The following is a 113288-nucleotide window of genomic DNA, read 5'->3' as shown; positions in this document are numbered from 1 at the left end:
TTCGTAGGCTTGCGTGGCCACGTGCAATCCATCGCTCAGCAGTTCCTCGGGCGACGGGGCGCGTTCGCCATGCACGAAGTTCGCGCCCACGCTGAAGCCCTTTCCGGACCGCCAGCTGGCACCTGCCGCGGCGGAAGCCAGATCGTAGGACCGGGAAAAGTCGCCACTGCGGGAGGTCGCCCGGGAACTGTCGTATCGACCGGAAGCATCCACCGTGAATCCTGCGCCCAGGTCCAGAGACTGGAGGGTGAACACGCCGATACGGTCGATGCGGTAATCCGGAACCACAGCCTCAGGCCCAGTCGTAACCAGGCTGCGCGAGAGATACTGGACGCCGCTTCGGCCACGCCAGCCGTTCCTGGTGGCCTGAATCAGGTCAAGACGGGTCTCGACGCCTTCGCCCTCAAAAACCGTACCGACTTCGGACCCTTCGAACTCGGTATGCCGATAGTCGGCATAGGCGCCGCGAACCTGCAGGCTTTCAAGGAAGCCGGACAGCCGAACCTCTCCACGAAGATCGAAGCGATCCTGCTTCAGACCGATGGAGACCGGTCCTTCCCCGTGGTCGTGTCCTTCCTCATGATCCTCCTCATGACCATGGCCGGTTTCGGGACGGGAGGGGACACCGTAGCGCGTGTCGTAGTGTTGGTACGAGATGCCCAGGTTGCCACCAGCGTCGATGAACGCGAGACCGGCTCCGAGCGTCAGCGTGCGCGCCGCCGAATCCGCCAGGCGGCCAGAACGAACGGTCTGCGCCACCAATGCGGTGGCTTCGCCCTCTTCACCCTCCTCCCGAAGATGCTCGGCCGCATGACGCATGTCCTCGCGCAGGGCGGGCGAATAGATCTTGCCGCCGACACGCAGGTCATCAGCCTTGCGCCAGGACGCATCGGCATGCGCGACAAACCTGTCGCCGAGCGGAGCCTCTATGGCGCCGCTGAGCGAGCGTTCGTCAGCCGCCGTGCCATATCCGCCGATGCCGGTAGCCGTTATCCGGTCCGGAACCTGCCGTGGGATGCGCTTGTCAATGGCGTTGACGGCACCCCCGATGGCATTGCCGCCGTAAAGCAGAACCGATGGGCCGTGGAACACGTCGACATGGTCGATCGTCAGCGGGTCGAAGACAACCGCATGGTCGACGGATATATTCGATGCGTCCAGCGAGCCGATGCCATCGATCATGACGCTCACGCGGTCGCCACTGAAGCCACGGAGCACGGGCCGCGAGGCGCCGGGAGCGAAAGCGGTGGACGACACGCCCGGAAGCGACGCGAGCGTTTCGCCGATCTGCCCACGGATGCGGGTCAGTAGCGCGTCTCCTGCGAGACTCGCTGTGGCAGAGAGCAGCCCGAAATCCGTCGGTGGGTGGCCCACCACGACGATGTCCCTGCCGGGTGCGGAGTCTTGAACGGGGGGTTCGCGGTCGGGATGAGGGACTTCGTGAACGTCTGGAGGAGGCGGTGCCTTTCGCGGTTCCACTTCCTGCGCGCTGGCCTGGCTGGGCAGCACGGAGGTGACAGAACCCAGGCTGGCGCATGCGAGCAGGGCGGCTTTGAACAGACGGTAACGCATGCGGCCTTTTTATATGTTATGATATAATATCAAGAGGAGAATGCGTGATCGTGGCGAAACGAGCGGCACCTACGATCAACCGCCCCGCAGATCAGCGCTTCGGGCGAAGACGCGGGTTCGGTTGGAGGGTCTCGACGAGCTTCAGGAAATCGGTCGTGCGTATGATACGCTCGAACTGGAAGCCCGCTCGCCCCTCGTGCGTCCAGATCAGGTGTGCCTCGATGCGCCCAACCACGGGAAGGCGGATCACCAGGCGCTCTCCGCGCTCGATCGCAGGCTCGCCCTGGATCATGAAGCCCTGGCCGGAAATGTTGACGATGTGCAGTTCCAGCTCGCCGAGTTGGCGATGCTCAGCCAACACTGTGTAATCGACCGTGTGGCGCGTCGCCCGCCGCTTGTCGGTTACAGAGAGCTGCGCTCCTGCACTCATCGTTCCCATGCCTCTGCTCGTGATCCGGAACGGAACCTTAGCCTCTTAATGGCAAACAACCGGTTAATTTTGAACCAGCCCCACGCTGTGGGGAACCGGTGTTGACCGATCAGATGCCCTTGAGCACGCCATGCTTCTTCTTGCCGACACTGAGCTTTCGGCTTTCGCCGGATGCGACCGTAACGAGCAGAGCCGGGTCGTCCATGGGCGTGTCGTCCAGCCGCACCGCACCTTCAGCGATCTTGCGCTTCGCTTCGCCGTTGGAGCCGACGAAACCCAGCGCAGTGCAAGCCGCTCCGAGCCGAATGCCTTCTGCCCCGACTTCGAGTACAGGCAGGTCGTCACCAAGACCGCCTGCAGCGAAGGTCGCCTGCGCCGTGGCCTCGGCCGCCTTCGAGGCGTCGTCGCCCCGGCACAGCCGCGTGGCTTCATTGGCCAGGACGATCTTCGCGGCGTTGATCTCGCTTCCTTGCAGTGCTTCGAGTTTCTCGATCTCTTCGAGGGGAAGATCGGTGAACAGGCGCAGTCGCTTGCCGACGTCGCGATCGTCGGTGTTGCGCCAGAACTGCCAGTAGTCGAAGTGCGGCAGTTGATCCTCGTTCAACCAGACGGCGCCGCCCACGGTCTTGCCCATCTTGGTGCCGTCCGCATTGGTGAGGAGGGGAGTCGTCAGTCCGAACACCTGCGTGCCATCGACGCGGCGTGACAGTTCGACGCCGTTAACGATGTTGCCCCACTGGTCCGATCCACCCATCTGCAGGCGGCAACCGGCCCGGCGCGAGAGTTCCAGGAAGTCGTAAGCCTGCAGGATCATGTAGTTGAATTCGAGGAAGCTCAGCGATTGCTCGCGGTCCAGGCGCAGCTTCACGGAATCGAAGCTGAGCATGCGGTTGATGGAGAAATGCTGCCCGATGTCCCGCAGGAACGGGATGTACTCGAGCGTGTCGAGCCACTCCGCGTTATCGACCATGATGGCGTCGCTGGGGCCGTCTCCGAAGGTCAGGAAGCGCTCGAAGACGCGGCGGATCGAGGCCACGTTTTCGGCGATGGTGTCCTCCGTCAGCAGCTTGCGTGCTTCGTCCTTGAAGCTCGGATCGCCGATCTTGCCGGTCCCGCCTCCCATAACGACGATAGGCTTGTGACCGGCCCGCTGCAGTTGCCGCAGCATCATGATGGAGACGAGATGCCCGACGTGCAGCGAAGGAGCCGTCGGATCGAAGCCGATATACCCCGGCACCACCTGCTTCGCGGCAAGGGCGTCGAGGCCCTCGGCGTCGGTAAGCTGGTGAATGTAGCCGCGCTCATCGAGCAGGCGGAGCAGGGAGGAGGTGTAGGTCATCGCTTCCGTTTCGTGTGATAAGGAAGCGGCGCGCGTAGCACGGCGCCTTCGTGAAACAAAGTCGTCGGCGCGCAGCGAATTCGCGTTTGCCCTATAACGGCAAGGAAGCGTACGGCGTCGGGCATCATGCAGCTTGTATTCCATCCCGCCCATCCACCGCTGGCGGTACGTAGCCTCGAAGCGCGCATCATCGGGTTCGATGCCGACTGGCTGCGGGCCCGCTGGAAGATCATGGGCGCTGGCAGTCTCGTCGTCCCGCCGTTCGCCGGCAAGGGCCGAGCGGACGGTCTGTGGCAGACCACGTGCTTCGAACTCTTCCTGCAATCCGGGGGAGGGCCGCAGTACACCGAGATCAACCTGTCCCCGTCGGAACGCTGGAACGTCTACGACTTCGAGAGCCGAAGGAAGGGCGTGACGGAGCGACCGATGCCGCGCGAACCGCGATGCGCCCTGCGGCTGGGCACGGACATGGCGATCTTCGATGCTGCCATACCGACTGCCGGTCTGCCCGCCGCGCCTTGGCGTTGCGGCTTTACCGCCGTCATCGAGGAGAGCGGGGGGCACAAAAGCTACTGGTCGCTTGTTCACGGTTCGGATGCACCCGATTTCCACGATCCGGCTTGCTTCATCGCCGACGTTGCTGCACCCAGCGGCGCATGAAGTTCGGTATCGATCGCCTGCTGGCGGACCCCGCCCTGCGTGCCTCTCTCGAAGGCCGCCGTGTTGCTCTTGTCGCGCACCCGGCGTCCGTCACGGAAGATCTTGTCCATTCGCTCGACGCTCTGATCGCGGCGGGCGTGAACGTCACCAGCGCGTTCGGCCCCCAGCACGGCCTGAAAGGCGACAAGCAGGACAACATGGTGGAGACGGCGGACGAAGTGGATCCGCTCTACGGAATCCCGGTCTACAGTCTCTACGGCGAGGTACGCCGCCCGACGCCGGCGATGATGGACAGCGCCGACGTGTTCCTGTTCGACCTGCAGGATCTGGGCTGCCGTATCTACACATTCGTGACGACGCTGCTTTACCTGCTTCAGGAAGCGGCGGAGCAGGGCAAGAGCGTCTGGGTGCTCGATCGGCCGAACCCGGCGGGCCGTCCGGTTGAGGGAACGACTTTGGTGCCCGGACACGAGAGCTTCGTCGGCGCCGGGCCGATGCCGATGCGGCATGGCCTGACGCTTGGGGAGATGGGCCACTGGTTCATTCGCCACTTCGGTCTGGATGTCGATTACCGCGTCGTCGCCATGGACGGCTGGCGTCCGCACGAGGGGTCGGGCTTTGGTTGGCCGGAGAGCCGGATCTGGATCAACCCCAGCCCGAACGCCGCCAATCTCAACATGGCGCGTGCCTACGCAGGTACGGTGATGATCGAAGGGGCGACCCTGTCCGAGGGCCGGGGGACGACGCGCCCGCTGGAGGTTCTCTTCGGTGCGCCGGATCTCGATGCCAGGGCGGTGCTTGCTGAAATGCACGGCTACGCGCCGGAGTGGATGGCGGGCTGCGCCCTTCGTGAATGCTGGTTCGAACCGACCTTCCACAAGCACGCCAGAACCTTGTGTAACGGATTGATGATTCACGCAGAAGGCCGGTTCTACGATCACAACATCTTTCGCCCGTGGCGGCTTCAGGCCCTGGCATTCAAGGCGATCCGGCGGCTCTATCCGGACTACCCGATCTGGCGTGATTTCCCCTACGAGTACGAATTCGACCGTCTTGCCATCGACGTTATCAACGGTGGCCCGACGCTGCGCGAATGGGTCGATGATCCGTCTGCGGCGGCGGCGGATCTTGAGAGCTTCGCCAGCCGGGACGAACAGGCCTGGACCACGGAGGTCCGCGACTTGCTCCTTTACCCCTAGCCCTTCTTGCGGGTCAGTTCCCGCATCGCTGCGTCAAGCCCCTCCAGCGTGAGCGCGTACATCGCCCCGCCCATGATCTCGCGGATCATGCGGGTGGAACTGGAGTAGTTCCATTGCCGTTCCGGCGTCGGATTGAGCCACACGGTGGCCGGATAGGTCTGAACCACGCGGTTCAACCAGATGGCTCCGGCTTCCTCGTTCATGTGTTCGACCGAACCGCCGGGATGGCTGATTTCGTAGGGGCTCATCGCTGCGTCGCCCACGAAGATGACCTTGTAGTCATGCCCGTACTTGTGGAGAATATCGCAGGTCGGCGTGCGCTGCGACCAGCGCCGCTTGTTGTCTTTCCATACGCCTTCGTAGAGGCAGTTGTGGAAGTAGAAGAACTCCATGTTCTTGAACTCGGCGGTCGCGGCGCTGAACAGTTCCTCCACCAGCCGAATGAACGGGTCCATGGAGCCGCCCACGTCGAGGAAAAGCAGAACCTTCACCGCGTTATGCCGTTCGGGCCGCATCACGACATCGAGCCAGCCCTGCTTGGCGGTGCCGGCAATCGTGGCATCAAGATCCAGTTCCTCTGCCGCGCCTTCACGGGCGAAGCGGCGCAGGCGGCGTAGCGCCACCTTGATGTTGCGCGTGCCCAGTTCGCGCGTGTTGTCGAGGTTGGCGAATTCGCGCTTTTCCCAGACCTTGATTGCGCGGCCCTGTTTGCCTTCGCCGCCGATGCGCACGCCTTCCGGGTTGTAGCCGGAATGCCCGAAGGGTGACGTGCCGTTCGTACCGATCCACTTGTTGCCGCCCTGATGGCGTTTCTGCTGCTCCTCCAACCGCTCCTTGAGCGTATTCATGATCTCGTCCCAGGAGCCGAGAGACTTTACCGCCTCCATCTCTTCCGGCGAGAAGTAGCGCTCTGCCAGCTTCTTCAGCCAGTCTTCCGGAATGTCCACCGGCTGCTGCCCGAAGTCGCTCATCACCCCGGCGAAAACCTTCTGGAAAACCTGGTCGAACCGGTCAAGCAAACCCTCGTCCTTCACGAAGGTGGCGCGACTGAGGTAATAGAATGCCTCTGGCGTTTGCTCGATCACGTCCTTGTCGAGCGCTTCGAGCAGCACGAGGTGCTCCTTGAGCGATGCCGGGATTCCGGCGGCCCGCAGTTCGTCGATAAAGTTCAGGAACATGATGGATTGTCCCATGCGCCGTTCTTCCAAGCGGAACAGCAATGAAGTATATCTCGCAAGATGCTGCCTTTTATAGGCTTCTATGCGCTTTTCGATCTGTCAGGCCGTGGACGCTGGCGGCGGGGGCTGCTGTGGCCACCGTTCCATCTGTGGATCAATCGTCGCCCACTCGGGCGCCTCTTCGGTCCAGATCGCCATGCCGGGACGCAGCCCGTGGGCTTCGTCGAGGAGGCCCAGACGGATTGTACGGAACTGCGGCCGCGCACTCGAGCGGCCCAGGACGCCGCTTCCGCAGACGGTGCAGAACTCCTGCGTGAGCGTGTTGCCGCTGCTCGCGACATAAGCGTATTCGCCGCGCTCGCCGGTCACCGTCACCGCGTCAGTGGGAAACATGGCATTGTTGGTTGGACCGCCCGCTGCGATTTTCTGGCACTGGCGACACCAGCACTGTCGCGTTGCCGCTGGTTCAGCGGTGATCGTGACGGTCACCGCACCACAGTTGCACCGTCCTTGATAGGGCGCGCTCATCAGCGACCTCCGCGCGCCATGAACGCGAGACGTTCAAACATCATCACGTCCGCCTCGTTCTTGAGCAGCGCGCCATGGAGCGGGGGAATGGCCTTGCCCGGATCCTTGTTCTGCAGGACTTCGAGCGGCATGTCCTCGTTCATCAGGAGCTTGAGCCAGTCCAGCAGTTCACTCGTCGAAGGCTTCTTCTTCAGTCCGGGCACTTCGCGCAGTTCGTAGAAGATTTCCATGGCCTTGCGGACGAGAGTCTTCTGGATGCCGGGAAAGTGCACATCGACGATGGCTTCCATCGTCTCCCGATCCGGGAATTTGATGTAATGGAAGAAGCAGCGGCGCAGGAATGCATCCGGCAGGTCCTTCTCATTGTTCGAGGTGATGACGACGATCGGCCGCTCGACGGCGGCGACATGCTCGCCGGTTTCGTAGACGTCGAAGGCCATCCGATCGAGCTCGGCGAGAAGGTCGTTCGGGAACTCAATGTCCGCCTTGTCGATCTCGTCGATAAGGAGGACGGGCAACTGTGGTGAGGTGAAGGCCTCCCAAAGCTTGCCCTTCCGAATGTAGTTTGAAATGTCATGAACGCGCTCGTCGCCAAGCTGGCCGTCGCGAAGGCGGGCCACGGCATCATACTCGTAGAGACCTTGATGCGCCTTCGTGGTGGACTTCACGTTCCAAGTAATGAGCGGTGCGTCGAGAGCTTCGGCGATCTGCTCGGCCAGGACCGTCTTGCCGGTTCCGGGCTCGCCTTTGACGAGGAGCGGGCGCCGGAGCAGGACCGCTGCGTTCACTGCCACCTTCAGGTCATCGGTGGCAACGTAGTTGCTGGTGCCTTCGAAACGCTGCATCGGGTCATCCTGCTCTTAACTGTTCGGTTAAATCCTATGTTGTGCGCCGCAGCAAGGCAACAGGGACCATCGACCGGCGTACAACCGCGCCGTGGCGTTGCGATGGGTGATCCGAACCTTCCACGGCGGGAAGGAACGCGACCGGTCAGGCGTCGATCAGTTCGCGGTCCACTTCGCCCGCGCGGTTCTGGATGAACTGGAAGCGATGTTCGGGGTTACGGCCCATCAGGCGGTCAACCAGATCCTTCACTGCGAAACGGCCTTCGCTTTCCTGCGGTAGAGTGATGCGGATCAGCGAACGCGTTTCCGGGCTCATCGTCGTTTCGCGCAGCTGCTGCGGGTTCATCTCGCCCAGGCCCTTGAAGCGGCCCACTTCTACCTTCTTGCCCTTGAACTTGGTGGCTTCCAGTTCGGCCTTGTGCGCGTCGTCGCGTGCATAGGCGGACACTGCGCCCGAGGTTAGGCGGTAAAGCGGTGGCTGGGCAAGGTAGAGGTGCCCGCGCTTCACGATTTCCGGCATCTCCTGGAAGAAGAACGTCATTAGCAGCGTGGCGATGTGCGCGCCGTCGACATCAGCGTCCGTCATGATGACGATGCGGTCGTAACGCAGGTTGTCGGGATTGCAGTCCTTGCGGGTCCCGCAGCCGAGCGCCAGGCCGAGGTCGGCGATTTCCTGGTTGGCGCGGATCTTGTCCGCCGTCGCACTGGCGACGTTGAGAATCTTGCCGCGGATGGGCAGGATGGCTTGCGTCTTACGGTCCCGCGCCTGCTTGGCGGAGCCGCCCGCAGAATCGCCTTCGACGATGAACAGTTCGGTCTCGCCCGATCCTTCGCCCGAGCAATCCGTGAGCTTGCCGGGCAGGCGCAGCTTGCGGGCGTTCGTGGCCGTCTTGCGCTTTACCTCACGCTCCGCCTTGCGACGCAGGCGCTCGTCCATGCGCTCCATGATGGAGGCGAGCAGGGCCTTGCCGCGATCGAGGTTGTCCGTAAGGAAGTGGTCGAAGTGGTCGCGCACGGCAGCCTCGACCATGCGGGCGGCTTCCGGGCTGGTGAGGCGGTCCTTCGTCTGGCTCTGAAACTGGGGGTCGCGGATGAACACCGAAAGCATGATTTCGCTGCCGGTGACAACGTCATCCGGAGTGATGTCCTTCGCCTTCTTCGCCTGACCGACAAGATCGGCAAAGGCGCGGATGCCCTTGGTGAGAGCAGCGCGCAGGCCCTGCTCGTGAGTACCGCCGTCAGGCGTCGGGATGGTGTTGCAATACCAGGAGTAGCTGCCGTCCGAGTAGAGCGGCCAGGCTATCGCCCATTCCACCCGTCCCTGCTCGGATCCATCCTCGCCGTGCGGGAAGTCCTGCCGCCCGGCGAAGGGTTGGGTGGTCACGCACTCGCGTTTGCCGATCTGTTCTGCGAGGTGATCGGCCAAGCCGCCGGGGAACTGAAACGTCGCTTCGGCCGGCACGCCGTCGGCGAGGAGCGAAGGCGCGCATTTCCAGCGGATCTCAACGCCTGCGAAAAGGTAGGCCTTGGAACGGACCAGCTTGAAGAGCCGCGACGGCTTGAACGTCTGGTCCCCGAAAATCTCCGTGTCGGGCGTGAAGGTGACGGAGGTGCCGCGCCGATTGGGCGCCGCGCCGACGCGCTGGATGGGGCCGAGCGTCACGCCGCGCGAAAACTCCTGCGCGAAGAGCTCCTTGTTGCGCGCAACCTCCACGCGGGTGCGGATTGAGAGCGCGTTGACGACCGAGATGCCGACGCCGTGCAGACCGCCCGAGGTCGCATAGGCCTTGCCTGAAAACTTGCCGCCCGAGTGCAGGGTGGAGAGGATGACCTCAAGCGCGGACTTGCCGGGATACTTGGGGTGTTCATCCACCGGGATGCCGCGGCCGTTGTCAGTGATCGTGATGCGGCCCGCGGTTCCGGGTTCATCCTCCAGCACGACCTCGATCCGGTTGGCGTGGCCGGCGACAGCTTCGTCCATTGCATTGTCGAGCACTTCGGCGACAAGGTGATGGAGGGCTCGCTCGTCCGTCCCGCCGATGTACATGCCCGGACGGCGACGGACAGGCTCCAGCCCTTCCAGCACTTCGATCGCGGAACCATCGTAGGACTCACCGGCAGCGGTGGGGAGCTTGTCGAAGAGATCGTCGGACATGGATGATCTATAGGGCTCGCGGAATCATCGGGGCAAGGACGTGTTCGTTCTTTTCCGCAAATGGAGGAGGATGCCGTCCCGGCCGGGGCGCGGGACGGCATACGGTCATTCGCCGAACTTAGCCGGTGCCGGGCTGATCACCTTCACCGTCCCGGGGGCCACTTCGCGAACCTCAAGGGCCCGTTCGACCAACCCGTTGCGGGTAAACCGGAAGGCCCCGTCGACGCCGAGGAAGCCGCCGGGGAAGGCCTTGGTGTCGCGCAGAGTATCCACAGGGAAGCGCGTGCCCGGCTTCCAGTCGCGCGCGACGCGCAGGGTGAGGAGGACCGCGTCGTAGCCGAGCGTCGCGATGCGGAACGGCTGGCCGCCAAAGCGTGCACGGTAGCTGCTGGAGAACTGGGCAAAGCGCTTATCTGAAACGGTCGAGTACCAGGCACCGGCAAGAGCGGGAGAGGAGGTCACCTCGCGCTCACCGCTCCAGAGTTCCGTGCCGAGCAGTCTGGTGCCCGCGGACTTCGAATTGCCCTTGAACGCGTTCGCCGCGCGCGCAGAGAGCGAGCCACTGTCCGCGATCAGCAACGCCTCGAAACCGCCCTTTGCCTTCACCCGCTGCGCCGCCGCACTGATCGAGGAGGCGCTACGATCATAAGGCTCCAGCGCCACGACCGAGCCTCCGCCGGCGCGCACCGCCGAAAGGAGCGCGCCGCTGGTCCGGTCGCCATAGTCCCCGCGTGGAACGAGCGCCGCGAAGGTGGAGATGCCCTGCGCCCTCGCGTACTCTACGGTTCGCGTGACGGACTGTCCCGGAAGGTTGCCCATAATGAATACGTCGCGGCTTGCCGCCTTCTCGTCGTTGGAGAACGAGATGACCGGGATGCGGGCGCTCTTGGCGATTGCCGAGACAGCCGGAATGTCGTCGGAAAGCAGCGGCCCGAGGATCAGCTGGTTGCCCTCGGCGACAGCGCGGCGCGCGGCTTCGGCCGGGTTGCCGCTGGTGTCGTAGGTCGTCACGCGCAGGTTCTTGGCCGAGGTATCGAGAAGCGCCATGTTGGCGGCATTGGCGATGGCCTGACCGACACCGGCATTCTGCCCGGTCACCGGAACGAGCAGCGCCACGCGGTGCCGCTCGGTGTCGACGGGAATGTTCCCCGGTGAGGGTTCGGGAGTGGGTGCGGGAGGCGGAGCCGGCTGAGGTGCTTTTGGCACTACCGCACAGCCGGCAACGAGCGCCATGGCCGCCGCGGCGAGAAGATTGCGCCGGTTCAGGGCCCTGATCCCCCATTTGTCGAACATTGCTTGCCGCTCCCTTGGTCTATGGGCCATGAGTCAGGCCATATGGAACACACTCTTTCACCGGGCCTGTACATAGTCGCAACCCCCATTGGCAACCTGGGCGATATAACGCTGCGAGCCGTGGACACCCTGCGCGGAGTCTCCGCCGTGGCCTGCGAGGACACACGCGTGACCGGCAAGCTGCTGCATCACCTGGGGCTGAAGAAGCGGCTGATCCGCTACGACGATCATGCCGGAGAGGGGGATCGCGAACGGCTCCTGACGCTTATGCAAGCCGAGCCCGTGGCGCTTGTCAGCGATGCCGGCACGCCGCTGATCTCAGACCCGGGATACAGGCTGGTGCGCACGGCGCGAGAGCGCGGCATCGTCGTGACCAGCCTGCCAGGGCCGAACGCGGCGGTGGTGGCGATGACGCTTTCCGGCCTTCCTAACGACCGCTTCCTTTTCGCAGGCTTTCTGCCCAACAAGGCGAAGGCCCGCGAGGATGTACTGGGCGAACTCGGAAACATCCCGGCAACGTTGATCTTCTACGAGACGGCGCCGCGCCTCGATGCCGCGCTTGCGGCGATCGACAAGGTGCTGCCCGGCCGCGAAGTGGCGGTAGCACGCGAACTGACGAAGAAGTTCGAGGAATGCCGCAGCGGTTCTCCACAGGAACTGGCGCAGCACTATGCAGCGCACCCCCCGAAGGGCGAGATCGTTCTTGTGATCGCACCGCCGGGCAGCGCGAGCGTCGAAGACCTCGACGTGGACGCACTGCTGCGCGAAGCGCTCTCCGAAGCGAAGGCGTCGCAGGCTGCCGCTGCCGTTGCAAGAGCGACGGGGCTGGACCGCAAGACCCTTTACGCCAGAGCGCTCGAACTGAAGTGAGCGAGCGGCGGCAGAAGGCCGAACAGGACGGGCGTCGCGGCGAGAGGCTGGCGGCGCTTTACCTTGCGCTGACCGGCTGGCGCGTGGTGGGGCGACGGGTGAAGACGCGCATGGGCGAGGTCGACCTGGTTGCGCGAAGGGGCCGCACCGTCTGTTTCGTGGAGGTGAAATGGCGGGCGAGGAGGGAAGACCTGGCCACCGCCATAGACGCTCGCCGGTTGCAGCGGGTGGCCGACGCCGCACGGTTGCTGGCATCGCGCTACGCACGCGTCGGAGAGGATCAGCGGATCGATGTCATCCTGCTCGCACCCCGTACATGGCCGCGTCGGATCGTCAACGCCTGGCAACCCCATGGCTGAGAGGGGATTGTAATCCGCAATAAAGGTCGCACCTTCGCCGGAACGCGGCTAGACCGCCACTCCTGATTTCACCTTAGAGGGCTTCTTCCCGCCATGACCCTGCGCGTCGCCGTCCAGATGGATCCGCTTGAAACGATCAAGATCGGGGGCGATTCCAGCTTCGCCCTGATGCTGGCCGCGCAGGCAAGGGGGCATGTCCTGTACCACTACGACGTCAAGACCCTGGCTTACGACACCGCCCATGGTGCGGGCGGTCGGCTGACCTGCTGGGCGGCGCCGGTTACGGTGCAGCGCGTGGAGGGCAATCACTTTACGCGCGGCGAGTACCGGTTGCTCGATCTCGTCGAGGATGTCGACGTGGTGCTGATGCGGCAGGATCCGCCGTTCGACCTGGGCTACATCACTGCCACGCACCTGCTCGAGCGGCTCGCCGGGCAGACGCTGGTTGTCAACGACCCCGCCTCGGTGCGCAATGCGCCGGAGAAGGTCTTTGTGCTCGATTTCGCGCGCTTCATGCCGCCGACCTTCATCGCGCGCCGTATCGAGGATGTGCGCGCCTTCAACCAGCGTCATCCGGGTGACCTCGTGATCAAGCCGCTCCATGGCAACGGCGGCAAGGCCGTGTTCCGCGTACCCGCAGATGGCTCGAACCTAGGCGCTCTCATCGAGATGTTCGAGAACGCGTGGGTCGAACCCTTCATGGTCCAGCCCTTTCTCCCCGATGTGGCGGAAGGCGACAAGCGCATCGTGCTGGTCGACGGCGAGTTTGCCGGGGCCATCAACCGGAAGCCGGGCGAGGGCGAGTTCCGTTCCAACCTTGCAGTGGGTGGATCGGCAGAGGCGTGCGGGCTCACTTCGGCGGAGGAGGAAATCTGCGCGGCGCTTGGCCCGGAACTGAAGGCGCGGGGGCTGGTTTTCGTCGGCATAGACGTGATCGGCGGAAAATGGCTGACAGAAATCAATGTGACATCGCCCACCGGCATCGTGGCGATCGACCGGTTCAACGGCACGGATACCGGTGCCCGCATTTGGGACGCCATCGAAAGACGCCACGCAGCCATGTAAGGGCGGTGGCTGTGATCGAGGCGAGGCTGTTCCATGGCTGAGTGGGTCTACGAAATCGTCCGGCAGGGCGGCTATCTCGGCATCATGTTCCTGATGGCGCTGGAGAACATCATCCCTCCAGTGCCGTCAGAGCTCATCATGGGCCTTGGCGGCATTGCCGTGGCTCGTGGCCATATGCAGTTCTGGCCGCTGCTGGGCTGGGGTACTCTTGGCGCCGTTATGGGCAATTACGTCCTGTTCCTCGTCGCGGACCGCCTGGGTTATGAGCGGCTCAGGCCCTTCATCGATCGGTGGGGGCGCTGGCTCACGCTGGAATGGCACGATATCGAAGTTGCCGGCCGGTTCCTGCGCAAGCATGGGCATTGGGTGGTCTTCTTCTTCCGTTTCATGCCGATGTTCCGCACCGTCATCTCGATTCCGGCAGGGCTGGCACACATGAACCATGCCAAGTTCCTGAGCTTCACCTTCGTGGGCGCCGCAATCTGGAACGCGGGGCTGATCCTGGGCGGCAAATGGCTCGGCAGGCGGCTGGCCGAAGCGGAGCAATGGCTGGGCTATGCCACGCTTGCGGTCGCGGTCATCACCATCGTGTTCTACCTCTGGCGCGTGCTGCACTGGAAGCCGCGGGAGGACCGGGCCTAGCCTTGCTCCCGCGGGTGCGCGCTCCGGTAGACGTCGAGCAGCGTCGCCGCGTCGACTTTCGTGTAGATTTGCGTCGAACTGAGCGAGGCGTGCCCCAGCAGCTCCTGAAGCGAGCGCAGATCGGCCCCTGCACCGAGCAGGTGTGTGGCGAAACTGTGGCGCAGCGCGTGCGGCGTCGCGCTTGAGGGCAGCCCAAGAACCGTTCGTGCGCGCGCAACCGCCTTCTGCACCATCCCCTGGGACAGCGGGCCTCCCTTCGCCCCACGGAACAGCGCGTGATCCGCTTCGAGGGGCCAGGGCGACTTGGCGAGGTAATCGGAAACGGCATCCCGCACGATCGGCAGGAGCGGGACGACGCGCTGCTTGCTTCCCTTTCCGGTGACGATCAGTGTCTCGCCAAGCGGGACGGCCGATCCCTTGATCGACAGCGCCTCGGCAATGCGCAGACCCGCACCGTAGAGTAGAAGCAGGACGGCACGATCGCGCGCTCCGATCCAGGGCTGGTTCGCGTCTTCCTCAACGCCTGCCGCCAGGTTGACGGCTTCGTCCGGCGTGATCGGCCGCGGCAGGCCCTTCTTGATGCGGGGTCCCTTGATTCGGGGCGGAGTGGCCTGTTGGTCACCGGCCCTGGTCCGCGCGAAAGTAAGGAAGGCTTTCAGAGCCGAAAGCTCTCGCGCTGCGGAAACGTTGCCGATGCCATCCTGCCGGCGCGCGGCGAGGTGTGTCCGCAGGGTGGCTCCGTCGACGCGGGCCAGTGTATTCCAGTCCGCCGCTTCCACATGGTCCAGAAGCCGCGCGGCGGTGGCGATGTAGGCGCGAACGGTGTGAGGGCTTCGGCGGCGACCTTGTGCCAGATGCGTGCCCCACGCTTCCAGTACCTCCCCCTTATCCTGCATCAGCCTTCGACCAGTTGCTCGGGAACGAGTTCCCCCAGCAGGGCGTCGAGGAGGACCATGCCCTGCTCGGTAACGCCGAGGCGCGAGCCTTGGCGCCAGACAAAGCCCTGTTGTTCGTAGAAGCGGGCCTTGGCCGCGTTGCAGAGCTGCGCCTCGGCCATCCCGAACCGGGATGCCATCTCGCCGAGGTCCACGCCTTCGCGCAGGCGCAGGCCCATCAACATCGCTTCGCTGGCCTGCTCCGCCGCGCCAAGAACGCGCTCTTCCGCGATGCCGTGCCTCGCACGCTCAAGGCCGCCGAGCCAATTCTCGGGCTTGCGATGGCGAACCGTGGCCACGCCCGAACGCCGTCCATGCGCGCCCGGGCCAATGCCGCAATAGTCCTGGTAGCGCCAATAGGTCAGGTTATGTCGGCTTTCCTCGCCAACTCGGGCGTGATTGCTGATCTCGTAGGCAGGGAGGCCGGCCGCGCTGGTCGTCGCACGGGTGAGGGCGAACATGTCAGCGCAGGCGTCCTCATCGAGCGGCGTGAAGTCACCCTTGCGGACCATCGTCTCGAACCGGGTGCCGGGCTCGATCGTAAGCTGGTACAGCGACAGGTGGCCGGTGCCGAAGGAAAGCGCGCGCTCGAGTTCGCGTCTCCAGCTTGCCAGCGCCTGGCCGGGGCGCGCGTAGATCAGATCGAAGCTGACGCGCTGGAAATGCTGCTGCGCCACCTCAAGCGCCTTGAGGCCTTCCTTCGCATCGTGCAGCCGGCCCAGGAAGCGCAAGGTATCATCGTCCAGCGCCTGCAGGCCGAGCGAGACCCGGTTCACGCCCGCCGCCGCGAGGGCGGCATAATTGGCGGCTTCGACGGACGAGGGGTTCCCCTCAAGCGTGATCTCGATACCCGGCGCAAAGCCCCAGAGCGCAGCCGCCTCCTGCAGCAGCCGCTCAACGAGGGCAGGCGGCATGAGCGAAGGCGTGCCGCCGCCGAAGAAGATGGAATCCAGCGGTTCTCCACCGGCTACGGCGTGCTCATGCCGCATGTCGGCAAGAAGGCCCTCTTGCCAGAGAGCGTGGTCGACCTGGTCCCGAACGTGGCTGTTGAAGTCGCAGTAGGGACACTTCGCCAGGCAAAACGGCCAATGGATGTAAAGAGCGCGGGCCATGGGCCTCTTGTATCAGTCGCTGAACTGCTCGGCGACAAGCTTTCTGAAGGCATCGGCGCGGTGGCTGATGGCGTGCTTTTCTTCCGGCGCGATCTGAGCGAAGGTTTCGCTGCGGCCATTCGGCACGAAGACCGGATCGTAGCCGAAGCCCATGGTACCGCGAGGCGGCCACGAGAACGTGCCGTCGACGCGCCCTTCGTAGACGGCTTCGTCGCCCTCCGGCCAGGCGATCGCAAGGGTGCAGGAAAACCAGCACGAGCGGTCGACCTCCGGTCCCTGCTGGCAGAGCAGGCCTTCGACCTTGCCCATGGCCATGTACCAGTCGCGGCCGGGTTCGCCTTCGAACCACTGCCGCTCCGCCCAGTCCGCGGTGTAGACGCCGGGCCTTCCGCCCAGCGCCGTCACGGAAAGGCCGCTGTCATCGGCAAGGGCCGGCAGCCCGGCCGCCTGCGCGGCGGCGCGGGCTTTGAGCAGCGCGTTCTCGACGAAGGTCGTCCCGGTTTCTTCCGGCTCGGGAAGGCCGAGTTCCCCGGCGGAGACGCAATCCACGCCGTAGGGCGCCAGCAGCGCCGAAATCTCGCGCAGCTTGCCAGCATTGTGCGTGGCGATGACCAGACGGCCTCGGTCGAGCTTGCGGGTCATCAGCGACCCACGGCCTTTGCCTGTGCGGCGAAGATGCGGTCGCAGCCTATGCGGGCAAGGCGCAGCAGGCGCAGCAGGCCTTCCTCGTCGTACGTGGCCCCCTCGGCGGTAGCCTGCGCTTCGGCGATCAGGCCGCCTTCGATCAGGACGAAGTTGGCGTCGGCATCGGCCGCGCTGTCCTCGATGTAGTCGAGGTCGAGAACCGGCGTGCCCTGGTGGATGCCGCAGGAGACGGCGGCGACGCGGGCGGTGATCGGGTCTTCCTTGATCTTGCCCTCCGCCATCAGCTTGTCGACCGCGAGGCGAAGCGCCACCCAGGCACCGGAGATCGATGCCGTGCGGGTGCCGCCATCGGCCTGGAGCACGTCGCAGTCGAGCACGATCTGCCGTTCGCCCAGCTTCTTCATGTCGACGACAGCACGCAGGCTGCGACCGATGAGGCGCTGTATCTCCTGGGTACGACCGGACTGCTTGCCCTTCGCCGCTTCACGGCTGCCGCGGGTGTGAGTGGCACGGGGGAGCATCGAATACTCTGCTGTGACCCAGCCTTCGCCCTTTCCGCGCAGGAAGGGGGGAACCTTCTCCTCGACCGAGGCGGTCACGAGTACGCGGGTGTCTCCGAAGGATACGAGAACTGAACCCTCCGCATGCTTGGTGAAGCCGGTCTGGATGTCGATGGCACGCATTTCGTCGGGCGCACGGCCGGAAGGTCGCATTCGGGAATCCTTGTCTTTGGCGTGTGGGCCGTGGAATACCGTTTCGCCCTTGGCGCAATGGGGTTTACGGTTCAAGGGCATTGCCTAAATTGGACGTTGAGATGCCGACGCCGCCGATCACCGAACTGACGACCCGCGCCCGCGAAATCTTCCGCCTCGTTGTGGAGGGGTATCTTGAGACTGGAACGCCGGTGGGATCCAAGGCGCTGGCGGGCTCTGGAGGGATGAACCTTTCGTCTGCGTCGATCCGCTCGGTGCTTGCCGATCTTGAGAATCAGGGGCTGCTCGCCGCGCCGCATACCAGCGCCGGTCGCCTGCCGACCGAGGCAGGCCTTCGCCTCTTCGTCGACGGCATCATGCAGGTTGCGGAGCCCACGGTCGAGGAGCGCCAGGCCATCGAGCGTCGGATTTCGGCTCCCGGTCCCATAGAGGCCGCGCTGGAAGCGACGAGCGCGTTGTTGTCCAGACTGTCCTCCGGCGCCGGGGTGGTCATGGTTCCTCATCGCGAACCCCGGCTGATGCATCTGCAACTGGTTCCCCTTTCCCCGGGGCGCGCTCTCGCAGTGCTTGTGGGAGAGGATGGCGCGGTCGAGAACCGCGTGCTGAAGCTGCCCATGAGCCTGCCGCCCGGCGCGTTGGAAGAGGCGTCGAACTACATCTCCGCGCATCTGGGAGGGCGGACCCTTGCGGAGGCGGCGCGGGCCATGCGCGGTGAGATCGCATCGGGCAAATCGGCGCTGGATGCGGCGAGTCGTGAGCTTGTGGAGCGCGGGCTGGCGGTCTGGAGCGAGGACGCGATGGCACGGCCGGTGCTTATCGTACGCGGGCAGGCGAACCTGCTGGACGAAGCCGCGCTGATGGATCTGGAACGTGTTCGTTCGCTGCTCGACGACCTGGAAAACAAGCAATCCGTCGCCGACCTCCTGGAAACTGCGCGCGAGGCCGAGGCGACGCGCATCTTCATCGGATCGGAAAATCGCCTTTTCGCGCTTTCGGGTTCGGCAGTGATCGCCTCTCCCTACCGCGACCGCGATGGAAAGGTGGTGGGCGTGGTGGGGGTTATCGGGCCGACCCGGTTGAATTATGCGCGCGTCGTCCCCATGGTGGACTTCACCGCCCAGAGCCTGGGCAAGCTCATCGGATAGCTGGAACAGATACTGAAATGACCGACGACAAGACGCAGTCGCCCGCCATCGATCCTGCCGGGGCCGAAGAACTTCAAGGGGTGCCGGAGGACTTCGTGGACACGACCGGAAAGAACGAGGAAGTCACCTCCCTGCGCGAGAAGCTGGCAACGGCTGAGCAGGACGTGCTGTACGCCCGCGCGGAAACGCAGAACGTGCGCCGCCGGCTGGAGAAGGACATCGCGGACACGCGCGCCTACGCCGCCACCGGCTTTGCCCGGGACATCCTCTCGGTGTCGGACAACCTGTCGCGCGCGCTTTCCGCCATTCCGGCCGACCTGCGCGAGGACGAGAAGCTCAAGAGCCTCGTTACCGGCATTGAAGCGACGGCCCGCGAAATCGACAAGGTCTTTGCCAGCCACGGCATCAGCCGCATTGCCGCCATGGGGCTGCCGCTCGATCCCAACCAGCACCAGGCAATGATCGAAGTGCCGTCGGACGATGCGGAGCCGGGCACCGTGGTTCAGGAACTTCAGGCGGGCTACATGATCAAGGACCGCCTGCTGCGCCCGGCGATGGTGGCGGTGGCCAAGAAGCCGGACTGATACGACTTTTCGCAACTGCTTCAGTTCTTACGTGGCGGCCTGCCCCGGGATAACCGGGCGCAGGCCGTCGCTGCGTTGAGACTCTGCGCGGAACCACTTGCGTTCACTACCGTTCACTTCAGTAGAGCTGACAAGCTGGTCCAAGACTTTCGGAGATCATCGATGCGCAAATTCATCCTCCCCATTTTAGCTGCCGGTGCGTTCACCATGGCAGGCTGTGCAAGCAATTACGGCGGTGAAGGCGCGCTCGCAGGTGGCGCGCTGGGCGCTGGCGTCGGAGCGATTGCCGGCGACGTCGGCACGGGCGCGGCTGTCGGCGCGGCTGCAGGCGCCATTGTCGGCTCTCAGAAAGAAAAGAACAACGAACGCGGCTGCTACCGTTATGACCGCAATGGTGATCGCTACTGGGATCGCGACTGCTGATCAAACGGCTGATTGGCTTGCAACGCGTAAGCCGAACAGGGAAGGGCGCGGGCGCGATGGCGTTCTGCGCCCTTTGTGTTCAGGCAGGGTCACGCCACCGCAGCGGCGCTTGACGTTCCAGGGGCGAAGGGCAGAATGCCCCGATACTGCTCCAGATCAGGCGCTCCCGCGAAGTGCAGGCCCTTGCGCAGCAGAAAGACGTGCCGCACGATTTCGGCCTGTTGCTCGATACCGTAGCGGTCGAGAGTCCACCCGGGTCTTAGCGCATAGTCATACCGGCAAAAGGGATGCCGCATGAAAGGAAGGTAGAAGCGTCCCTTGCGCTGGCTTTGCCAGACATGCGTTGTATAGCCTAAAGTAGCGCACACACCCGGAAACCGCAGATTTATGCGGGTTTAAAGGGTAAAATGCTTTCGAGGGTCGCGAGCGGCGGAGCGCCGGGGACGACGACACCTCGCCGCAATAGGAAAGTGTGCCGGACGATTTCCGCCTGCTGCTCAATGCCGTAGCGATCGAGTGTCCAGCCGGGTTTGATGGCGTAGCTATACCGGCAGAACGGATGCCGGCGCAGAACGAGGTTCACGCCCCGCTGATGTTGCCAGACGTGGACCAGTTCGTGGATCAGGTGTCCCTGCCACCCGATCGTATTGCTGGCGAAGCATTCGCAATAGGCGTCGCCCTTCGGATGAAAATGGATTGCCCCGCGTGGAGCCATTGTTACCTTGCGTGGCTGGAACGGGAACCACTTCCGTCGGTGGAGACGTACAGCATCTAGCTCGATTGCATCTCCGAACATGCCGCGCGCCAACGCGCGTTCGGGTCCGGTAAGCAAACGGCTCTCAGCAGATTGTTTCGTCTCGGCAGATATGGTCTGAGCTCCCTTCACGCACGCGGATGATCACGGCCACGGGCGATGCCGTCCCGACGTTAAAACAGCTTTTATCATTGTTCTCCAGAGCGACCTCAGGGCAGCCGTGGAGCACACATGGAATTCCGGATCGAGCAGGACGCCAGTAATCCCCAGACATTTTATGCCACCTCAGTCTATGATGCGGCCGAGGCTGCCGGCTTCGTCAGGAGCTTTTACGCAGAATTGAAAGCTGGCAACGACCCTTCGGAAGTGGGGGCGGCGTTTAGGCGCGCAATGGCCGAGAATGCCGCGAACGCTTTCGAGCAAATGCAGGTTCACACCTGGTTGGAAAATTGCCCGAAGCATACGGTAAAATGCCAAATGCGTGTCAAACACGAAGAGGGTAGCCTGCCGCAACCTCAGATATCTATAGCATTTTCCGACCGAAAACGGGCAGCGGCATTCGCGATCCGTTTTACCTAACATTTCGAGCGCATACAATTTCCTCTTGTCTTAGCGAAAATGCGCGGATAAGAGAGCGGCCGCCCAACGAGCCGAAGCGATTCCGGTCGCACTACCTTGCTCGTCGGCAGATCGACCCTGCGGTTACGCACACGGAAGCACGGCATAGCTGTGTTCAAAGCGTATCCCGCATTTCCTGGTTTGGGTCGGCCTGACGACGAACGAGGTCGATATGTTGGTAAAATCTGAAAATGTGAACTCCTCCGCCGCGACAGACGGGCGTGCCCTTGTGGCGCGTGATCCCGTTGGCCCGGAAGTGCCTCGCGCATTCACCCCGTCCGACGAAGCGGAACTCCGCCGCCTTCAGGACCGTCACGGTATCGCGACGCGGTTGGAGGGCAACGCGGTTCGCCGCCGCGCGCTTCTGCTGCGCGACCAGCACCGCTTCTTGAAGAAATATGGGGTCGCGTCGATAAATGCCTACGCCGAGAGCTTGGGCTTCAAGCATCTGGCGGCGACCCTCGTCCTTCATCTTGCGGCTCAGTTGTTCCTGAACATCAACATGCAGGAGTCGGCCGAAAACGAGCGGGACGCGCTCCAGCATGAAGTGTCTCAACTCGCCCGCGCGCTGGCGACCCTCGCCGCACGGAGGGGCGAGCACGATCACCTGAACGAAGATGCTTTCGTGGACTGGTATAAGGTGCAGGGCCGTATCTCCGGCCTCGCCAAGGAATACCGCGAGGCCAATCGCGCGGTGAAGGCGGACGGGAGGAAGGCTGATAGCGCCCCGGCCAAGACGCCCGACGAGCAGGTTGCCGAGATGTTCGACAACCCCGCCGCACTCGAAATCGACGCGGTGGCGGGAATCGCCTCGGGGCAAGAAGGCGTGCTGATTTTCCGGCACGAGGGCGCTAAGCTGCGGTTGATCCCGCTGACGGCAAACAAGGCAACCATCATCGGCTTGGCCGGCTATGCGCCATGCCCGCTCACGGCGGCGCCCGCCGATCTTCGCTTTTATCGCGCGATGCTGCTGGCGGGTGCCGCGTTCGTGCCGGACGAGATGAGCGACATCCCCATCGAGGATGTGCCTGAGGGTGACGTGGCGAACGACAGCTACGACATGCTGCCGGCCTATGGCATGTATCTGGTCGAGCGTGACCGCTTCAGCATCGCCCACGCCCGCCGCGATGATGGCCTGATCCTTGAGATCATACCGTCTGTAGACCTCGGCTATACGATGAGGGGCGAATGCTTCATCGACAATTTCACCCGTCGCCGGCTCAGTGAGCGTCTGGTAGGTGAGGCAGATGCCGCGCAGTTCGGCCTGAACCCGGTAGAAGGCGTCGCAGCGCCGGTGACGATTGCGGGGCAGACCAAGACCGTGACCTTCACGAGCAAGGCCGACGGCAAGCCAGTCAACCTCATTATCAAGCCGCGTCAAATGGGCACGGTCTGGACATACCGGGCCAGCTCGGCATTCGCGCCCATAGCATCGGCAATCATGTCGCCCGAAGCGGTGACCGCGTTCGACGGCAGTTTCATGAAGGTTCTGCTCAGGCAGCAGAAGGACCGCGCCGTCACGATCACGGTTGGGAGCAAGGGCATCAGCCTCGCCAACGGCAAGGCTGCTGCTGCACCGTTCGAGGCCAAGACGCAGGGAGCGGCCAAGGTTCAGGTCATGCTCGATGACCTGCGCCGAGCGATGGTCGGGCTGCTGGCCTTGCCGATGACGGCGGGACTGACATGGCGGCTCGATCCCAACGGTCTCTTGCTCATTGAGGCGGCGACGGAGGTGGCCGCCTACCGGGTCTTCGTCCAGACGCTCGAACCGAGCCGCGAGCAGCCAACCCGATCGCGCGCGCTACGCGAGCGGGTCCAGAGCCTGCCCAAGAGCGACGCGCCGGCCGCGGCTGCCGTCTGATGTAATTTCCCGCCCATGTGATTTTTCAGATGGGCGGGATTCTCACACGAGGATCCCCCGTATGACACGCGACTATGCTTCGCGCGGAAAAGACCGCGCGCGCTATCTCTTTGCCGGTCAGGCATCGAGCCACATGACACCTTATCGGAACACGAGCCAGCTTCGCCCTGACGGAATGCCGAACGGAATAGCTTCGCCTTCCGATCTTGATTTCATGAACCGCAGCAATCCGTTCTTCTTCACCGACAGGGTGCTCCACTCAGCAGGGCAGTATATCGGGCGGACTATGCCACTGCCGGTCGGCACCTTCTCAAAGCGTCCCGGCAACACCATCCTGTTCGACAGCGGCGGGCTTCAGTTCGGGCGCGACCCCAGACAATGGCAGGGCGACGCGTCGCGCGCATGGGCGTTGCGCTTCCTCGAAGCCAATGCCGACGAGGCGATCACGCTCGACGTGCCCACCCGCGTCATCACGCCGGGAACGCCCCCCTTTGACACCTTCGCGGCGGCCTTGGCGACCACGGCGGAGAACAACCGCTATTTCGCGCGCCATCGCTCGTCAGACGTGAAGTTCCTGTCCGTCCTTCAGGGCGAGACGAGCGCCGATGCCGTTGCGTGGTATGACGCTGTGAAGGTCCAGCCGTTCGAGGGCTGGGCGTTCGGTGGCTCCATGCGAACCGACTATGTTCACATCACGGGCATGATGCTGCGGCTGATGGCGGACGGATTGTTGACGCCCGAGCGCAACCGCTTCCACTTTCTCGGCGTCGGCACGCTGACCCATGCAGTCATGCTGAGTGCGCTTCAGAAGGCCTTGCGCGAGCATCTGGGCGACGATGATTTGCTCGTTACCTTCGACACCAGTTCGCCGTCGCATCTGGCGACGAACGGCAAGATTTATGGCTATCCGAACATCTCACCCACCTCGTTCGTCATGTCGATTTTGAGGCCCCCGGCCGATCCAGTTCATCAGGAATGGCGCACGCCTTTCCCAGTTACGAGCAGCCGGATCGCCGAGCGGTTGCTGGTCAGCGATTTGTGCGTGCCCGCGATCACCCGGCAAGCGGGCTGGGACGCGCTGGGGCACGAAATTGTGGTCAACCACAACCACGAAAGCCTGCTGCGCGGCATCGACGACGCCAACGCGACCATGGAGATGCCGAGTGCGTGGTCGAGCGAGCGTGCGCCCGATCACATCATCAGGGCCTATCGAGCGTTGCGGACCATGTTCCGCTATCCCGACCCGCTCACGCATGTTCGCCGCCAGAGCGCCGCTTTCGCCAAAATCCGAGGCGGGAAGGCCATAGAGGGAGACGACGAATAGTCGAAGGCCGATGCGGCGGTGAACTATGTTGCGTCGACCTTGCTCATGTGGCGATAGACACTGGCGCGACCGACGCCCATCTCGCGGGCAATGGCGGCGGGGGCCATCCCTGCCGCCATCAGCGTTTCGATTCGGGCGGTGTCGATGCTGGGCTTGCGACCGCGATACACCCCCCTAGCTTTGGCGCGCTCAATCCCGTCGCGCTGGCGGTCGCGGCGAATGTCGGCTTCGAACTCGGCCACCGCGCCGAGGATCGACAGCGTGAGCTTACCGGTGCTCGTCGTGGTGTCGATGCCGGATTGCTGAAGGACGCGGAAACCACAGCCTTTGGCGGTCAGCCGCTCGATCAGCCGGTGAAGGTCCACCACTGATCGAGCAAGACGATCCAGCCGCGTCACGGCCAGCACATCGCCCTCGCGCACGAAGTCGAGAGCATCGGCCAGCGCATCGCGTCCCTCGACGGTTCGACCGCTGCGCTTCTCCGCGAAGATTTTCTCGCAGCCGGCCGCCTCAAGCTGCTCGTGCTGGACTTCAAGGCTCTGGCTGCTGGAACTGACGCGCGCGTAACCGACGATCATGGCACCTCCTGTCTCGGATGGGTTCAGACCCTCACTGCCAAGTGTCTCGGAAGCCCTGCGTCAACCGAAACAAGACGCGGCCGACTGTCTCGACGCAGCGTCTCGGGCGGGTAAACCCAAAGCTACAGGAAGCTCACACCTCGACCCCGTTTTCCTTGAAGAACCTCAGCAGCCCGTAGATCCGCTCCATATACGTGATGAATTGTCCCATGTTAGCGAGAACCACCCCTTGATCCAAATCAGGGATAATTTGTGGATGACCGACTGCGTTTCTGGTGTGCCTATAAAAATTGAACGCGCCATCAAGAAGCTGATCTAAGTCTTGCGCCAATCCATCTGCCGGCTTTGTCTTTGCACTCCTATAGGACGCCTTGAACTCATCGTATTTCTTAGAGATCATGCGCTGATTTGCTCTTGTCTGAAACGAAGCCTTCTTAGCATCATCTTTGATGCTCTCCGAGTATCCGTCGATCAGAAGGAGTATCGCCTTTTCGCTGGCGGCACCCAGCATAAAGGCTGCGGCAGCCGTGCTTCCGGCCTTATAGCAACGAAGTGACTCCTGAAAGAACCACAATACCACGTCGTCGCACTCGGGTATTCTCTCCCGGAGGGTCTGTGGAAACTTCTCGATCTCCGCCGGAAGCAGTATTCCGGGAGCCGCAGCGCCTGCTTGGATGCTATCTTTCACCTCAGAGAGCCACGTCTTTAACGGGCTTTCTGCACCTTCTACATGCATTTTTCCGCTGTTGAAGACGATAATGGCTGCTCGGCTCGCCCCGGACTTAGCCGAGAACTTTGTCGCGTGTTGAATATCGGCTTCGGCCTCCAGCACAGTGTTCGTTGTCAGAGCACTTCTGACCGCATCGCAAATCGTTGCGTCTCCGTTCGCCACTTCCCACCCCCAAGCTCCTGTGCGGACCGGATTGGCGGAAGTGCGAGCCATAGGCAAGCAGATCCGATACTTCGCTGGCATCGGACTTGGCGGGCTCAGCGGCACTGGGTGAGCGCACGCGTCATCACTCGCTGCGCGAGCAATTCGGCGGTATCCCGCTCCTCCAAACAGAGGGCAGACTTTGCCAAACTGTGGAGGCTCATCGCAAGCTTAAGCAGCGCCCGCAAGCTGGGCTTTGCGCGAGAGCAGCGAAGGTAATCGTAGTAGCGAGGCGAGTGGCCGAGATATTCGGTCGAGAAGACCGCATGTGTCGGCGTCAGCCCGGCCGATTTCAGAAACTGGAATACGTCGTCGAGGATCATGTCGTGCGCCTCCGTTTACGGGAACGCTCGTATTTATCGGCGGACGGGATCGGTCAGCGTGCGTGATAAATAGAAAATACGAGCCGGCTAACATCCCCGGCCACAAGGAGAACAGATGGCGCAAGCCACGCAACAGCCCCCAACGAGGGGCGAAATATACCGAACGGCATGTATCCGCTGGATGACCGATTTCGATCCCGACCTGTTCGTCACCTTCGTCTTCAACCGTAGCATCAGCATGGACGAAGCGCAGGCAATATTCGAGAAGTTCCACGGGCATTTGGACCGTAAGCTGATCGGCCGCGCCTTTCTGCGCCGACCCAACGACCGAACCGATTATATCGCGACCGTCGAAAAGCCTGACGCCAACATCCACATCCACGCACTATTCAAGATGACGGCAATCCAGAAGGTACGCTTTTGCCTGATCGCCAACGGCATATGGGAAGGTCTGGTGAAGGGCGGCAACCTCGATATTCAAACCGTTTACGGCGCCGAGGGCGTTGCCGACTATATCACGAAGGAACTCAGGCCGGAGACGAGCGACCGCCTTCTCCTGCCCCGCCATAAGGAAGTCTCGCCCTCTCGATAATGTCGGGGGCTGCCGCTACGCGAGGCTCTACGGTTCATCGATACATCACGCAACGCGGACCGATCATGGGCCGCAGTGATGAGTATCACCAGATGATATAGATCAGAGGCGATAAAGGCAGAACGATACGACGAAGAGACAGACGATACGAACAGCGACACGAAGAAACCAGCGATAGACAGAAACAGCGATATTCCGTCACCAACCCCAACGGCACCAAAAACCGTGGTCATGGTGGCGGAATTATTTTTGGCTGAATTTCTGGGTTTTATCGCCAATCTTCGGTCGCTCTCACGAACGACGACACTACGGCTCGCATTCGTCCGAAACCAAAAGGAGATGCGAATGTCGATCCTCAAGTCCCTCAAGCTTGCTGCTGCTGCCCCGGCGAATCTCGCCACCTCCGAGCACGGCTTCCGCACGAAGCTGCTGCGCTACCTCGCCGAGCAGAAGGCGCTCGCGGAGGCGGAAATCGCCGGCACGTCGTTCAACGCGACCCGGCGCGTGACGCGCACCAACGATGCTGGCGAAAAGGTCCGCGTGGACGCGCCGCGCGCTGTGCGGAAAGGCTGGTTCACCGATGCGAGCGGAAAGATGTTTTTCCAGCTCCGCTACGGCAGCAAGCCGCTGGATTTTGCCAAGGGCATGAACGCGGTCGAGGTCCAGAACCTCAGCGAAGTGCCCGAAATCATCAACTCGATTGTCGAGGCGATCAACGCTGGCGAGCTGGACCCGCAGCTCACGGCAGCCATCGCGGAGCGCAAGGCGAACTTCAAGCCGAAGGCGAAGAAGGCGGCGGCGTGATGCTGGAGACAGTGAGGCGGGCGACCATCGCCCGCCTCAACGACCATTTCCGCGCCACGGGCGAAGACGGGTGGATTTTCCTGTCCCGTGGGGTCGCCGTCCTGCCGATCGCGACGAAGGACGAGGTGATCCATGCCGTCCGTCTGTTCGGCGATTTCACCTCCGATAACGATCCGCACGGAGAACACGACTGCGCGCTGCTAATGGTCAGGGGCCACCACATTATGTGGAAGATCGATTATTACCCGCGCGACCGCAATCGGCCAGATGATCCCGATCCAGCCAATCCGGCTACGACCAGGCGCGTGATGACGATCATGTTGGCGGAGGAATATTGATGCGCCGCTACGACGCCCGCGACATAACGGAACACCATTATCGGGCGCTTCGCCTGCTGCTAACGCTCAATGTGGCGGAGGCGCATATCGTCGTCCGCAGCAAGCGCGCTTGGCCGCCGCCAATTTCCTTCTCACCTCGTCAGCCAGAAACGCACATTCCCGGCGACGCCATCAACTGACCCGCCTATTCGTTGGCGTGAGCCAACAGGCCGGCCAACGTCAGGCTTTCCGTCACCTGCGTGTCGGCGAGCAGAATGTAGCGCCAAGGCTTGCCGTCGCCCTCAGCGGCAAACTCATTCGCGTTCGCGACCCACGCACGCGCAGCTCGGGCCTTTTCCTCCACCACGGGATCGTCAAGCTCGCGCTCGGCCTTCACCTCGACGATCAGCTTGCAGTCGTCACATTCGACGACGAAATCCGGTTCGTAGCGGCGGCCCCGGTCATATTCGATATCGAACTGGCCGGTCGCAGGGCGAAGCCATTTCAGAACGCGCGGCATCCGGTCGCTGTCAATGATCGCGGCGAAGCGGCGCTCTGGGTCGCTATCGAACTTCTGGAATTGATATGGGCACTTCTTCGACCCGTAGAACAGGTAGCTCGGCGTCGATGATAGCGGATTGGCCGCATCGGTAAGCGGAAGCCGCTTGGTCAGGCTCACGCCAAGCTGCTGAGGCTTCAGCGCCTTGAACGAGCGCACGCGCCGCGCCCGATATTCCACGGGTGTTTCCCGGTAATGATCGCGCATCTGATCGAAGATGAAGCGGGCCAGCGCCTTGCCCTGTTCGAGCGCGACGGCTTCCACCTCTTCCTCGGTCGGCAGATAGGCGCGCAGCCGCTCCACCATCTGCCCGGCAAGCTTGTAGAGGAGGTCGGCCTGACTGTCGTAATCCACTTCGGGGAAGTCGATCAGGTGGCGGATGACATAGTTCTCCACGTGCTTCTCGCGCGGGCCGTCCTGCGAGCGGGCAAGCTCGCGCTGCACGTCCGTCCGCAGATTGCGGATCAGGATCGTGTCGGAACTGGCGCGGAAGCGGATGGTGTCGAGATTGCCGAGATCGAAGTCGTCAAACCAGAAGTTCACCTCCCGGCTCGGCAACACAACAATCTCAGGGATTTCGATGCTGTTGTCGGCAATGGACGCCGCGATCTGCGCGACCAGTTGCTCGACGTCCGCCTGCGGCAGAACGGTGTCGAAGCTTCCCTGCGCCGCTTGCGTCGCCTGCCGAACGTCACGCGCGATCTGCGCCTGAACCTCAGGATTGCGAAGATCGGCAAGGCCGCCGGTTAGCGTCCGCTCATATTTGTCGCGGATGAACTCCATCGTCGTGTTCGCATAGGCGACCTGTTCCGGCGTCGGCGGCACATAGGCCGTGCGCTCATCGTTCACGCGTGCCGGAGTGGCACCCGGTAGATCAAGTTGCCAGCCTGTGAAGATCGCCTCAGCGGCGGTCGGCACGGAAATGACCTCGCGATGCTCGGTCGTGATGTCGCCGCCTTCGCCGATGGTCAGCGATTTCATCGCTATGACGGAATTGGGCTTGCGCGCCTCTTGGATCACCTCGTCAAAGCGATCGTGCGCGATGACGGTCAGGGTATCGACCATCTCGTTGCCTGTCCGCGCGCCATAGGGCAGGCGAAGACCTCGCCCAAGGGTCTGCTCAGTCAGAATTTCCGATGCCGACGCGCGTAGCGGGACGATGGTGTAGAGGTTGGTGACGTCCCAGCCTTCCTTCAGCTTGTTCACATGGATCACGATATCGGTCTGGGCGTCGTGCTCCAGACTGACGAGCCGGGCCATCGCCTCGTTGCTTTCCTCGCCGGTCTGGTTCGAGTGAACCTCGATCACGCGGCCGCGATAGCTGCCCTGAAAGAAGTCGTCGCTTTCGAGAAAAGCGTGGAGGTCTTTGGCATGGTTGGTGTCGCGCGCGACGACCAGCATGAACGGATGAACCGAAGGGCGCCCCGATTGCCGCGCATATAGCTCCAGCTCCACCTTCACCTGCTCGTGATAGGTGATGCCGTCCTCCAGCATGATCCGCTCAAGCTGTGCTTCGTCGTAGTCGGCACGCCGGAAGTTCTCGCGCGTGGCCACCGCCGGCTCCTTCACATAGCCGTCCGCCATCGCCTGCCCGAGGCCATAGTGATAGATGACGTTGCGGAAATCCTTGGGGCTTGCTCCCACGGTCTTCGGCGTCGCGGTCAGCTCAAGGCCGAGCTTCGGTCTGAGGTCATAAACGGCATTCGCAGCGGCCTTGGCGCGATAGCGATGCGCCTCGTCCATCAGCATCACGAGGTCGTCCAGGCCAGCGAGATAGTCGAAATAGCTCTCGCCCAGCGTCTCGCGGAAGCTGCGGATGCGGCCCTTTTCCTTGTTGATCTTATCGACATTGAAAATGTTGATGATCGCGTCGCCGATAAGCTGAGTGCCGCGAATGCCGCGACCCTCATCCCAGGTATCGCCGGTGACGATAATCGGTGGCGTCTGCGCGAATTCCGCGATACCCCGGAAGACGTATTTCGGCGAGGACTGGCGGGAGAAATCCTCGACCAGCTTGTCGTAGATCGTCGTGTTGGGGGCGAGCAGGAAAAAATTCTTCGAGCGGCCCGTGAGATAGAGATAGGCGATGAACGCGCCCATAAGCCGAGTCTTCCCGACGCCCGTTGCCAGCGAGAAGCACAGCGACGGGAAGGCTCGCTCAAAACTTTCGACGGAGGGATAGGTGACCGCGACTTGCGCGAGCAACGCCTGCGTGTCCACTTCGCCCTGCCAGTCGATCCGATCAGCAATGTCCGCGAGGATGGTCAGCGCCTCCTCCTGCGGCTTCCGCAAGGACAGGCGCTGCGCGACCTGACGGCGAATGCGCTGGTTGGGCGTCAGCGTAATCGGATCGGCCTCAGCCATTGGCTTGGCCCTCCACGGCATCAAAGAGCGGCCCGGCGCTGTCTTCCGGTTCCGGTTCAACCTCGGGCAACGCCGCGACGTTGAGCGAATAATCGTCGCGTCCCCATTCGCACTTGGTGAGGATCGAAGATGGTATTTTGCGGCACGTTAGGTTGGGGAACGCGTCCAGATTGCCGCTGAATGCCTTGGCGCAAATCATCAGCGTCCGACGCGGACCCACCTCTTCCGAGAGCAAGCGCAAGGCCTCATGTGTCAGGCTCTGCGTGGTGACGTAAAGGAAGTCCGTCTCGCTCGATTGGCCGTGCCGCCAATACTCCGCCTCGTCCTGCGACGGCGCATAGGTGAAGCCAAGATGCTTACACATGGCCTCAGCCAGCATCGGCCCGTTATATTCGCCGGAGATAACCCAATTTCCCCAGCGGTCCTTTTCAAGCAGCGAAGGCGCGAGAGTGTAATACCGGAAACCCCCGCCGCCTTCCCAGGCGACGGCCTTGGTGATGCCACCCTGATCCACGCCATCGATAACCTTCTGCAGGCGTGGCACGACATGAGTGTCAGCATGATCGCCAATTTCAACCATGATCCAGCGTCTGCCCATCTTGTGCGCGACAGCGCCGGTGGTTCCAGATCCGGCAAAGCTGTCGAGCACAAGTTCGCCCGTCGCACTCGCTAAATCGAAGCAGCGTTTTATCAGCGCCTCCGGCTTCTTCCCCTTTGGAAATTCCACGCCACCTTCATTGTGAAGATTGTTCGAAAGAATATCGTCCCATATCGTTGTCAGTGGCTCCCCAGCCACATACTTCCCATCGACCATTTTCAACTTATCGGAATAAAAAAGAATTCGCTCTCCGCCCACGAGATAGAAGTCTGCATGGTCGTCACGCTCGAGCCGGAATATCTCTTTTGGCGATGCTAACGATTTATCGATCATGGCTCTCGCGGCGGCGCTCACGGAATTGTAATCGGGTCGTGCAGGACGAATGACGCTCTCCGCATTCTCGACAACAAACGCCTCTAATTGTGGCTCAAGGTCGTCCCCTAGGCGCTTTTTCAAGTCTCTCTGCGGTATGCCGACATGCCTGCTGAATGCGTCTGAAAGCGTCGAAAACCGCCATTGGGTATAGGGGTCATCTCGATTGACAATGAACCGGCCATATCGCTTATCTCGCGATGCGCGAGCAGAAAAGACGCGGTTTGGCTTCCAAAGCGACTTATCTTTGGCGTATATCAATATGAAATTCGATGTTGTTACGACACCAGGATTTATGGCTTTGTGTCCAGTCGCGGAACCCTGTTTGAACGTGATGATATTAATCCTATTGGATCGCCCGAATATCTCGTCACATACTACCGTGAGATAGCCCAATTCGTTATCATCAATATGGACAAATATTGTCCCATCTGAGCTTAGCAGGCTGCGGAGATGCTTGAGGCGTTCGCGCATCAACGTGAGCCATAACGAATGCTCCATACCGTCATCGTAGTTCGGAAAAGCCTGCTTCGTATTGAAAGGAGGGTCAATGTAAACACACTTCACCTTGCCCGCGTAATCCGCTTCCAGCGCCTTGAGCGCGAGCAGATTGTCGCCCTTGATGAGCATGTTGTCGAACAGGTCGCCTTCGCGCCGGGCCGCCGCGTGATAGCTCTTGTCGGAGTGTTCGATCAGGATACGCGGCTCCAGCTTCGGGCGCTCCTCCTTCCCGGGCCAGGTCAGTTCGAGTTTGGTTTTCTTCATCGTCATGGCGCGGTCGTTAGCCCGTTCTCCAGAGTGTGTCGCGCGGATAGCTCCGCTTGTGATTGCATCGGCAAGCCGAGACGCTTCGCCTTGCCGATGACGGCATTGCGGCTGATGCCGCCGAGCTGCTTTCCAATCTCAGCCGCCGACGCGCCCTGCGTCCAGAGTTTCTGGAGCAGCGCGACGCGCTCCGCAGGCCAAGCTCCCGTCGGGCTTGCCTCCGGATCGGGGTGTGACAGCTCCACCGTTTGCGAGGAGCCTTCTGGCGGCGATGATGGCGAACCATCCAACAGGGCAATGCGGTGCACTAGGTCGGCCCGCTGCTCATGATAGCGCCGAAATTTGGGCGAGCCGGAAAGGAACCGCTGCCCCTTGGCGTCCAGCGCCGCCAGCATATCCGTCAGCATGTCGCGCTCAGCCGCGATTTTGCCGTTCGGCGACGGCGAGGGCTCGCTGATCGTGGGCGGCGTGGGCGGCATCACAAGCTCACTCAGTTCGGGCGCGGCTTGCTTCATTGACACGGCAAGCTTGCGGAGAATGGGCGACGCCTTGGGCAGATCATCGCGACCGCTATTTTGGGAGACAGGTTTTCCCGAACCGAGCGCGAGCTGCTCCCGTTCCTTCTGGGCCACGGCCTCGGCTTCCGCTTTCTTCCGCGCCTGCTCGGCAAGGCGGGCACGCTCGCGCGCCTCCTTCGCCCGCCGCTCTTTGTGTATCCGCAATTTCCTGCCTTGGACGCGACGCAGGCTTGCGCCGCCCGCCCCATGTTCAGGGGCAAGCGGATTGCGCGGGCGGATCGCTCCAACCCCGTGCCAGCGCACGACAAAGGTCGGCTCCACCTCAATTATGACTTCCTCTCGTCGCCACAAGGCTTCTTCCAATCGCGTCGCATTCGATCGGATTTGCGCGACCTCCGCTCGGCTGTCCTCGAAGATGGCATCGGTTTCCGCATCCAGCTCGGCGATGAGCTTGTCGAAAATCGAGCGCGCCTCGAGGGTCAATTCGGGGAAACGGCGACGGCGGCGCAGCTCGTTTATCTGGCGCATCAGCCGGTCGGTAGCCATTCGCGCCCGTGCCTCTACCGCCGCAATGCGCTCGTCGGTGGCGATCAGATGGCGTTGGAGGGCCGCGTTCGTTTCCCGCTGCCAGCGCGCATAGACCTGCCCTTCCTCCTCGCAGAGAAGCTCATCGAGCAGTTCGGGCGGATGCTCGAAACAGGGGCCGAGATCGGACCACGAACATTTGAGCAAGTTCGCCGCCTGAAAGGCGGGAATGGGATTTTCCCATTCGTCACATGCCGCGACGATCATGGTGCGATAGATTTCCGTGGCGCTTTCGAGCGTCGCCTGCGCGCCGAGAAGCCAGCCGTTTTCGCCACGGAAGCGCGCGACATGCGACCAATGCCCCTCATAGGTGTCGAGGTCCAGTTCCATACAAAGCGGCGCTTGGCGGAACTCCTCCAGCATGGATCACGCGATGGACCAACGCAGGGTGAACAGCTCCTCGACACGGGGCTGGCGGTCGAGCAGTTCGGAGAACTCATCCAGCCGCTCGTTGATTTCCTTGCCGATCTTCTTCTTCACCTCGAACTGGCTCATCTTCAGCTCGTCGCGCGCTGCCTCCTTTTTGCGGATGTCGCGCATGACGGCGACCTTCTCCTCCATGCCGAGATGAGGAGAAAGCTTCTGCCGGTTCAAATCCTTCAATTCCTCGTCGAGCGTGGCGATCTGCGCTTCGATCTCGATTTCCATATCGCGGGCGTAGCGGCCGAGGCGTTCTTCCTCCTCGATCAGCCAGGCATAATTTTCCTGCTTCATCCTCTCGGAGAAATGGCCGAACTCGAAATCCTGAAGCTGCGCCAGCCGATCATGCGGGACGCCTTCCTGCACGCGGCCCACTGACTGTGCCGGTGCCATCATCATCTTATCGCAGACCTCCGGCCTGACGAGTTCGCCGCCATCGGTTTCCCCGATGACGATGATTTCCTCACGCTCTGCGCCGGGGGTTGGCATGATCGCCTTGAAGGCGCGCAGCCACCCGGATTGTCCGGCAAGGCCGACTACGCCGCCCAGCTGGCCCGCATACGGATAGTTGGCTGGATCAAAGCGAACGACCTCCGCGCCATCGTTCGAAGCGCGAGCCTTAGCGCGCTCGATCAAGTCGCTTCCCAGCCCTTCATTGACACGGAAAAACTGCCAATCGTTCTCGTCGGCGAGCGGCCACTTTGTCGTCCACTGCTTACCGTCCCAGCCGAAGCTTTCGCTGTCCGGTGCGGGGAAATTGGCATCGGGCAACTCGGCCTTCGCGACCATCAGCAGGCGTTGCTTAAACTCCGGCAATATCTGCGCCAACGCTTCGTTGCGGCGGTGGAGCTTGGCTACCACATCGGCGTCCATGTTCTCGAGCACCTTGGCGCGGGCAGCGGCAAGGTCCGCATCGATGCTGTCCTGAATGCGCTCGGTCAGTTCGTCGAATTCGCGATCAGCCTCATCGGCGCTGCGGCAGCTCTGAACAATCCGCAACACTTCCTTCTCGAAATCGATGCCGTCCGTCAGGATGCCGAGCACCTCGTCGCTTGATCCGAACACACCGTCGAACAGGTGAAGCTTCTGCTCCAGCAGTTCGTGAATTCGTGCTTCAGCGCGGTTCTTCAGGTTGAGCATGTTGACGACGGTGACGTCGACCAACTGGCCGTAACGATGGCAGCGGCCAATCCGCTGCTCGACGCGCTGCGGGTTCCACGGCAGGTCATAATTGATGAGAAGGGAACAGAACTGAAGGTTGATGCCCTCGGCGCCACTTTCCGTGGCGATCAGGATCGCCTTGTCGTCGCTCCTAAATGCTTCGACGATTGCCGCCTTCATATCTGCGGTCTTGGAACCGGAGATACGGTCTGTGCCTGCATGGCGCTCCTTCCACGCGGCGTAAATTTCCTTGCTCTCGTCGTCGTTGTTCGAGCCGTTCATCAGCACGATTTGCCCCGCATAGCCATTGGCCGTGAGCAGATCGCGGAGGTAGTTCTGCGTGCGGACGCTTTCGGTGAAGATCACCGCTTTGCGCCTGCCGCCCTTGTCGCGGATTTGATCCAGCACACCGGGCAGGTTCTCAACCAGCTTCTCGCCCTTTGCGTTCGAGCCGATCTGAACCGCAAGGTCGCGCATGGCTTCGACGTGGGCGATTTCCGCTGCGAGCTTTGCCGGATCAATCGGTTCCTCGTCAAACTCCTCCTCACCGTCCAGCGTCTCGCGATCTTCCTCGAAGGCATCTTCGAGGTCGTCGGTCATGTCCGGGGTGGCGCGCTGTTTGCTGCGAAGACGCTCAAGCAGCGTTTCGAGGTAGCGGGCAACCGCACGGGTCGATGACCCGAGCATCTTTCTGGCCTGCAATACGACAAGCGCATTGTTGCGGCCGCCATAGGCTATGGTGCCGGTGTCTTGGAGATATTCCGACAGCATCTCGTAGAGCGTCGTTTCTTCGTCATAGGGCTCGAACTGAAACGTGACTGCGTGGCGCTGGCGGAAGTTGATATGGCCGGCTTCCTGAACCTGACGGCGTAGCGTCCGGTTGCAGATCGGCTTCAACCGCTCACGGAGAATTTCCTGCGAGGCCGGCGTTGCGGCGGCTCCAGCATATTGCGCGCGAAATGCGTTTTCCCCGCCGAAATGGGTATCGTCGATCATCGAGACGATGCCGAACAACTCCATCAGCGAATTCTGGAGCGGCGTGGCGGTAAGCAATATCTTGAAGAAGCCTTCCGTGGCCTGCTTCAAAGCCTTTGCGCCCTTCGCGGTATTCTTCCGATGGACGTTGCGGAGGCGATGAGCCTCGTCGAAGATCACCAGATCCCATTTTGGTCTGCGGATATCATCTGCCTTGCGAGCCGCGAACTCATAGGAGCAAATCACAACGCCGCCATCGACTTCGAAAGGCCGCTGCTGACCGGCCTTCTTCATATCGTTGTAGGTCTTGGCTTCGAGAATGTGGCTCTTGATCGAGAACTTCTCGAACAGCTCTTGTTGCCACTGTTTACGGAGCGAGGCCGGGACGACGAGCAGAATGCGCTGTTTGTGCTCAGCCCATTTCTGCGAGATCACCAAGCCCGCCTCGATCGTTTTGCCGAGGCCCACTTCGTCGGCCAGCAATACGCCTTTGGCATAGGGCGACTTCAACGCGAAAAGCGCGGCGTCCACCTGATGCGGGTTCATCTCCACGCGAGCTGAGGTCAGCGATCGGGTGAAGGCATCTTCGGCAGTTCCGGCGACGGTCAACCGATGCGCGTGATAATGCGCCTGGATTGGCAGGTATTCAGTCATGTTCCCCCGTTCGACCTTCGCCGCTCAACTTCGATGATGACTAGCGGCAGTAACCCCTGAGTTCTAACGATAGGCAATGGACGTAACCGAATTCAACTACTTGAGGAACGGAAAAGGAACCGAATTGATCGGGCCTATGGATATCCGCCCCTCTGAGGGTCAACTCGGGGAGCGGGGCACTTGGGGCAGCGGGGCGCGTGTGCAGGCCCTGTGTGACCCGCGTAGGGGCTAAGCGACCCGGTTGCGCTTGCCCCGGCGAAGCGCAGTATCCAAACGCGCGGCGGCTTCACGCCGAGCAACATCCATCTCCGCAATCTCGTCCTCGGTTGCCGTCGCGATAACGGGCCGATTAAGAAGCGCATCGCGCAACGCCTCGGCGTTTGTGGTGACAATCGTTCCGTCTCGGAGCGTATAGGACTGACCACCAGCGGCAAGTTCGAGGAGGAAATTGAACGTCCCGACCGTGTTGCCTTCGTTGTCGAACTTGATGCCCGCCGCGCCCCCCGCGAGGAGAATGGTGACCGTTCGCATTTCGCGGTCGCCAACCTTATCCACAGGATCGCACCAGACCGCATCGACGACATTGCGAATTGCCTCACGCACCTTGAGACGAGCATCCCGCCTTGCCTCTTCGTCGTCATCGTTCGCGATGGCGTCCCGCACCTCCCACACACGTTGAAGATGGACGTTCGGCGCAAGGCGACCCCGCGCCGCTTCAAGGTCGCGTTCCACGACCACGCGCTCGGCGTCCAGCTCCCGCTGCTCCCGCTTTATCGCCCGAAGCTCCTCGTCAAATTCGTCCTGATCGTCGTCATCGAACTTCGCCATTTTCCTGACCAGCCGCTTGGCTTCGGCCTTCTTGTTCTCGATGGCGCGGTTCAGCTCCGCGAGCCGTATGGCAAGGGGGCCGGACAGGTCTTCACGCTGGAAGAACCTCTCGTCCAACGCGAGGTGAAGCATAGCATCGAGCGCAGCCCGCTCGAAAATGCGATAATTGAAGAACTGGCTGTATTCGCAACCGGTATGACGGGCGGCGCTGTCGCATTGGAGATAGGAGTATCCGCCATTTTTCTTCGCGCGCCCGCGCATCGCCATCAGCCCGCCGCAATGCTTGCAGCGGACGAGGGTGGAGAACAGGTTGCGGGCATAGGGCGCATATCGCCCCGAACGGGTCTGCCATCGTTTCGATGCGCTGGCACGGGCGCGGGCGACCAGATCGGCATCAACCGCGCGCGGGAAGACATTCTCGATCCGCTCCCCGGTTTTTCGGCGCTTGCCGCTCTCCGTCACGTGGGCCGGATGATATTCGCCTTCGACGGCGGGATGCTTGAGCAGAATGCCGATGTAGCTCCATCCCCAGCCTTTGCGGGTCGTGGTCGCGCGGCCTTTGCCCCAGCTCGGCACGCCGTTGTCGTTCAGGCGCTTGGCGATGCCCCAATAGCCGATCCCATCGGCCGCCCATTCGTATATCTGCTTCAGGAAGGCCACGCGTTCGGGGATCAACTCGTAGCGGCGATTGTCGTGATCCTTGTCGATCCGTTCGCCGACGACCTTGATCCAAGCCGGCGGCTTGGCCGAAAGCACCTTGCCCTGACGCGTGAGCTGCTGCTTCCGCCGCCAAGCATCTGAGATAAGCTGGCTCTTCTTCTCGCTCTCGGTGTGATTGACTGTGGCGTGCATCACGATTTCCATGATGCCCATCAGGGCCATCGGGCCTTTGAGATAAGCGTCGTCGAAAATGCGTTCGCCATCAACCGTGGCGATCTTGATGCCCCGGTCGCAGAGGTCTTCCATCCACCGCTGCGTGACGCGTGGTTCAAGGCGGCTGAGCCGGTCCAGCTTGTGAACGACGAGAATGGTGCCTGCCGGCACATCGCCGGCATCAACGCTCCGACGCCATTTGCCGAGATTGCCGACGCTGAGGTGATGCCCCTTCCATGCGGACTGCCCCAAATCTTCAACGATCTGGATTACATCCCAGCCCTTGCGCTTACAGAAGGCTTGGCATTCCTCAAGCTGCCGCTCCTTGGAGAAGCCTTTCTCCTGCCGCTTGGTCGAGAAGCGGATATAGATAACGGCATCGGTCACGCACAAACCCCCGGGATACGTCCCCAGCTTCTGCGTTGTGCGTTACTTTTCCGTTAGACAGTCATCTCGTGGATGAACAGGCCCTGCAGGTGTGAGGGCGCCGCTGCGAAGTCCTCATGGTAGAGGTCGGTGCGCGGATGGAAGTGCAGGTGCCCGCACGGCGCCATGACGGTGTTGCGTGGCTGGAACGGAAACCACCGTCTCAGCCGGATGCGCACTGGATTGCAGTTGATCGCCTCCCCGAAGATCGAGTGGACGAGGTGTACCTCGCCCGCGGTCAGTGGACGCTCGGAAGGGGAAAGCTGTGTCAGTGCTGCATTCCCTCCATGCCGTGCGTGTCCCCGCCCATCGTCGTCAGTTCAAGCGGCATGGAGATCTTGTCGCCATCGGAAAAGGTGACGGTCAGTTCGCCCCGGCTGCCCGTTTTCAGGTCCGGTGAAAGATTGAAGGCCATCACGTGCAGGCCGCCGGGCGCAAAAACCATCGAAGCGCCCGGCTCAAGAGGGAGACTGTCCACCTTGCGCATGGTTCCCCCCTTAGTCTCGTGCATCTCGGCGTTTTCGGCCCCGGCGACGTGAACGCCGGCAATGGTCACTGGCTCAGCCGCGTTGTTGCGTATCGTGAAATAGACCGCAGCCGGCCGACCGGCGATCACGGGGAGCACCATGCGGGCATCGCTTGCCGCGATTCCCGGCTTCGCATTGGGCCCAAGAGCGGTCGCCTCGTTGTTTTCGGTGGGGCTGTCAGGCTCTTTGCCGCATCCGGTGATGCTCATAACTAAGGCAAAGGAGGCAATCAGCGATAGAGGAAGGGCGCGTTTCATCTCAGGCATTTCCTTGTCATCAAGCCCCTTTGAAAAATCGCCTGTCTAATGCCATCGGCACAGGCTTGTTCCAAGCGAAACGTCACCTATATCCGGGCTCGACGACTTGGAACGTCACCGAGCCGCCAAGCCGCCTTGCCTTGTGTGAGGGAGGCGATCCGTGCGGTGTCATCCACTGACGTGAGGAATGGGGATAATGGCAAAAGTAATTGGTATCGACCTCGGCACCACCAACAGCTGCGTTGCCGTCATGGACGGCGGCAAACCGAAGGTCATCGAGAATTCCGAAGGCGCGCGCACCACGCCCTCGATCGTCGCTTTTACCAAGGATGGTGAGCGCCTGATCGGGCAGCCTGCGAAGCGCCAGGCCGTGACTAACGGCGACAACACGATTTTCGCGGTGAAGCGCCTCATCGGCCGCCGCTTCGACGATCCGGTGACCAAGAAGGACACCGAGCTGGTCCCGTACCACATCGTCAAGGGCAAGAACGGCGACGCGTGGGTCCAGGCGGGTGGCGAGGATTATAGCCCCTCGCAGATTTCGGCCTTCACTCTGCAGAAGATGAAGGAAACGGCCGAATCCTATCTGGGCGAGACCGTCACTCAGGCCGTCATCACCGTTCCTGCATACTTCAACGACGCGCAGCGCCAGGCGACCAAGGACGCCGGCCAGATCGCGGGCCTTGAAGTGCTGCGCATCATCAACGAGCCGACCGCGGCTGCGCTGGCCTATGGCCTCGACAAGCAGGACGGCAAGACCATCGCGGTTTATGACCTTGGCGGCGGCACCTTCGACGTCTCGATCCTCGAGATCGGCGACGGCGTGTTCGAGGTGAAGTCGACCAATGGCGACACGTTCCTGGGCGGTGAGGACTTCGACACCAAGGTCGTTGAATGGCTGGCCGACAAGTTCAAGGCCAAGGAAGCCATGGACCTGCGGACCGACAAGCTCGCCCTGCAGCGCCTGAAGGAAGCGGCCGAGAAGGCGAAGATCGAGCTGTCGTCGACTGCCACGACCGAAGTCAACCTGCCCTTCATCACCGCGCGCATGGAAGGTGGCGCCACCACTCCGCTGCACCTCGTCGAGACGATCACTCGTTCGGACCTTGAAAAGATGGTTGCCGACCTGATCCAGCGCACCCTCGAGCCCTGCCGCAAGGCTCTCGCTGACGCGGGCGTCTCGGCAAAGGACATCGACGATGTGGTGCTCGTGGGCGGCATGACCCGCATGCCCAAGGTCCGCGAAGTCGTGAAGGATTTCTTCGGCAAGGACCCTCACACCGGCGTGAACCCGGACGAGGTCGTGGCCATGGGCGCCGCGATCCAGGCCGGCGTCCTCCAGGGCGACGTCAAGGACGTGCTGCTGCTCGACGTGACCCCGCTGTCGCTGGGCATTGAGACGCTGGGCGGCATCATGACCAAGATGATCGACCGCAACACGACGATCCCGACCAAGAAGAGCCAGGTCTACTCGACCGCCGAGGACAACCAGCAGGCGGTGACGATCCGCGTGTTCCAGGGCGAGCGCGAGATGGCGCAGGACAACAAGCTGCTGGGCCAGTTCGACCTCGTCGGTATCCCTGCGGCGCGTCGCGGCGTTCCGCAGATCGAGGTGACCTTTGACATCGACGCGAACGGCATCGTGAACGTCTCTGCCAAGGACAAGGGCACCGGCAAGGAGCAACAGATCCGCATCCAGGCTTCGGGCGGCCTTTCCGAGTCCGACATCGACCAGATGGTCAAGGACGCCGAGAAGTTTGCCGAAGAGGACAAGAAGCGCCGCGAATCGGCCGAGGCCCGCAACCAGGCGGACAGCCTCGTCCATGCGACGGAGCAGCAGCTCACGGAGCATGGGGATAAGATCGACGCGACTCTGAAGAGCGAAGTCGAGGCCGCGATTGCCGCCACCAAGACCGCTCTCGAAGGCGACGATGCCGCCGAAATCAACGCCAAGGCTCAGGAACTGACCCAGGTGGCGATGAAGGTCGGGCAGGCGATCTACGAGAAGGAGCAGGCTTCGGCCGCTTCGCCGAATGCGGCTCCGGCAGGCGACGACGATGTGGTCGACGCCGAGTTCTCGGAAGTGGACGAAAACAAGGGCTGACAAGTCCTGATGAAAACCGCGACCGCCACCGGTGCAATCCGCGCCGGTGGCGGTTAAGGTATTCCGACGGGGAAATATCACGTGTCAGCAACAGAGATCGACTACTACGAACTGCTCGAATGCGAGCGCACCGCCGATGACAAGGTGCTCAAGTCGGCCTACCGCCGCCTCGCCATGCGCTATCACCCGGACAAGAACCCGGGTGACAAGGAAGCCGAGGCTCGGTTCAAGCAGATCAGCGAGGCGTACGACTGCCTCAAGGACCCGCAGAAGCGGGCCGCTTACGACCGTTATGGTCACGCCGCGTTCCAGCAGGGAATGGGCGGTGGCCAGGGCGGGGGCGACTTCGGCGACATCGGCGACATTTTCGAATCGATCTTCGGCAGCGCTTTTGGTGGCGGTGGTCGTCAGCAGCAGCGCCGCGGTGCGGACTTGCGCTACGACATGGAAGTGTCGCTGGACGACGCCTTCCGCGGCAAGCAGACGGACATCACCATCGAGGTGTCGCAGACCTGTGAGCCTTGCCATGGCAGCGGGGCGGAGCCGGGCACCGGCAAGCGCGGATGTTCCATGTGCGGCGGGCACGGCAAGGTGCGCGCGCAACAGGGCTTCTTCGTGGTCGAGCGCACGTGCCCGACCTGCCAGGGTCGGGGTGAGGTCATTGAAAAGCCTTGCCGCTCCTGTGGCGGTGAAGGCCGCGTGGACAAGCCGCAGACGCTGCAGGTGGAAATTCCGCCGGGCGTCGACTCCGGCACGCGCATCCGGCTTTCGGGTAAGGGCGAGGCAGGCCCGTTCGGCTCCCCGCCGGGCGACCTCTACATTTTCCTTCACGTCAAGCGTCACCGCGTGTTCGAGCGTGACGGCACGACGCTCATCACGCGGGTGCCCATCACTTTCACGACAGCGGCTCTGGGGGGCACGATCGAGATACCGGGCATTGATGGCGAAGCCATCACGCTCGATATCCCTGCGGGTATCCAGTCCGGCAAGCAGCTTCGCAAGCGGGGCGCTGGCATGCCGGTGCTGCAGGGCCGGGGCCGCGGCGATCTCGTGATTGAGATTGCGGTGGAAACCCCCACCAAACTGACGGCCCGCCAGAAGGAACTCCTGCGCGAACTCCAGGGCACCGAAACGGGTGACGAATGCCCCAATTCCAAGGGCTTCTTCGACCGGATCAAGGAAGCCTGGACGGATCTGACGGACTGATGGCCGTGAACGACGTTGCGGCACCTAATGCCGGAACGTCGTTCAGCCTCTCCAACGCTCGCGGATCCAGTCGGGTACGCCGTCGGCGTTCAGGATGCCCTTTCTGATACGCGGTACCAGATCGGCATCGGCGGTGAGCCGGGGTGCTTCCTCGTCGAGAATTGCCAGGAACGCCTGCCGCTTGAAGGCGAGCAGTTCCCCGGATGACATTGCCTTCTCCGGCGGCAAGGTGGAGGCGATGAGGTCCATCATGCGCTCGGCGCCGTGGAGACGCCCCCACAAGTAATCGTTTTCCCGATACGTTCGGCTGAAGAAGGCGCCGAAGTTGAAGAACTCGGTACCGCGCAGGAACTGCTGCGTGCCTTCGCGCGTGATCCCTTCGCAGTCTTCCGGCGAAATCCTGTCCACCAGCACCGGATCGAACTCGTTCAGGCCCTCGCCCCTCAGCAGGGGAAGAGTGACGGTGTCGTAGAAGGGAAAACCCAGATAGGCGAGCAGGACCCGTCGCCGCAGCGCCTGCGGCATGGCGGCAAGAGCTTCGGCGAGGCGTTCGTCCACCGCCGTATCCGTCTCCATCAGTTGGCGGGCTGTGGCCATATGATCGGTCACCGCATTGGGATTCTCGAAGAAGCGGGCGGCAAGCGCCGGGAATTCCGGTCCCAATGCGCTGGAGGGCTCCCGCTCCAGATAAAGGGTCAGCGCCTCGTAAATCGCTACCCGGGCGGCATCCCGGTGCTGTTCCGTGACGCCCTGCTCCCCGTCCCACTCCTGCGTCAGCCGCCGCGCCAGCAGGCGCAGCCGCCGAATTCGAAAGGCGATATCGTGATTGCGGAAGAACGTGATCATGGCCGGCGAACGGGCATCCCTCAATGCCTGCCCCCGGTCCAAGCCGCCGGCGGCAAGTTCCGCGATCAGCCGTTCACGCACGGGTTCGGGCGAGTGCAGATCGAGCTCCGGGGCGCTTTCCACTACCATGCGCGCCATGGTCGTGATGACGCCGCTGAACTTCACCTGCGCATAGCCGTGATAGGCGAAGCCCGCCTGCTCCAGGGCGGCTGTCTGCGCTTTGGCGCGCCACGCCGCAAGACGCTTCGACGTCGGCCGATCAAGGAAGAAGGTGCCGCCGAAAAGCTTGTCTACCGCGTCTTCGATGTCCGGGCGCAAGGCGCGCACGATTTCCCGCAGGGACGCTGTCTCCTGCGAACGCTCCTGGAGGGCTTCGAGATTGTCGCGGATGGGCTGTTCGCGCGGAATCGCAGACAGGGAGCCGAAGATCACCGGAAAGAAGCTGGGCAGGCTGTCGTCCCGTCGCATCTCCGCTCCGAGCCGATCGGGTGTCGGATCGATGTAGACGAAGCGCCGGTCGACTTCACGGGTGGCCGGGCGATCCCTCAGCGCCGCCCGGGCGTCCGCAAACGGGGCATTCACCAGCACCGAGCCGTCGATCAGGGCCACGCAGTCGAGTTCACCCCTTCGGGCGTGCTCAGGCATGATGCGCGCGAGGAAAGCGTCTCGCGTTGGCCAGAACTCTTCCGCCTCCGAGACCAGTCGGTCGATCTCCTTGATCTGGAGAGGAGGGAAGGCCCCCGGGAAGCTCGCCGATGCACGCGCGGCCATGACCAGCTCCGGAATCGCCGCAAGGGGCGTGCCTTCGGCCTGCGCCCGGGCGTGGAAGCTGAACGTCAGGCGATGCTCGCTTTCGAGGACGACCGCAGGCGAGTGCAGCCGCAGCGTCTCTAGATGACCCTTGAAGTCTGTTGCTGTCACGAAGAGATCGAGCGGGTGGCCAGGTGGAAGCAGAGGCGGGCCGACGGGCGTCTCCGCCATTGCCGCAAGGGCACCATGCAGCAGGCGCGAGAAGCCGATCCCGCCGAACGGGGGCTCGAACCAGCGCGAGCGGACGAGGCGGGAAACCTTCTCCCGCACTTCACTGCGCGTCTCGGGCGCCACGGTTTCGCTGACGGCGTTGTCCGGACGATGGAGGAGATAGCCGACGAGTGGCTTGGTCCAGAACTTCGCTGCGCGCGACCAGGACTTCGCCTCGGGATCGAGCAGCACGTCTACATCGGCGTTCTGGAGCCACAGGTCGGTAAGTGGTTCCAGCGATTGTCCCGAGTGGATCGCCTGTGCAAGGAAGACCGAGTTGATCCCGCCGGCGCTTGCTCCGGCCACGATGTCCGCCAGCACGCGCAGCCTGAGGTTGCCTTCCGTCTCCAGGCGCTCCAGCAACTTGCGGTACACGGCGGCGCTCCCCTCAACCGGTCGCTCATCTCCCGTGTGGGCACGGCTCGCCTGCAGAGCCTTCCAGAGCTCCTTGGTGACGCCATGCATGTAGACCGCGAGGCTCACTCCCCCGTAGCAGACCAGAGCGATCCGCAATTCTTTTTGCTGCATCAGGGCACTGTGGCGTCCGGTGAGAGGATTGGCAATTGCGTTCTCATTTCGTTCCGTCTACGTGGACGCGATGGCGAAACCAAAACGTCGATATGTGTGCCAGGCCTGCGGGGGCGTTTCATCGCGATGGCAGGGGCAATGCGCCGATTGTGGCGAATGGAACAGCCTGTCGGAAGAAACGCCCCAGACCGTTTTTTCCGCCAAGCATGATCTTTCATCAGGCGGGCGGCCAATCCAGTTCACGCCCCTGGATGCTCCCGGGGAAGTGCCCAAGCGGCAGAAGACCGGGATATCTGAATTCGATCGTGCCCTCGGCGGCGGCCTGGTTCCCGGGTCGGCGATCCTGATGGGGGGCGATCCGGGCATCGGCAAATCGACGCTGCTGCTTCAGGTCTCGGCAAACGTCGCGAACGGAGGCGGGCTTTCCGTCTACGTCAGCGGAGAAGAGGCGGCGGGTCAGGTACGGCTGCGGGCGGAACGCCTCGGTCTGTCCAAGTCTCCAATTCAGCTCGCTGCGGCAACCTCCGTTCGGGACATCCTGACGACGCTCGGCATGATGGACCCACCCTCGCTGCTGGTCATCGATTCGATCCAGACGATGCACTCGGATCAGATCGAAGGTGCGCCGGGCACGGTCAGCCAGGTGCGCGGCTGTGCCTTCGAGCTCATCCGCTATGCCAAGGAAAACGGAGTGACGCTGGTTCTGGTGGGGCACGTCACCAAGGACGGCAATATTGCGGGGCCGCGCGTGCTCGAGCACATGGTCGACGTAGTCATGAGCTTCGAGGGAGAGCGCAGCCACCAGTACCGCATCCTGCGCTCGCTCAAGAACCGTTTTGGCCCGGTCGATGAGATCGGCGTGTTCGCGATGGAAGGCGATGGTCTTGCCGAAGTGGGCAACCCTTCGATGCTGTTCCTGTCCGGCCGGGAAGAACCCATGGCCGGAAGCGCCGTGTTCCCGGCGATGGAAGGCACGCGCCCGGTGCTGGTGGAGATACAGGCGCTTATCGTTCGGCTTCAAAGCGGAGCGACCCCACGCCGTGCCGTGGTGGGCTGGGATTCAGGGCGCATGGCCATGCTCCTCGCCGTGCTCGAGGCGCGCTGCGGCCTCAGCTTCTCCAGCGCCGAGGTCTATCTGAACGTGGCGGGCGGGTATCGGTTGAGTGACCCGGCAGCGGACCTCGCGGTCGCGGCGGCGCTCGTCTCCGCCCTTGGCGATAAGCCCTTGCCGACTGATGCCGTCTGGTTCGGCGAAGTGTCCCTCGCCGGAGAGATCCGTCCGGTCGCGCACTCCTCCATACGCCAGCGGGAATCCGCCAAGCTGGGATTCACAAAAGCGCTTGGCCCGTCCAATGGGCCGCCGCCGGAAAAGGGCCTGAACTTCCATGGGCTGACCATGCTGCCCAACCTCGTTGACCGCATCCTGTCCGATGCCTAACTCAGGGCGGATATGACTGGCTTCGACATCGCCGTCCTGCTCCTGGTCGGGCTTGGCGCACTTTTCGGCTTCATTCGCGGCTTCGTGCAGGAGATACTTGCCTTGTCCGCGTGGGTTTTCGCGGTCTTCGCCATTCGCCTTTTCCACACGCCGGCAACCGAGTGGCTTGCGGGCCATGTGGGTTCCGAATCGGGAGCCGGCGTTCTCGCCTTCGCGCTCCTGCTCGGCGTGCCGTTCGCTGCGGTAAAGCTGGTTGCCGGTTGGGCCGGATCGAAGAGCCGCGCCTCAGTGCTGGGGCCGGTGGACCGGGTTCTCGGCCTCGGCTTCGGCGCGGTGAAGGGCGTCATCGTGATCGTGCTGGCGTTCTCCGTGCTCGTACTCGGCTACGATACCATCTGGGGCATCGGTGGTCGCCCGGAATGGATCACCAGCGCGCGGACCTTTCCCTTCATCAATGCAAGCAGCGAAGCGCTCGTACAGATGATTGCCGAACGGCGTGCCGAAGTCCGTGCCGCTGAAGCGGCGCAGGGCGCGGAGTAGCCGCGTGTCAGCCGTTCTTTACACGCCGGAGATCCTTGGCCTTGCCATTGAACTGGCCGGTCACCCGCTTGACGGTGACCTGCCTGTTCGCGCTGAGGCCCGCTCCCGCAGTTGCGGCAGTACCATTGTCCTCGGCCTCTTCCTTGACCGCGAAGGCCGCATAGTGCGTCTCGGAATGCGCAGCCATGCCTGCGCCATCGGTCAGGCCTCTGCCGCCATTTTCGCGCGCGGCGCTGCCGGAAGGGACGTGCGGGAGGTGACCGAAGCGCGAGATGCGGTCGCCCGCTGGCTTGCGGGTGACGGCGATCTGCCGCAGTGGCCCGGTCTGGAGATAATAGGACCGGCGCGCGCCTACGCGGCGCGGCACGGTGCGGTGCTCCTGCCGTGGGACGCAGCGGTGCGCGCCTTTGCCGAGCGTGAGTTGCCCTCCCGCGCCTGATGGCGCTATGGGCCCGGCGTGACCAGGACCATGAACCGCCCGACCGCCCCTTCGCCTGCGCTCCGGCTGGAGTTCGACGCGGAGGCGCTGCAATCGAACTGGCGGACGCTCGACCGTCTGTCCGGGCGCGCACGGGCCGGGGCTGCGGTCAAGGCGAACAGCTACGGCGTTGGCGCGGTGCGTGCCGTGCCCGTCCTTCACCAAGCCGGCTGCCGCGACTTCTTCGTGGCTCACTGGGCCGAAGCGGCCGAAATCCTCGACGTGATCGGTGACGCCTCGCTGTCGGTCCTGCACGGCCCCTGCTCGGAGGAGGACGCCGCCTACGCCCGCGCCGCAGGAATCAAGCCTGTCATCAATTCGCTGCGCCAGGCCCGGCTTTGGCAGGATGCCGGCGGCGGGGCGTGTGATCTCATGGTGGACACGGGAATGAATCGCCTCGGCGTCTCGCTTCATGAGCTTGGCGAACCGGTGCTGGCGGAGCTGCAGGTGGATACGTTGCTATCGCATCTCGTCTCAGCCGAGGAGGACGTGGCGCTGAACGAACGCCAGCGTCAGGGCTGGCGCGAGGCCTGCGCGGCGCTGCCTCACCAGCGCGCCAGCCTTGCGAACAGCGCCGGAATCGCCCTTGGTGAGGCCTTCCATGGTGACCTTACCCGGCCGGGTATTGCACTTTACGGGGGCGTGCCACGACCTGAAATGGCAGCGGATCTGCACCCGGTGATCCGTCCGCAGGCGGCCCTTCTGCAGGTGCGGCAAGTTCAGCCCGGCGAGACGATCGGCTATAACGCGACCTTCACTGCCACGCGTGCCATGCGTGTGGGCACGATCGGCCTGGGTTATGCGGACGGATACCTTCGCTGCTGGTCTGGAAAGGGGCATTTCACGGCGGCCGGGCACGTGCTCCCCGTCCTCGGTCGCATCAGCATGGACCTCACGGTCGTCGATCTGAGCCAGGCCGGCCAAGTAGGCGAGGGCGACTGGATCACAGCCGAGTACGCCTTGCCGGAAGCGGCTGCGCAAACCGGCCTTTCGCAATACGAACTGCTCACGCTGATGGGGCGCCGGTTCAACCGCTGAGCCGCGGCTGCAGCCTTCTCGCACGCTTTTGCTGCGCAGCAATTTGTGTTGCAATGCGACAAGCGGCGATGATATTCTTTGCCCGAGGTAAATGGGGAGAGGACATGGCTGCAGCAGCATCGGGCGACGATGAAACCGTCGTCATCAAGAAATACGCAAACCGGCGGCTCTACAACACGCGCTCGTCGAGCTACATCACGCTCGACCATCTCGCGAAGATGACGCGTGAGGGCATCAACTACAAGGTGCTGGACGCCAAGTCCGGTGCGGACATCACGCATACGATCCTCACCCAGATCATCATGGAGGAGGAATCCAACGGCGAGCAGATGCTGCCTGTGAACTTCCTGCGCGAACTGATCAGCATGTACGGCAACCAGATGCAGTCGCTGATCCCGCATTACCTCGAAGCGTCGATGGAAAACTTCCGCGCCAACCAGGCGAAGCTGGCCAAGGCTTTCGAAGACAGCCTCGGCAACAATCCGCTTGCGAAGCTGGCCGAACAGAACATGGCGATGTTCCGCGCTGCATCCGCCGCATTCATGCCGGGGGCCGAGAAGCCGACCGAGAGCAAGGCGCCGCCGGCGGCTTCGGCTCCCGATGCTGGCGATCTTTCCGCCCTGCGCGACCAAATGGCCGAAATACAGAAGCGGCTCGACGCTCTCGGCAAGTGACGACGCGGCAGATGACGGGGGCACGGCGGCAATGAGCCGGGTTGCTCGACCTGCGGCTCGTATCATCCTGCAGGACGGCGCTGGTCGTGTGCTGCTCTTCCGGTTCGATCCGCCGGATCGTGCGCCGTTCTGGTGTACACCGGGCGGTGCCGTCGATCCGGGGGAGAGCTACGAAGAAGCGGCACGACGGGAACTTCTGGAGGAAACCGGCATCACCGCCGAACCGGGCATGGCTTTCGCACGGCAAACGGTCGATTTCGTCACCATCGAAGGCGTGCCGGTCACCGCGGACGAGCGTTACTTCCACATACGCGTGCCGGCGGGGATGAGCCCCGACGCCATCGATGCCAGCGGCCATACCGACCTTGAACGCTCCGTGATGCGTAGCTGGTGCTGGTTCGACAGGGCAGCCCTGCTCGCGCTCGAGGAGCCATATTTCCCCGAAGACCTTTGGGCGATGGTCGAAGGTTTGAGCACTGCGAACGGAGACCGGATCGAGTGACGTTTGAACCTTGGCGCAAGTGCGGCTAACAGCGCAGCATGAATCAGAAGACCGCCATTCGCCACGCCCTTTCCGTCAAGCGGGAAGACGATTTCGCCCAGTGGTACCAGGAAGTCGTTTCCGAAGCCGAAATGGCCGAGGAATCCGGTGTTCGCGGGTGCATGGTCATCAAGCCATGGGGCTATGGCGTGTGGGAGCGGATCCAGCGTCTGATGGATGATCGCATCAAGGCCGCCGGCATCCAGAACTGCTACTTTCCGCTGTTCATCCCGCTGTCCTACTTCTCCAAGGAGGCCGAGCACGTCGAAGGCTTCGCCAAGGAGATGGCCGTCGTCACGCATCACCGTCTGGTGAGCGACGGCAAGGGCGGGCTTGTCCCGGACCCGGAGGCGAAGCTTGAGGAGCCGCTGATTGTCCGCCCGACGTCCGAAACGGTGATCGGTTCGGCGATGGCGCGCTGGGTCCAATCGTGGCGCGATCTCCCGCTCATGGTGAACCAGTGGGCGAACGTCGTGCGTTGGGAGATGCGCACGCGGATGTTCCTGCGCACGAGCGAGTTCCTCTGGCAGGAAGGCCATACCGCGCACGCCGACCGCGATGATGCCATGGCCGAGACGCTGCGCGCTCTCGAAATGTACCGCGACTTTGCGGAAACCGAACTGGCCATGCCGGTGATCGCCGGTGAGAAGCCCGAGAACGAGCGGTTCCCCGGTGCAGTGGCGACCTATTCCATCGAAGCGATGATGCAGGACGGCAAGGCGCTGCAGGCGGGCACCTCCCACTATCTTGGCACCGGCTTCGCGCATGCGGCGGGCATCACCTTCCAGGATCGCGAAGGTACGCAGCAGTACGCGCACACGACGAGTTGGGGCACGTCGACGCGCATGATCGGCGGCCTGATCATGACTCATGGCGACGACGACGGCCTGCGTGTCCCGCCGGCGGTCGCGCCGTACCAGATCGTCGTTCTGCCGATGCTGCGCGACGGACCGGAAGATGACGTACTGCTCGCGTACTGCGAGGAGCTGCGCAAGGCGCTCGCCGCTCAATCCGTACTGGGTGAACCGGTGCGCGTCCTGCTCGACAAGCGCCCCGGCAAGGCCACACAGAAGCGCTGGGCCTGGGTAAAGCGCGGCGTTCCGCTCATCCTCGAGATCGGCGGCCGGGATGCTGCGGGCGGACAGGTCTCCATGCTGCGCCGCGACAGGCTCTGGAACGAGGCGGCTAAGGCCAACTTCGTGGGCACGGCCAAGGAGGACTTCCTCTCCCGCGCGGTAGCCGAGATCGAGGACATCCAGGCATCGCTGTACGCCGAAGCCAAGGCCAAGCGTGACGCCAACATCGCCCGGGCTGCAAGTTTCGATGAACTCGCGACCTTCTTCGCCGAAGACAAGCGCTATCCCGGCTGGGTCGAGGTAGAATGGGCGCGTCCGACCGGCGATGAGCTCGACGCGATCGTGCAGAAGCTCAAGGCGCTGAAGCTGACCATGCGCAACTCGCCGCTCGACGGAGAGCCCGCGAACGGCACCTGCATCTTCACCGGACGACCCGCGGCCGAGAAGATCTACATCGCGCGTTCCTACTGAGTAAGCCGCGCCACCAAGGGGAGGCCGCAATGATCGCTGCGATAAGGTACAACCTCTCGAACCTTGCGAACTTTCGCGGGCGGCAGAGCCGTTCGCCCTTCTGGTTCTACGTGCTGTTCCTGGCGATCATTCAAGTGGTGATCTCCCTCGTGATCTCTATCGGCCTGACGGGGCCGATGATGGGAGATGTCTTTTCTTCCGTCCAGCAGGGATTGGGCGAGGCGGAAATCCAGGCGCGGCTGTTTGAGCGCCTTGCGGGCATGATGCGCACCTCGGTCTGGGTATCGGTCGTGACGACGCTCATCATGGCCGGCTTGCTGGTGGCGGCCTTCACGCGCCGCCTTCATGACGCGAACAAGTCCGGCTGGATCGCGGTGTTCGCCGTTGTAATCCAGCTTGCGGCGCTCGCCCTGCAAGTTGCGTCGGTCGATGCCGTCGCGCAGCTCATGGTCATCGCGCAGACCGGGGACGTCGCAAGACTGCAGGAAGCTCAGGGGCAGCTGATGGTAAACGGCATGATCGCCTGGGTACCGCTGCTTGTCATCGTGGTTTTCGGGGTGTGGCCTTCCAGTGCTGGCGCCAACCGTTATGGGCTCCGGGCGGAGGCTTACTGACCCGCTTGCGGTCGTTACCGCCTTCACCATTGCATTGCGGATCAGTTAGCCCCATTTGCGAGTGATGCCCGCAAAGAACCGGCCCGCCCCCGGCTTGCCCACGCGCAAGCAGATTCTCGACTTCATACAGAACTCTCCTGTGCCTGCCGGAAAGCGCGAAATCTCTCGCGAGTTCGGTCTCAAGGGGAACGAAAAGATACAGCTGAAGGCGCTTTTGAAGGACATGGCCGAAGAAGGCCTGATCGACGGAAAGCGCACGGCCTTCCACAAGATGGGTGGCCTGCCCAAGGTCACGGTGCTGCGCGTCATCGACATCGACGAGGGAGAGGCGATCGCCGTCCCCGACACGTGGCAGCCGGACGATGCAACGCCGCCTCCGCGTATCAGGCTGGTGGAGAAGGGCCGGGGCTCAGCGCTGCGAAAAGGGGATCGGGTGCTTTCGCGCACCGAAGAAACCGGCACAGGCTGGCGCGCCTACCCGATGAAGAAGCTTGAGCTCCGGGCCGACCAGATCCTCGGCGTGGTCGAGGTTGATGGCAGCGGCAAGCCATGGCTCGCACCCGTGGACAAGCGGATCCGCAACTCCTCCCCGATCTCCGACATCGGCGAAGCCAAGGCGGGTGAACTCGTATTGGGTGTTCCGATCGGTCGTTCGGCGCGCCCGTCCATCAAGGTTACGGAAGTGCTTGGCGAACCGTTGGCGCCCAAGGCCTTCAGCCTGATCGCCATCCACAAGCATGGCATCCCGAATCATTTCGGGGAGGAGCTCCTGGCCGAGGCTGAGGCGGTCGCGCGCATGCCGCTCAGTCCTGATCACCGGGAGGACCTGCGCCACCTGCCGATCGTTGCCATCGACCCCTCCGATGCGCGTGACCATGACGACGCCATCTGGGCGCAGCCCGACGACGCGGGCGGGTTCGATGCGCTGGTCGCGATCGCGGATGTGTCCTTCTACGTGCGTCCCGGCAGCGAGATCGACCGCGAGGCACGGCGGCGCGGCAATTCGGTGTACTTTCCGGACCGCGTCGTTCCGATGCTGCCCGAAGTGCTGAGCGCGGACGTCTGTTCCCTGAGATCGGGAGAGGATCGCGCGGCGATGGCCTGCCATCTCAAGATCGATGCACAGGGCAAGGTCGTCGACTGGCGCTTCACGCGTGCGCTTGTCCGGATCCATGAAGTGGTCGCCTACGAGGAGGCGCAGGCGCGAATTGACGAAGGCAGGGCCGAGGAGCATCTGCAAAGCCTTTGGGCCGCATGGCGCCTCCTTGCGAAGGCACGCGATGCTCGCGATCCGCTGGAACTTGAGTTGCCGGAACGCCGTGTCAAACTGGATGACGAGGGACGCATCACCGAAATCGCCATTCGGGAGCGGCTTGACGCGCACCGCGTGGTCGAGGACTTCATGATCGCCGCCAACGTCGCTGCAGCAAAGGCGCTGGAAGCGAAAGTTGCGCCTGTCGTGTACCGCATCCACGAAACGCCGAGCCGCGAAAAGCTGATGGCGCTCAAGGATTACCTCGCCACCTTCGGCAAGAAGCTGGCGATGGGGCAGGTGATCACGCCCGGCCTGTTCAACCGCATGCTGAAGGACATCGCGGACGAAACCGAGAAGGCGCTCATCATGGAAGCGGTCCTGCGCAGCCAGACTCAGGCTTACTACGGGCCGAGCAATGCGGGCCACTTCGGCCTCGCCCTCGCGTCCTATGCGCACTTCACGTCTCCGATCCGCCGCTATGCCGACTTGCTCGTTCACCGCGCCCTTGTCGACGGTTACGGGCTGGAACAGCCCAAGCCGAAGGGAAGCATCCCGGCACACTCAGGTCTGTCCGAGCGCGACCGGGAGGATCTCGGCCGCATCAGCGACGCGATCAGCCAGGCCGAGCGCCGGGCAATGGAGGCGGAGCGGGAGACGATCGACCGCTATGTGGCCGCCTGGCTGGCGAGCCGTGTGGGCGAGGTCTTCGAAACGCGCATCACCGGCGTGCAGAAGTTCGGGTTCTTCGCCACCATCATCGGGCTCGGCGGCGATGGGCTCGTTCCCGTCTCGACACTGGGCTATGAGCGCTTCGCGTACGACGACAAGGCGCAGATGCTCATCGGCGAACAGACCGGGACTACTTACGCCATCGGGCAGATCCTGAAGCTACGCCTTGCCGAAGCCAACCCGCTGACCGGGGCTCTCAAGTACGAGCTTGAGGAAGGCGCGGGCCGAATCGAGCCTCGAGGGGCTCCGCAGCCTCTCAAGAAGCGCGGCAAGCATCTTGTGGGTCAGCGCGGGCGGCCAAAGAACATCCGGCATCAGGGGCGAGGGCGACGCTGATCGCGCTGCGGAAGTGGCGGCGGGCCGGGGCGCCCGCCAATCAGAGCCGGCGTAGTCTCCGTTAGCTGAGACGTTCGATGGCCTCGGCGTCAAGGCCGCCGGGGATCACAAAGACCGGGCAGGTCATGTGCGCCATGCCTGCGCCGGTGAAGTGAGCGACGAGCGGTCCCGGACCACCCTCCCTTGCCGCGCCCAGAACCAGTGCCGACACCTCGGGGTGCTCCTCGAGGTACTTGCGCACCACCTTGATGTCCTCGCCGACCCGCACGGAGATCGCCGGCATCTTTTCACCCTGAGACAGAAGGTTGCCGGCGGCAGCGGTCACCAGTGTTTCCGCACGGGCACGCGCTTCCTCCTCAATCGTGGCCTGCACGCCGCCAAAGGCATTGAACGGCTGGGGCGGGACCACGGCAAGGAGGTGCAGCGCGCCTTCCGTCTTCGCGGCGCGACGGGCTGCGTATTGCAGGGCAACGAGGGCTTCTTCGCTCTCGTCGATGATGACCAGGTATATGCGCATGATTTCCTCTCGCTCCGGCTTATCGGGCCGATAGCAGCGCTGCGCAAGCCATGTTCATTGCGAAAAACGCGCGCCAAGGCGCTTGTGCGCAAGGCGCAATTTGTCCAAGGAAGGGCGAAATCCCTAACGACCTCCCCCGGACCATAAGGAACGCAGAGTTTCCATGCCCATCGAGATCAAGATGCCCGCCCTGTCCCCCACCATGGAAGAGGGCAAGCTGGCCAAATGGCTGGTGAAGGAAGGCGACACCGTCTCTTCCGGTGACATCATGGCCGAGATCGAGACTGACAAGGCGACCATGGAATTCGAAGCCGTGGACGAAGGCGTGGTCGGCAAGATCACCGTTCCGGAAGGGACCGAGGGCGTCAAGGTCGGGACCGTGATCGCCGTGCTGGCCGGGGAGGACGAGGATGCGTCCGCCATCGAAGCGCCCAAGGCTGCTGTATCAGGGGCTCCCAAGGCGTCTGCCGACAAGGCTCCCGCAGCGGCCGCGCCGAAGGAGGCGAAGGCCGCCGCTCAGCCGAGGCCGGCCGCCGCTGCGAAGGTGGCTTCTTCGGGCGACCGCGTCGTCGCCTCGCCGCTCGCGAAGCGCATTGCCGAAGCGAAGGGTGTGGACCTCGGCAGCGTCACCGGCTCGGGGCCCAACGGCCGCATCGTGAAAGCCGACGTTGAAGCGGCGGAGGGCGGCACCTCGAAGCCTGTTTCGGCAGCGCAGGCGAACACGCCGGCCCCTGCGCCCGAAGCGCCCCAGGCCCCTGCGGGATCGTCTGTCGAAATGGCGGACACCACCCGGGCCCTGCTTGACGCGCGTGTTCCACATACGGTGGAAAAGCTTTCGGGCATGCGCAAGACCATCGCCCGCCGCCTTGCCCAGTCCATGCAGGAAGCGCCGCATATCTACCTCACGGTGGACGTGAAGCTCGACAAGTTGCTGGCCCTCCGGTCGGAGATCAACACCACGCTCGAAAAGCAGGGTGTGAAGGTTTCGGTCAACGACATGCTCGTGAAAGCCCTGGGCATGGCTCTGATCGCAGTGCCGGAGTGCAACGTGACCTTCGCCGGAAGCGAGCTTATCAAGTACGAGCGGGCGGACGTCTCGGTGGCGGTTTCCATTCCCAACGGCCTCATCACGCCGATCGTGCAGGGTGCGAACGAGAAGTCGTTCTCGGCCATCGCCAAGGCGACCAAGGATCTTGGCGCACGCGCCAAGGAAGGCAAGCTGAAGCCGGAAGAGTATCAGGGCGGCACCGCCTCCATTTCCAACATGGGCATGATGGGCATCAAGCAGTTCACGGCCGTCATCAATCCGCCGCAGTCGACGATCCTCGCCATCGGCGCCGGCGACAAGCGGCCGTGGGTCATGCCGGACGGATCGCTGGGCGTCGCAACGATCATGACTGCCACCGGCAGCTTCGATCATCGCGCGATCGACGGTGCAGACGGCGCGCGCCTGATGGCCGCGTTCCGCGAGTTCGTCGAAAACCCGCTGGCGATGATTGCCTGAAGGACCGTTCACGATGGAGAACGAGGCCGGAGATCTGGTCATTCGCGTCACCGCGATGCCGACCGACCTCAACCCCTATGGCGGTGTCTTCGGGGGCTGGCTGATGAGCCAACTCGCCCTGGGCGCCGCCTCCCTTGTGACCCGGCGGACGGGGCACAAGGCCGTCGTGGTGGGGGCCACTGACTTCACCTTTCCGGGTGCCATGGTCGTTGGTGACGAACTCAACGTCTATGCCCGTGTGGAGCGAACCGGCCGGACATCGATGACCGTGGTCACACAGGGCTTGGGCCGCGCACGGGCGAGCGAGGACGAAGTGGAGGTTGCAAGGGGCACCTTCACGTTCGTCACGCTCGACGAGAACGATCGTCCCCGGCCGATAGAGGAAGCGGCCGTGGCGGCTCGCGCGAAAGTTTGAATTTGATGGACGATTTTCGCGATCCCGTCATCCGCGTCACGGCTATGCCGGCGGATACCAATGCATACGGCGACATCTTCGGTGGCTGGCTCCTGAGCCTGATGGACTCCGGTGCCGGCCTTGTAGCGGCACGCTATTCCCGCGGCCGCGCCGTCACTATCGCCCTGGACGGTATGAAGTTTCACAAGCCCGTGAAGGTCGGGGACGAAGTCTCCGTCTACGGTGCGATCAGGAAGGTGGGCCGGACCTCGATGACCATCGGCATCGAAGCCTATCGGCGCCACCGTGCAGAAGAAGAGCGTGTGAAGGTGACGGAAGCCATCTTCACCTTCGTCGCAATCGACGACGCGGGCTTGCCCCGCGTTATCGAACAGGAGGATTGAAAGTGGCAGAATCTTACGACGTCATCGTTCTGGGTTCGGGCCCGGGCGGCTACGTAGCGGCAATCCGCAGCGCGCAACTCGGCCTCAAGACCGCGATCGTGGAGCGGGAGCTGCTGGGCGGGATCTGCCTCAACTGGGGCTGCATCCCGACGAAGGCTCTGTTGCGCTCGGCCGAGATCATGCACCACATGAAGCACGCGAAGGACTACGGGCTGGCGGCGGAAAACATAACCGCTGACCTTGACGCCATCGTCAAACGCTCGCGCGGTGTGGCCAAGCAGCTCAACCAGGGCGTCACGCACCTGATGAAGAAGAACAAGATCACTGTCCACATGGGCACCGGCAAGCTCGTCGCGCCGGGCAAGCTGGAAGTGACCGGGGAGAAGGGCGCCGAGACCCTTTCGGCCAAGCACATCATCATCGCCACCGGTGCGCGTGCGCGCGAACTGCCGGGTGCCAAGTCGGACGGCAACCGCATCTGGACCTATCGCCATGCGATGACCCCCAAGGAAATGCCCACGAAACTGCTGGTCCTCGGTTCCGGCGCGATCGGCATCGAGTTCGCCAGCTTCTACAACGATATGGGCGTCGACGTGACGGTCGTTGAGATGATGGACCGCATCGTACCGGTCGAAGACAAGGACGTCTCCGCGTTCCTGGAAAAGGCGCTGACTAAGCAGGGCATGAAGATCCTGACCGGAGCCAAGGCGAGCGACGTCAAGGCAACGGACAAGGGTGTTTCGGTCAAGATCACCCCCAAGGGCGGCAAGGAAGAGACCCAGGAATTCAGCCACGTCATCGTCGCCATCGGTATCGTGCCCAACGTCGAAAATATCGGCCTCGAAGAGCTCAAGATCGAGCCGGACGAAAAGTTCTTCGTCAAGGTGGATGATTATGGCCGCACCAATGTGCCGGGCATCTGGGCCATCGGAGACTGCGTGAAGGGCCCCTGGCTGGCGCACAAGGCGAGCCATGAAGGCGTCACCACGGCGGAAGCGATTGCCAAGGAGCTCGGCAACAAGGACGTCCACCCGCACCCGCTCGATCGCAACAACATCCCGGGCTGCACGTACTGCCACCCGCAGATCGCATCGGTCGGCATGACCGAGGCGAAGGCGAAGGAAGCGGGCTACGAGGTGAAGGCCGGTACGTTCCCGTTCATCGGCAACGGCAAGGCGATCGCTCTGGGCGAACCCGAGGGTTTCGTGAAGACCGTGTTCGATGCCAAGACCGGCGAACTGCTTGGTGCTCACATGATCGGTGCGGAAGTGACCGAGATGATCCAGGGCTACGTCGTGGGCAAGACGCTGGAAACGACTGAGATCGAGCTGATGAACACCGTGTTCCCGCACCCGACGATCTCGGAAACGATGCACGAGGCGACGCTGGCCGCTTACGGACGTGCGATCCACATCTGAGCTACCTGAGCTGGATCGAGAACGGGGGCGGGCCGCAGGCTCGCCCCTTTTTTGTTGCCCTCAGGCGGCGATCAGGCTGCCAGCCTCACGATATGTTCGAACACCGCAACGTGGAGCGGCTCTACGAACTCGCATCCCGCTGCGCCGTTGCGGGTCCAGCAGAGGCGGGCACTGAGCAGATGAAGGCCCGGTATTCGGATGCGCAGCGGCACCTGCATGCGCGCCTCGGGAAAGTGTTCGATCCGGAATCCTTCCGGCGAAAGGTCCTGGAGGTGAGCCGCTTTCCAGGGGCGCGTGGTTCCCTGCCGCACTTCGCACCATATCGACACCGCCGCGCGCGCCGCACGGGCTACGCGGCAATCGTACTCAGCGGCATCGGGCTCAGGCATTGCGTCTCCAATCGGCGGGCCCCTGATGGTCGCTGAAAGTTACCAGGCCGTTAACGATCTAAGCTGCACCGAGGCTGGAAAATAGACGAGAATGCGACCTGGTGCCTCCATCGCCTTGATCCTGGCGGCACGTCAAGCCATCTTCAGTGCCAATGCCGCCGGGTACGAATCCGGTTCCATGCGAGAGGAGATTGCCGTGGTTGAGGCTGTGTATCCGGTTCCTTCTGACTGGGCTGCGAATGCCTTAATCGATGATACGCGTTACCAGGAGATGTACCGCAGGTCCGTTGACGATCCGGAGGGGTTCTGGCGCGACGAAGCCATGCGGATCGACTGGATCCGTCCGTTCACGAGCGTGAAGCAGACGAGTTTCAACGAGGAGGATTTCGGCATTTCCTGGTTCGCGGACGGAACGCTGAACCTTTCGGCGAACTGCCTCGATCGTCATCTCGCCACTCGCGGAGAGCAGATCGCCATCCTTTGGGAGCCAGACGATCCGAAGAAGCCGGAGCGGCGGATCACGTATCGTGAACTGCACGAGGAGGTCTGCCGCTTCGCCAACGTCCTCAAGGCAAGGGGCGTGCGAAAGGGGGAGCGGGTCACCATCTATCTGCCCATGGTTCCTGAGGCGGCCGTTGCGATGCTGGCGTGCGCGCGAATTGGCGCTATTCACTCCATCGTCTTTGCAGGCTTTTCCCCCGATGCGCTTGCAGGCCGCATCCGCGACTGCGACAGCCGGATCGTCATCACGGCGGATCAGGGCCTGCGGGGAGGAAAGACAATCGCGCTGAAGGCCTGTGTCGACGATGCCCTGGCGACGTGCCCGGGCGTCGACACGGTGATCGTGCTTGCCCATACCGGGGCGGACGTTCCAATGGTTGAGGGGCGCGACTTCGACTGGGCTCTGGCGGTGGCCGAACAGAGTGCCGACTGCCAGCCGGCGGAGATGAGCGCTGAGGATCCGCTCTTCATCCTCTACACGTCGGGCTCCACCGGCAAGCCGAAAGGCGTTCTCCACACCACGGGCGGCTATGCCGTCTGGGCCTCGATGACGCATGAGTATGTGTTCGACTATCGCCCTGGCCAGATCTACTGGTGCGCCGCCGATATCGGATGGGTGACCGGGCACTCATACGTCGTTTATGGTCCGCTCGCCAACGGCGCCACCACCGTCATGTTCGAAGGTGTTCCGACTTATCCGGATGCGAGCCGGTTCTGGCAGGTGGTCGACAAGTTCGGTGTGGAGATGTTCTACGGTGCGCCGACGGCCCTGCGGGCCCTCATGCGCGAAGGCGACGAATGGGTTGCGCGGACCAGCCGCCGGTCCCTGCGCCTGCTCGGCTCCGTCGGCGAGCCGATAAATCCGGAGGCATGGTCGTGGTATCACGAGGTCGTCGGAGAGGGACGGTGTCCGATCGTCGACACGTGGTGGCAGACGGAGACCGGCGGGATCATGATTTCCCCTTTGCCGGGCGCCACCGCGCTCAAGCCGGGATCGGCCACTCGACCGTTCTTTGGCGTGCAACCCAGGCTGCTCGATGCGGAAGGGAAAGTGATCGAAGGGCCTGGCGATGGCTGTCTGGTGATCACCGACAGTTGGCCGGGGCAGATGCGCACCGTCTGGGGCGATCACGAGCGGTTCTTCCAGACCTATTTCAGCACGTTCAAGGGTACGTACTTCACAGGGGACGGCTGCCGGCGTGACGAAGACGGCTACTACTGGATCACCGGCCGCATCGATGACGTGATCAACGTGTCCGGGCACCGGATGGGCACGGCCGAGATCGAAAGCGCGCTGGTGGCACATCCCAAGGTTGCCGAGGCCGCCGTTGTCGGAATGCCGCACGACATCAAGGGTCAGGGCATCTATGCCTTCGTGACCTGCAATGTCGAGGTCGAGCCCGACGAGGCGCTTCGCAGGGAGCTTGTTGCCTGGGTCCGACGCGAGATCGGCCCCGTGGCAACGCCCGATGTCCTTCAGTTCGCTCCCGGGCTGCCCAAGACCCGTTCTGGCAAGATCATGCGTCGCATCCTGCGAAAGATCGGCGAGAATGACGTGGCGAACCTGGGCGACACCTCCACGTTGGCTGACCCGTCGGTCGTCGATAACCTGCTGGCGAATAGGCCCCAGCCAGCGACTGCCTGAGGGTGGCGGGCGCGCGCTTTTCGCCTCGGTTGGAAAGCGCGTGCCCGTGTTGCGGGAAGGAGCCGAAGGTGTATGAGCGCCCCCGAAGTTCACATCGGGGAAAACTACGAAGATGCTGCCCAGGATCCAAACCGCTCCCTCGTTCAAGGACAACCTTCTGCAGATGCCGTCGATCGAGGGCGTGCAGCGCATCGATCTGGTGGACGATGCGGGTTCTGCGGTCGCCAGCATCGAAAACAAGCCGGGCAAGCAAGGCTCGCTCGCCGTCTACCAGTACCTTCGGCAAGCGTTCGGCCGTCTGGACGCAAACGCGGCCGAACATGGCCTTCTCGTCTTCGGAGAACACACGCAGGATGCGCGCAATCGGCCCGGCGCTCATCCGAACATCGATTTGCTGCTTGCCACCGCAACCGGCGGCCCTGTGTTACGCATCGAGGTGATTTCAACCGACATCTGAATTCTCCCCGACTTAGCTTTGGCGCGTCGTGCGGCAGGGGCGCGTGCAGTCGATGAAATGTTGTACCGGCTCGGCGCCGTGAAAAGAATGGCATCGGCCAACAGGCGGCCGATGCCATGGGCCGTCCCTTTGCCGTTGACCGGCAGTTCCCAGGTGATACGATACACCGTGTTGCATAAGTGCAGGGTTGCTTCTCTGCACGGGCAACGCACGCAGCAGGAGGGCACCGCGGGCACGCGCGGTGCTCCGCGACATGCGGAACGGGAGATCGAGGATGCAGAGGCTGGCGGAGCGGGATTATTTCACAGACTACGCGATCTTGAAGGAGCCCTACGCCTTCTTCGACGCCTTGCGGGAGCATGGCCCGGTATTCCAGCCGCCCGGCAAGGATTACTTCATCGTCACCGGCTTCGATGAGACGCTGGAAGTTCTGAAGAACCATGACGCCTTCTCCGCCGTGATCGGGCTTCAGGGGGCCGCCGCTCCGCTGCCGTTCACGCCTCACGGATCGGACATAACGCAGCAGATCGAGCAGCATCGCGCGCAGTTCGCGGGCGGTGACCAGGTCGTCAATCTCGATGACGATGCCCATACCCGGTTGCGCGCGCTCATCAACACGCTCTTTACACCGTCCCGGCTCAAGGCCAGCGAGGCCTTCATCGCGGAGTACTCGGATCGGATGGTCCGGGAAGCCGTGGCTGCCGGAGGCGTCGAACTCATCGGCAAGATTGCCACGCCGTTCGTGACGGTGGTCGTGGCGGACCTGCTGGGCGTGCCGGTAGAAGACCGGCAGGTGTTCATGGACGCGATTGCCGCCGCACCGCCGCCGGGGAGCCTGGACGGCAGCAATCCCATGGAGGGAGAGAACCATCCCTTTGCCGTCATGGGGCGCTACTTCTACGGCTACATCGCCGAACGCCGTGCAAACCCGAGGCCGGATATCCTCACCGAACTTGCGGAGGCGACTTATCCGGACGGGACGAAGCCGGAAGTGCATGACCTGGTGCTGCTTGGTATGTTCATGTTCGGCGCAGGACAGGACACCAGTGCGAAGCTGCTGGGCAATGCGATGAAGTATCTCGTCGGCCGTCCGGAATTGCAGGATCAGCTGCGCGACGACCCCGGGATGATCCCGGCGTTCCTTGAAGAGGTGCTGCGTATCGAGGGATCGACGAAGCAGACGGCGCGGCTTGCCCGAAAGGATACGCAGGTCGGCGGTGTGAAGATCCCAGCAGGTACAAAGGTGCTTGTGGCTCTTTCAGCCGCGAACCGGGATGCCCGTCGCTGGGAGAACCCGAACGACCTCATTCTTGGCCGCAGGAGGATCGTCGAACATGTGGGCTTCGGACGCGGCAAGCACGTCTGCGCCGGCGCGCCGCTCGCGCGTGTGGAGGTTCGGGTGATCCTGGAGAAATTCCTCGAGTACACCTCGAGGATCGAACTTGACCCGGCACGGCATCCAAATGGAGTCGCCGACCTCGTCTACGAACCGAGCTTCATCATCCGCGGACTTGCGGAGATGCACCTCAAGTTGACTCCCGCCGAGAAACTTGGAGCCAGGATCGCTTCCGCCGCCGAGGCCTGACGGGTGCTTGTAGTGGGTGACGTTTCAGGGACGGACTCTCTGCCTGGATCCTGCCGGCTCTTGTGCCCCTGATCAGGTGAGGAGCACTGCCCCCGGAACTTGAACGTCCGGGGGCAGTGACGCCTTACTTCAAGCCGCGAGCCTTCAGCATCGGCTCCACCTGTGGATCGTGGCCCGTGAAGTCGCGGAACATCTCTCCGAAGTCCTTCGTATGGCCCTGGCCGAGGAAGGTCTTGCGGATATGTTCGCCGTTCGCGCGCGTCATGCCGCCGTTCTTCTCGACCCAGTCCCAACCGTCATGCGCGAGCATCTCGGTCCAGATGTATGAGTAGTACCCGGCCGCATAGCCGTTGTCCCAGATATGGCGGAAGTACGGAGTGCGGTAGCGGGGCGGGATGAGATCGGTGGCGAGGCCGGACGCCGCGAGAGCCTTGGCCTCGAACGCCATGGGCGCCTGCGCGGCCTGTTCCGGCGTGAGTTGGTGCCAGTCGATGTCCAGCATCGCTGCCGACAGGGTCTCGCCCAGCCCCAGGCCCTGGTTGAACGTGGAAGCCGCCTTGATCTTCGTCACCAGGTCGGCGGGAATGACCGCGCCCGTCTGGTAGTGCTTGGCGTAGCTGTTCAGCACGACCGGCAGCGTCCCGAAGTTCTCGTTGAACTGGCTGGGGAACTCCACGAAGTCGCGCGCTGTGCTGGTGCCGGAGAGCGAAGGGTACTTCTGGCTTGCGAACAGGCCATGCAGGGCATGCCCGAACTCGTGGAACATGGTCATCACATCGTCGAAGCTGGCAAGCGCGGGCTGGCCCTCGGCGGGAGGAGCGATGTTCAAGGTGTTGGTGATGACGGGCTTCGTGCCGTGCAGGTAGGACTGCTCGACGAAGTTGTTCATCCAGGCACCGCCGCGCTTGTTCGAGCGGGCGAACGGGTCGAAGTAGAACAGGCCCAGCAGTGTGCCGTCCGCCTCGTGCACTTCATAGGCGCGCATCGTGGGGTGATAGACCGGCAGATCGGCACGCCGCTTGAAGGTCAGGCCATAGGTCTTGTTTGCGGCGAAGAACACGCCGTCCTCCAGCGTGCGCCACACTTCGAAGTAGGGCTTGATCTGGTTCTCGTCGAGATTGTAGCGCGCCTTGCGCACCTTCTCCGCATAGTAGGCCCAGTCCCAGGGCGCGAGCGGCTCGCTCTGTCCTTCCGCCTTCGCTGCGTCGGCCAGCAGCTTCGCCTCACGGTCCTGCGTGGCGCGCAGGGCAGGAACGAAGCCCTTCATGAACTCCATCGCCTGACCGGGCGTTTTCACCATGCGGTCGTACATCTGGTACGTCGCAAAGTCGGGTGCGCCGACCAGCTTCGCCTTGCGCGCGCGCAAGGTCGCTATCTGCGTGACCATCGCCGTCGTGTCATAGGCGTCCCCGCCCGAGGTGCGGTTGACGCTGGCATCCCACAACCGTTTGCGGCTGGTTCGGTTCGTCAGACTGCTCAGGGCCGCTTGCTGAGTGGTGTTGTTGAGCGCCAGCATGAACTTGCCGGGGTGGCCCTTCTCGGTGGCGAGGGCGGCGGCGGCGGCGATCTCTGCCTGCGAAAGGCCCGCCAGCTCTGCTGCAGTGTCGAAAACGGGCGCCTTGGCTGCGGTGGCCGTTGTCAGCTTCTGCGAGAAGGCGGTCTCAAGCTTGGCGATCTCCAGGTTCATCGCCTTGAGCTCGGTCTTCTGCGCGGAAGACAGCAGGGCGCCGCGGTGAACGAACTTGTCGTAGGTCGTCTGCAGGAGCATGGCGTCTTCGCCCGTCAGCGCCTTGCCCTGCGGGCTGTCGTGGACGGCCTTGACGCGGGCGAAAAGCCGTTCGTCGAGGTAGATGTCGTCGTTGAGGGCGCTAATCAGCGGGCTGACCGCCGTATCCACCGCGTCGAGCGTGTCGTTGGTGTTGGCGGAGGTCAGCTGGCCGAAGACGCTGTACACACGGCCCAGCAGGTCGCCTGACCGCTCAATGGCAACGATGGTGTTCTCGAACGTGGGCGCGGAACGGGCGAGAGTGATCGCGCGGATCTCCTGGCGCTTGGCCGCAATTCCCGCTTCGATCGCGGGCTGCCAGTCGGTATCCTTGTAAGCGGTGAAGTCAGGCGCCTGGAGATCCAGGGTGCTGGGCTTGGCGAAGGGGCCGGAATATGTCGCAACGGTTGCCGTAGCGGCATCCTTGGCAAAAGCTGTCACGGGAATTCCTCCAAGCAGGCCGGCGCCGAGGACGAGTGGTGCGGCAGCGGCCATGAGGCGGGTCTTCATCGAGTGGTTCTCCTGATCCGGCGGACGTGCTGCGGACGCGAGCACACCGCCGAAGTGGTCGATGCCATGGCTTCAAGCGCAGATGCTTGTCAGACGCAAGCTTTGCGGTGCGAAATCAGAGGGACTTGCAAGGCTCTGACCTCTCGCAGATCGCAGTGCGGCGGGTCATCCGAAGAGCCATGAGCCCAGCAGGCGGCCGGGCAGCAGCGTGAACATGCCGGCCACCGCAAGAGACAGGTAAGTGAGCGACATCGTGCGGCGATGCGCCGCAATGTCCCCCCGCCGGGCTTGCAGGATGCCGCGTGGGATCATCACCAACACCAGCACGGACAGCCCATGGATAAGGCCGAGGCCGCCAGGCAGGCCGAAACTGGAGAGCGCCGCCACCATCATCAGGCCCCCCCAGATCCGTCCCGCCGTGCGATGGGCCTTGTCTCCCTTGCGGCGCAGCAGGACGTAGGCACCCACCGGCAAGGCGGGGATCACGGAGAGCAGGTGCAGCGTCAGCCAGAAGCCGCTGCCACTTGACCTTCCTGCGGCTCCGCCTGCAAGGCCTTGTATTAGGGCCAGCAGTATGGCGCCCCCGGCGATCGCACCTGCAATGACGATCCTCCGGTCGTAATCTGGCCCCGCGATCCTGGAGCGTGCAAGTATGTTCATGAATGTCTCCTTCTTGCCGCACGCTAGGGCGTATGCGGGCAACCGCCAGCGCCGCTTCGTGTCTGGCACCGCGGCATTCGCGGGTGGGGCAGGACGGTGATGCCGGTGCCATTCGCGAAGCGTGAACTGGACGGCCGCCCGCAGGGTGTGCCCCGATGGCGCCGGGAGATGCTCGTGCTCTCCGGAATAATCCTGGCCATGACCGCACTTGGACCGTTCAGCTCCTACGCGGCACCGCTGATGTCCAGGTTCCTTCATTGGGCGCTTCTTCTGCTGACTGGATACGCATTCTTCCGCCCAGTCATTTGGGCCGGGCAGGCTCTGGCCGATCGCACAGGGCTCTCGCAGTCTGCAGCGCTCGCGGTTGCCTGCCTGCTCGGCGCGGTGCCGACTAGTGTTGCCGCCGCACTCGTGTTCGGCGGCGTGCACTGGAGGGAGATGACGATCGACCAACTCGCGTTGATCTACATTCAGGTCCTGATCGTGGGTGCGACGGTGACGGTGGTGCAATTGCTGGCTTGCAAGGAGCAGCCTGCAGCGAAGGGTGTTTGCTCACCGGACATGCCGGGCGGGGCGGCATCGCTGCTTCAGCCGCTGGACAAAGACGGAGACCCATCCCGTCCGGTGAACAGCCTGACGATCGAAGCAGGCAGCCCGGCCGAGTTCAATAAGCTTCTCCCACCCCACCTGGGTACGGAGGTGATTTGCCTGAGGAACGAGGATCATTATGTCAGGGTCTATACCACCTTGGGCAACGTCCTCCTGCTCATGCGTATGCGCGATGCCGTGACGCAGCTTGCAGGCCAGGGTGAGCGGGTGCACCGCAGTTGGTGGGTCGCCACCGCTGCCGTCACTCTCGTTATCCGAGAAGGTCGTAACGTGCGTCTAAGGTTGTCGGATGGGCGGGAAGTGCCCGTTGCCCGCTCTGCGGTGGCGGAACTGCGCGCGAAGGGGTGGCTCCAGGCCCTGCCTGCGCTCGCCTGAGGGGATGCCCCGCAGGATCTTGCCTCATGCGTTTGCGACGTTAGTGTTAGGGTATTCCATCTCAAAGGAAATCTTCCTTGTACAAGACATTGCGATTTGCCCTGGCCACCACTCTTGTCCTTCTGAGTTCCACCTCCATGTCTTACGCTGCAACACCCGCACCCGCCGACCCGCGCGATCCCGCAGACTCGTTGATCTGGCTGGAAGATCTCGACAGCGCACGCTCCATGGAGTGGGTGAAGTCGCACAACGCCACCACCGAACAGCGCCTGCAGGCGGACCCCCGGTATCAGCGCTTCTACAACGAAGCCCTTGCCATCATGGGTGCGAAGGACCGCATCCCGGCACCGCGCTTCCTGAACGGCCAGATCTACAACTTCTGGCAGGATGAGCAGCACCTGAGGGGCATCTGGCGCCGCACGACGCTGGCGGACTATCGCAGCGCGGAGCCGAAGTGGGAAACGGTGCTGGATATCGACGCACTCGGCAAGGCGGAAGGGAAGAGCTGGGTCTTCAAGGGCGCCAGCTGCCTCGAGCCCGAGCAGCGCCGGTGCCTCATCTCGCTTTCGAACGGCGGCGAAGATGCCGTCGAACTGCGTGAATTCGACCTTGTCTCCCGGACGTTCGTGGAAGGGGGCTTCCGCATACCGCGCGCCAAGCAGGGAGTGGCCTGGGAGGACGCCGATCATCTGTTGCTAGCAACCGAATGGACGCCTGGCGATGTAACCGCTTCCGGCTACGCTTACGTGGTGAAGCGTGTCACCCGTGGACGCCCACTGTCCGAAGCGGTCGAGCTTTATCGTGGCCAGAAGAGCGACGTCGCCACTGCGCCGTCCGTGCTGCATGATGGTCAGGGCCGGTCACTCACGCTTATCGTGCAGGCGCTCGACTTTTTCCATTCGCGCACGCTTGTTCTGGGCAAGGACGGCAAGCCGCGTGAACTAAAGATACCGCAGAAGGTTTCCGTTGCCGGGCTGGTGGCAGGCCAGGTTGTGTTCAGCCTCGATGAAGCCTGGGGGGACTTGGCTTCCGGCGCTGTCGCAACGGCGCCTCTCGACGACGTGATCGCTCACCCTGATGCGATCAGGGCGCGGCTGGCCTGGAAGCCGGGTGCGCGACAGGCGCTGGAGGGGGTTTCGACCAGCCGTGACCGCCTGCTGCTCTCGATCCTCGACAACGTGAACGGCAGTCTGCTTTCGCTGGAGCCGACCGAAGATGGTACCTGGAAAGCCACGAAGCTGCCGCTTCCGGACAAGCTGGCGCTCGGCTTCGGTTCGGCGGACACCCGCAGCAACTTGGTCTTTGCGGCGGCCGAAGGCTTCACGACCCCGAGCAGCCTCTATCTCGTAGATGCCGCATCCGCTTCCGCCGAGCCGATCAAGAGCCTGCCGGCGCGCTTCGACGCCAGCAACCTGGTGGTTGACCAGTTCGAAGCGAAGTCCACCGATGGAACGATGGTTCCGTACTTCCTTGTCCATCGCAAGGACATGCCGCTCAATGGCTCCACGCCTGTCCTCCTCAACGCGTACGGTGGCTTTCAGGTAAGCTCCACGCCCTCCTACTCGGGCACTACCGGAAAGCTGTGGCTGGAGCGGGGCGGCGCATACGCGGTGGCCAACATCCGCGGTGGTGGCGAGTTCGGCCCTGACTGGCATCAGGCAGCCCTCAAGACCAAGCGCCAGATCGCTTATGACGACTTCGCCAGCGTTGCGCGGGACATGATCGCGCGCAAGGTCACTACGCCGAAGAAGCTGGGCATCGTGGGCGGTTCCAACGGCGGGCTGCTGATGGGTGTGCAGATGACTCAGTTTCCTGAGCTGTACAATGCGGTGGTGATCCAGGTGCCGCTGCTCGATATGATCCGCATCAGCAAGATCGCCGCCGGCGCGAGCTGGCAGGGTGAGTATGGCGATGTCTATGCCGATCCTGAGGCGCGTGCTTTCTGGCTGAAGAATTCTCCTTACCATGCCCTCAAAAAGGGCGGAAAATACCCGGAGCCGTACATCTTCACCACCACGCGCGACGATCGTACCGGCCCCCAGCACGCGCGTAAGTTCGCCGCGCGCATGGAGGATCTTGGCCTGCCGTTCTACTACTACGAGAACACCGAAGGGGGGCACGGATCGGGCGCCGACATCAAGCAGTCGGCCAAGACCAGCGCCTTGTGGATGACTTACCTCGCGCGCAAGCTGGAAGATTGATCGGGATATTCCCCAGCCTTGCCCTGCAGGGCTGGGGATCGCCTGAATTCTCTTCATGAAGCAGTCGGGCAGGTTGATCGACGCTGCCGGCCTGTTTACCCCAGCTTGAACCGCGTAGGTGGCAACTTCATTCCGGGAACGTCCGATCGCCCACGAAGAAGGAAGGAGTGCCGCGCGGAGATCTCTCCCCCTTCCTTGAGCGTGTCACCGCCGTCCGCCGGAACTACATTGAAATACATATCGCGCATGTCTTCGCCGCCGAAACGAAGCTGGGTGATCGAGCCGGCAGATCCCGGGTAAGGCGCAAGCTCACTCCCGCCGGAAGTGAGACGGGTAAAGGCGCTTGAGCGGAAGCCCGTGATCCAGACATTGCCGTCAACGTCGAGCGCCATGCCGTCTGCGTCCTCCTTCTCAAGGACGAGCCGGCGATTTGAAAGCAAAAGGTCCGCGCTCACGTCGAATGCCCAGGTGCCCCGAAAGGTGTCGTTGCAGTAGAAGCGGTTTCGCCCGGAATCGAACATGATGCCATTGCTGAAGCCGATATCGGCAAGCAGGATCACCTCGCGCTCGGCAGTCAGGCGGTAGATCCGGGTGGGGCCCGTCGCCTTCCCGGCGATGACCATCTCAATATCGATGGTGCCGAAAAACATGCCGCCTGCACCATCGGGCGCCAACTCGTTCACGCCGTTGATGGGCTTGCCATCGATCTGCTGCAACAGCCAGCCTGACCTTCCCGTGTCGGGATCGTTCCACATGATCCCACCTTCGCCCGTCGAAAGCACCGCCCCATCCGCGTTCACCAGAACGCCGCCCGTCCATTTTCGGTCAGTGTTGAAGGACGTGACGCTGGTCCCGTCGGGCTTCACGCCGTGAACGCCCCCGCCGATGACATCGCTGTACCAGATGATGTCACGCCGGTGATCAATCGCCAGACCTTCAAGATATAGCCCGGTCGCGATGGTTTCTATCGTGGCAGCTTCGCCGTGCGCCATCGTCGTCTCTCCCCCGATCGGTTGTGCTCATCAGGCCCGCGGGGCATCGCGCCCTCGGGTTCTACGGCTTACATTTTCACTTTGTAGGAGGCATACTGCGGCGGCGACGCTCCGGTGCCAGCGCGGACGGACGGGGGGTACTTCCCGCCGATATCCGTGATGCCGTAGTCCCGGCCGACCTCCGCTCCGATCACCGTCTTGCCGTTGAACCGGGCCACCATGGCGGGATCGTTGAACATGGCCCATGCCAGATGGCCGGTATAGCCGGCGGATTCCAACGTGCCTTCCAATTGCCGGCGCAACTCTGGCCTCGCTTCGAGCATGCCGGCCATGCGCTCGGTCGTGAGGGCGCCCATCCAGACGGAGGTGCAGGCCACGTTGGCACCGGCATCTGCAAAATCCGTACCCATGTCGAATGCCATCTTGTCCACCGCGGCCTTGTGAGCGCCGTAGCTGGGACCCATGCAGTAGTGCATCGAACCCGGGGAGGACGTGAAGAGGATCAGCCCCTTGTCCTGCCGGACCATATGTGGCGCGGCGTACCACGCGGTGACGAAGCCGCTGCGTGCCCCGACCGTGATCATGTCGGCCACTTCGAGTGCCTTTTCCCAGAACTGGCCGGAGTGCGCGGTGAGGGCAGTGCCCTGCCAAGCGGCGTTGTTGACGAGAATGTCGATCCGTCCTTGCTCCGCGATCACCCGCTCGATCAGCGCCCTGATCTGGTCGTCGTCCGAGGAGTCGCAGCGAACGGCGATGCCTTGCCCGCCGGCTTCCGTTACTTCGCGAGCCGTCGCGTGGATGGTGCCGGGAACTTCCGCGTCGCCTTCGTTTTCCGAACGTCCTGTCACATAGACCGTGCAGCCGTGGGACCCCAGAGCCACGGCTATTCCCCGACCGGCGCCCCGGCTGGCGCCCGTCACGATTGCGATAGCTCCCACTTCCCGCCCTCTCATATGTGATCGCGTAAATTCGTGATCATGTTAGCGGGAGCGAAGCACGGGTCAAACGGGAGGGGGGACACCGCGCAAGCGTCAATGACATATCGTGGCCGCGAACGGCCCACCGCTTCCGATCAAACAGCCGCAGACAGGCCCATCCAGACCGCCATGGCGATCATCATCAGGTTCTCGGTGAGCGACACGAATCCCAGCGGCACATTGCTGGACCCGCCGACGCAGGCGCATTTCAGTTCCCTGCGGTCCAGGTAGACCGCCTTGAAAACGGACACGGCGCCCACGGTTCCGATGAACAGCGCCGTTGGCACGGAAAGCCAGGTCAACACGCCTGCTATCATCAGCACGCCGGCCAATCCTTCGGCAAAGGGATAGACGTAGGAGTAGGGCACCCAGCGCCGTGCCAGCAGGTCGTAGTTGAGAAACATGGTAGCGAAGCTCTCGACGTTCTGGAGTTTGAGAAGAGCGAGCACGGCCATGCTGAAGCCGATAAACCATTCGCCGGCGCGTGTGGTAAATGGCGTTCCGTATACGGCGTAGCTTACCGCCAGCGCCATCAGCGCAGTCATGGCAAAGAGGGCAATTACGGGTTTGTAGGAGGTGGCCTTGGGATCCGGGACCGTCTTGCCGAAATGCCGGCGAAGGTCGTCGTAGCCCCCCACACGCTCGCCTGCGATGAAGATCTGCGGCGTGGTTCTGACTCCGTGTTCCGCCTTGAAGGCGTCGGTTTCTTCTCGTGTTTGCAGCCAGTGATCCTCAACTTCGTAGCCCTGGCGGCGCAGAAGATCCTTCGCCTTGAGGCCGTAGGGGCAGACATGCGTCTGTATGACCATGCGGTAGAGAATGGCGCGGCGCGGGTCGGCGAGCGAGATCATGCGGCAGCTTTCACCTTGTTTTCCTTGTGCTGCCACGCATATAGGGTCTGTACCATGGTACGGAGTCAAGACATGGCAGTACTGACGATCGCCGGACTCGCGCGTGCGGGGAACGTTGGCGTCGAGACCGTGCGCTACTACCAGCGCCGCGGTCTTCTGCAGACGCCTGACCGGCCGGGCGGCGCCGGCCATGCGGGCGGTGTACGGCGTTACGCTGAGGAGGACGTGCGCCGGCTTCGCTTCATCCGTTCGGGCCAGGCCGCAGGGTTCACGCTGGAGCAGATTGCCGAACTGCTGGCTCTGGATGCCACCGACGACCGGGCACGGGCCCGCGAACTGGCGCACGAACGCATCGCCGCCCTGGACCTGAAGATCGCGGAACTGGAGGAGGCGCGCGCTTCACTTCGTCGTCTCGCCCGGGAATGCGCAGACGGATCGGACGGACCGTGCCCTATCCTCGCCTCATTCGAACACAGCTAAAATTGTGAATCACAGGCGCCTGACGGGTTCCCATATCGGGAGAGAGCAGATGTGAAGTTGCGTGCTGCCGCAGTGAGGTGATGCAATCGCGGTCCGACTGGGACGCCGCCACCCCTCGGTCCGTCATCCCAGCCGCGCGATCGTCACCATCCTCACCAGATCGGACAGCGTCCTCGCCTGCATCTTCATCATCACGTTCGCGCGATAGACCTCGACCGTTCGCGCGCTGATCTCCAGGTCGAAGGCAATCGCCTTGTTCGCCTGCCCCGCGACAAGGCCATCCATAACCTCTCGCTCCCGGGGGCTGAGACTGTCGATACGATCGAGTACCGCCTGCCGCTCAGCTCCTGCCGTCTCCTCGTCGCTGTGCCTCGCAAGCGCATCGCGAATGGCGGTGATCATGACGTCGTCGTCGAACGGCTTTTCGATGAAATCGGCAACTCCTGCCTTCATCGCCTGGATGGCGAGGGGTACGTCGGCATGGCCGGTCACCACGATCACGGGCGTGCCTGCCGACCTGCGCCGCAGTTCCTCTGCGAGTTCCACGCCCGTCATGCCCGGCATCCTCACATCGGTGACTACGCAGGCACCGGCAAGGGGGGGAGCCGATTTCAGGAAAGCATCGGCTGAAGCGAAGGAGCGGACCCGGATACCCGCCACGTCGAGCAGGAATTCCAGCGAGTGACGCACGCTTTCATCGTCATCAATGACGTAAACGATGGGATCACGGGACATCGTAGAGACCTTCTTTTTCCACGCGCGGCAGCGTGAAGCGGAACAACGCACCGCCCCCTTCCGCCGGCTCGGCCCAGATGCGGCCGCCGTGGGCTTCGACAATGGTGCGCGAAATTGACAAACCAACTCCCATCCCGGTTCGCTTGGTCGTGATGAAGGGCTGAAACAGGCGATCGGCAACCTCGGAGGAAATGCCTGGCCCCGTGTCGCCCACCGTCACACGTGCCATCTCGCCCTCGAACGGCTCGATGCACACTGTTAGCTCGCGTTTGTCCAGATTCGAAGCGCTCATCGAATCGACCGCGTTCCGAACAAGGTTGAGGACGACCTGCTGCACCTGAACCTTGTCCGCCAATACGCGGTCGACCTGCTCGCTGAAGTCATATTGCACGCGTATGCCGTAGTCCTTCGCCCCGACAAGTGCCAGCGCGCTTGCCTCCTCCACGAGCTTGGGCAGGCTTTCGAGGGAACGCTCGGTCTCTCCGCGTGCGACGAAGTCGCGGAGGCGCCGGATGATGTCGCCCGCTCGCAAGGCCTCGGCAGCCGCTCGCCCGACAGCGTCGATCACACGGGAGTTGGCAACCTCCTCCCGCTCAAGGAGCATCCGGCTACCCTTCAGATAGTTCGCGATCGCGGAAAGGGGCTGGTTCAGTTCATGTGCCAGAGCCGAGGCCATTTCACCTAGGGCAGTGAGACGGGACATGTGGACCAGCTCGTTCTGCATCTCCTGCAGCCGGGCTTCCGCATGCTGGCGCTCGGTCAGGTCGCGGATGAAACCGGTGAAGAAGCGGCTGCCATTCACCTGCACTTCGCCTACCGCCAGCTCGATCGGAAAGGTGGAGCCGTCGCGCCGCTCGCCAACCACGATCCGGCCATGGCCGATGATGCGCCTTTCACCCGTGCGGTAGTAGCGTTCCAGGTATCCGTCGTGCGCGGAGCGGTAAGGTTCCGGCATCAGCACTTCGACGTTCTTGCCCGCGATCTCGTCGGCGCGCCAGCCGAACATCTGTTCCGCGGCGGGGCTGAAGTCACGGATCAGGCCGTCTCCGTCGATGACGACCATCGCGTCAGGAACCGTGTCGAGGATCGAACGCAGGTGGGCCTCCCGGTTCGCCAACTCCGCGCCCGCGGCTTCGGTGTCGAGGCGCGCCCTCTGGAACCACTCGCCGCCGACCGCGATTGCGAGGCCGATCACCACGAAGGCAGCCGCAGCGATCAGACTGCCATTTTCGACCGGCCCCGTCAGGCGATCGCACAGCAACCCCGCGGCCGCACCGGCAAACGCGGCGAGAGCGCCGGCGCGAAAGCCAGAGAGCGCACTCGCGACAACGACTCCGGGGACGAAGAAGATGAACGTCGCTCTCGATCCAAGATCATGAGCGAACAGCAACCGGACCGCGGAACCGCCTGCAATGGCGATGAGAGCCAGAAACAGGGCGACCGGAAGTGACAGGCGGGGCAGGAAGCGGCTGGCGAAGCGGCCACGCCCCACCTCCGGTAAACCCCTTAGGGGCCGCTCGGTAGGGACATCATCCAAATTTTTGCACCTCTTCTGATCCCCTACCTACGGCGCATCGGCGGCACACAAGCAATCGTGCCGCGAACCGGAGACGTTCAATGACTGCACCGTTCATCGATCTTGGGGTCCATCATAAGGCCGGCGGCCTTTCGGACAAGGTCGCGCTCGGCTTCACCAAGGTGCTGCGCTGGTGCGCTGACACTTTCTTCGCACAGCGCTATGGTCACCGTGCCGTGGTTCTGGAAACGGTCGCCGCTGTTCCCGGTATGGTCGGCGCGACGATCAACCACCTCACGTGCCTGCGTCGGATGTGCGACGACAGGGGGTGGATCAGGACGCTCATGGACGAGGCCGAAAACGAGCGTATGCACCTCATGACCTTTATCGAGGTCTCCAAGCCCACGTGGTTCGAACGCGCGGTGATCATCGGCGTGCAGTGGGTCTTCTACCTGTTCTTCTTCGCCCTCTACCTCGTCAGCGCGAAGACCGCTCACCGCGTGGTCGGCTACTTCGAGGAGGAAGCCGTGATCAGCTACACGCACTACCTCGCCGAAATCGATGAGGGGCGCAGCCCGAATGTTCCGGCACCCGAGATCGCCCGCCGCTACTGGGGTCTGCCAGAAGACGCCACGCTGCGCGACGTGGTGCTGGTTGTCCGCGCTGACGAAGCGCATCACCGCGACGTCAACCATGGCTTCGCCAACGAGCTGGCCGGGTTGCCGGTCGGCGCCATTGCCAAGTGCCCGCCGCATGCGGAGCTTTTGCCCAACTGGAAGAAGGCTGCCTGACTGCAGGCACGGCGGGGAGGACAGGGCATGCACGAGGATCATTCCATCCTGCTGTTCGAGAGCGATCAGGCAGTCCTGTCCTCCCTGCAGTTTGCGCTCACGCTCCAGGGGTTTATGGCCGAGGATGGCAGCACCTCTGGACTGAGCGCTGCAGCCTCATGCCTTGTGATCGACCAGCGATACAGGGCCGATGGACTCGCTTTCCTCGCACAGCTTCGCGCCGAGGGGATCAAGGCGCCGGCGGTCCTTCTGGCGACCAACCCCACGCCACGATTGCAGCGCCGCGCGGCGGCCTTCGATGTCGCCATCATCGAAAAGCCATTGCTGGGAGACGAACTTCCAGTCGCGCTTCACGCTCTTCTCACGTCCAGCAAGGCCGCCTGATATGGCACACAGCCCCATCAGGGAAGAAGACATCGCCCGGCTGGTGCCGACCTTCTACGGGCGCGTCAGGCAGGACAGCCTGCTTGGACCCATCTTCAACGACGCTGTCACCGACTGGGCTCATCATCTGGCGACGCTGCAGGATTTCTGGTCATCGGTGCTGCTCGCAAGCGGGCGCTACAAGGGGCAGCCGATGATCGCCCACGTGCGCCATGAGGACCGCATGAGCCGTGAAGCGTTCGGCCGCTGGCTTGATCTCTGGCGCCAGACCACGAGCGAACTTTTCGAGCCGGCCATGGCCGCCATGCTTCAGGAGAAGGCGGACCGCATCGCCGAAAGCCTGCAGCTGGGGATGAGCTTCTATCGCGACAGGAAATCGGCATGAGTGCGAGAATTCCCCCGAGTGCCGCTGCCTACCAAAGGACGCCGACTTTCACCGAGACGACGATTCCTGATGCTCTTCGGAAGGACCACGCGACGAAGGCAGGTGCCTGGGGGCTGATCCGTGTGGAACATGGAACGTTGCGCTATGTCGTCACGGACCACCGGCGAACGCCAACGGAACGTATCCTGACCCCGTCGGCCGAGCCCGGCGTGGTGGAGCCCACCATCCTTCACCGTGTGGAGCCGCTCGGACCTGTGCGTTTTCACGTCGAGTTCCTCCGGCTCCCATGACAGCCGGAGCCGGTGCCGGAGCCGGTGCCGATCTCAATGCCTCATTTTCAGAAAGACAAAGGAGCACCTAATGCGAACCGTCTCTCCTGCCGCCATGCAGATCGTCAAGAGCACGGCTCCCGCCATCGAGCAGTATGGGGTGGACATCACCACCGCCATGTATGCACGCCTGCTGCAGGATCCGGAGATCGCAGCCATGTTCGATCGCGCCGCGCAGGAAAGCGGCGAGCAGCCGAGGCGTCTGGCCGGCGCCATCCTTGCTTACGCCAAGAACATCGACAAGCTGCAGAATCTTGGACCAGCCGTACAGCGGATGGTGGCGCGCCATGTGGAAACGGGCGTGAAGGCCGAGCACTACCCGCAGGTCGCCGCGGCGCTGCTCCCGGCCATCCGCGATGTGCTGGGGGAGGATGTGGCGACCGATGATGTGCTTGCCGCCTGGGGCGAGGCTTACTGGATGCTCGCGGACATTCTCATCGCCGCGGAAGCTCAGGCCTACCAGGAGGCGCGGTCCGCCTGACGAAACGCGGCTCCGGGCGGGCTACGCGGCCTGGCCCGGATCGTGCACACCGGCCTGAAGCTACTCGAGAACAAATCCCGGCGGACGAACACTCCTCTTGCGCGCCGTTGACCGATCACGTCTTTCTACGGCAAGGGTGCGGCGAGGGGGCCCCATGCGCATTGTCATCATCGACGACAGCGGCCTTCGCGCGACCGTACTCGAAGAGGGGCTGCGCGATGCCGGCTACGACGACATTCACATCGTCCCGCCGCGCGGCGCCTTCGTCGCCCGGCTCGAACGCATGGCTCCCGATGTCGTGCTGATGGACCTTGGCAGCCCCAGCCGCGACACACTGGAGGAAATGCTCACCGTCAGCCGCGCGCTCGCCCGTCCCATCGCGATGTTCGTGGACCAGTCCGACGAAACGATGATCGGCGCTGCCATCGATGCCGGAGTGTCGGCCTACGTCGTCGACGGCTTGCGCAAGGAACGCGTCAAGCCGGTGCTGGAACTGGCGGTGCGGCGCTTCAACGCGTTCTCCCGCATGCAGGCGGAACTAGAGGACGCCCGAACCCAGCTTGCCGATCGCAAGGTGATCGACCGCGCCAAATCGATCCTGATGAACCAGCGCGGCCTGTCCGAACAGGATGCTTACGCTCTCCTTCGCTCGACCGCGATGAACCAGGGCAAGAAGATCGTCGACGTGGCGCAGGCGCTGATAACAGCCAGCGACCTGCTGGGAGGGGTATGATGACGACCAACCTTCGCATTGCCTTCCTGCCGCTCAACGACGTGGCGGTTCTTGCCGCAGCGCGTGAGCAGGGGTTTGCCGAACAGGAGGGCCTGTCGCTTGATCTCGTGCGGACGACCAGCTGGGCAACGCTGCGCGACCGGCTCGTGTATGGACAGGTGCAGGCCGCGCATATGCTGGCTCCGCTGGCCGTGGCGGTAACATTGGGCCTGAGCCAGCAGCCGGCGGCGCTGGCCGCTCCGTTCAAGCTGGGCGTCAACGGCAACCTGCTGGTGATGGCGAAGGAGTTCGCCGCCGCTCTGGCTCCCGATCCGGTGGCGCGGCTCGCAGACCCGCTCGGCACGGCGCATGACTTTGCGGCCGCGATCGGGCTGTGGCGGCGCAAGCCCGTCATCGGCGTGGTTCACCGGTTCTCCAGCCACGCTCTGATACTGCGCTACTGGCTCTCCACCGCAGGCGTCGATCCTGATCGCGATGTGACCCTGCGCGTCCTGCCGCCATCGTTGATGGTCGAAGCGATCCAGGCTGGTGAGATCGACGGCTTCATCGCAGGAGAACCCTGGGGCAGCGCGGCTGTCGATTTAGGCACGGCGGAGGCGGTGGCCATCGGCCAGCGCATCTGGCAGCGCGGCGTCGAGAAGGTGCTGGCCTTTCGCAAGGCATGGCTGGAGGAGAATCCGGAGACGACCGACCGCCTGCTGCGCGCGCTCGCCCGGGCCGCCCTCTGGTGCGATGCGCCTGAGAACAGGGAAGCGCTGGCAGACATGCTCGCGGAAACACACTACGTCGGCCAGCCTTCCGAGCTGATCCTGCGCGGCCTGACCGGTTCCATCGTTCCGCGCGCCGGCGATGCGCCGGTTTCCAATCCGGACTTCATGCTTTTCTCCCGAGAGGCAACGCCTTTCCCCTGGCGCAGTCAGGCGTTGTGGATCTATTCGCAGCTCGTGCGCTGGAACATGGTCGAACCCTCTGCGGAGGCGGAGGGCAGGGCGGCCGCCGTGTTCCGGCCGGATGTCTACCGTCGCGCACTGGCCGGCAGCGACCTGCCGATGCCGGGCGCCAGCATGAAGCTGGAAGGCGCCGTGGCGGCGCCGCTCGGCGTGGGCTCGCGCAAGGGCGACCTGATGCTGGGCCCGGACAGGTTCTTCGACGGGCGGATCTTCGATCCTGAACGAATCGAAGATTACCTCGCCGGCTTCGAGAGGCCGGAACGGGGACAAACCTGAACACGATCTGGAAGGGGAAGAGAGTGCTATTTTGCACCTTGCCAGATCCGGCGAATCACCCGAATATATGAAGGTCGCGCGATGATGCGCGTGTAACTGGACAGGCGGTCCCAAGGACGGGACGCCATTCTCACTGAATTCGCAGCAAAGCCGCTGACCGGGCTCACCACCAGGGTGACGTCCGGGCCGCGGCTTTTTTCGTGCCCGTTTCATTTTTCATGGGGGACGTATCATGGCCACCGCATTCTGGCGACCTGACCAAGACCCTGCCGGCTCCCCGGCAGACGACGTTCGCAGCAAGCCTGCCGTCAGCTTCTGGCAGGCCGGCCACGCGCCGACGCTCATCGCAGCCTTCCTTTATTTCGACCTGGCCTTCATGGTGTGGGTCCTCCTCGGACCGCTGGCGCCCGAGATATCGAGAACCCTTGGCCTGACGCCCGCGCAAAAAGGACTGATGGTGGCGCTGCCGACCCTGGCAGGTGCGCTGCTGCGAGTTGTCAACGGCCTGCTTGTCGATCGCATCGGACCAAAGCGTGCAGGCGCGATAAATCAGGGCATCGTCATCCTCGGTCTGTTCCTTGCCTGGTCGACAGGCATCGACAGCTTCGGAGGCACCCTGGCACTCGGCCTGATTCTCGGCTTTGCGGGGGCAAGCTTCGCCATCGCGCTCCCGCTCGCGAGCCGGTGGTACCCGCCCGAACACCAGGGCAAAGCGATGGGACTGGCCGGTATGGGCAATTCGGGAACCGTCTTCGCCGCGCTGTTCGCCCCGACGCTCGCTAGACTGTTCGGCTGGAACGCCGTTCTGGGCCTTGCCTGCATCCCGTTGGCGCTTGTGCTCTGCCTGTACCTCGTGCTGGCCAAGGACGCGCCGAACCCGCCCGCACCACGTAAGCTGGTAGATTATGCCGCGCTTCTCAGACAGGCTGACGCGTGGTGGCTGATGGCGTTCTATGCAGTGACATTCGGTGGTTTCGTGGGCCTTGCGGCATCGCTCCCGATCTACTTCACCGATCAGTTCGGCCTCAGCACCGTGGTGGCGGGATATTGCACAGCAGGCTGCGTCTTTGCGGGATCGCTCGTGCGTCCGCTGGGCGGCGCGCTGGCAGACCGGATCGGCGGCGTGAAAGCGCTGATGATGGTCTACGCCGTCGCCGCCATCGCACTTATCGGTGTATCGCAGGCGTCGGGGCTTCCGTCAGCTCTCGCACTCTTCGTCGTGGCCATGTTGGCGCTCGGCACTGGAAATGGGTCGGTTTTCCAGCTTGTGCCTCAGCGTTTCCAGGCCGAGATCGGCGTGATGACGGGCCTTGTCGGCATGGCAGGCGGCGTAGGCGGCTTCTATCTCGCCAGTTCGCTCGGCCTTGCCAAGCAGTTCACGGGAAGCTTCGCGCCGGGTTTTCTGATCTTCGCCTGCCTTGCAGTCGTTGCCCTCGTCGCGCTGGCGAAGGTGAAGACCCGCTGGCGTGCGACCTGGAAAACCGCCGCGCGGATCTAGGCTGGTTGATCGTGGCGGCGGCTTGCATCCGAAGCTGCCGCCGGCCCAAACCTCTACGTGCTGAGGGCGCGCCCAAATGACAGTCATGATGAAAACGGTAGCTGCGCTGGCCATCGGAGGAGCCGCTTGTGCCGCATCCGCACGGGCGCAGGAGATCACGGTCACACCGATCGCGGAAGCGCGAATCCGCTACGAGACTGCCGAGCAGGATGACATTGTCGCAAGGGCTCATGCGCTGACCATGCGCGTTCGCGGAGGAGCCCGGCTCGCTCGCGGGGCGATCAGCGCCAGCATCATCGGCCAGGGCAGCCTCGCAGCGGTGGACACCTACTACGATGGACTGACCGGCGCCGCGTCGCGGCCGCTGGTGGCCGATCCGCAGAACATCGCGCTTTACATCGCACAACTGCAGTACAGCGTTCGGGATCTGACGGTGACCGCAGGGCGTCAGAAAATTGCGCTGGATGACGAGCGCTTCGTGGGCAATGTCGCGTTCCGCAACAACGCGCAGACTTTCGACGCCGTTCGGGCGGAGATTGCGCCCGCGCAGGGCCTGAAGCTTGACCTTTCCTACGTCTGGAGCGTGCGCACGATCTGGGGCATCGACGGTAAGGAGGGGCGCCAGCAGGCGGTCGGCGGCGATAGCGTCCTCGCCAATATCGGCTGGAAGACGCCGATTGGCACACTGACGGGGTTCGCCTATCTCGTCGATCAGGACGAGGCGGCAGTGCAGGGCTACCGCCTCTCAAGTCAGACATATGGCGCGCGACTTGCCGGTTCGCACGTCTTGGCGACATCCGTGAAGCTTGCTTACCAGGCGAGCTACGCGCGTCACTCCGACTGGGGCCGCAATCCCGGTGATTACCGTGCCGGGTACTGGCTGGCCGACGCTTCACTTGACGTGCATGGCTGGAAGATAGGCGCGGGGTACGAAGTGCTTGGCGCTGCAAAAGGTCGAGTGGCGGGTTCGCCCTTCACGAGCTTTCAGACCCCACTCGGCACCAACTTCAAGTTCCAGGGCTGGGCAGACAAGTTCCTGACGACACCGCCGGACGGCGTGCGCGACCTGTATGTGGGGGGCGGATATGGCGCCGGGCAGATGGGTTCGTTCTCCGCCGTTAGCCTGCAGGGGACCTGGCACCGCTTCGAGAGTGACCGGTTCGGCCAGCATTACGGTAACGAAATCGACCTTCTGGCGTCGGCGAAGGTGCGCGGGACGACCATTGCGCTGCGCTATGCCCACTACGAAGCCGAAACCCTTGCAACCGACACGGACAAGCTTTGGGTGCAGCTCGACTGGGCTATTTGACAAAAGCGACGTGAAAATCGCTTGAGCCGCCCGCCAGTTCCATTTATGTTGCAGCGCAAAGGGCAGTGTTGTCCTTCTCACATCGCCGAAATGTCCCGCTGAGGGGACGTGTAGGCACCGAATGATGGCAAGGCCGCCATCCTGATTCCCGGTTTCGCACCGGGGGTCTGGATGGCGGCCTTTTCTCGTTTTCAACTCCATTTCCCATGACAGCCGGAGTTTCGAACATGGACTTTCAGGACCGGATGGAACCGCAACAGACCCTCGCGACCGACTACGACGACGCGCTGGTCGTACCCTGCGACGATGTGCGCGAGCATCTGGTTGTCGTCGGCAACGGCATGGCCGGCTGCCGTGCCGTCGAGGAACTGCTGGCGCGTGACGCCGCCCGCTACCGGGTGACGATCTTCGGCGCCGAGCCGCACGTGAACTACAACCGCATCATGCTCTCGCCCGTGCTGGCGGGCGAGAAGACCTTCGAACAGATCGTCATCAACACGCGCGAATGGTATGACGAGAACGGCATCGATCTCATCACCGCCGATCCGGTCACCGCGATCGACCGCGCGGCAAAGACCGTCACCTCGCGTTCGGGCCGCACGATGCATTACGATCGCCTGCTGATCGCGACCGGCTCCGACCCCTTCATCATTCCGGTTCCCGGCAAGGACCTGCCGGGCGTCATCTCGTTCCGCGACATGAACGACGTCGATACAATGCTGGCGGCCGCCGAGGCCGGCAAGGCTTCCGGCGGCGGCTCGGCCGTGGTCATCGGCGGCGGCCTGCTGGGCCTCGAGGCGGCGCACGGCCTGACCCTGCGCGGCATGAAGGTCACCGTGATCCACCTGATGCCAACGCTGATGGAGCGCCAGCTGGACGAAGCGGCGGGCTGGCTGCTCAAGTCCGCGCTGGAAGCGCGGGGCCAGACCATCCTCACCGGCGCCGATACCGCCGAGATCTACGGCGACGGCAAGGTCGAGGGCGTTCGCCTCAAGGACGGTCGCGAGATTCCGGCCAGCCTTGTCGTCATGGCCGTCGGCATCCGCCCCTCCATTGCGCTGGCGCGGGAGGCGGGACTGGAGGTCAACCGCGGCATCAAGGTTGACGACCACATGGCGACGAGCGACCCTTCCATTTTCGCGGTGGGCGAGTGCGTCGAGCATGACGGACAGGTCTACGGCCTTGTCGCGCCGCTGTGGGACATGTGTCGCAGCCTTGCTGATGGCCTTACCGACCAGCACACGGGCTATCGCGGTTCGGTCACCTCGACGAAGTTGAAGGTGGCAGGGCTGGACGTGTTCTCGGCAGGCGACTTCTCCGGCGGAGATGGATGCGAGGACATCGTGCTGCGCGATGCCGCCCGCGGGGTCTACAAGCGCGTGGTGGTGAAGAACGACCGCATTGTCGGCGCCGTGCTCTACGGTGATACGGCAGACGGCGGGTGGTACTTCGATCTGCTCCGTAAGGGCGAGAACGTCGGCGAAATCCGAGACCTGCTCATCTTCGGCCAGGCGTTTGCTTCGGGCGGTGCTGCGCTGGACCCTAAGGCCGCCGTTGCGGCACTCCCCGCAGATGCGGAAATCTGCGGCTGCAACGGCGTCTCGAAGGGACAGGTTGTCAGTTGTATCGAGGCTGGAGCCTGCAGCCTCGATGCGGTGCGCGCGACCTGCAAGGCCTCGGCCAGCTGCGGACAGTGCACCAGCCTCGTCGAGAACCTGCTCGCGCTGACGCTGGGCGAGGAGGTGAAATCCGGCCCCAAGACCATGTGCAAGTGCACCAGCTTCACGCATGACGACGTGCGCCGCGAGATCGTGGCGCAGGACATGCGCTCGATACCGGAAGTCATGCACAAGCTGCACTGGTCGACGCCGGACGGATGCTCGTCTTGCCGCCCGGCGCTCAACTACTATCTGCTCTGCGCGCTTCCGGGCGAATACGTGGACGACCAGCAGAGCCGCTTCGTCAACGAGCGCATGCATGCCAACATACAGAAGGACGGCACTTACTCCGTCGTCCCGCGCATGTGGGGCGGCCTCACCAACCCGCGCGAGTTGCGCGCCATTGCTGACGTGGTCGAGAAGTACAACGCGCCCATGGTCAAGGTGACCGGCGGCCAGCGGCTCGACATTTTCGGCATCAGGAAGGAAGACCTGACCGCAGTCTGGGCAGACCTCAACGCAGCCGGGATGGTCTCCGGCCACGCCTACGGCAAGTCGCTGCGGACGGTCAAAACCTGCGTCGGTTCGGAATGGTGCCGCTTCGGTACGCAGGATTCGACCGGACTAGGGGTGAAGACGGAGCGAATGACCTGGGGCAGCTGGATGCCGCACAAGTTCAAGATCGCCGTCTCCGGCTGCCCGCGCAACTGCGCTGAGGCCACGATCAAGGATTTCGGAATCGTCTGCGTGGACTCCGGGTACGAACTCCACGTCGGCGGCAATGGCGGCATTCACGTGCGCGCCACCGACCTCTTGTGCAAGGTGAACACCGAGGAGGAAGCCCTCGAATACTGCGCCGCCTTCATCCAGGTCTACCGTGAGGAAGCGCGCTATCTCGAACGCACCGCGCCGTGGATCGAACGTGTCGGCGTCGCCTACGTGAAGTCCCGCGTGGTCGAGGACGAGGCGGGCCGCAAGGCGCTTGCCGACCGGTTCCACCACTCACAGCGCTACAGCCAGGACGATCCATGGGCGCAGCGCGCTGCGGGCGACCGTGCCGACCTGCACCAGCACCTCGAGCCCACACCCCTTACCCCTCAGGTACTCGAAGCGGCGGAGTGAACACAATGACCGACTGGATCGATATCGGAACTCTCAACGACATTCCTCAGCGCGGCGCCCGCACGGTCCGCCTTGAGGGGGAACCGGAGATCGCGGTGTTTCGCACCGGCGACGACAGGATCTTCGCGCTCGTCAACGAGTGCCCGCACAAGAAGGGGCCGTTGAGCCAAGGCATCGTCCATGGACATTCGGTTGCCTGCCCGCTGCACAACTGGAACATCGCGCTGGCGAGCGGCGAGGCGCAAGGGTCCGACAGCGGCTGCACCCCCACGATCGCCGTGCGCGAGGAAAACGGTCGCATTCTGATCGCGAGGCCTGCACCCATGAGGGATGCTGCCTGATGGGCGAGGCGGTCCGCACCACCTGCGCTTATTGCGGTGTCGGCTGCGGCATCTCGGCAACGCCCACGGGCGCGCGCGAGGTGACGATCCGGGGTGACGATGCGCACCCGGCCAACGGCGGGCGCCTCTGCTCCAAGGGAACGCACCTTGGCGAGACGATCGGGCTCACGGGCCGTCTCCTCCACCCGATGATCGGCGGGAGGCGCGTGCGCTGGGACAAGGCGCTGGACCTCGTGGCCAAGCGTTTTCGCGACACTATCGCCCGGCATGGGCCGGACAGCGTCGCCTTCTACGTCTCGGGCCAGTTGCTGACCGAAGACTATTACGTCGCCAACAAGCTGATGAAGGGCTTCATCGGCTCTGCCAACATCGACACCAATTCGCGCCTTTGTATGTCAAGCGCCGTCGCCGGTCATAACCGGGCCTTTGGCGAAGACGTGGTGCCCGCCGGCTACGAAGATCTGGAAAAGGCGGACCTCATCGTTCTGATCGGATCGAACACGGCATGGTGTCATCCGATCGTCTACCAGCGCATCCAGGCCGCGCGCGCCGAAAGGGGCACGAAGCTTGTGGTCATTGACCCGCGCCGAACCGAAACCTGCGAAGGCGCGGACCTTCACCTGCCACTGCGCCCCGGGAGCGACGTGGCCCTGATGAACGGCCTCCTTGCCTGGCTTGCCGAGCAGGGCATGGTCGACAAGCCGTTCATGGACAGCCACGTCGAGGTGCCGGAGGGTTTCTGGAAGCATCTGGGGACCGGCCACGACCTCTGGACCACAGCGAGGATTTGCGATCTCGATCCGGCGCTGCTGCGCCGGTTCTACGAGCTGTTCGCGGCCAACCCGCGCACGGTTACGATGTTCAGCCAGGGCATCAACCAGTCGATCCGCGGTACCGATCAGGTCAACGCGATCATCAACGTCCACCTTGCCACGGGGCGCATCGGCCAGCCGGGCGCCGCCCCGTTCTCAATCACCGGCCAGCCCAACGCGATGGGTGGCCGCGAGGTGGGCGGCCTCGCCTCGACACTGGCCGCCCACATGGACTTCGCGCCCGAAAACGTCGCGCGTGTTGGCCGCTTCTGGGCGGCGCCGGGCATGGCGACCAAACCGGGGCTCAAGGCAGTCGACCTGTTCCGCGCCATCGGGGAAGGCCGTATCAAGGCGCTGTGGGTCATGGCGACCAATCCCGCGGTCTCTCTGCCCGATGCCGCCACCGTGCGCGCCGCGCTGGAAAAGTGCCCCTTCGTCGTCGTCTCCGACGTCATTGCCGATACCGATACCACCGCCTATGCCGACGTGCGCCTGCCCGCTGCCGCATGGGGTGAGAAGGACGGCACCGTCACCAATTCGGAACGCACGATCAGCCGCCAGCGTCCCTTCATGGATCTGCCAGGTGAGGCAAAGCCCGACTGGTGGATCATCAAGGAAGTGGCCCGCCGGATGGGCTGGTCAGGCGAGTTCGCCTATGACACGCCCGCCGATATCTGGCGCGAGCATGCGCGTCTCACCGCCTATCAGAACGATGGTGCGCGCGTGCTCAACCTCGCCGACCATGCGGCGATCGGCAACTCCGCCTACGAAGCGATGGAGCCGTTCCGCTGGGGCGGTACGCCCTTCGCCGACGGTCGTTTTCCGACGCCGAGCGGCCGCGCGCGCATGATCAAGGTTGGGCAGATGGAGCTGCAGGCGCCGCTCGCCGACTGGCCGCTGACGCTCAACACCGGGCGCTATCGTGACCAGTGGCATACGATGACCCGGACCGGACTGGCTCCCAAACTCGCGCGTCACCGCGAGGAACCGCTCGTCGAGGTTCACCCTGAGGACGCTGCCGCGCTGGACATGAAGCATGGCGATCTTGCCCGTGTCTCGACCCCGCAAGGAAACAGCACCTTTCGCGTCCTCCTGAGTGAAGGCCAGCGACCGGGCGAGATATTCACACCGATCCACTGGACCGACCAAGTGTCCACCGGCGGCCGCACCGGCCTGCTGCCACGCCCGCTGGTGGATCCGCACTCCGGCCAGCCTGGGTTCAAGTCCACCCCCGCCGCGCTCGCGAGGGTGGACACCGAATGGAAAGGCTTCCTCATCCTGCGCGGAGACGAGCCTGCTCGCGTGCCCTGCCTTTGGGCAACGCGCGTGGCGGTGCCCGGCGGCGCCCTCTATGAGGTCGCCGGCAACGGCGACCCGTCCCGCATCGAATTCTGCCTGCCCAAGGGCGAGCGGATCGAGGCTATCGACGACACCCGAGGTACGCGCCGCGTCGCGGTGATCGTCGAGGGGAGGCTGGCGGGCGTGCTGTTCGTCACCCGCACCGGTATTCTGCCCCCGCGGAACTGGCTGATCGGGCAACTGGCCGTGGAGGGAGTCGGGGCTACCGTGCTTGCCGCGCGCGGGCCCGGCAACCAGCCCGACAAGGGCGCGACTGTGTGCGTATGCTTCGACATCGGCCTCAACCAGATCGTGACCGCCATCCGTGAACAGCGATTGGTCGATGTGGCCGGAGTAGGCAGGGCGCTTGGCGCGGGCACCAACTGCGGATCATGCCGCCCCGCTCTCGCCAGGATAGTCACCCAGACCAACGAGGAGGTTCTCGATGCCGCAGAATGATGGCAACCATGAGCTTATCGCACCCGGCGAAGTCTGGCTGGTCGGAGCAGGGCCGGGTGATCCGGACCTGCTTACCCGCAAGGCGGAGAAATTGATCCGCGCCGCCGAAGTCGTCTTCTACGATGCGCTGGTGGGTCCCGGCGTGCTTGCGACGATTCCCGGCGGTACGGAGCGGGTTTGCGTGGGCAAACGCTCCGGGCGTCACTCGAAGGATCAGCCGACGATTGACCGCATGCTTGTCGAGGCTGCGCTCGCGGGACGTCGCGTCGTGCGCCTCAAGGGCGGGGATCCGGCGATGTTCGCCCGGGCGACGGAAGAGATGGCGGCGCTACGCAAAGTCGGCGCACCCGTACATGTCTGCCCGGGTATCACGGCCGCCAGCGCCGTGGCTGCTTCAGCAGGCATGTCGTTGTCGCTGAGAGGAATTGCCCGCCGGGTGCAGTTCGTCACCGCCCATTGCCGCAGCGGGCAGCCACTTGATCTGGATTGGCCGGCGCTGGCCGATCCCGCCTGCACCCTGGCAGTATACATGGGGCGGGAGGCGGCACCTGAACTCACCGCCGCGCTGATGGCGGCGGGCCTGCCAGGTGCCACCCCGGCGCTGGTCACCTGCGACGCCTCGCTCCCGACAGAACAGCAACTGCGCACCCGCCTCGATCTGCTGCCGCTGGTGACACAGGCCTTCGCCGATGATCGGCCCACGCTGATACTCATCGGCGAGGCCGTCGGACAGGCGCTGGTACATACGCCGGCGCAGGGCGAAGAGGCACAGATCCTGCCTGCGTGAGGGCAGGAACGGACTAGCGGGGCCGCCACGCCTCCAACTGCGTCAGGATGTCGCTTGTGATCTGTTCCGTTGAGAAGCCGGTCAGGTCACGGTGCCGTCCATCGCTGCCGCCTTGAGCTGAAAGCATCCAGGTCATGCTGCGGCGGCCTTCCGGTGCGTCGAGCGCGGTATAGGCGGCGAGGGGACGCTGCCGGGGGGAGAGCCGGTAACTGAAAACGCGCTCCGGCGCGAAAGTAATCGTGATGGAGGTCCAATCTTCCCCGCTGTCAACCTGGCTGTCGGCCCACCCTTCCGCCACCATAACCTCGCACACGCTGCGCAGCGCCGGCACGCCGTTGACTTCCATTTGACGGAGGACTTCCTTGCGGCTGGCGGGCACGAACAGGCGCTTCAGGCGCTCACCCACCGGTGGCGCTTCTTCTGAAAGGGCGACGCCGGACAGGTCCGCTCCGGCCTGCCTGACGAGGCCGAACGCCAGCAGGAGCATGATGATGCAGAAGGGCAGCGCGGCCAGCAGCGTCGCGGTCTGCAGCGCGCCGAGCCCCCCTGCCAGCAGAAGCAGGGTCGCCGTCACGCCGAGCAGCAGGCACCAGTACACCCGCTGCCACCGCGGAGTCTCGTCGGCCCCGCCGGATGCAAGCGTGTCGATCACCAAGGCACCGGAATCGGCAGAGGTGATGAAGAACACGCCCACCAGCAGAATTGCGAGCGTCGATGTGAAACCTGCAGCAGGCAGGTATTCAAGGAACTTGAACAGTGCGGTGGAGAGGTTCGCCTGCACCGCATCGGCAATCCCACCGGCCGCTCCCCCGAGGTCGAGCGCTATCGCGGTGTTGCCGAAAACCGTCATCCATAGGAAGGTGAACGCCGCAGGCACGAATAGCACGCCCACGATGAATTCACGGACGGTGCGGCCGCGCGAAATGCGGGCGATGAACATGCCAACGAAGGGCGACCAGGCAATCCACCAGGCCCAGTAGAACAGCGTCCAATCCGCCATCCACGCACGCGGCTCGTAGGCATAGAGCGTGAAGGTGCGCATGATGAAATGGTCGAGGTAAAGCCCGAAGTTCTGGACGAGCGCGTTCATCAGGAACAACGTCGGCCCCCATAGCATCACGAACACCATCAGCAGGACCGCGAGCGCAAGGTTGAGCTCTGACAACCGGCGGACTCCGCGATCGGCACCGCTGAGCACCGAGAGGCTTGCCGCGCCCATCACCACAGCGATCACCGTGACCTGCGAGCCCACCGTGTCCGGAAGCCCGTATATGTAGGCAAGACCGGCGGTCATCTGTGACACGCCGAAGCCTAGTGAGGTCGACACGCCGAACACGGTTCCGCACACACCAAAAATGTCGATCGCGTCCCCGATCGGCCCCCTGATCCTCTTGCCGAAGATCGGGTGAAGCCCCGAACGTAAAGTCAGTGGCAGGCCCTTGCGATAGGTGAAGTAGGCCAGGCTCAGGCCGACAAGAGCGTAGATCGCCCAGGCATGAACGCCATAGTGGTGGAAGGTGAGGGCCATCGCTTCCCGAGCGGCCGCCATGGTGCCGGGCGCGACGTCGGGCGGCGCGATGTAATGCTGGATCGGCTCGGCGACCGCGAAATACATCAGCCCGATGCCCATTCCCGCAGCAAACAGCATGGCCAGCCAGGAGACATAAGGGAAATCGGGCTCAGCGTCGTCCGGGCCCAGACGAAGCTTGCCGGCGGGCCCGAAACCCAGCGCGAGCGCGACGCCGACGAAGATCGCGACGCAGGCCACGTAGAACCAGCCGAAGGTCTCGATAACCCAGCTCTGAGCGGCCTGGAACGCGGCGCCGGAGGCGCCGGGCGCCAGAAGCGTCGCAATGAGCAGGGCAGCAATCGTTGCGGAAGCGCCCCAGAAGACGCGGGGGTTCATCGTGCGGTTCGCCATGGGGGTCAAGATAGACGCAACATGGCACAATGTTAAATGCTGCGTCCTTGCCTTCGAATTATGCTCCCTAAGGCTAAGCCAACATCCAGATCGCCGCGCCGAGCGCCAGCGTGGCAGCCACGAGCGCGCCTGTCATGAGGCGCATTTTCATAGGACGCAGGGTTCGGATCTGATGCGCTTCCAGGCGTGAGATGATGCTGCATGCACGGCGCTCTGCAGATACGAAGATGAAGATCGCGATCAAAAGGAAAGCGGTGGCGATCGCCTTTGGTACCCAAACCGGCTGCAGGGCCTTGAACAGAGCATTGAACCCGAGGCCAATGCCCACTGAGGCCATGCCCGTGCGGACCCACCCCGCAAAGCTGCGTTCGTGTGCGAGAATGGTCCGATCCTCGGCCAGCGACGTGCGGGTCTCCGCCAGTTCGTTACGGTCTTCCTCAGCCAAGGCGCCCTCCGATCCCCGCGTCAGCCGGGGCGCCACTCGCCAAGAGTGCTGCCATCCGACTCTTCGAAAGCCACGCGATCGAGATGAGCAGCCACGATGCAGACGGGGCGCTGGTCCGGCCCGGCAGCGCGGCAGGCGATAGCTTTATCGTTGGGGAAAGCCGTGACGCGCCCTTCGAGCACCATGCGAAAGCCCGCCTTCGGCCAGGTCAACGGTGCTTCGTCCGTTGCATGCACCGTGTACTCATAGGCACGACCGTTGCGACGGCCCAGCCTTGACCCGCCGGCTTCGAACACCGCCGCGATCCCCAGCGTCTGTGGAGAGGCAGGAGAGGAGCCTGTCTGCAATGGATCGGTCTGCACCGCCGGGCAGGTTTCCGAGCCCAACCAGGGGTAGGGAATCCAGAAGCCTTCAACAGCCTCCCACTTGGCCGAAGTGCCGGCTTTTGCCAGCAAGGTGGAACCTGCCCAATCCCCCGGCATCATGCGCAGCTGAATTGCTTTGCGGTCCACCGTCCAGTCGGCTGCGGCCAGGCCGCTTTCCTCAGCAGATCCTTCCTGCGCGGTTCCCGCGCCGCCACACCCGAATGGAAGGCGCACGGAAAAGCTGCGTCCAACCAGCGGGTCCTTTTTCCGGGAAACATCGCCGGCAGAGTATGCGGATGCGGCCTCCCTCGCAGCGGCCACGAGGTCGCTCCGCGTCAGGACGGGCGGGCGGGCCGGCACGACGGAACCGACCGGCTTCTCCTGCAAAGCAGGGGAATCATCCTGAACCTTCCTGGCGGAGGTATCAGCCGCTTCCTGTCCGCAGCCCGCGAGAATGCAAGCGGCAATCGCCGTCGTCAGCATGCTTGACGCGGCCCTGAGGCGGGAGATCGTTGCTGGTTTGAGGTGAAGCATCGTCAGGCAGTAGCATCCAGGCTGGCATAATGGGAGCGCTGCGCCCTTAAAGCTTGACGTTGCGCCGAGGGCAAGGTTTGCCCGCACAATGAGTTTCAACCAAATCCTGGCGCTGGTCGTCCTCGTTGCCGTCGTGGGCGTGCTGATCCACGGCAAATTGCGCGCGGAAGTGGCTGCGCTGACGGCCGCTGCATCGTTGATGCTGACCGGGGTGGTACGCCCGGTGGAAGTGCAGGGAGCCTTTGCAAGCCCGGCCATCATCGCCCTCGCCTGCCTCTTCATCATCGCCTATGCGATCGAGCTGTCCGGGCTCCTCGGCCTGCTGATCCGCCAGGCAACCCGAATGTGTACTCGTCTGGGCAGTGCAGGACTGTGGATAGTGCTGGCGATGTGCGGAGCGGCATCGGCGGTGCTGAACAACACCCCCATCGTCGTGCTTGCCGCGCCAGTGGTGAAGGATGTCGCCACATCGCTGCAGTTGTCACCAAAGCGATTCCTGATCCCGCTCAGCTACATTACCATCCTGGGCGGTGCCTGCACCCTGATCGGCACCTCCACCAACCTGCTCGTCAACGACATGGCCCGCAACGCAGGGCAGCCGGTATTCAGCGTTTTCGAGATAACACCCGTCGGCCTCATCATCGCGGCAGCCGGGGCGCTGTATCTCTTTCTGGTCGGCGGACGCTTGCTGACTCACAGCGACGCCAACGGACAATCAACGTCGCCTCACCTGCACGAGCAGACTGGCGACGGTATGTTAGGCGATGCGGAACTTTTCGCCGTCGACAAGGCCTTCGATCCGAAGAAGGCGCTCATCTCGCTGGCGGTTTTTCTGGGGGTGGTGGTCTCGGCCGCAATCGGGGTTACTTCAATCGCCGCAGCGGCATTCGCGGGGGCTGTGCTGCTGATACTGCTGAAGGTGATCAGTCCCGAGGAGGCCTATGCCGGTCTTCGCCCCGAGGTGCTGCTCCTGATCGCCGGAATGGTGGTGGTCGGCCTGTCGATCGAGATCACGGGGCTTGCGGCAACGGGGACGGCGCTTCTGATCGACTTCATCGAGCCGTTCGGACCACTTGTCGCCCTTGCCATCCTCTATGGCGCGACACTCTTCATCACGGAGTTCCTCTCGAACGCGGCCGTGGCGGTCCTGCTCACGCCGGTGGCGGTCGCATTGGCGGAAAGCCTTGGCGTGGCGCCGCGCCCGTTCCTCGTCGCGGTAATGATGGCCGCCAGCGCCGCATTCGCGACCCCGTTTGGCTACCAAACCAACGTGCTCGTCTTCCAGATTGGAGGATACAGGTACATGGATTTCGTACGCGTGGGAGTGCCGCTAAACCTCATCACCTGGATCGTAGGTGTGATCGCGATCCCCGTATTTTTCCCGTTCTGACCGAAGTCCGCACACCTAAGGGGCAGCGTCAGCGCAGCCAGACGCCTACGAGAGCGGCAAGGCTGACCAGCATGAGAAACCCGTTCACCGCGATGAGGATGGCGGGCGGCAGCCGCGGGGTGTCAGGCGTTGGTGGGGCAACACGGATCATCTCTCGCCGGACGGCGACGAAGAAGCAGAAGCCGCTGAACAGGATGAGAAGGCTTCCGGTGGCCAGCGCCAGCCCCTGCGGGACCACGCCCTCGAGTAGGGCGCCGGCTCCGACACCCGAGGCGAGGGCCGCAACCCCGGTCCGCACCCAGGCCGCATAGGTCCGTTCAGCGGCGAGCACGGTCCGGTCTGCCGCCAACTCCGTCCGGCGGTCGGCGCTGTCGACCTGCTGGTCCGCGCTTTCCTCAAGTTTCGCCGCGCTCTTCTCGAGCTTTCCCTGCCCGGATGCCGGGCGCATCTGTTCTCCTGCCATGGCAAGGCAAACGCACCGCGGCCGCCCAGGCTGCAACCGCTGCGTCGAATGGCCTGCAGTTCGGTGCTCCGGCTCCGGCCTTGCTCATCGGAGAACCGTTCATGCCCCGGTGGCAAGCCGGTGCTCGGGTACGATGACCGGCCAGCTTCCGGTGTTGTCGGTCCGGGCGGTGATACCATAGACCGATCTCAGCCTTGCCGGGGAAAGCACGTGGAGCGGCGGGCCCAGCGCGCCGACCTCACCACGATCAAGAAGAAGGAGGCGATCGCAAAACCGCGCCGCCATGGTAAGATCGTGCAGGACCGCGATGACGAGCTTGCCGGCTCGCGCCTCGGCAGCGAGCAGTTCCATGACGTCGATCTGATGGCCGGGATCAAGCGATGCGAGAGGCTCGTCTGCGACGAGTACAGGGGCCTGCACCGCCAGGGCGCGGGCGAGCATCACACGGGCTCGTTCACCACCGGACAGCTCTGTCGCGAGGCGCCCCCGTAGATGAGCCACATCGGCCTGCTCCAGCGCGGCTTCGATGATGGCGCTGTCTTCGGGGGAGATGGCGGAGAAAGGGGCGAGGTGCGGAAGCCGGCCCAGGGCGACCAGACACTCGACGCTGAGTGGCCAATGCAGTGTGTGCCCCTGGGGCAGGTACGCGACCGACCGCGCGACCTGGCGGCGTGACAGCCCTGCAACCGGGCGCCCGTCAAGAAGCACTGCCCCGCGGGCCGGTTTCAGGAGGCCGAGAAGCGCGCGCACCAGCGTGGTCTTGCCTGCGCCGTTTGGACCGAGGATGCCGACAAGCATGCCGGGCGGAAATGTCGCCGTAACGCTGTTCAGGATCGGGCGCGGTCCGACGGAGACGCACAGATCGTCAAGGTGGATCGTCACCATACACGGCGTTCCTTCAGAAGGTGAGCAAGGAAGACCGGCACGCCCAGGAAGGCGGTCACGATTCCAAGCTTGAGTTCGTTGTTGGTGGGAATGAGCCTCACGCCCGTATCGGCACCCGTAAGCAGGACTGCGCCCGCGAGGAACGAGGGCAACAGGATGGCCGAGGGGCTGCGATCGGTGAGAGGACGGATGAGGTGAGGCACAATGAGGCCGACGAAACCGATCGAGCCGGACACCGCCACGGCTCCGCCGACGCCGATGCTGATGCCGAGGAGCAGGCGAATGCGGGTGCGGCGCAGATTGACGCCCAGCGCCTGCGCGCTGTCCTCCCCCAGGCTCAAGGCATCCAGCGAACGCCCGTCCAGCAGCAGCAGTCCCGATCCAAGAACCACGCAGGGCACGGCAAGCCATACATGCTCGATTGACCGGTTCTCCAAAGAGCCGAGCAGCCAGGTCGTGATTTCCATGGCTGCGAACGGGTTGGGCGACAGATTGAGCGCAAGGCTGATGCCCGCTCCAGCCAGGGTGGAGAGCGCTATGCCTGCCAGGATGAGCGACAGCGGGCTCTGGGAACGGCCGGCGAGGGCGAAGAGCGATGCGAGCGCCACAATGCTCCCGCCGATAGCCATGAGGGGCAGGACGAGGACATGCAGATCCGAAAAGCCAAAATAAAGCGCGCCGACGGCACCCAGCGCCGCGGCATTGGACGCGCCAAGGACTGAGGGTTCGGCAAGCGGATTGCGCAGGTAGCCTTGCAGCACGGCACCCGCGAGCCCCAACATGCCGCCGACTGCCAGACCGAGAATGGCGCGGGGAAGGCGAAGGTCGAACAGGATCGCAGTGGCCACAGGATCGCCGCTGCCGAGAAGCGCCGACCACAGCCGGGTCAGGCTGATGGCGGCGGGCCCCACCATCAGCGAGCCCAGCAGCATCAGGGTCGCCGCGACCGCCAGCAGGGGGACAAGAATAGCGCGGCGCGTGTCAGGTCTTCGATACATGGCAACAGGCACCTCGCATTGGATTGGTGACCCCGTCACGCTTGTGTCCCGGGGTTGCTCGATTATGGGGAATGGCATGTCGCCATTCTCGGAAACGCTGCGCCTTGCCGGGCTCGCCCTGATCGGTTCGCTGCTGCTGACAAGCTGCGGCTCGTCGCCGTCCCCGTCCGGGAAGGGGCCGAGCGGGCAAGACGACGCGTGGCCGGAAGGGAAACCCAGCCGAATCGTGTCGCTCAACCTGTGCGCGGATCAGTACCTCCTGGCTCTGGCCGATCGTGAACAGATCGCCGGGCTGACCCGTAATGCGCCGGATCCGGCCATGTCGGCTGCGGCGTCCCAGGCGAGGGGCCTGCCCATTCTCAAGGGCAGTGCAGAGGAAGTCGCCGCGATCGAGCCGGATCTGGTGCTGGGCGCTTCCAAGCGCCGCTCGGACATGCTGGCAGGCCTGCCGCGCGGCAGTTACCGGACAATCGAACTTCCGACAGCACGGAGCTTCGCCGATATCGTGGTCCATATTCGGCAGGTCGCCCGGGCGGTGGGTCATCCGGAGCGTGGAGAGGCGCTGATCGCGAAGATGGAGCGCGATCTGGCTGCAATTCATATGGCGAATGTCGACAGGGTCGCCGCCTACTACCAGCGCCGTGGCTTCCTCACGGGTACGGGGACGTTGGTGGATGATCTCATGCAGCGCAGCGGCGTCACAAATCTTGCCGAGAAACTGGACAAGCCGATACTTGCCCAACTCAGCCTCGAAGAACTGATCGAGGCCCGGCCCGATTACCTGATCGTGGAAAGCGACAGCGACGAAGTGGTCGATCAGGGCACCGAGATGCTCAACCACCCGCTTCTGAAGGACATTCCGCGCATTCGCCTGCCGCAGGCGTGGACGGTTTGTGGCGGGCCGGCTTACGTCGATGCGGCGCGCAGCCTGTCCCGGCAACTTGCAGAGGCTGAGAAAGCGCGGCTCAACGCTCACTGACGCGATCCTGCCAACACTCGCGCGCCTGCCAGCCGCGACGGTCCAGTTCAGGCCGGTCGGAGGGCTCCTCGGGGTACCCGATGCAAAGCAAGGCCACGAAGTGCCACTCCGGCGGGGTGCAGAGGAGCTGGTTCACGACGGCCGCCTCCAGGATCGAGATCCAGCCAAGGCCGATGCCTCGGCTGCTCGCAGCGAGCCACAGCGTGTGGATCGCAAGAACGGTCGAATAGCGTAGAGCTTCGGGCATCGTCCGGATGCCAAGGCCGTGTCCCGCAGACGGCCGTTCATCGGAATAGACCGCGACGATCTCGGGGGCTTCGCGCACACCATGCAGCTTGAGCGCGTTGTACAACGCCTGGCACTCGCCCTCGTAAGCCTGTCCCGCCTCCATGGCGGTCTCGTCGACATGCCGCGCAAGCGCGACGCGCAGATCAGGGTTGCGCACACGCACGAAGCGCCAGGGCTGGGCGTTGCCGACGGACGGCGCAAAGCGGGTCAGGGCGAACAACTGCTCCATCTCCGCTTCCGGCACAGGTCGACGTTGGAAATGCCGGACGTCGCGTCGCCACTCCAGCAGGGTTTCGAGCGCGCAAGCGGGAGAAGTCCGGCCGTCGTCAGGCGTCGAAACGTCAACAGAGGTCAAAACTCGATACCGGCCTGGGCCTTGATACCCTGCTCCCGGAAAGGATGCTTCACCAGCGTCATCTCCGTCACGAGGTCCGCCATGTCGATCAGCGCCGCCGGAGCGTTGCGGCCGGTGACGATCACGTGAGTGTCCGCAGGCTTGGCACGCAGCACCTCCAGGACTTCGTCGAGAGGAAGGTACTCGTAGCGCAGGACGATGTTGAGCTCGTCCGCCAGCACCATGTCGTAGGTTGGGTCGGCTATCATACGCCGGACTTCCTCCCAGGCGGCACGTGCCGAGGCGATGTCCTGAGCGCGGTTCTGCGTGTCCCAGGTGAAGCCGTCACCCATCGGCCTGAATTCGACATGTTCAGGGAACCGGCCGAACACCGCCTTCTCGCCGGTATCCATGGCGCCTTTCACGAACTGGACGACACCGACCTTCTTACCGTGGCCTATAGCACGCAGCACCATGCCGAGCGCAGCCGTGGTCTTGCCCTTGCCCTTGCCGGTATGGACGATCAGCAGGCCTTTTTCAGCGGTCCGCGCCGCCATGATCCTGTCGTGCGCCGCCTGCTTCTTTTTCATCTTGGCGGCGTGCTGTTCCTCGGTCCGTTCGGCCATCGATCATTCTCCTGCAAGCTGGGCGAGCTTCATGCGCGCGCTGTTGGATTTTGGTTGCCACAGGCCGCGGTCCAGAGCTTCGGCGAGCCTTGCCGCCGTCTCGCGCAAGGCAGCCGGATTGGCCTCGGCCATGAAGGCGCGGACCGCCTCGTCCTCTATGAAGGCCGCGTAGACCGCATCGAAATGGTGGTCGCGCACGGCATGGGTGGTGGCGGCAAAGCCGAAGAGGTAGTCGACCGACGCGGCGATCTCGAAGGCGCCCTTGTAGCCGTGCCGCATGACCCCCGCGATCCATTTGGGATTGGTCACGCGGGCACGCACGATGCGGCCGATCTCATCTTCGAGCGTACGGATGACCGGCCGTTCCGGACGGCTGTGATCGTTGTGGTACGCCTGTGGCCGCCTGCCCGAGAGATGCTCCACCGCCGCAGCGATCCCGCCCTCGAACTGGTAGTAGTCGTCGCTGTCGAGCAAGTCGTGCTCTCGGTTGTCCTGGTTCTGCACGATGGCATCCGTCTGGACGAGGCGGCGGGTGAACAGGTCCCGCTCGGCATCGCCTTCGGTGCCGGCCCCGTAAGCATAGCTACCCCAATCGAGGTAGACGTTCGCGAGGTCGGCACGCTCGTGCCAGATCTTCTCGTCGATCATGGCCTGAAGCCCGGCGCCGTACGCCCCCGGCTTCGATCCAAAGACGCGAAACCCCGCGCGCATGCGGGCGGTCTCAGACGGGTCACCGGCTTCGATGAGATGAACCGTTTCGGCCCGGTGCCGCGCGGCGGCGGGATTGTCCTCAGGCCCCTCGTTCAGGTCCATGACGGCGCGAGCGGCGCTGTCGAGAAGCGCCATCTGCTCGGGGAAGGCATCGCGAAAGAAGCCGGAGACGCGGAACGTGACGTCGACCCGAGGGCGACCAAGCTCGACCACTGTCATGATCTCAAAGCCGATGACCCGCCCCGAGGTCCAGTCCCAGCGTGGCCTAACACCCATCAGTGCGAGGGCCTGCGCAATGTCATCCCCGCCGGTGCGCATGTTCGCGGTGCCCCAGGCGGAGAGCGCGACTGCCCTGGGGTATTCGCCCTCGCGCTGAAGGTAATCCTCCACAAGGAGCTGTGCCGAGCGATAGCCAAGATCCCAGGCGGTGGCGGTGGGGACGGCGCGGGTATCGACCGAAAAGAAGTTGCGCCCTGTGGGAAGCACTTCGGGCCGGCCGCGGGTGGGCGCACCCGACGGTCCGGGCATGACAAAACGGCCATCAAGGCCGGCGAGGAGAGCGGCGGTCTCGGCAGGTCCGCAGGCATCGACGCGTGCGGCAAGGTCGCCAAGGACGCGCGACATGACAGCCTGCGAGGAAGGGCCGGGGGGAGCCACTCCCTCAACGAGGGCGGCGGCCAGCAGCTCGAGGCGCTCGATAGTGTCGCCGCAGGTTCGCCAGGGAGACGCCGAGATATCCGCCAGAACGGGGGGCCTGTCGCCCGACCAGGGAGTGGCCATCGTGCAGTCCAGCGGATCGAAGTCGAGCTCCAGATCGGCCGCCATCGCACGCAGCAGCGACGCCTGACCGGGATGGTCATAGCCGCGAGGGGTACGGGCCAGCGCGACGAGCAGATCGGTGCGCTGGCGTCCCTTTGGGGAGCGAGTGAACACGTGCAGCCCGTCACGGATCTGCAGTTCTTTCAGCTCGCAGAGGTAATTGTCGAGCGCTGCCAGCGCGTCCTCGCCATCGCCCACGGCGCCCGCATCCATATCGAGCCCCTGCGCACGGGCCAAAGCGAGGATCTCGGTCCTGAGGTGACTGATCCGTCGTGGATCCATTCCGGCAGCGAGATAGTACTCGTCCACCAGCGCCTCGAGTGCCTTGAGAGGCCCGTAACTCTCCGCCCGCGTCAGCGGCGGGGTCAGGTGGTCGATGATGGCAGCCCCGATGCGGCGCTTGGCCTGGGTGCCTTCGCCGGGATCGTTGACGATGAAGGGATAGAGCTGGGGGACGGGCCCCGCGCAGATCTCCGGGAAGCAGCTATCCGAGAGTGCCAGCGCCTTGCCGGGCAGCCATTCAAGGTTCCCGTGCTTTCCAACGTGGACGATGGCGTGCGCCGCGAAGACAGTGTTCAGCCAGAAATGGAAGGCCAGATAGCCATGCGGCGGTACGAGCGCGGGATCGTGGTAGGTGCTCTTGGGATCGATGTTGTAGCCGCGCGCAGGCTGCACCGCGACGACGACATGCCCGAAGCGATGCGCCGGAAGCTGGAAGGCGCCATCGCCGAAGAACGGATCGTTGTTCGGCTCACCCCACCGCGCGACCACCGCTTCGCGCACGCTTTCGGGGAGGCGGGCGAACCGCACGCGATAGTCCTCAAGCGACAGGCTGATCTCGCGTCTGCGCATCCCTGAGCCCGACGCGTTGGTGATGCCGCCCAACAGGACGTCCATGAGCGCCGGGCCGTCCAGCGGAGCCCCGTCGATCCGATATCCCGCTCCACCGAGCGCGGCGAGGATGGCGGCCGCACTGGCGGGAGTGTCGAGGCCGACACCGTTGCCGAGCCGCCCGTCACGATTGGGATAATTCGCCAGCACAAGCCCGACGCGGCGCTGCGCGGCTGGAGTACGGCGCAGAAGAGCCCAGTTGGCGGCAAGATCGGCGACGAAAGCCACGCGGTCCGGCAGGACTTTGGGAACCACGATTCCGCATTGGGTACGCTCGTCGAAGCGTTCCGCCGCCTTGAAGGCGACAGCGCGCGCGAACAGCCGTCCGTCGACTTCCGGAAGCGCGACGTTCATGGCGAGATCGCGTGGCCCCAGCCCGCGCGCGCTGCCGTTCCAGTCCTCCGCGTCCATGCCTGCGAACACGGTCTGGAGGATGGGGCAGTCGGCCTGTTCGAGCACGCTCGCCTGCCGCTGCTCGCCGGGGGAAGAGGCTGCGAAGGACGTCGTGTTCAGGATCACGTCGGGCCGTGCTTCGGCGATCACGCCGCGCAGCCAGTCGACGGCGAATGGCTCCCGCAGCGAACGGACATGTACGGAGAGGACGTTGAGGCCCCGCGCGACCAGCGCACGCACAAGCGCGTCGATGGCATCAAGCGTGCCGGCCATCATCAGCGCTCGGTAAAAGCACACCAGCGCCACCGGACGCCCGGCGATCCAGTCCGCCCGGACATCGGCTATGCTCGGGTGTTCGTTTCCGGCGAGATAGAGCCCCGCATCGGCGATCGTGACGGGTTCATCCGGCGGGCCTGCGTCCCTCCCGATCAGCCGTGCGGCATGGCGCAGGAAGCTGGCGGCATTGGCGACACCGCCCTGGCGCAGATAATCCCTCAGGCGCTCGTTGATGTGCTTGGGAAGGGTGGACGCCGCATCGAGCGCTGGGTCCGGCTCGCGGCCATCCGCAATGGCGGCAAAGACAATCCCGTGCTCGCGCGCGGTCCGGGCGATCTCGTCCACTCCATAAGGCCAGTAGGATTTTCCACCCAGAAGCACGACGCAGACGAAGCGGGCCTTGGCTATGACCTTCTCGACATAGAGATCGACCGAATAGGGATGCTTGAGCTGGAGCAGGTTGGCGAGCCGTATCGATGGCGCGCTATCGCCCAGTGCCGCGGCCGCCTTGGCGAAGCATGCGAGTTCGCTGTCCGCGACCGTGAGAAACACGATCTCGCCCGGGCTCTGGTCGAGGTCGATCGCTTCGTCGCCGTTGGAGACGGTCCCCGGGGTCGCGGATAGCAGGTGCATCAGGCTTGCGCCCCTGCCGGTTGACCCGCCAGGATCGGCGCCAGCGCCGCGCTGATCGCGGCCCGGTCGAGCCCCTTCTGGCCGATGACCACGAGTTGCGACAGCCGTATTTCATCCGGCTTCCACGCGCGGTCGAAGTAATGCTGGATACGCGGGCCCACCGCTTGGATCACCAAGCGGGCGGGGCGGCCTTCCACCGCGACCATGCCCTTGACGCGCAGGATGTCATGCTCGGCGATCAAGGCGGCAAGCGCGGCAAGCAGCGCGTTGCTCCCGGTGGGCTCCCCACCCTTGACGACGAAGCTCTCAAAGTCGTCGTGATCGTGATCGGGGTCCACGTCATGGTGGGAGGGACGCGTGTCAAGGTCGTCCTCCGCCGCCGCGGTGATGCCCAGCAGCGCGCCGATATCGACGGCGCCGTAATCGGCCCGCACGATCTTCACTCCGGGACGCGTCTCGCCCGCGATCTGGTTCTGAACCGCCGGCAGCACCTCCGCGTCGACGAGGTCGGTCTTGTTGAGCACGACCATGTCGGCACAGGCCAGCTGATCCTCGAACAGCTCTTCGAGCGGACTTTCGTGGTCGAGGCTGGGATCGGCTGCCCGCGCTGCCGCCAGCGCCGCTTCGTCGGTCGCGAAGCGGCCAGCGGCAACGGCATCAGCGTCGATCAGGGCGACCACCCCGTCCACTGTCGCGCGGGTGCGGATGTCGGGCCACTGAAAGGCCTTCACCAGCGGCTTGGGAAGCGCCAGACCCGAGGTCTCGATGATGATGTGCTCGGGCGGGTTCGGGCGGTCCAGCAGCTTCTGCATCGTGGGCAGGAAATCGTCGGCCACGGTGCAGCAGATGCAGCCGTTGGCGAGTTCCACGATGTCCTCCTCAGGACATGCCGCGTCGTTGCAGCCCTTCACGAGCTCGCCATCGACGCCGACGTCCCCGAACTCGTTGATGACGAGGGCGAGGCGCCTGCCGCGTGCGTTCTGCAGGAGGTGGCGGATAAGCGTGGTCTTGCCTGCGCCCAGGAACCCGGTGATGACGGTGGTCGGCACTTTGCTCAAGCGGCTTCTCCTTCTTCGATTTCGAGCGGTTGACGGTCATTCAGCGCGCGCCAAGGGATGACGCGCGCGTCACCGGCCGCGGCAAGCCGCCGCAGCACGATCCGTGCCTTCGCCCGCCCGCGACGGGTGTTCGGCCACTCGGCAAATTCCGGAGCGGCGCCGGTGGTCAGCATCCGGTGCAGCCACTCTTCCACCGCCCGGTCTTCGGGCAGGCCGAAATTGTCGAGATGAGGCGAGAAGGCGGCGTCGATCTCCGGTATGAAGTCATGCCGCTCTCCCAGCGGGGTTCGCCAGGGGGAGCGGGGATGCACGCTAAGGGCGGACTGCAGGCCATCGGGTATCGGGACGTTCGAGGAATGCGGCCGGTCCTTCGACACCAGCTTGAGCAGCAGGTGCGTGTGCGGGCCGACCGGCGATTGCCCCTCGGGCGGCGGTATCGGCTGAAACACCTCGATACGCCCGGCGGGGGACAGCATGACCCGGTGCGGCTGAGCGCGCAGGATCTGCGTCATGATGGCGGAGCTGGACGCCTGCGACTGTCCCGTATGCTGTTCGAGGATGCCGATTAGTCCTTCGTCCCGCGTCCGTACCGCCATGACAACGTTGCCGGTGCCCACGCCGATGTCGAAGAGGCGGGCGCTCCTGTCCTCGTCGCGCAGGGCATCCCCGTCGCAGCCGAGGTCGCGGATGACCTGCGGGGGCGTGGGCGGGCGCTCGCAGCAGAACGCCAGGTGATGGCTCCAGCTCTCGCCGTCGGAAGACAGTGAATCCCAGGCGACAGGCCGGAGCGCCGCTTGCGGAGCGATGCGCATGGCTCCACGCGGCGTGACGATCTCGACGAGGTTCTCACCCCGGCGGATCGCCGCCGGTTCATCCTCGTCCCGGATGAATTCGCCAATGGCGCCGAAGCTGCCGATGCTCCAGCCGTTCGCGGGGTCGGCGGCGAGTTCGGCCATGAGGTTGAACGGTGCAAATGTCATGGTGCCTCCGCGGCAGAAAGAAAACGGACCGTCGTGCCGTCGCTGTCGCGCACGAGCCGCACGGGAACGCCGTAGAGAGCGCTTAGGAGCGCGGGCGTCGCCGCGCTCTCGATCGGACCGGCAGCCATGATCGCGCCGTCGCGGATCGCCACCAGGTCGTCGGCATGATTCAGCGCGAGGTCCAGATCGTGGATGGCGACGATCACGGTGCAGCCTTCGCGGGCGCGGGCCCGTAGCCGCCGCATGGCGTCGATGGCATGCCGGGGGTCCAGACCGGCGGTCGGCTCATCCACGATGAGCAGTTCCGGGGCGCTCACGAAGGCGCGGGCCAACATGACGCGCGCGAGCTCCCCGCCCGACAGCGCATTGGCGGGGCGTTCCCGCAGATGCCCGACGTCGCACGATGCCAGCGCCCCTTCGATGGCGGGCAGAAAGCGCTGGGGGAGAGGCCCGAAGGCAGGTAACTGGGGTGCAAGACCGAGGGCAACGACACGCTCGACGGTGATCGGCCAGTCGACATCCGCTCGTTGCGGCAGATAGGCACGCCGTCGTGCGAGCTCCCGGCGATGGAGGCGGCTGATATCCGCTCCGTCGAGCGTGACCCGCCCCGCGTCCGGCTGCAGGAGGCCGGCAGCGGCATTCAGCATGGTGCTCTTGCCAGCGCCATTGGGGCCGATCACCGCCGTCACCCGGTGCGCCTGAAACGTGGCGGAGTTGCCGTCCAGCACCTTGCGGCCGCGCCGGAGCACGGTCACCCGATCCAGTTTCAATACGCTCATGCGGTGCGGCTCCGCACATGCATGACGAGCCAGAGGAAGAACGGCGTCCCGATGAGGCTCGTGAAGACGCCGATGTTGAGGGGAGCACCGGCTAGGACGACGGTTCGGGTGGCGATGTCGGCCAGGGTGACCAGCAGAGCGCCGGCAAGCATGGCCGGAACGAGCGCCCGCCCCGGCTGGTACCCGACCAGCGGGCGCACCACGTGCGGCGCCATCAGCCCCACGAACCCGATAGCGCCCGCCGTGGCCGTGGCGGTGCCGACCGAAAGCGCTGTGCCGACGAGTGCCAGCAGACGCGTCCGCGCGACCGGTACGCCGAGGCTCTCGGCTTGCACGTCACCAAGTGCCAGAGTGTCGAGGGCACGTCCGGTGGATAGCAGGAGTGCAAGGCCCGGCACGATGAAAGGCAGCGCCAGTGCCAGGTGGTCCCAGCTGCGGTCACTCAGCGACCCCATGAGCCAGGTCATGATCTCGTAGGCCGCATAAGGGTTGGGCGCGAGGTTGAGCGCGAGCATGACAAGAGCCGTCGAGACCCCGCTGATCGCCACGCCGGCCAGGATCAGCGCCAGCGTACCCCCGGTCCGCGCCAGCAGCAGGACGATGCCTGCGGCGACGAATGCTCCGACGAGGGCGAACACCGGCGCCGCCAGAGGCAGAGCAGCGACAAACCCGAAATAGATCGCGACCACCGCTCCCAGCGATGCGCCCGAGGAAATTCCGAGCAAACCCGGTTCGGCGAGCGGATTGCGGAGCAGCCCCTGCAGTACGGCGCCTGACAACCCGAGGCTCGCCCCGATGGCAATTGCCAGCACCACCCGTGGAAGCCGTATTTCCGTGACGATCAGGCCCGCAAGATCGGCCCTTCCGGAGAAGGCCGAAGCGAAGGCCTGGTGAGGTGACAGCCACACGGTTCCGGCCAGTGTCGATGCCGTGGCAGTCAGCAGAAGCAGCACCATCAGGGAGGGAGTGAGCCAGCGCATCACAACGTCTTTCCGGCGGCGAAGGGGAGGGGCGCCTGGACCTGCCTGGCAGCTGCCTGCAATTCGCCGCGCAAGCCGGAGATCGCATCCGCCACGAAGGGCGTGCCGCAAACGTAGTAGGACTGGCGCACGGTCAGCGTGCGCGCACCATCCCAGTAGCGCTGTACGAGCCTGTGGCGCTCGACGTTGTCCTGCAGGCCGGCGCGGCGCCCGGTTCCCGCGCCCTTGACAAGCAGGGTAGGGGCCGCGGCCAGCAGGACCTCGACGTCAGGGCGGCCGTAGGTGCTTGCCGGGGGACGGTTCGCGACGTTGACGGCGCCGGCGGCCTCCAGCACCGCATTGTAGAGCGAACCCTCGCTGGCATTGAAGCCGGCGCCGTCCCACGCCGCGACCTGGATGGCCGGTCCGGACTGCCGTGCGAGTTGCGATAGCTGGTGGTCCATGCGCGCGATCAGCGCCTCCCCCCGAGCTTCTTCGCCCACCGCCGCCGCAACCTGCCGTGTTATTGTCCGGATCTCATCGAAGCTGTCGGCATGGGCGACTTCGATCATCGGATAGCCAAGCCGCCTGAGCAGCATGCGGGTGGCCGGTGTCGTGAACGCTCCCGCCACGACAAGATCGGGCTGTTGCTGGACGACCTCTTCGGAAAGCCCGTGGTTGATCGCGACCTTCTGCGCCTCCCGATGCATCAGCGATCCGTCGGGATCGCGCGAAAGCCAGGTCACCGAAGCGATCCGCTCCGGCGGCAGCAGTGCGAGCACGAGCTGATCCGCGCACTGGTTCATCGACATCACCCGCAGGGGCCTGGCCCGGTGCGACGCCGACGAACCTGCACGTTCCGCGCTGCCGACCGAAACCGGCAACGCGGCAAGGAGCAGCCCCGCGAAAAGGGCTCCAGAACGCATCAAAGGCGTACCCGCACGCCGCCGTAGGCGGCCCGCCCCGGCGTGGAGAACGTGAAGACCTCCTGGTAATCCTCGTCGAAGAGGTTCTCGACGCGGCCGAAGACCTGAAGCGTCCCGGAAATGTCGTAGGTGGCGGCCAGGTTCACCAGTGTAAAGGCCTTCAGGTCCACGAGCAGGCGCTGATACATGGAGTTGAAGGCGTAATCGCGCTGCTGCCCGTTGTGGCGCACGGTCAGCGTGGCCGACACGGGCACGGCCTCGGGCGCGTAGGTCAGGTTGAAGCTCGCGACGTTCTTCGGGCGTCGAACCGCCTGCGTTTCGACTGGAACTGCCGCCTGGTACGATCCATCCGCCGGTGCTGGGTTGACCAGCGCCGTCAGAACCTGCGGGGCCTTGAGATAAGTGTAGCTGGCGTCCACGTGCCAGTCGCCAAGACGGGCCTGAAGGTAGGTTTCGACGCCGCGCTGTTTGGCCACCACATCGTTGTTGATGCTCGTCGAGATGTATTGACCGCCGACCGAGGTGCCGACGGTCTGTATCTGGTTGTCGAACCGGCTGTGGAAGTACGTCGCGCCCAGCGTCAGCGCGCCTTCGAGCAGTCTCTGCTCTATGCCGGCTTCCCATCCGCGCGATCGTTCCGGCTGCAGGTCGGGGTTGCCGATGTACTTGCCGTCGACGTATCCGAAGAGTTCGGAGGAGGTGGGCGCCTTCACGCCCGAGCCATAGGCGGAGTGAAGGCGCGTGCCGTTCGGGAAAAGGTAGCTGCCGGTGACCCGCGCGGTGGAGGCATCCTGGAAATAGTCGTTCGCGTCAATGCGTGCGGACGCGCCGAGTGCCAGCCTGTCATCGACGGTGACGTCGTATTGGGCAACGAAGCCCAGCGTGTCGACCTGCCGCGTACCGGTAAAGGCGTAGCCGGTAGGATCGACGTTGCGAAACTCCTCCCGCTCTGCATCGACGGCCAGCGTGAAGCGATTCTTCACCCGCTCGTTGCCGAAGCGCAGCGTGTTCTCGAACGAACCGCGATAACGCCGGCCGCGATTGCCGTAGCTGTAGCCGTAGGCGGCAAAAGCGTCACGGTTGGCATCGGTGAGTTGCCCGGAAAGCGCCGTGGTCACGGCATCGTCGAACAGGCTCAACTCCGCGCGGACGAGGCCGTAGAATGCCTTGTTTCGGTAGTATGAGCCGGGCGTACCGATTGTGGTGATGACCGGATAGCCACGCACGACCGGCGAGGAGTCGTCGATCGCCTGATCGTTGAGGTCGGCCTTGGTATAGCTGTAGCGAGCAACGGCGGTGACCTTGAAGTCCGGCGTCGGCGTCCAGTTCAGCTTGCCCGACAGTCCGAGACTGTCGGAACCCAGATCGCGGTCTCCCGCAGGGGCGGTCGGATAGCCCTCGGTGGTGAGATAGCTACCGGATAGGGCGTAGTCGAATGTATCGCCCACAATACCCGCAGCGCGACCTGCCGTCGAAACCGTGCCGAATGAGCCACCCTCCACACGCGCGGTGAAGCCGGGCGCTTCGCGTCCCGAAAGCGTGGTATATGTGACGACGCCGCCTATCGCATCCGAACCATAGAGCGACGACTGCTGGCCGCGCAGGACTTCGACGCGGGCGGCTTCATCGGCGATGAGGGTGCCGAAATCAAATTCCCCGTGGAACGGGTCGGACGCCTTGATGCCATCGATGAAGACCAGCACATGATTGCCTTCCGAACCGCGGATGCGGATCTGGGTCAGGCCGCCGATCGCACCCGTCCGATTCACGGCGACGCCGGGAACGTCGCGCAGGACGTCGGACAGGACCCGCGTCTGGCGATTTTCAAGCGCTTCGCTGTCCAGAACCGTAATGGAGGAGCCGATCAGGTCGGCCGGAATGGCATCGCCCGAACGCGATGCGGTAACGACGATGTTCGTGTCGTCCGTCGCGCCGGTTTCGGCCAGCGCCGGCGTCGCCGCCAAGAGTGGGATCAGGGAAACAAAAGTCTTGGTCACGGCTGTTAAGCCTCCGCACGCCGAGCAACGTCAGGGCAGGGGCGTGCCGCTGGCAGCCCGTCAGCCGGTGAGGCAAACGGACGAACGAACGGTCGGCGCACGCCCACGGGCGGGCGCATGTCGCCCGCGATAGCGCACCGATGCGGCCCCGCCGCAAGGTTCGTCGCTCAGACGGAGATTGACCGTGCCGTGACCATCCCCTGGATCAAGGCAAGAGCGACCGGTGCGCTGGCCGGTCTCCTGGCTTGCGGGTCATCGCTTGATGCACGGCCTTCCCGGATCTCGCATCTTCATGCGTTCGATCCAGTGACCTGTCTGCCGATGGCACGGCAGACAATGTGCACTTCGCTCACCGCTCACAGTTGCAGGGACAGCCTCGGATTGGGATGGCGTGAACCATCCGCACCGCGTTCCCGTTTTAAGTCCTCTCGGACACCAGCGCGATCATGAACGTCCGCACACGCGAACATTCGCCGCCGCTCATAGGGCGCTGCGCGAGGAAAGCCAATCGCAGAATGCATCGTTCGGGCACGCCCAGACGATACGATGGTATGGCAAGCGCCTGGACGGCGAAATCGAGCGCTTGTCGCCCCTGAATAAAAGAACACAGGGACGTGTTTGCCGGGAAGAGGCTGGCGGACAGGGTGGGATTCGAACCCACGGTGAGCTTGCACCCACGGCGGTTTTCAAGACCGCTGCCTTAAACCACTCGGCCACCTGTCCGCATACCGTCTAGTCCTGCCGATCCTGCACTTTCGTCGGTTCGCCATCAAGATGGAACCGCTTGGTGCGCGTCGCCTTCTGTGCCGTCCCTTCGGGGCTGGCGCTTCGGACGACAGATAGGCCGGTACTCTTCGGTCTGTCTGATGGTTGAGTGCCCTAGCTGTTTTTGCGGAGCATACAAGGTCTGTCCGCCACTGCTCGAAGCAATTGCGTCGATATCTTCCAAATCTCAACGAGAGGACAGGGGGCAGGTGGGTATGCGCTGCCGGAATCAAAGCAGCCGCTGTACGCGTGTCATGCGACGGTAGGCCTTTTATAATGCGGCAAAAAGCCCCGTCCTTCGGGGGATCGGGTTGAAACCGAAGAACGGGGCGCAGGTGGTGTAAGGACGACTTGGTCTGCTGGACTACCCCCCTGAAGGGACAAGCTCCAGAACGCCGGCTAGCTGTTCTCCTTGATTGTACCACGCGTTGCTTTGAGCGGCTTCTTCTCTCATCTTCGCAAGTTGACGCTCTGCCTCGCCGTGGGAATTGGCGTACAGTACTCTGACGACATACAACTGGTCATGCTTCAGTCCGGGCGGGAGGGGGTGAAGCGTGGCAATCTTGTTGACCGCTCTCAAAGTTTCCCGGTCCAGATCACGGTGTCCTGACGATTTGAGGAGCGCGACGCCAGCCGGCGCTCCGGATTCACTGCAGTTGAACTTGACGGCCACCACGCCGCTACTTGGCCGCTGGGGACCGAAAGGCTCGGGATACCTGATCTCCCGGTCGATATCCTTGAAAACGCGATCGGACCAGCTTGCCAAAGTTGGCGGAGAAGCCGTGACAATCGTTTCGGCGTGGGCGGAAACTGTCGATCCGTAGGGCAGTATTGTTGCCACCGCCACCCAGGCGGTAATTGCTATTCTTTTCATGGCACAATGTCCCAAGTAGGTCGCTATGAAAGGCGAAAACACTTTGGGCGGACGCCACCTGTACGAGCGGGCTTTGTATATCAAGCGCGGGACTCGGTGACCGGGGTAGACTGCGCCATATTTGTTCTGTGGTCTAGTATTTTTACGAAATATTATGTTGCCGCGTATCTGCGATAGTAAATCTTTGTTTTAAAGCACTGTTCCCGATCACGTACATCATGGCTCCGTCCAACCGTATGGACGAACCGTTCGGTACGTGGCGAAGCCGACGATCAATCCTCACATGGCGTAGGGAGGCAAGTTGGCTGCTCGGCACAAAGGGCCGGTTTTTGCGCTGTCGCGAGGGGCGGAGTGTCGATGAAGACCATGCAGCATGCGGTGGATGTCCCCCGACGCATGTCCTTCACCATTTGCAACCGCAGGGCTTTGTGCGAAGTTGCGTCGCGATGACTTTTGCCATGTTTCCGCGATCTCTGCGCAAAGCCCTTCTTGTTGTTGCTCTTGCGCTGCCGGCGGTTCCCGCCTGTGCTCAGTCCACCAGTTTCCCCGATTACCTGCAGCAGGTAGCTTCACGGGCACGGGTGCAGGGGGTGAGCGAAAGTGCGATCGCATCGGTGTTGTCCGGCCTCACACCGAACGAAAGAGTGATCGCCCTCGACAGTTCGCAACCAGGCAGCCGTGGCGCTCCGCCGCCGCTGGCGCCTTACATTGCGCAGCACGTGGGAAGCTCGATCATCTCTCGAGGCAAGGCGCGCTACGCTTCGCTCGCTTCCATTTTGCCGGGGATCGAGCGCCGCTATGGGGTGCCGGCCTCGGTGCTTTTCGCGATCTGGGGGCATGAAACGAACTACGGCAGCTACACGGGCGATTTCGATCTCGCGCGGTCGCTCGCGACTCTGGCGTGGGAGGGGCGCCGCCGGGAGCTGTTCGAAGGTGAACTCATCGCCCTGATGAAGATGGTCGATCGCGGCGTTCCCCGTTCGCAGCTCAAGGGAAGTTGGGCCGGTGCCTTCGGCTATCCGCAGTTCCTGCCGACCGTTTACCTGAGGCTTGCTGTCGACGGCGATGGCGACGGAAGGGCCGACATCTTCAACAGTTCCGCGGATACACTGGCATCGATCGCCAATTACTTCCGGGACGCGGGATGGCGTCAGGGCCAGCCGTGGGGCGTCCGGGTCAGCGTACCTGCTGACTTCAACACCGCTGCTTACGCCACGAAGCTGTCTTCACCAAGCTGCAAGGCCGTCCATGCGCGCCACTCCCAGTGGAAGACCGTCGCGCAATGGCGAGCGCTGGGCGTTGCGCCTCAAGGAACCATCGGCAACGATGTGCTGGTATCCTTCTTTCAGCCAGACGGCCCTGGCACGCCCGCCTATCTGCTGAGCGGCAATTACCGCGTCATCCTCCAGTACAACTGCTCGAACTACTACGCCATGTCCGTGGGCTTGCTTGCGGACGAAATCGCCCGGTAAACGGCACGCTCCTGCCGGAAGCATGCCGTTCTGCAGCACGTAACCCCAGTTGCGGCGTATCACCACCTGGCCATTCGTGCCGCCAGCACTCGTGCCGAACGCCAACCGTGCAAAAGCTGCCCCGACGCTGGAGCAGTGCCGGGGCGCGGGCTATAGGGATGCGCGAATCCTCCTGCGCGGACTGATTTCTACCAGTCTCCCGCGCAGAGTCAGGCGTCGGACGGCGCGGGAGAATACGGGTCTTGAAGTCACTTTCCAATGTCCTGACACTGGCGCTTGTCCTTGCCACCCCCGTCAGCGCCTCTGCCGCAGCTATGCCGGTTCCGCCCGCACAACTCGCGCCCATTCCCGTTATCCTGCTCGTGGATCTCGGCTCCGGGCAGGTGCTGCAGAAGCGCCATGCGGACACGCCCTTTCTCCCGGCCTCCGTCACGAAAGTGATGACGGCCTATGTAGCTTTTGAGGAAATCGGTGCGGGGCGCCTCAGCCTAGACCGCAAGTTCAACGAAAGCCCGGAGACGGAGCGGGAATGGTTCGCAAAAGGTACGAACATGTACCTGACTACGAAGGATTGGCCGACCACGCGCGATCTGCTGCATGGTATCATGACCGCTTCCGCAAACGACGCCTCCGTCGTTCTGGGGGAGGGCTACGCCGGCAGCGTCGCGGCGTGGACCGCGAAGATGAACGATGCGGCCGGCCGCCTTGGCATGACGCGCAGCCACTTCAACACGCCAAATGGCTGGATGGACGAGGGCCACACCTATGTCACGGCAAGCGACCTGGTGAAGCTGGCCGACGCGATGATCACCCGCTACCCTGACCTGTATCGGGAGTTCTCCGGACATAAGCGCTGGGTCTGGCGTGACGTTCACATGCGCAGCCACGATCCCACAGTTGGCGTCGTCCCCGGCGCGGACGGCATAAAGACCGGTTACACCCGTGAAGCCGGCTACAACTTCCTGGGCACGGCCGAACGCGGTGGGCGTCGGCTTGTCATGGTACTGGCCGGCGCGCCGCTGCCAAGGGTGCGGGACGATGCCGCCCGCGCCTTGCTCGAGTGGGGCTTCGCCGCCTGGGACACACGCCCCCTGTTCGACCAGGGCCAGACCGTCGCCCAAGCCCGGGTGCAGGGCGGTGACCGCCGCACACTGCCGCTGGTTGCCAATCGCCAGGTTCACGCAACCATCCCTCACGGCGTGAAGCCTCGGATCACCCTTTCCGTCCATTACAAGGGACCGATCGAGGCTCCCGTCCGCAAAGGACAGCAGATCGGTGAACTCGAGATCCAGGTCGAGGGCCTTGAGCCGGGACGCGTCCCGCTTTTTGCCGGCCGCGACGTTAACAAGGCGGGCTGGCTGGACAGGCTGCTCAACGGCCTCGCCAACCTGATCTCATGATGCCGGGCCGTTTCATTGCTCTCGAAGGCGGCGAAGGGGCAGGCAAGTCCACCCAGGCGCGCCTGCTCGCGGACGCCCTGCGCCAGCGCGGGGTGGAGGTGGTGAGCACCCGCGAACCCGGCGGCACGCCCGGAGCGGAAGCGATCCGCTCGCTCCTGCTAGAAGGCGTGGAAGGCGACGGTGGCGATGGCTGGAACCCGCGCGCCGAAGCGCTTCTGTTCGCCGCTGCGCGTTCCGATCACGTTCACCGTCTCATTCGTCCAGCCCTTGCCCGCAGCGCCTGGGTCATCTGCGATCGCTATCTGGACTCAAGCCGCGCTTATCAGGGCGGCGGCGGCGGGCTTTCCGATGCGGACATCGGGATGCTTCACGCGATCGGCAGTGAAGGGCTTGTTCCCGACATGACCGTGCTGATCGAA

The 113288-nt window shown here is 63.7% G+C and carries 104 protein-coding genes, 1 tRNA gene, 1 pseudogene and 1 riboswitch (2 of these 107 cut by a window edge); of the genes and pseudogenes, 55 read left to right on the top strand and 51 right to left on the bottom strand.

What is annotated here, in order from left to right; all coding sequences use genetic code 11:
* The 3 genes from C2R25_RS14040 to tyrS form a co-directional block, all read right to left on the bottom strand.
* Nucleotides 1-1572, bottom strand: partial view of a TonB-dependent receptor gene (locus tag C2R25_RS14040; protein WP_103729801.1) — the 5' portion only. Its footprint begins 615 nt before the window's first position; only the first 1572 of its 2187 coding nucleotides appear in the window; its start codon is at nucleotides 1570-1572; its stop codon lies beyond the left edge, outside the window.
* 91 nt (nucleotides 1573-1663) lie between these two features.
* Nucleotides 1664-2002 carry a PilZ domain-containing protein gene (locus C2R25_RS14035; protein ID WP_103729883.1) on the bottom strand — a complete coding sequence of 113 codons (339 nt, stop codon included), beginning with the start codon at nucleotides 2000-2002 and terminating at the stop codon, nucleotides 1664-1666.
* Between the two features lie 109 nt (nucleotides 2003-2111).
* Entirely contained in the window at nucleotides 2112-3341 is a 1230-nt protein-coding gene (gene tyrS, locus C2R25_RS14030) for a tyrosine--tRNA ligase (RefSeq protein ID WP_103729800.1), read from the bottom strand.
* A gap of 126 nt (nucleotides 3342-3467) precedes the next feature.
* Between tyrS and C2R25_RS14025 the strand changes: the two genes are divergently transcribed.
* On the top strand, nucleotides 3468-4001 hold the full coding sequence (locus C2R25_RS14025) for a DOMON-like domain-containing protein (RefSeq protein WP_369825713.1): 534 nt from the start codon (nucleotides 3468-3470) through the stop codon (nucleotides 3999-4001).
* Nucleotides 3998-5200 carry an exo-beta-N-acetylmuramidase NamZ domain-containing protein gene (locus C2R25_RS14020; RefSeq protein WP_103729798.1) on the top strand — a complete coding sequence of 401 codons (1203 nt, stop codon included), beginning with the start codon at nucleotides 3998-4000 and terminating at the stop codon, nucleotides 5198-5200. The genes C2R25_RS14025 and C2R25_RS14020 overlap by 4 nt, the downstream gene beginning before the upstream one ends.
* Here C2R25_RS14020 and C2R25_RS14015 read toward each other — a convergent pair.
* The 5 genes from C2R25_RS14015 to C2R25_RS13995 all read right to left on the bottom strand — a co-directional run bounded on the left by C2R25_RS14015 (nucleotide 5197) and on the right by C2R25_RS13995 (nucleotide 11199).
* Nucleotides 5197-6378, bottom strand: coding sequence for a VWA domain-containing protein (locus tag C2R25_RS14015; protein WP_103729882.1), 1182 nt, complete (start codon nucleotides 6376-6378; stop codon nucleotides 5197-5199). The two genes, C2R25_RS14020 and C2R25_RS14015, sit on opposite strands and share 4 nt — an antisense overlap.
* A gap of 99 nt (nucleotides 6379-6477) precedes the next feature.
* Entirely contained in the window at nucleotides 6478-6906 is a 429-nt protein-coding gene (locus C2R25_RS14010) for a GFA family protein (protein ID WP_103729797.1), read from the bottom strand.
* Nucleotides 6906-7751 (bottom strand): MoxR family ATPase, encoded by an 846-nt coding sequence (locus C2R25_RS14005; RefSeq protein ID WP_103729796.1) that lies wholly within the window; start codon nucleotides 7749-7751, stop codon nucleotides 6906-6908. The genes C2R25_RS14010 and C2R25_RS14005 overlap by 1 nt, the downstream gene beginning before the upstream one ends.
* Before the next feature lie 145 nt (nucleotides 7752-7896).
* On the bottom strand, nucleotides 7897-9906 hold the full coding sequence (gene parE / locus C2R25_RS14000) for a DNA topoisomerase IV subunit B (RefSeq protein WP_103729795.1): 2010 nt from the start codon (nucleotides 9904-9906) through the stop codon (nucleotides 7897-7899).
* 105 nt (nucleotides 9907-10011) lie between these two features.
* On the bottom strand, nucleotides 10012-11199 hold the full coding sequence (locus C2R25_RS13995; RefSeq protein ID WP_103729794.1) for a penicillin-binding protein activator: 1188 nt from the start codon (nucleotides 11197-11199) through the stop codon (nucleotides 10012-10014).
* Nucleotides 11200-11241: 42 nt separating this feature from the next.
* Here C2R25_RS13995 and rsmI point away from each other — a divergent pair, with 42 nt between their 5' ends.
* The 4 genes from rsmI to C2R25_RS13975 all read left to right on the top strand — a co-directional run bounded on the left by rsmI (nucleotide 11242) and on the right by C2R25_RS13975 (nucleotide 14135).
* A complete protein-coding gene (gene rsmI, locus C2R25_RS13990) occupies nucleotides 11242-12069 on the top strand; it encodes a 16S rRNA (cytidine(1402)-2'-O)-methyltransferase (protein ID WP_103729793.1) in 828 nt (275 codons plus the stop codon).
* Nucleotides 12066-12428 carry a YraN family protein gene (locus C2R25_RS13985; RefSeq protein ID WP_103729792.1) on the top strand — a complete coding sequence of 121 codons (363 nt, stop codon included), beginning with the start codon at nucleotides 12066-12068 and terminating at the stop codon, nucleotides 12426-12428. The genes rsmI and C2R25_RS13985 overlap by 4 nt, the downstream gene beginning before the upstream one ends.
* A 93-nt stretch (nucleotides 12429-12521) precedes the next feature.
* Nucleotides 12522-13493, top strand: a complete 972-nt coding sequence (gshB, locus tag C2R25_RS13980) for a glutathione synthase (protein WP_103729791.1) — start codon at nucleotides 12522-12524, stop codon at nucleotides 13491-13493.
* Between the two features lie 33 nt (nucleotides 13494-13526).
* A complete protein-coding gene (locus C2R25_RS13975; RefSeq protein ID WP_103729790.1) occupies nucleotides 13527-14135 on the top strand; it encodes a DedA family protein in 609 nt (202 codons plus the stop codon).
* Here C2R25_RS13975 and C2R25_RS13970 read toward each other — a convergent pair.
* Genes C2R25_RS13970 through rph form a run of 4 tightly spaced genes read right to left on the bottom strand, consistent with a single transcriptional unit; the run spans nucleotide 14132 to nucleotide 17540 of the window.
* Nucleotides 14132-15031 (bottom strand): tyrosine recombinase XerC, encoded by a 900-nt coding sequence (locus C2R25_RS13970; protein ID WP_103729789.1) that lies wholly within the window; start codon nucleotides 15029-15031, stop codon nucleotides 14132-14134. The two genes, C2R25_RS13975 and C2R25_RS13970, sit on opposite strands and share 4 nt — an antisense overlap.
* The gene (hemW, locus tag C2R25_RS13965) at nucleotides 15031-16182 is read right to left on the bottom strand and encodes a radical SAM family heme chaperone HemW (protein WP_103729788.1); all 1152 of its coding nucleotides are present in this window, start codon (nucleotides 16180-16182) and stop codon (nucleotides 15031-15033) included. The genes C2R25_RS13970 and hemW overlap by 1 nt, the downstream gene beginning before the upstream one ends.
* A 12-nt stretch (nucleotides 16183-16194) precedes the next feature.
* Nucleotides 16195-16824, bottom strand: coding sequence for an RdgB/HAM1 family non-canonical purine NTP pyrophosphatase (gene rdgB / locus C2R25_RS13960; RefSeq protein ID WP_103729787.1), 630 nt, complete (start codon nucleotides 16822-16824; stop codon nucleotides 16195-16197).
* Nucleotides 16824-17540: a ribonuclease PH gene (gene rph / locus C2R25_RS13955; RefSeq protein ID WP_103729786.1), complete on the bottom strand. Its 717-nt coding sequence runs from the start codon at nucleotides 17538-17540 to the stop codon at nucleotides 16824-16826. The genes rdgB and rph overlap by 1 nt, the downstream gene beginning before the upstream one ends.
* A gap of 101 nt (nucleotides 17541-17641) precedes the next feature.
* Between rph and hrcA the strand changes: the two genes are divergently transcribed.
* The 3 genes from hrcA (at nucleotide 17642) to C2R25_RS13940 (ending at nucleotide 19692) form a co-directional block, all read left to right on the top strand.
* Nucleotides 17642-18685: a heat-inducible transcriptional repressor HrcA gene (gene hrcA, locus C2R25_RS13950; protein WP_103729881.1), complete on the top strand. Its 1044-nt coding sequence runs from the start codon at nucleotides 17642-17644 to the stop codon at nucleotides 18683-18685.
* 17 nt (nucleotides 18686-18702) lie between these two features.
* Nucleotides 18703-19269, top strand: a complete 567-nt coding sequence (gene grpE, locus C2R25_RS13945; RefSeq protein ID WP_103729785.1) for a nucleotide exchange factor GrpE — start codon at nucleotides 18703-18705, stop codon at nucleotides 19267-19269.
* A 162-nt stretch (nucleotides 19270-19431) separates the two neighbouring features.
* Nucleotides 19432-19692 (top strand): glycine zipper domain-containing protein, encoded by a 261-nt coding sequence (locus C2R25_RS13940; RefSeq protein WP_103729784.1) that lies wholly within the window; start codon nucleotides 19432-19434, stop codon nucleotides 19690-19692.
* Nucleotides 19693-19781: 89 nt separating this feature from the next.
* Here C2R25_RS13940 and C2R25_RS13935 read toward each other — a convergent pair.
* Together C2R25_RS13935 and C2R25_RS13930 are read right to left on the bottom strand one after the other, a co-directional pair.
* Nucleotides 19782-20036 (bottom strand): annotated as a pseudogene (locus C2R25_RS13935) (vgr related protein); the annotation flags it as partial.
* A 41-nt stretch (nucleotides 20037-20077) separates the two neighbouring features.
* A complete protein-coding gene (locus tag C2R25_RS13930) occupies nucleotides 20078-20488 on the bottom strand; it encodes a vgr related protein (RefSeq protein WP_103729880.1) in 411 nt (136 codons plus the stop codon).
* Between the two features lie 189 nt (nucleotides 20489-20677).
* Here C2R25_RS13930 and C2R25_RS13925 point away from each other — a divergent pair, with 189 nt between their 5' ends.
* From C2R25_RS13925 to C2R25_RS13915, 3 genes are all read left to right on the top strand, one after another.
* Nucleotides 20678-21025 carry a hypothetical protein gene (locus C2R25_RS13925; protein ID WP_103729783.1) on the top strand — a complete coding sequence of 116 codons (348 nt, stop codon included), beginning with the start codon at nucleotides 20678-20680 and terminating at the stop codon, nucleotides 21023-21025.
* Between the two features lie 232 nt (nucleotides 21026-21257).
* Entirely contained in the window at nucleotides 21258-22925 is a 1668-nt protein-coding gene (locus C2R25_RS13920; protein WP_103729782.1) for a hypothetical protein, read from the top strand.
* A gap of 61 nt (nucleotides 22926-22986) precedes the next feature.
* Nucleotides 22987-24249, top strand: coding sequence for a hypothetical protein (locus tag C2R25_RS13915; protein WP_103729781.1), 1263 nt, complete (start codon nucleotides 22987-22989; stop codon nucleotides 24247-24249).
* Nucleotides 24250-24272: 23 nt separating this feature from the next.
* On the opposite strand, the gene C2R25_RS13910 is transcribed toward C2R25_RS13915, so the two are convergent.
* The 3 genes from C2R25_RS13910 to C2R25_RS13900 form a co-directional block, all read right to left on the bottom strand.
* Nucleotides 24273-24827, bottom strand: a complete 555-nt coding sequence (locus C2R25_RS13910; protein ID WP_103729780.1) for a recombinase family protein — start codon at nucleotides 24825-24827, stop codon at nucleotides 24273-24275.
* Between the two features lie 133 nt (nucleotides 24828-24960).
* Nucleotides 24961-25770 carry a hypothetical protein gene (locus C2R25_RS13905; RefSeq protein WP_199183836.1) on the bottom strand — a complete coding sequence of 270 codons (810 nt, stop codon included), beginning with the start codon at nucleotides 25768-25770 and terminating at the stop codon, nucleotides 24961-24963.
* Between the two features lie 44 nt (nucleotides 25771-25814).
* Complete coding sequence (locus tag C2R25_RS13900) at nucleotides 25815-26081, bottom strand: DUF6626 family protein (RefSeq protein ID WP_103729778.1); 267 nt, start codon at nucleotides 26079-26081, stop codon at nucleotides 25815-25817.
* Between the two features lie 181 nt (nucleotides 26082-26262).
* Between C2R25_RS13900 and C2R25_RS13895 the strand changes: the two genes are divergently transcribed.
* The 4 genes from C2R25_RS13895 (at nucleotide 26263) to C2R25_RS13880 (ending at nucleotide 27994) form a co-directional block, all read left to right on the top strand.
* Nucleotides 26263-26673 carry a hypothetical protein gene (locus tag C2R25_RS13895; RefSeq protein ID WP_103729777.1) on the top strand — a complete coding sequence of 137 codons (411 nt, stop codon included), beginning with the start codon at nucleotides 26263-26265 and terminating at the stop codon, nucleotides 26671-26673.
* 231 nt (nucleotides 26674-26904) lie between these two features.
* Nucleotides 26905-27477, top strand: a complete 573-nt coding sequence (locus tag C2R25_RS13890; RefSeq protein WP_233204004.1) for a hypothetical protein — start codon at nucleotides 26905-26907, stop codon at nucleotides 27475-27477.
* Nucleotides 27477-27815, top strand: a complete 339-nt coding sequence (locus C2R25_RS13885) for a DUF3768 domain-containing protein (protein ID WP_103729775.1) — start codon at nucleotides 27477-27479, stop codon at nucleotides 27813-27815. The genes C2R25_RS13890 and C2R25_RS13885 overlap by 1 nt, the downstream gene beginning before the upstream one ends.
* A complete protein-coding gene (locus C2R25_RS13880) occupies nucleotides 27815-27994 on the top strand; it encodes a hypothetical protein (protein ID WP_103729774.1) in 180 nt (59 codons plus the stop codon). The genes C2R25_RS13885 and C2R25_RS13880 overlap by 1 nt, the downstream gene beginning before the upstream one ends.
* Before the next feature lie 5 nt (nucleotides 27995-27999).
* Here the strand turns inward: C2R25_RS13880 and C2R25_RS13875 are convergent, their stop codons facing one another.
* The 7 genes from C2R25_RS13875 to C2R25_RS13845 form a co-directional block, all read right to left on the bottom strand.
* Nucleotides 28000-30717, bottom strand: coding sequence for a DEAD/DEAH box helicase family protein (locus tag C2R25_RS13875; RefSeq protein ID WP_103729773.1), 2718 nt, complete (start codon nucleotides 30715-30717; stop codon nucleotides 28000-28002).
* Nucleotides 30710-32458, bottom strand: a complete 1749-nt coding sequence (locus C2R25_RS13870; protein WP_103729772.1) for a site-specific DNA-methyltransferase — start codon at nucleotides 32456-32458, stop codon at nucleotides 30710-30712. Before C2R25_RS13870 ends, C2R25_RS13875 begins: the two co-directional genes overlap by 8 nt.
* Nucleotides 32455-33918 carry a GcrA family cell cycle regulator gene (locus C2R25_RS21210; protein WP_304465948.1) on the bottom strand — a complete coding sequence of 488 codons (1464 nt, stop codon included), beginning with the start codon at nucleotides 33916-33918 and terminating at the stop codon, nucleotides 32455-32457. Before C2R25_RS21210 ends, C2R25_RS13870 begins: the two co-directional genes overlap by 4 nt.
* A gap of 3 nt (nucleotides 33919-33921) precedes the next feature.
* Entirely contained in the window at nucleotides 33922-36765 is a 2844-nt protein-coding gene (locus C2R25_RS13860) for an SNF2-related protein (RefSeq protein WP_233203985.1), read from the bottom strand.
* Between the two features lie 228 nt (nucleotides 36766-36993).
* On the bottom strand, nucleotides 36994-38853 hold the full coding sequence (locus C2R25_RS13855) for a recombinase family protein (protein ID WP_146049669.1): 1860 nt from the start codon (nucleotides 38851-38853) through the stop codon (nucleotides 36994-36996).
* Nucleotides 38854-38906: 53 nt separating this feature from the next.
* Entirely contained in the window at nucleotides 38907-39071 is a 165-nt protein-coding gene (locus tag C2R25_RS20735; RefSeq protein ID WP_199183835.1) for a hypothetical protein, read from the bottom strand.
* Between the two features lie 89 nt (nucleotides 39072-39160).
* Nucleotides 39161-39685 carry a copper chaperone PCu(A)C gene (locus tag C2R25_RS13845; RefSeq protein ID WP_103729770.1) on the bottom strand — a complete coding sequence of 175 codons (525 nt, stop codon included), beginning with the start codon at nucleotides 39683-39685 and terminating at the stop codon, nucleotides 39161-39163.
* Nucleotides 39686-39872: 187 nt separating this feature from the next.
* Here C2R25_RS13845 and dnaK point away from each other — a divergent pair, with 187 nt between their 5' ends.
* A complete protein-coding gene (dnaK, locus tag C2R25_RS13840; RefSeq protein WP_103729769.1) occupies nucleotides 39873-41780 on the top strand; it encodes a molecular chaperone DnaK in 1908 nt (635 codons plus the stop codon).
* Nucleotides 41781-41861: 81 nt separating this feature from the next.
* Nucleotides 41862-42986: a molecular chaperone DnaJ gene (gene dnaJ, locus C2R25_RS13835; protein ID WP_103729768.1), complete on the top strand. Its 1125-nt coding sequence runs from the start codon at nucleotides 41862-41864 to the stop codon at nucleotides 42984-42986.
* A gap of 42 nt (nucleotides 42987-43028) precedes the next feature.
* Here the strand turns inward: dnaJ and C2R25_RS13830 are convergent, their stop codons facing one another.
* Entirely contained in the window at nucleotides 43029-45380 is a 2352-nt protein-coding gene (locus tag C2R25_RS13830; RefSeq protein WP_103729767.1) for a patatin-like protein, read from the bottom strand.
* A gap of 70 nt (nucleotides 45381-45450) precedes the next feature.
* Between C2R25_RS13830 and radA the strand changes: the two genes are divergently transcribed.
* The 9 genes from radA (at nucleotide 45451) to rnr (ending at nucleotide 54570) form a co-directional block, all read left to right on the top strand.
* Nucleotides 45451-46818, top strand: coding sequence for a DNA repair protein RadA (gene radA / locus C2R25_RS13825; protein ID WP_103729877.1), 1368 nt, complete (start codon nucleotides 45451-45453; stop codon nucleotides 46816-46818).
* A gap of 12 nt (nucleotides 46819-46830) precedes the next feature.
* A complete protein-coding gene (locus tag C2R25_RS13820; RefSeq protein WP_103729766.1) occupies nucleotides 46831-47358 on the top strand; it encodes a CvpA family protein in 528 nt (175 codons plus the stop codon).
* A 4-nt stretch (nucleotides 47359-47362) separates the two neighbouring features.
* Complete coding sequence (locus C2R25_RS13815; RefSeq protein ID WP_199183834.1) at nucleotides 47363-47797, top strand: iron-sulfur cluster assembly scaffold protein; 435 nt, start codon at nucleotides 47363-47365, stop codon at nucleotides 47795-47797.
* Between the two features lie 30 nt (nucleotides 47798-47827).
* Nucleotides 47828-48874: an alanine racemase gene (alr, locus tag C2R25_RS13810; RefSeq protein ID WP_103729765.1), complete on the top strand. Its 1047-nt coding sequence runs from the start codon at nucleotides 47828-47830 to the stop codon at nucleotides 48872-48874.
* Between the two features lie 104 nt (nucleotides 48875-48978).
* Nucleotides 48979-49548, top strand: coding sequence for a polyhydroxyalkanoate synthesis repressor PhaR (phaR, locus tag C2R25_RS13805; RefSeq protein WP_103729764.1), 570 nt, complete (start codon nucleotides 48979-48981; stop codon nucleotides 49546-49548).
* Nucleotides 49549-49579: 31 nt separating this feature from the next.
* Nucleotides 49580-50050 (top strand): NUDIX hydrolase, encoded by a 471-nt coding sequence (locus tag C2R25_RS13800; protein WP_103729763.1) that lies wholly within the window; start codon nucleotides 49580-49582, stop codon nucleotides 50048-50050.
* 38 nt (nucleotides 50051-50088) lie between these two features.
* Nucleotides 50089-51636, top strand: coding sequence for a proline--tRNA ligase (gene proS, locus C2R25_RS13795; RefSeq protein ID WP_103729762.1), 1548 nt, complete (start codon nucleotides 50089-50091; stop codon nucleotides 51634-51636).
* A 29-nt stretch (nucleotides 51637-51665) separates the two neighbouring features.
* Nucleotides 51666-52250 (top strand): DUF805 domain-containing protein, encoded by a 585-nt coding sequence (locus tag C2R25_RS13790; RefSeq protein ID WP_103729761.1) that lies wholly within the window; start codon nucleotides 51666-51668, stop codon nucleotides 52248-52250.
* Nucleotides 52251-52314: 64 nt separating this feature from the next.
* Nucleotides 52315-54570: a ribonuclease R gene (rnr, locus tag C2R25_RS13785; RefSeq protein ID WP_103729760.1), complete on the top strand. Its 2256-nt coding sequence runs from the start codon at nucleotides 52315-52317 to the stop codon at nucleotides 54568-54570.
* 61 nt (nucleotides 54571-54631) lie between these two features.
* Here rnr and C2R25_RS13780 read toward each other — a convergent pair whose 3' ends face one another.
* Entirely contained in the window at nucleotides 54632-55087 is a 456-nt protein-coding gene (locus C2R25_RS13780; RefSeq protein ID WP_103729759.1) for a universal stress protein, read from the bottom strand.
* Nucleotides 55088-55250: 163 nt separating this feature from the next.
* Here C2R25_RS13780 and C2R25_RS13775 point away from each other — a divergent pair, with 163 nt between their 5' ends.
* From C2R25_RS13775 to lpdA, 4 genes are read left to right on the top strand one after another with little or no spacing between them, the layout of a single operon-like run.
* The gene (locus C2R25_RS13775; RefSeq protein ID WP_103729758.1) at nucleotides 55251-56591 is read left to right on the top strand and encodes a pyruvate dehydrogenase complex dihydrolipoamide acetyltransferase; all 1341 of its coding nucleotides are present in this window, start codon (nucleotides 55251-55253) and stop codon (nucleotides 56589-56591) included.
* 13 nt (nucleotides 56592-56604) lie between these two features.
* The gene (locus tag C2R25_RS13770) at nucleotides 56605-57006 is read left to right on the top strand and encodes an acyl-CoA thioesterase (RefSeq protein ID WP_103729757.1); all 402 of its coding nucleotides are present in this window, start codon (nucleotides 56605-56607) and stop codon (nucleotides 57004-57006) included.
* Nucleotides 57007-57011: 5 nt separating this feature from the next.
* Complete coding sequence (locus C2R25_RS13765; RefSeq protein ID WP_103729756.1) at nucleotides 57012-57389, top strand: acyl-CoA thioesterase; 378 nt, start codon at nucleotides 57012-57014, stop codon at nucleotides 57387-57389.
* 2 nt (nucleotides 57390-57391) lie between these two features.
* The gene (lpdA, locus tag C2R25_RS13760) at nucleotides 57392-58807 is read left to right on the top strand and encodes a dihydrolipoyl dehydrogenase (protein WP_103729755.1); all 1416 of its coding nucleotides are present in this window, start codon (nucleotides 57392-57394) and stop codon (nucleotides 58805-58807) included.
* Nucleotides 58808-58878: 71 nt separating this feature from the next.
* Here lpdA and C2R25_RS13755 read toward each other — a convergent pair whose 3' ends face one another.
* Nucleotides 58879-59196, bottom strand: coding sequence for a PilZ domain-containing protein (locus C2R25_RS13755; protein WP_103729754.1), 318 nt, complete (start codon nucleotides 59194-59196; stop codon nucleotides 58879-58881).
* A 196-nt stretch (nucleotides 59197-59392) separates the two neighbouring features.
* On the opposite strand from C2R25_RS13755, the gene acs reads away from it, so the two are divergent.
* The 3 genes from acs to C2R25_RS13740 all read left to right on the top strand — a co-directional run bounded on the left by acs (nucleotide 59393) and on the right by C2R25_RS13740 (nucleotide 63384).
* Nucleotides 59393-61342 (top strand): acetate--CoA ligase, encoded by a 1950-nt coding sequence (gene acs / locus C2R25_RS13750; protein WP_103729875.1) that lies wholly within the window; start codon nucleotides 59393-59395, stop codon nucleotides 61340-61342.
* Between the two features lie 112 nt (nucleotides 61343-61454).
* Nucleotides 61455-61799: a DUF2322 family protein gene (locus tag C2R25_RS13745; RefSeq protein ID WP_103729753.1), complete on the top strand. Its 345-nt coding sequence runs from the start codon at nucleotides 61455-61457 to the stop codon at nucleotides 61797-61799.
* A 274-nt stretch (nucleotides 61800-62073) separates the two neighbouring features.
* Nucleotides 62074-63384, top strand: coding sequence for a cytochrome P450 (locus C2R25_RS13740; RefSeq protein ID WP_103729752.1), 1311 nt, complete (start codon nucleotides 62074-62076; stop codon nucleotides 63382-63384).
* Between the two features lie 124 nt (nucleotides 63385-63508).
* Here the strand turns inward: C2R25_RS13740 and C2R25_RS13735 are convergent, their stop codons facing one another.
* Together C2R25_RS13735 and C2R25_RS13730 are read right to left on the bottom strand one after the other, a co-directional pair.
* The gene (locus tag C2R25_RS13735; protein ID WP_103729751.1) at nucleotides 63509-65659 is read right to left on the bottom strand and encodes a M3 family metallopeptidase; all 2151 of its coding nucleotides are present in this window, start codon (nucleotides 65657-65659) and stop codon (nucleotides 63509-63511) included.
* 165 nt (nucleotides 65660-65824) lie between these two features.
* A complete protein-coding gene (locus tag C2R25_RS13730) occupies nucleotides 65825-66319 on the bottom strand; it encodes a DUF2306 domain-containing protein (RefSeq protein WP_158250671.1) in 495 nt (164 codons plus the stop codon).
* A 99-nt stretch (nucleotides 66320-66418) separates the two neighbouring features.
* Between C2R25_RS13730 and C2R25_RS13725 the strand changes: the two genes are divergently transcribed.
* Both C2R25_RS13725 and C2R25_RS13720 read left to right on the top strand, forming a co-directional pair.
* Nucleotides 66419-67303 (top strand): LytTR family DNA-binding domain-containing protein, encoded by an 885-nt coding sequence (locus C2R25_RS13725; protein WP_103729750.1) that lies wholly within the window; start codon nucleotides 66419-66421, stop codon nucleotides 67301-67303.
* Nucleotides 67304-67440: 137 nt separating this feature from the next.
* Nucleotides 67441-69504 (top strand): prolyl oligopeptidase family protein, encoded by a 2064-nt coding sequence (locus C2R25_RS13720; RefSeq protein ID WP_103729873.1) that lies wholly within the window; start codon nucleotides 67441-67443, stop codon nucleotides 69502-69504.
* Between the two features lie 95 nt (nucleotides 69505-69599).
* Here C2R25_RS13720 and C2R25_RS13715 read toward each other — a convergent pair whose 3' ends face one another.
* The 3 genes from C2R25_RS13715 to C2R25_RS13705 form a co-directional block, all read right to left on the bottom strand.
* On the bottom strand, nucleotides 69600-70496 hold the full coding sequence (locus C2R25_RS13715; RefSeq protein WP_103729749.1) for an SMP-30/gluconolactonase/LRE family protein: 897 nt from the start codon (nucleotides 70494-70496) through the stop codon (nucleotides 69600-69602).
* A gap of 68 nt (nucleotides 70497-70564) precedes the next feature.
* Nucleotides 70565-71434 carry an SDR family NAD(P)-dependent oxidoreductase gene (locus tag C2R25_RS13710; protein WP_369825712.1) on the bottom strand — a complete coding sequence of 290 codons (870 nt, stop codon included), beginning with the start codon at nucleotides 71432-71434 and terminating at the stop codon, nucleotides 70565-70567.
* A gap of 134 nt (nucleotides 71435-71568) precedes the next feature.
* Nucleotides 71569-72324 (bottom strand): glutaredoxin, encoded by a 756-nt coding sequence (locus tag C2R25_RS13705; RefSeq protein ID WP_103729747.1) that lies wholly within the window; start codon nucleotides 72322-72324, stop codon nucleotides 71569-71571.
* Nucleotides 72325-72396: 72 nt separating this feature from the next.
* On the opposite strand from C2R25_RS13705, the gene C2R25_RS13700 reads away from it, so the two are divergent.
* The gene (locus tag C2R25_RS13700; protein ID WP_103729746.1) at nucleotides 72397-72804 is read left to right on the top strand and encodes a MerR family DNA-binding protein; all 408 of its coding nucleotides are present in this window, start codon (nucleotides 72397-72399) and stop codon (nucleotides 72802-72804) included.
* Between the two features lie 123 nt (nucleotides 72805-72927).
* On the opposite strand, the gene fixJ is transcribed toward C2R25_RS13700, so the two are convergent.
* Together fixJ and C2R25_RS13690 are read right to left on the bottom strand one after the other, a co-directional pair.
* Nucleotides 72928-73539, bottom strand: a complete 612-nt coding sequence (fixJ, locus tag C2R25_RS13695; protein WP_103729745.1) for a response regulator FixJ — start codon at nucleotides 73537-73539, stop codon at nucleotides 72928-72930.
* Nucleotides 73529-75031, bottom strand: coding sequence for a sensor histidine kinase (locus tag C2R25_RS13690; RefSeq protein WP_233203984.1), 1503 nt, complete (start codon nucleotides 75029-75031; stop codon nucleotides 73529-73531). The genes fixJ and C2R25_RS13690 overlap by 11 nt, the downstream gene beginning before the upstream one ends.
* Nucleotides 75032-75156: 125 nt before the next feature.
* On the opposite strand from C2R25_RS13690, the gene C2R25_RS13685 reads away from it, so the two are divergent.
* The 13 genes from C2R25_RS13685 to cobA all read left to right on the top strand — a co-directional run bounded on the left by C2R25_RS13685 (nucleotide 75157) and on the right by cobA (nucleotide 88708).
* Entirely contained in the window at nucleotides 75157-75846 is a 690-nt protein-coding gene (locus C2R25_RS13685; RefSeq protein ID WP_103729743.1) for an alternative oxidase, read from the top strand.
* Nucleotides 75847-75873: 27 nt separating this feature from the next.
* Nucleotides 75874-76230, top strand: coding sequence for a response regulator transcription factor (locus C2R25_RS13680; RefSeq protein ID WP_103729742.1), 357 nt, complete (start codon nucleotides 75874-75876; stop codon nucleotides 76228-76230).
* A 1-nt stretch (nucleotide 76231) separates the two neighbouring features.
* Entirely contained in the window at nucleotides 76232-76615 is a 384-nt protein-coding gene (locus C2R25_RS13675; RefSeq protein WP_103729741.1) for a group III truncated hemoglobin, read from the top strand.
* Complete coding sequence (locus C2R25_RS13670) at nucleotides 76612-76905, top strand: DUF1971 domain-containing protein (protein ID WP_103729740.1); 294 nt, start codon at nucleotides 76612-76614, stop codon at nucleotides 76903-76905. Before C2R25_RS13675 ends, C2R25_RS13670 begins: the two co-directional genes overlap by 4 nt.
* Nucleotides 76906-76975: 70 nt before the next feature.
* On the top strand, nucleotides 76976-77425 hold the full coding sequence (locus tag C2R25_RS13665; RefSeq protein ID WP_103729739.1) for a globin domain-containing protein: 450 nt from the start codon (nucleotides 76976-76978) through the stop codon (nucleotides 77423-77425).
* Nucleotides 77426-77579: 154 nt separating this feature from the next.
* Complete coding sequence (locus C2R25_RS13660; protein ID WP_103729738.1) at nucleotides 77580-78158, top strand: ANTAR domain-containing response regulator; 579 nt, start codon at nucleotides 77580-77582, stop codon at nucleotides 78156-78158.
* Entirely contained in the window at nucleotides 78158-79384 is a 1227-nt protein-coding gene (locus C2R25_RS13655) for a CmpA/NrtA family ABC transporter substrate-binding protein (protein ID WP_103729737.1), read from the top strand. Before C2R25_RS13660 ends, C2R25_RS13655 begins: the two co-directional genes overlap by 1 nt.
* 232 nt (nucleotides 79385-79616) lie before the next feature.
* Nucleotides 79617-80882, top strand: coding sequence for a NarK/NasA family nitrate transporter (locus C2R25_RS13650; protein ID WP_103729736.1), 1266 nt, complete (start codon nucleotides 79617-79619; stop codon nucleotides 80880-80882).
* A gap of 76 nt (nucleotides 80883-80958) precedes the next feature.
* Nucleotides 80959-82191, top strand: coding sequence for an alginate export family protein (locus tag C2R25_RS13645; RefSeq protein WP_103729735.1), 1233 nt, complete (start codon nucleotides 80959-80961; stop codon nucleotides 82189-82191).
* A gap of 227 nt (nucleotides 82192-82418) precedes the next feature.
* Nucleotides 82419-84971 carry a nitrite reductase large subunit NirB gene (gene nirB / locus C2R25_RS13640; RefSeq protein WP_199183833.1) on the top strand — a complete coding sequence of 851 codons (2553 nt, stop codon included), beginning with the start codon at nucleotides 82419-82421 and terminating at the stop codon, nucleotides 84969-84971.
* Nucleotides 84972-84976: 5 nt separating this feature from the next.
* Nucleotides 84977-85312: a nitrite reductase small subunit NirD gene (gene nirD, locus C2R25_RS13635; RefSeq protein WP_103729734.1), complete on the top strand. Its 336-nt coding sequence runs from the start codon at nucleotides 84977-84979 to the stop codon at nucleotides 85310-85312.
* The gene (locus tag C2R25_RS13630; protein WP_103729733.1) at nucleotides 85312-87921 is read left to right on the top strand and encodes a nitrate reductase; all 2610 of its coding nucleotides are present in this window, start codon (nucleotides 85312-85314) and stop codon (nucleotides 87919-87921) included. Before nirD ends, C2R25_RS13630 begins: the two co-directional genes overlap by 1 nt.
* Entirely contained in the window at nucleotides 87908-88708 is an 801-nt protein-coding gene (cobA, locus tag C2R25_RS13625; protein ID WP_103729732.1) for a uroporphyrinogen-III C-methyltransferase, read from the top strand. Before C2R25_RS13630 ends, cobA begins: the two co-directional genes overlap by 14 nt.
* Before the next feature lie 13 nt (nucleotides 88709-88721).
* Here cobA and C2R25_RS13620 read toward each other — a convergent pair whose 3' ends face one another.
* The 3 genes from C2R25_RS13620 to C2R25_RS13610 form a co-directional block, all read right to left on the bottom strand.
* Nucleotides 88722-90614, bottom strand: a complete 1893-nt coding sequence (locus C2R25_RS13620) for a BCCT family transporter (RefSeq protein WP_103729731.1) — start codon at nucleotides 90612-90614, stop codon at nucleotides 88722-88724.
* Nucleotides 90615-90702: 88 nt separating this feature from the next.
* Nucleotides 90703-91074 carry a YidH family protein gene (locus C2R25_RS13615; RefSeq protein WP_103729871.1) on the bottom strand — a complete coding sequence of 124 codons (372 nt, stop codon included), beginning with the start codon at nucleotides 91072-91074 and terminating at the stop codon, nucleotides 90703-90705.
* A 20-nt stretch (nucleotides 91075-91094) separates the two neighbouring features.
* Nucleotides 91095-91673 carry a hypothetical protein gene (locus C2R25_RS13610; protein WP_146049668.1) on the bottom strand — a complete coding sequence of 193 codons (579 nt, stop codon included), beginning with the start codon at nucleotides 91671-91673 and terminating at the stop codon, nucleotides 91095-91097.
* A gap of 388 nt (nucleotides 91674-92061) precedes the next feature.
* Between C2R25_RS13610 and C2R25_RS13605 the strand changes: the two genes are divergently transcribed.
* Complete coding sequence (locus tag C2R25_RS13605; RefSeq protein WP_103729729.1) at nucleotides 92062-93363, top strand: SLC13 family permease; 1302 nt, start codon at nucleotides 92062-92064, stop codon at nucleotides 93361-93363.
* A gap of 28 nt (nucleotides 93364-93391) precedes the next feature.
* Here C2R25_RS13605 and C2R25_RS13600 read toward each other — a convergent pair whose 3' ends face one another.
* The 3 genes from C2R25_RS13600 to C2R25_RS13590 all read right to left on the bottom strand — a co-directional run bounded on the left by C2R25_RS13600 (nucleotide 93392) and on the right by C2R25_RS13590 (nucleotide 95709).
* On the bottom strand, nucleotides 93392-93811 hold the full coding sequence (locus C2R25_RS13600) for a YidH family protein (RefSeq protein WP_103729728.1): 420 nt from the start codon (nucleotides 93809-93811) through the stop codon (nucleotides 93392-93394).
* A 114-nt stretch (nucleotides 93812-93925) separates the two neighbouring features.
* Nucleotides 93926-94711, bottom strand: a complete 786-nt coding sequence (locus C2R25_RS13595; protein WP_103729727.1) for an ABC transporter ATP-binding protein — start codon at nucleotides 94709-94711, stop codon at nucleotides 93926-93928.
* Complete coding sequence (locus C2R25_RS13590) at nucleotides 94705-95709, bottom strand: iron ABC transporter permease (protein ID WP_103729726.1); 1005 nt, start codon at nucleotides 95707-95709, stop codon at nucleotides 94705-94707. The genes C2R25_RS13595 and C2R25_RS13590 overlap by 7 nt, the downstream gene beginning before the upstream one ends.
* Nucleotides 95710-95785: 76 nt before the next feature.
* On the opposite strand from C2R25_RS13590, the gene C2R25_RS13585 reads away from it, so the two are divergent.
* On the top strand, nucleotides 95786-96688 hold the full coding sequence (locus C2R25_RS13585) for an ABC transporter substrate-binding protein (RefSeq protein ID WP_103729725.1): 903 nt from the start codon (nucleotides 95786-95788) through the stop codon (nucleotides 96686-96688).
* Here the strand turns inward: C2R25_RS13585 and bluB are convergent.
* The 11 genes from bluB to C2R25_RS13530 all read right to left on the bottom strand — a co-directional run bounded on the left by bluB (nucleotide 96675) and on the right by C2R25_RS13530 (nucleotide 109997).
* Nucleotides 96675-97265 carry a 5,6-dimethylbenzimidazole synthase gene (bluB, locus tag C2R25_RS13580; RefSeq protein WP_103729870.1) on the bottom strand — a complete coding sequence of 197 codons (591 nt, stop codon included), beginning with the start codon at nucleotides 97263-97265 and terminating at the stop codon, nucleotides 96675-96677. The genes C2R25_RS13585 and bluB overlap by 14 nt on opposite strands.
* Nucleotides 97266-97327: 62 nt before the next feature.
* Complete coding sequence (cobO, locus tag C2R25_RS13575) at nucleotides 97328-97936, bottom strand: cob(I)yrinic acid a,c-diamide adenosyltransferase (RefSeq protein ID WP_103729724.1); 609 nt, start codon at nucleotides 97934-97936, stop codon at nucleotides 97328-97330.
* Between the two features lie 3 nt (nucleotides 97937-97939).
* Nucleotides 97940-101659 (bottom strand): cobaltochelatase subunit CobN, encoded by a 3720-nt coding sequence (gene cobN / locus C2R25_RS13570; RefSeq protein WP_103729723.1) that lies wholly within the window; start codon nucleotides 101657-101659, stop codon nucleotides 97940-97942.
* Nucleotides 101659-102717, bottom strand: a complete 1059-nt coding sequence (gene cobW, locus C2R25_RS13565; RefSeq protein ID WP_103729722.1) for a cobalamin biosynthesis protein CobW — start codon at nucleotides 102715-102717, stop codon at nucleotides 101659-101661. The genes cobN and cobW overlap by 1 nt, the downstream gene beginning before the upstream one ends.
* Nucleotides 102714-103697, bottom strand: coding sequence for a hypothetical protein (locus C2R25_RS13560; protein ID WP_103729721.1), 984 nt, complete (start codon nucleotides 103695-103697; stop codon nucleotides 102714-102716). Before C2R25_RS13560 ends, cobW begins: the two co-directional genes overlap by 4 nt.
* Nucleotides 103694-104476, bottom strand: a complete 783-nt coding sequence (locus C2R25_RS13555; RefSeq protein WP_103729720.1) for an ABC transporter ATP-binding protein — start codon at nucleotides 104474-104476, stop codon at nucleotides 103694-103696. The genes C2R25_RS13560 and C2R25_RS13555 overlap by 4 nt, the downstream gene beginning before the upstream one ends.
* Entirely contained in the window at nucleotides 104473-105456 is a 984-nt protein-coding gene (locus C2R25_RS13550; protein ID WP_199183832.1) for an iron ABC transporter permease, read from the bottom strand. Before C2R25_RS13550 ends, C2R25_RS13555 begins: the two co-directional genes overlap by 4 nt.
* Complete coding sequence (locus C2R25_RS13545) at nucleotides 105456-106361, bottom strand: ABC transporter substrate-binding protein (RefSeq protein WP_103729718.1); 906 nt, start codon at nucleotides 106359-106361, stop codon at nucleotides 105456-105458. The genes C2R25_RS13550 and C2R25_RS13545 overlap by 1 nt, the downstream gene beginning before the upstream one ends.
* Nucleotides 106361-108358 carry a TonB-dependent receptor gene (locus C2R25_RS13540; protein WP_103729717.1) on the bottom strand — a complete coding sequence of 666 codons (1998 nt, stop codon included), beginning with the start codon at nucleotides 108356-108358 and terminating at the stop codon, nucleotides 106361-106363. The genes C2R25_RS13545 and C2R25_RS13540 overlap by 1 nt, the downstream gene beginning before the upstream one ends.
* Before the next feature lie 212 nt (nucleotides 108359-108570).
* Nucleotides 108571-108813, bottom strand: a riboswitch (cobalamin riboswitch).
* A 178-nt stretch (nucleotides 108814-108991) separates the two neighbouring features.
* Nucleotides 108992-109081, bottom strand: a tRNA-Ser gene (locus tag C2R25_RS13535).
* 406 nt (nucleotides 109082-109487) lie between these two features.
* Entirely contained in the window at nucleotides 109488-109997 is a 510-nt protein-coding gene (locus C2R25_RS13530; protein WP_103729716.1) for an energy transducer TonB, read from the bottom strand.
* A gap of 446 nt (nucleotides 109998-110443) precedes the next feature.
* On the opposite strand from C2R25_RS13530, the gene C2R25_RS13525 reads away from it, so the two are divergent.
* The 3 genes from C2R25_RS13525 to tmk all read left to right on the top strand — a co-directional run.
* Entirely contained in the window at nucleotides 110444-111469 is a 1026-nt protein-coding gene (locus C2R25_RS13525) for a lytic transglycosylase domain-containing protein (RefSeq protein WP_103729715.1), read from the top strand.
* A gap of 242 nt (nucleotides 111470-111711) precedes the next feature.
* Entirely contained in the window at nucleotides 111712-112869 is a 1158-nt protein-coding gene (locus C2R25_RS13520; RefSeq protein WP_103729714.1) for a D-alanyl-D-alanine carboxypeptidase family protein, read from the top strand.
* Nucleotides 112866-113288: the 5' portion of a dTMP kinase gene (gene tmk / locus C2R25_RS13515; RefSeq protein WP_103729713.1), read on the top strand. It continues 219 nt past the right edge of the window; 423 of the gene's 642 nt are visible here — the first part of the coding sequence; it begins with the start codon at nucleotides 112866-112868; the stop codon falls past the right edge of the window. The genes C2R25_RS13520 and tmk overlap by 4 nt, the downstream gene beginning before the upstream one ends.

This window comes from Novosphingobium sp. HII-3, from assembly GCF_002916655.1.
Taxonomy (GTDB): Bacteria; Pseudomonadota; Alphaproteobacteria; order Sphingomonadales; family Sphingomonadaceae; genus Novosphingobium; species Novosphingobium panipatense.
This window is presented reverse-complemented; position numbering and strand designations above follow the sequence as displayed.

Bases quoted from the DNA above. Each gene is read 5' to 3' on its own strand.
- C2R25_RS14035 (WP_103729883.1), bottom strand. From the start codon at position 2,002: ATGAGTGCAGGAGCGCAGCTCTCTGTAACCGACAAGCGGCGGGCGACG.
- tyrS (WP_103729800.1), bottom strand. From the start codon at position 3,341: ATGACCTACACCTCCTCCCTGCTCCGCCTGCTCGATGAGCGCGGCTAC.
- C2R25_RS14025 (WP_369825713.1), top strand. From the start codon at position 3,468: ATGCAGCTTGTATTCCATCCCGCCCATCCACCGCTGGCGGTACGTAGC.
- C2R25_RS14020 (WP_103729798.1), top strand. From the start codon at position 3,998: ATGAAGTTCGGTATCGATCGCCTGCTGGCGGACCCCGCCCTGCGTGCC.
- C2R25_RS14015 (WP_103729882.1), bottom strand. From the start codon at position 6,378: ATGTTCCTGAACTTTATCGACGAACTGCGGGCCGCCGGAATCCCGGCA.
- C2R25_RS14010 (WP_103729797.1), bottom strand. From the start codon at position 6,906: ATGAGCGCGCCCTATCAAGGACGGTGCAACTGTGGTGCGGTGACCGTC.
- C2R25_RS14005 (WP_103729796.1), bottom strand. From the start codon at position 7,751: ATGCAGCGTTTCGAAGGCACCAGCAACTACGTTGCCACCGATGACCTG.
- parE (WP_103729795.1), bottom strand. From the start codon at position 9,906: ATGTCCGACGATCTCTTCGACAAGCTCCCCACCGCTGCCGGTGAGTCC.
- C2R25_RS13995 (WP_103729794.1), bottom strand. From the start codon at position 11,199: ATGTTCGACAAATGGGGGATCAGGGCCCTGAACCGGCGCAATCTTCTC.
- rsmI (WP_103729793.1), top strand. From the start codon at position 11,242: ATGGAACACACTCTTTCACCGGGCCTGTACATAGTCGCAACCCCCATT.
- gshB (WP_103729791.1), top strand. From the start codon at position 12,522: ATGACCCTGCGCGTCGCCGTCCAGATGGATCCGCTTGAAACGATCAAG.
- C2R25_RS13975 (WP_103729790.1), top strand. From the start codon at position 13,527: ATGGCTGAGTGGGTCTACGAAATCGTCCGGCAGGGCGGCTATCTCGGC.
- C2R25_RS13970 (WP_103729789.1), bottom strand. From the start codon at position 15,031: ATGCAGGATAAGGGGGAGGTACTGGAAGCGTGGGGCACGCATCTGGCA.
- hemW (WP_103729788.1), bottom strand. From the start codon at position 16,182: ATGGCCCGCGCTCTTTACATCCATTGGCCGTTTTGCCTGGCGAAGTGT.
- rdgB (WP_103729787.1), bottom strand. From the start codon at position 16,824: ATGACCCGCAAGCTCGACCGAGGCCGTCTGGTCATCGCCACGCACAAT.
- rph (WP_103729786.1), bottom strand. From the start codon at position 17,540: ATGCGACCTTCCGGCCGTGCGCCCGACGAAATGCGTGCCATCGACATC.
- hrcA (WP_103729881.1), top strand. From the start codon at position 17,642: ATGCCGACGCCGCCGATCACCGAACTGACGACCCGCGCCCGCGAAATC.
- grpE (WP_103729785.1), top strand. From the start codon at position 18,703: ATGACCGACGACAAGACGCAGTCGCCCGCCATCGATCCTGCCGGGGCC.
- C2R25_RS13940 (WP_103729784.1), top strand. From the start codon at position 19,432: ATGCGCAAATTCATCCTCCCCATTTTAGCTGCCGGTGCGTTCACCATG.
- C2R25_RS13930 (WP_103729880.1), bottom strand. From the start codon at position 20,488: ATGTTCGGAGATGCAATCGAGCTAGATGCTGTACGTCTCCACCGACGG.
- C2R25_RS13925 (WP_103729783.1), top strand. From the start codon at position 20,678: ATGGAATTCCGGATCGAGCAGGACGCCAGTAATCCCCAGACATTTTAT.
- C2R25_RS13915 (WP_103729781.1), top strand. From the start codon at position 22,987: ATGACACGCGACTATGCTTCGCGCGGAAAAGACCGCGCGCGCTATCTC.
- C2R25_RS13910 (WP_103729780.1), bottom strand. From the start codon at position 24,827: ATGATCGTCGGTTACGCGCGCGTCAGTTCCAGCAGCCAGAGCCTTGAA.
- C2R25_RS13905 (WP_199183836.1), bottom strand. From the start codon at position 25,770: ATGGCTCGCACTTCCGCCAATCCGGTCCGCACAGGAGCTTGGGGGTGG.
- C2R25_RS13900 (WP_103729778.1), bottom strand. From the start codon at position 26,081: ATGATCCTCGACGACGTATTCCAGTTTCTGAAATCGGCCGGGCTGACG.
- C2R25_RS13895 (WP_103729777.1), top strand. From the start codon at position 26,263: ATGACCGATTTCGATCCCGACCTGTTCGTCACCTTCGTCTTCAACCGT.
- C2R25_RS13890 (WP_233204004.1), top strand. From the start codon at position 26,905: ATGGTGGCGGAATTATTTTTGGCTGAATTTCTGGGTTTTATCGCCAAT.
- C2R25_RS13885 (WP_103729775.1), top strand. From the start codon at position 27,477: ATGCTGGAGACAGTGAGGCGGGCGACCATCGCCCGCCTCAACGACCAT.
- C2R25_RS13880 (WP_103729774.1), top strand. From the start codon at position 27,815: ATGCGCCGCTACGACGCCCGCGACATAACGGAACACCATTATCGGGCG.
- C2R25_RS13875 (WP_103729773.1), bottom strand. From the start codon at position 30,717: ATGGCTGAGGCCGATCCGATTACGCTGACGCCCAACCAGCGCATTCGC.
- C2R25_RS13870 (WP_103729772.1), bottom strand. From the start codon at position 32,458: ATGACGATGAAGAAAACCAAACTCGAACTGACCTGGCCCGGGAAGGAG.
- C2R25_RS21210 (WP_304465948.1), bottom strand. From the start codon at position 33,918: ATGCTGGAGGAGTTCCGCCAAGCGCCGCTTTGTATGGAACTGGACCTC.
- C2R25_RS13860 (WP_233203985.1), bottom strand. From the start codon at position 36,765: ATGACTGAATACCTGCCAATCCAGGCGCATTATCACGCGCATCGGTTG.
- C2R25_RS13845 (WP_103729770.1), bottom strand. From the start codon at position 39,685: ATGCCTGAGATGAAACGCGCCCTTCCTCTATCGCTGATTGCCTCCTTT.
- dnaK (WP_103729769.1), top strand. From the start codon at position 39,873: ATGGCAAAAGTAATTGGTATCGACCTCGGCACCACCAACAGCTGCGTT.
- C2R25_RS13830 (WP_103729767.1), bottom strand. From the start codon at position 45,380: ATGCAGCAAAAAGAATTGCGGATCGCTCTGGTCTGCTACGGGGGAGTG.
- radA (WP_103729877.1), top strand. From the start codon at position 45,451: ATGGCGAAACCAAAACGTCGATATGTGTGCCAGGCCTGCGGGGGCGTT.
- C2R25_RS13820 (WP_103729766.1), top strand. From the start codon at position 46,831: ATGACTGGCTTCGACATCGCCGTCCTGCTCCTGGTCGGGCTTGGCGCA.
- alr (WP_103729765.1), top strand. From the start codon at position 47,828: ATGAACCGCCCGACCGCCCCTTCGCCTGCGCTCCGGCTGGAGTTCGAC.
- phaR (WP_103729764.1), top strand. From the start codon at position 48,979: ATGGCTGCAGCAGCATCGGGCGACGATGAAACCGTCGTCATCAAGAAA.
- C2R25_RS13800 (WP_103729763.1), top strand. From the start codon at position 49,580: ATGAGCCGGGTTGCTCGACCTGCGGCTCGTATCATCCTGCAGGACGGC.
- proS (WP_103729762.1), top strand. From the start codon at position 50,089: ATGAATCAGAAGACCGCCATTCGCCACGCCCTTTCCGTCAAGCGGGAA.
- C2R25_RS13790 (WP_103729761.1), top strand. From the start codon at position 51,666: ATGATCGCTGCGATAAGGTACAACCTCTCGAACCTTGCGAACTTTCGC.
- rnr (WP_103729760.1), top strand. From the start codon at position 52,315: ATGCCCGCAAAGAACCGGCCCGCCCCCGGCTTGCCCACGCGCAAGCAG.
- C2R25_RS13780 (WP_103729759.1), bottom strand. From the start codon at position 55,087: ATGCGCATATACCTGGTCATCATCGACGAGAGCGAAGAAGCCCTCGTT.
- C2R25_RS13775 (WP_103729758.1), top strand. From the start codon at position 55,251: ATGCCCATCGAGATCAAGATGCCCGCCCTGTCCCCCACCATGGAAGAG.
- C2R25_RS13770 (WP_103729757.1), top strand. From the start codon at position 56,605: ATGGAGAACGAGGCCGGAGATCTGGTCATTCGCGTCACCGCGATGCCG.
- C2R25_RS13765 (WP_103729756.1), top strand. From the start codon at position 57,012: ATGGACGATTTTCGCGATCCCGTCATCCGCGTCACGGCTATGCCGGCG.
- C2R25_RS13755 (WP_103729754.1), bottom strand. From the start codon at position 59,196: ATGCCTGAGCCCGATGCCGCTGAGTACGATTGCCGCGTAGCCCGTGCG.
- C2R25_RS13745 (WP_103729753.1), top strand. From the start codon at position 61,455: ATGCTGCCCAGGATCCAAACCGCTCCCTCGTTCAAGGACAACCTTCTG.
- C2R25_RS13740 (WP_103729752.1), top strand. From the start codon at position 62,074: ATGCAGAGGCTGGCGGAGCGGGATTATTTCACAGACTACGCGATCTTG.
- C2R25_RS13735 (WP_103729751.1), bottom strand. From the start codon at position 65,659: ATGAAGACCCGCCTCATGGCCGCTGCCGCACCACTCGTCCTCGGCGCC.
- C2R25_RS13730 (WP_158250671.1), bottom strand. From the start codon at position 66,319: ATGAACATACTTGCACGCTCCAGGATCGCGGGGCCAGATTACGACCGG.
- C2R25_RS13725 (WP_103729750.1), top strand. From the start codon at position 66,419: ATGCCGGTGCCATTCGCGAAGCGTGAACTGGACGGCCGCCCGCAGGGT.
- C2R25_RS13720 (WP_103729873.1), top strand. From the start codon at position 67,441: ATGTCTTACGCTGCAACACCCGCACCCGCCGACCCGCGCGATCCCGCA.
- C2R25_RS13715 (WP_103729749.1), bottom strand. From the start codon at position 70,496: ATGGCGCACGGCGAAGCTGCCACGATAGAAACCATCGCGACCGGGCTA.
- C2R25_RS13705 (WP_103729747.1), bottom strand. From the start codon at position 72,324: ATGATCTCGCTCGCCGACCCGCGCCGCGCCATTCTCTACCGCATGGTC.
- C2R25_RS13700 (WP_103729746.1), top strand. From the start codon at position 72,397: ATGGCAGTACTGACGATCGCCGGACTCGCGCGTGCGGGGAACGTTGGC.
- fixJ (WP_103729745.1), bottom strand. From the start codon at position 73,539: ATGTCCCGTGATCCCATCGTTTACGTCATTGATGACGATGAAAGCGTG.
- C2R25_RS13685 (WP_103729743.1), top strand. From the start codon at position 75,157: ATGACTGCACCGTTCATCGATCTTGGGGTCCATCATAAGGCCGGCGGC.
- C2R25_RS13680 (WP_103729742.1), top strand. From the start codon at position 75,874: ATGCACGAGGATCATTCCATCCTGCTGTTCGAGAGCGATCAGGCAGTC.
- C2R25_RS13675 (WP_103729741.1), top strand. From the start codon at position 76,232: ATGGCACACAGCCCCATCAGGGAAGAAGACATCGCCCGGCTGGTGCCG.
- C2R25_RS13670 (WP_103729740.1), top strand. From the start codon at position 76,612: ATGAGTGCGAGAATTCCCCCGAGTGCCGCTGCCTACCAAAGGACGCCG.
- C2R25_RS13665 (WP_103729739.1), top strand. From the start codon at position 76,976: ATGCGAACCGTCTCTCCTGCCGCCATGCAGATCGTCAAGAGCACGGCT.
- C2R25_RS13660 (WP_103729738.1), top strand. From the start codon at position 77,580: ATGCGCATTGTCATCATCGACGACAGCGGCCTTCGCGCGACCGTACTC.
- C2R25_RS13655 (WP_103729737.1), top strand. From the start codon at position 78,158: ATGACGACCAACCTTCGCATTGCCTTCCTGCCGCTCAACGACGTGGCG.
- C2R25_RS13650 (WP_103729736.1), top strand. From the start codon at position 79,617: ATGGCCACCGCATTCTGGCGACCTGACCAAGACCCTGCCGGCTCCCCG.
- C2R25_RS13645 (WP_103729735.1), top strand. From the start codon at position 80,959: ATGACAGTCATGATGAAAACGGTAGCTGCGCTGGCCATCGGAGGAGCC.
- nirB (WP_199183833.1), top strand. From the start codon at position 82,419: ATGGACTTTCAGGACCGGATGGAACCGCAACAGACCCTCGCGACCGAC.
- nirD (WP_103729734.1), top strand. From the start codon at position 84,977: ATGACCGACTGGATCGATATCGGAACTCTCAACGACATTCCTCAGCGC.
- C2R25_RS13630 (WP_103729733.1), top strand. From the start codon at position 85,312: ATGGGCGAGGCGGTCCGCACCACCTGCGCTTATTGCGGTGTCGGCTGC.
- cobA (WP_103729732.1), top strand. From the start codon at position 87,908: ATGCCGCAGAATGATGGCAACCATGAGCTTATCGCACCCGGCGAAGTC.
- C2R25_RS13620 (WP_103729731.1), bottom strand. From the start codon at position 90,614: ATGAACCCCCGCGTCTTCTGGGGCGCTTCCGCAACGATTGCTGCCCTG.
- C2R25_RS13605 (WP_103729729.1), top strand. From the start codon at position 92,062: ATGAGTTTCAACCAAATCCTGGCGCTGGTCGTCCTCGTTGCCGTCGTG.
- C2R25_RS13600 (WP_103729728.1), bottom strand. From the start codon at position 93,811: ATGCGCCCGGCATCCGGGCAGGGAAAGCTCGAGAAGAGCGCGGCGAAA.
- C2R25_RS13595 (WP_103729727.1), bottom strand. From the start codon at position 94,711: ATGGTGACGATCCACCTTGACGATCTGTGCGTCTCCGTCGGACCGCGC.
- C2R25_RS13590 (WP_103729726.1), bottom strand. From the start codon at position 95,709: ATGTATCGAAGACCTGACACGCGCCGCGCTATTCTTGTCCCCCTGCTG.
- C2R25_RS13585 (WP_103729725.1), top strand. From the start codon at position 95,786: ATGTCGCCATTCTCGGAAACGCTGCGCCTTGCCGGGCTCGCCCTGATC.
- cobO (WP_103729724.1), bottom strand. From the start codon at position 97,936: ATGGCCGAACGGACCGAGGAACAGCACGCCGCCAAGATGAAAAAGAAG.
- cobN (WP_103729723.1), bottom strand. From the start codon at position 101,659: ATGCACCTGCTATCCGCGACCCCGGGGACCGTCTCCAACGGCGACGAA.
- C2R25_RS13560 (WP_103729721.1), bottom strand. From the start codon at position 103,697: ATGACATTTGCACCGTTCAACCTCATGGCCGAACTCGCCGCCGACCCC.
- C2R25_RS13555 (WP_103729720.1), bottom strand. From the start codon at position 104,476: ATGAGCGTATTGAAACTGGATCGGGTGACCGTGCTCCGGCGCGGCCGC.
- C2R25_RS13550 (WP_199183832.1), bottom strand. From the start codon at position 105,456: ATGCGCTGGCTCACTCCCTCCCTGATGGTGCTGCTTCTGCTGACTGCC.
- C2R25_RS13545 (WP_103729718.1), bottom strand. From the start codon at position 106,361: ATGCGTTCTGGAGCCCTTTTCGCGGGGCTGCTCCTTGCCGCGTTGCCG.
- C2R25_RS13530 (WP_103729716.1), bottom strand. From the start codon at position 109,997: ATGAAAAGAATAGCAATTACCGCCTGGGTGGCGGTGGCAACAATACTG.
- C2R25_RS13525 (WP_103729715.1), top strand. From the start codon at position 110,444: ATGACTTTTGCCATGTTTCCGCGATCTCTGCGCAAAGCCCTTCTTGTT.